The 115,343-nt window shown below is 60.2% G+C and carries 73 protein-coding genes, 2 tRNA genes and 2 pseudogenes; 37 read left to right on the top strand and 40 right to left on the bottom strand.

The annotated features are described in order from the left end of the window. Positions 1 to 383: 383 nt before the first annotated feature. The gene (locus OZY47_RS00945) at positions 384 to 659 is read right to left on the bottom strand and encodes a helix-turn-helix transcriptional regulator (RefSeq protein WP_277178090.1); all 276 of its coding nucleotides are present in this window, start codon (positions 657 to 659) and stop codon (positions 384 to 386) included. A gap of 3 nt (positions 660 to 662) precedes the next feature. Then, positions 663 to 1,013, bottom strand: coding sequence for a type II toxin-antitoxin system RelE/ParE family toxin (locus OZY47_RS00940; protein ID WP_277178089.1), 351 nt, complete (start codon positions 1,011 to 1,013; stop codon positions 663 to 665). 273 nt (positions 1,014 to 1,286) lie between these two features. Between OZY47_RS00940 and OZY47_RS00935 the strand changes: the two genes are divergently transcribed. The 3 genes from OZY47_RS00935 to OZY47_RS00925 all read left to right on the top strand — a co-directional run bounded on the left by OZY47_RS00935 (position 1,287) and on the right by OZY47_RS00925 (position 6,247). Further along, on the top strand, positions 1,287 to 3,518 hold the full coding sequence (locus OZY47_RS00935; RefSeq protein WP_277178088.1) for an RNA degradosome polyphosphate kinase: 2,232 nt from the start codon (positions 1,287 to 1,289) through the stop codon (positions 3,516 to 3,518). A gap of 169 nt (positions 3,519 to 3,687) precedes the next feature. Then, a complete protein-coding gene (locus OZY47_RS00930) occupies positions 3,688 to 5,319 on the top strand; it encodes an NUDIX hydrolase (RefSeq protein WP_277178087.1) in 1,632 nt (543 codons plus the stop codon). Further along, positions 5,309 to 6,247, top strand: a complete 939-nt coding sequence (locus tag OZY47_RS00925; RefSeq protein ID WP_277178086.1) for a hypothetical protein — start codon at positions 5,309 to 5,311, stop codon at positions 6,245 to 6,247. The genes OZY47_RS00930 and OZY47_RS00925 overlap by 11 nt, the downstream gene beginning before the upstream one ends. 215 nt (positions 6,248 to 6,462) lie before the next feature. On the opposite strand, the gene OZY47_RS00920 is transcribed toward OZY47_RS00925, so the two are convergent. Further along, entirely contained in the window at positions 6,463 to 6,702 is a 240-nt protein-coding gene (locus tag OZY47_RS00920; RefSeq protein ID WP_277178085.1) for a hypothetical protein, read from the bottom strand. Between the two features lie 70 nt (positions 6,703 to 6,772). Here OZY47_RS00920 and upp point away from each other — a divergent pair, with 70 nt between their 5' ends. Beyond that, positions 6,773 to 7,411: a uracil phosphoribosyltransferase gene (gene upp, locus OZY47_RS00915; protein ID WP_277178084.1), complete on the top strand. Its 639-nt coding sequence runs from the start codon at positions 6,773 to 6,775 to the stop codon at positions 7,409 to 7,411. Between the two features lie 171 nt (positions 7,412 to 7,582). Here the strand turns inward: upp and OZY47_RS00910 are convergent, their stop codons facing one another. Together OZY47_RS00910 and OZY47_RS00905 are read right to left on the bottom strand one after the other, a co-directional pair. Further along, positions 7,583 to 9,709: an AarF/UbiB family protein gene (locus tag OZY47_RS00910; protein ID WP_277178083.1), complete on the bottom strand. Its 2,127-nt coding sequence runs from the start codon at positions 9,707 to 9,709 to the stop codon at positions 7,583 to 7,585. 309 nt (positions 9,710 to 10,018) lie between these two features. After that, positions 10,019 to 10,312: a hypothetical protein gene (locus tag OZY47_RS00905; protein ID WP_277178082.1), complete on the bottom strand. Its 294-nt coding sequence runs from the start codon at positions 10,310 to 10,312 to the stop codon at positions 10,019 to 10,021. Between the two features lie 213 nt (positions 10,313 to 10,525). On the opposite strand from OZY47_RS00905, the gene OZY47_RS00900 reads away from it, so the two are divergent. Then, positions 10,526 to 11,065: a hypothetical protein gene (locus OZY47_RS00900; RefSeq protein WP_277178081.1), complete on the top strand. Its 540-nt coding sequence runs from the start codon at positions 10,526 to 10,528 to the stop codon at positions 11,063 to 11,065. A gap of 9 nt (positions 11,066 to 11,074) precedes the next feature. Here the strand turns inward: OZY47_RS00900 and OZY47_RS00895 are convergent, their stop codons facing one another. From OZY47_RS00895 to dnaB, 3 genes are all read right to left on the bottom strand, one after another. Further along, positions 11,075 to 11,848 carry a glutamine amidotransferase gene (locus OZY47_RS00895; RefSeq protein ID WP_277179019.1) on the bottom strand — a complete coding sequence of 258 codons (774 nt, stop codon included), beginning with the start codon at positions 11,846 to 11,848 and terminating at the stop codon, positions 11,075 to 11,077. 122 nt (positions 11,849 to 11,970) lie between these two features. Next, positions 11,971 to 13,704 carry a MurT ligase domain-containing protein gene (locus OZY47_RS00890; protein WP_277178080.1) on the bottom strand — a complete coding sequence of 578 codons (1,734 nt, stop codon included), beginning with the start codon at positions 13,702 to 13,704 and terminating at the stop codon, positions 11,971 to 11,973. Between the two features lie 11 nt (positions 13,705 to 13,715). Next, positions 13,716 to 15,056, bottom strand: a complete 1,341-nt coding sequence (dnaB, locus tag OZY47_RS00885) for a replicative DNA helicase (RefSeq protein WP_277179017.1) — start codon at positions 15,054 to 15,056, stop codon at positions 13,716 to 13,718. A gap of 713 nt (positions 15,057 to 15,769) precedes the next feature. Between dnaB and OZY47_RS00880 the strand changes: the two genes are divergently transcribed. The 3 genes from OZY47_RS00880 to OZY47_RS00870 all read left to right on the top strand — a co-directional run bounded on the left by OZY47_RS00880 (position 15,770) and on the right by OZY47_RS00870 (position 19,701). Further along, positions 15,770 to 17,326 (top strand): MATE family efflux transporter, encoded by a 1,557-nt coding sequence (locus OZY47_RS00880; RefSeq protein WP_277178079.1) that lies wholly within the window; start codon positions 15,770 to 15,772, stop codon positions 17,324 to 17,326. A 359-nt stretch (positions 17,327 to 17,685) separates the two neighbouring features. Next, positions 17,686 to 18,159, top strand: a complete 474-nt coding sequence (locus OZY47_RS00875; RefSeq protein WP_277178078.1) for a MarR family winged helix-turn-helix transcriptional regulator — start codon at positions 17,686 to 17,688, stop codon at positions 18,157 to 18,159. 99 nt (positions 18,160 to 18,258) lie between these two features. Then, entirely contained in the window at positions 18,259 to 19,701 is a 1,443-nt protein-coding gene (locus OZY47_RS00870; RefSeq protein ID WP_277178077.1) for an MFS transporter, read from the top strand. 210 nt (positions 19,702 to 19,911) lie between these two features. Here OZY47_RS00870 and OZY47_RS00865 read toward each other — a convergent pair whose 3' ends face one another. Continuing rightward, entirely contained in the window at positions 19,912 to 20,466 is a 555-nt protein-coding gene (locus OZY47_RS00865) for a type 1 glutamine amidotransferase domain-containing protein (protein ID WP_277178076.1), read from the bottom strand. Between the two features lie 161 nt (positions 20,467 to 20,627). Next, positions 20,628 to 23,060, bottom strand: a complete 2,433-nt coding sequence (locus OZY47_RS00860; RefSeq protein WP_277178075.1) for a DUF6541 family protein — start codon at positions 23,058 to 23,060, stop codon at positions 20,628 to 20,630. Positions 23,061 to 23,556: 496 nt separating this feature from the next. Between OZY47_RS00860 and OZY47_RS00855 the strand changes: the two genes are divergently transcribed. From OZY47_RS00855 to OZY47_RS00845, 3 genes are all read left to right on the top strand, one after another. Continuing rightward, positions 23,557 to 25,011 carry an ABC transporter permease gene (locus OZY47_RS00855; protein ID WP_277178074.1) on the top strand — a complete coding sequence of 485 codons (1,455 nt, stop codon included), beginning with the start codon at positions 23,557 to 23,559 and terminating at the stop codon, positions 25,009 to 25,011. Further along, entirely contained in the window at positions 25,008 to 26,390 is a 1,383-nt protein-coding gene (locus OZY47_RS00850) for an ATP-binding cassette domain-containing protein (protein WP_277178073.1), read from the top strand. The genes OZY47_RS00855 and OZY47_RS00850 overlap by 4 nt, the downstream gene beginning before the upstream one ends. A gap of 985 nt (positions 26,391 to 27,375) precedes the next feature. Next, positions 27,376 to 30,354 carry a BspA family leucine-rich repeat surface protein gene (locus OZY47_RS00845; protein WP_277178072.1) on the top strand — a complete coding sequence of 993 codons (2,979 nt, stop codon included), beginning with the start codon at positions 27,376 to 27,378 and terminating at the stop codon, positions 30,352 to 30,354. A 466-nt stretch (positions 30,355 to 30,820) separates the two neighbouring features. On the opposite strand, the gene OZY47_RS00840 is transcribed toward OZY47_RS00845, so the two are convergent. From OZY47_RS00840 to OZY47_RS00815, 6 genes and pseudogenes are all read right to left on the bottom strand, one after another. Beyond that, positions 30,821 to 31,684 (bottom strand): HD domain-containing protein, encoded by an 864-nt coding sequence (locus OZY47_RS00840; RefSeq protein ID WP_277178071.1) that lies wholly within the window; start codon positions 31,682 to 31,684, stop codon positions 30,821 to 30,823. Positions 31,685 to 31,852: 168 nt separating this feature from the next. Next, positions 31,853 to 32,713, bottom strand: a complete 861-nt coding sequence (locus OZY47_RS00835; RefSeq protein ID WP_277178070.1) for a class II glutamine amidotransferase — start codon at positions 32,711 to 32,713, stop codon at positions 31,853 to 31,855. A gap of 699 nt (positions 32,714 to 33,412) precedes the next feature. Further along, a pseudogene (locus OZY47_RS00830) lies at positions 33,413 to 35,824 on the bottom strand (KUP/HAK/KT family potassium transporter); the annotation flags it as partial. Positions 35,825 to 37,514: 1,690 nt separating this feature from the next. Next, a pseudogene (locus OZY47_RS00825) lies at positions 37,515 to 39,689 on the bottom strand (KUP/HAK/KT family potassium transporter); the annotation flags it as partial. Between the two features lie 739 nt (positions 39,690 to 40,428). Beyond that, complete coding sequence (locus OZY47_RS00820) at positions 40,429 to 41,385, bottom strand: TatD family hydrolase (RefSeq protein WP_277178069.1); 957 nt, start codon at positions 41,383 to 41,385, stop codon at positions 40,429 to 40,431. A 60-nt stretch (positions 41,386 to 41,445) separates the two neighbouring features. Beyond that, entirely contained in the window at positions 41,446 to 41,793 is a 348-nt protein-coding gene (locus OZY47_RS00815) for a hypothetical protein (protein WP_277178068.1), read from the bottom strand. 502 nt (positions 41,794 to 42,295) lie between these two features. Here OZY47_RS00815 and OZY47_RS00810 point away from each other — a divergent pair. Both OZY47_RS00810 and OZY47_RS00805 read left to right on the top strand, forming a co-directional pair. After that, complete coding sequence (locus OZY47_RS00810) at positions 42,296 to 43,762, top strand: C1 family peptidase (protein WP_277178067.1); 1,467 nt, start codon at positions 42,296 to 42,298, stop codon at positions 43,760 to 43,762. A 423-nt stretch (positions 43,763 to 44,185) separates the two neighbouring features. Then, entirely contained in the window at positions 44,186 to 45,463 is a 1,278-nt protein-coding gene (locus OZY47_RS00805; RefSeq protein WP_277178066.1) for a DUF4143 domain-containing protein, read from the top strand. Positions 45,464 to 45,539: 76 nt separating this feature from the next. Here OZY47_RS00805 and OZY47_RS00800 read toward each other — a convergent pair whose 3' ends face one another. Next, positions 45,540 to 47,123: an MFS transporter gene (locus OZY47_RS00800; RefSeq protein WP_277178065.1), complete on the bottom strand. Its 1,584-nt coding sequence runs from the start codon at positions 47,121 to 47,123 to the stop codon at positions 45,540 to 45,542. A 280-nt stretch (positions 47,124 to 47,403) separates the two neighbouring features. Here OZY47_RS00800 and OZY47_RS00795 point away from each other — a divergent pair, with 280 nt between their 5' ends. The 3 genes from OZY47_RS00795 (at position 47,404) to OZY47_RS00785 (ending at position 51,138) form a co-directional block, all read left to right on the top strand. Next, complete coding sequence (locus OZY47_RS00795) at positions 47,404 to 49,581, top strand: DUF4037 domain-containing protein (protein ID WP_277179016.1); 2,178 nt, start codon at positions 47,404 to 47,406, stop codon at positions 49,579 to 49,581. A gap of 84 nt (positions 49,582 to 49,665) precedes the next feature. Further along, entirely contained in the window at positions 49,666 to 50,361 is a 696-nt protein-coding gene (locus tag OZY47_RS00790; protein WP_277178064.1) for a DUF4125 family protein, read from the top strand. 333 nt (positions 50,362 to 50,694) lie between these two features. Next, positions 50,695 to 51,138: an excisionase family DNA-binding protein gene (locus tag OZY47_RS00785; protein ID WP_277178063.1), complete on the top strand. Its 444-nt coding sequence runs from the start codon at positions 50,695 to 50,697 to the stop codon at positions 51,136 to 51,138. A gap of 213 nt (positions 51,139 to 51,351) precedes the next feature. Here OZY47_RS00785 and OZY47_RS00780 read toward each other — a convergent pair whose 3' ends face one another. Both OZY47_RS00780 and metG read right to left on the bottom strand, forming a co-directional pair. After that, the gene (locus OZY47_RS00780; RefSeq protein WP_277178062.1) at positions 51,352 to 52,392 is read right to left on the bottom strand and encodes a DUF3039 domain-containing protein; all 1,041 of its coding nucleotides are present in this window, start codon (positions 52,390 to 52,392) and stop codon (positions 51,352 to 51,354) included. Between the two features lie 652 nt (positions 52,393 to 53,044). Further along, positions 53,045 to 54,934 (bottom strand): methionine--tRNA ligase, encoded by a 1,890-nt coding sequence (gene metG, locus OZY47_RS00775; RefSeq protein ID WP_277178061.1) that lies wholly within the window; start codon positions 54,932 to 54,934, stop codon positions 53,045 to 53,047. 253 nt (positions 54,935 to 55,187) lie between these two features. Here metG and OZY47_RS00770 point away from each other — a divergent pair, with 253 nt between their 5' ends. The 4 genes from OZY47_RS00770 (at position 55,188) to OZY47_RS00755 (ending at position 60,944) form a co-directional block, all read left to right on the top strand. After that, on the top strand, positions 55,188 to 55,934 hold the full coding sequence (locus OZY47_RS00770) for a hypothetical protein (RefSeq protein ID WP_277178060.1): 747 nt from the start codon (positions 55,188 to 55,190) through the stop codon (positions 55,932 to 55,934). A 197-nt stretch (positions 55,935 to 56,131) separates the two neighbouring features. After that, positions 56,132 to 56,638, top strand: a complete 507-nt coding sequence (locus tag OZY47_RS00765; protein WP_277178059.1) for a hypothetical protein — start codon at positions 56,132 to 56,134, stop codon at positions 56,636 to 56,638. Between the two features lie 825 nt (positions 56,639 to 57,463). Next, positions 57,464 to 59,329 (top strand): MFS transporter, encoded by a 1,866-nt coding sequence (locus tag OZY47_RS00760; RefSeq protein ID WP_277178058.1) that lies wholly within the window; start codon positions 57,464 to 57,466, stop codon positions 59,327 to 59,329. A 163-nt stretch (positions 59,330 to 59,492) separates the two neighbouring features. Continuing rightward, positions 59,493 to 60,944 carry an ATP-binding protein gene (locus OZY47_RS00755; RefSeq protein ID WP_277178056.1) on the top strand — a complete coding sequence of 484 codons (1,452 nt, stop codon included), beginning with the start codon at positions 59,493 to 59,495 and terminating at the stop codon, positions 60,942 to 60,944. Positions 60,945 to 61,236: 292 nt separating this feature from the next. Here the strand turns inward: OZY47_RS00755 and rsmI are convergent, their stop codons facing one another. Beyond that, complete coding sequence (gene rsmI / locus OZY47_RS00750) at positions 61,237 to 62,346, bottom strand: 16S rRNA (cytidine(1402)-2'-O)-methyltransferase (protein ID WP_277178055.1); 1,110 nt, start codon at positions 62,344 to 62,346, stop codon at positions 61,237 to 61,239. A 370-nt stretch (positions 62,347 to 62,716) separates the two neighbouring features. Here rsmI and OZY47_RS00745 point away from each other — a divergent pair, with 370 nt between their 5' ends. From OZY47_RS00745 to OZY47_RS00725, 5 genes are all read left to right on the top strand, one after another. Continuing rightward, positions 62,717 to 63,541: an alpha/beta hydrolase gene (locus tag OZY47_RS00745; protein WP_277178054.1), complete on the top strand. Its 825-nt coding sequence runs from the start codon at positions 62,717 to 62,719 to the stop codon at positions 63,539 to 63,541. Positions 63,542 to 63,761: 220 nt separating this feature from the next. After that, complete coding sequence (locus OZY47_RS00740; protein WP_277178053.1) at positions 63,762 to 64,439, top strand: VTT domain-containing protein; 678 nt, start codon at positions 63,762 to 63,764, stop codon at positions 64,437 to 64,439. 573 nt (positions 64,440 to 65,012) lie between these two features. Further along, the gene (locus tag OZY47_RS00735) at positions 65,013 to 65,837 is read left to right on the top strand and encodes a (Fe-S)-binding protein (protein WP_277178052.1); all 825 of its coding nucleotides are present in this window, start codon (positions 65,013 to 65,015) and stop codon (positions 65,835 to 65,837) included. Beyond that, positions 65,834 to 67,684: a LutB/LldF family L-lactate oxidation iron-sulfur protein gene (locus OZY47_RS00730; protein ID WP_277178051.1), complete on the top strand. Its 1,851-nt coding sequence runs from the start codon at positions 65,834 to 65,836 to the stop codon at positions 67,682 to 67,684. Before OZY47_RS00735 ends, OZY47_RS00730 begins: the two co-directional genes overlap by 4 nt. 4 nt (positions 67,685 to 67,688) lie before the next feature. After that, a complete protein-coding gene (locus tag OZY47_RS00725) occupies positions 67,689 to 68,390 on the top strand; it encodes a lactate utilization protein C (RefSeq protein ID WP_277178050.1) in 702 nt (233 codons plus the stop codon). A 439-nt stretch (positions 68,391 to 68,829) separates the two neighbouring features. Here OZY47_RS00725 and OZY47_RS00720 read toward each other — a convergent pair whose 3' ends face one another. From OZY47_RS00720 to OZY47_RS00695, 6 genes are all read right to left on the bottom strand, one after another. Continuing rightward, positions 68,830 to 69,522 (bottom strand): L-ribulose-5-phosphate 4-epimerase, encoded by a 693-nt coding sequence (locus OZY47_RS00720; protein WP_277178049.1) that lies wholly within the window; start codon positions 69,520 to 69,522, stop codon positions 68,830 to 68,832. 352 nt (positions 69,523 to 69,874) lie between these two features. Next, positions 69,875 to 71,242: an MFS transporter gene (locus OZY47_RS00715; protein ID WP_277178048.1), complete on the bottom strand. Its 1,368-nt coding sequence runs from the start codon at positions 71,240 to 71,242 to the stop codon at positions 69,875 to 69,877. A gap of 110 nt (positions 71,243 to 71,352) precedes the next feature. Then, complete coding sequence (locus tag OZY47_RS00710) at positions 71,353 to 72,303, bottom strand: sugar kinase (protein ID WP_277178046.1); 951 nt, start codon at positions 72,301 to 72,303, stop codon at positions 71,353 to 71,355. Positions 72,304 to 72,764: 461 nt separating this feature from the next. Further along, positions 72,765 to 73,622, bottom strand: a complete 858-nt coding sequence (locus OZY47_RS00705) for an L-ribulose-5-phosphate 3-epimerase (RefSeq protein ID WP_277178045.1) — start codon at positions 73,620 to 73,622, stop codon at positions 72,765 to 72,767. Next, positions 73,619 to 74,287, bottom strand: a complete 669-nt coding sequence (locus tag OZY47_RS00700; protein WP_277178044.1) for a 3-keto-L-gulonate-6-phosphate decarboxylase UlaD — start codon at positions 74,285 to 74,287, stop codon at positions 73,619 to 73,621. The genes OZY47_RS00705 and OZY47_RS00700 overlap by 4 nt, the downstream gene beginning before the upstream one ends. Positions 74,288 to 74,292: 5 nt before the next feature. After that, a complete protein-coding gene (locus OZY47_RS00695; RefSeq protein ID WP_277178043.1) occupies positions 74,293 to 75,282 on the bottom strand; it encodes a hypothetical protein in 990 nt (329 codons plus the stop codon). A 298-nt stretch (positions 75,283 to 75,580) separates the two neighbouring features. Here OZY47_RS00695 and OZY47_RS00690 point away from each other — a divergent pair, with 298 nt between their 5' ends. After that, positions 75,581 to 76,549 (top strand): sugar-binding domain-containing protein, encoded by a 969-nt coding sequence (locus OZY47_RS00690; protein WP_277178042.1) that lies wholly within the window; start codon positions 75,581 to 75,583, stop codon positions 76,547 to 76,549. A gap of 337 nt (positions 76,550 to 76,886) precedes the next feature. Then, positions 76,887 to 76,959: transfer RNA gene (locus tag OZY47_RS00685), tRNA-Ala, on the top strand. 48 nt (positions 76,960 to 77,007) lie between these two features. Here the strand turns inward: OZY47_RS00685 and OZY47_RS00680 are convergent. From OZY47_RS00680 to ftsY, 5 genes are all read right to left on the bottom strand, one after another. Then, entirely contained in the window at positions 77,008 to 77,295 is a 288-nt protein-coding gene (locus tag OZY47_RS00680) for a CopG family transcriptional regulator (protein ID WP_277178041.1), read from the bottom strand. A 3-nt stretch (positions 77,296 to 77,298) separates the two neighbouring features. Continuing rightward, a complete protein-coding gene (locus OZY47_RS00675) occupies positions 77,299 to 77,571 on the bottom strand; it encodes a hypothetical protein (protein ID WP_277178040.1) in 273 nt (90 codons plus the stop codon). A 360-nt stretch (positions 77,572 to 77,931) separates the two neighbouring features. Further along, entirely contained in the window at positions 77,932 to 79,827 is a 1,896-nt protein-coding gene (locus OZY47_RS00670) for an isopeptide-forming domain-containing fimbrial protein (RefSeq protein WP_277178039.1), read from the bottom strand. Positions 79,828 to 79,969: 142 nt separating this feature from the next. Next, on the bottom strand, positions 79,970 to 83,074 hold the full coding sequence (locus tag OZY47_RS00665; RefSeq protein ID WP_277178038.1) for a hypothetical protein: 3,105 nt from the start codon (positions 83,072 to 83,074) through the stop codon (positions 79,970 to 79,972). 1,043 nt (positions 83,075 to 84,117) lie between these two features. Next, positions 84,118 to 85,407 carry a signal recognition particle-docking protein FtsY gene (ftsY, locus tag OZY47_RS00660; RefSeq protein WP_277178037.1) on the bottom strand — a complete coding sequence of 430 codons (1,290 nt, stop codon included), beginning with the start codon at positions 85,405 to 85,407 and terminating at the stop codon, positions 84,118 to 84,120. Positions 85,408 to 85,993: 586 nt separating this feature from the next. On the opposite strand from ftsY, the gene OZY47_RS00655 reads away from it, so the two are divergent. Both OZY47_RS00655 and OZY47_RS00650 read left to right on the top strand, forming a co-directional pair. After that, on the top strand, positions 85,994 to 86,800 hold the full coding sequence (locus tag OZY47_RS00655) for a TetR/AcrR family transcriptional regulator (RefSeq protein WP_277178036.1): 807 nt from the start codon (positions 85,994 to 85,996) through the stop codon (positions 86,798 to 86,800). Between the two features lie 146 nt (positions 86,801 to 86,946). Further along, on the top strand, positions 86,947 to 88,035 hold the full coding sequence (locus OZY47_RS00650) for a glycosyltransferase family 2 protein (RefSeq protein ID WP_277178035.1): 1,089 nt from the start codon (positions 86,947 to 86,949) through the stop codon (positions 88,033 to 88,035). A 138-nt stretch (positions 88,036 to 88,173) separates the two neighbouring features. Here the strand turns inward: OZY47_RS00650 and OZY47_RS00645 are convergent, their stop codons facing one another. Next, on the bottom strand, positions 88,174 to 89,919 hold the full coding sequence (locus tag OZY47_RS00645) for a C69 family dipeptidase (protein ID WP_277178034.1): 1,746 nt from the start codon (positions 89,917 to 89,919) through the stop codon (positions 88,174 to 88,176). 151 nt (positions 89,920 to 90,070) lie between these two features. Between OZY47_RS00645 and OZY47_RS00640 the strand changes: the two genes are divergently transcribed. The 3 genes from OZY47_RS00640 (at position 90,071) to OZY47_RS00630 (ending at position 92,042) form a co-directional block, all read left to right on the top strand. After that, positions 90,071 to 91,207, top strand: coding sequence for a DUF1310 family protein (locus OZY47_RS00640; protein WP_277178033.1), 1,137 nt, complete (start codon positions 90,071 to 90,073; stop codon positions 91,205 to 91,207). A 169-nt stretch (positions 91,208 to 91,376) separates the two neighbouring features. Further along, a tRNA-Lys gene (locus OZY47_RS00635) sits at positions 91,377 to 91,449 on the top strand. A 419-nt stretch (positions 91,450 to 91,868) separates the two neighbouring features. After that, positions 91,869 to 92,042, top strand: coding sequence for a hypothetical protein (locus tag OZY47_RS00630; protein ID WP_277178032.1), 174 nt, complete (start codon positions 91,869 to 91,871; stop codon positions 92,040 to 92,042). 43 nt (positions 92,043 to 92,085) lie between these two features. On the opposite strand, the gene OZY47_RS00625 is transcribed toward OZY47_RS00630, so the two are convergent. The 4 genes from OZY47_RS00625 to OZY47_RS00610 all read right to left on the bottom strand — a co-directional run bounded on the left by OZY47_RS00625 (position 92,086) and on the right by OZY47_RS00610 (position 95,848). Next, on the bottom strand, positions 92,086 to 92,460 hold the full coding sequence (locus tag OZY47_RS00625; RefSeq protein WP_277178031.1) for a DUF1516 family protein: 375 nt from the start codon (positions 92,458 to 92,460) through the stop codon (positions 92,086 to 92,088). A gap of 325 nt (positions 92,461 to 92,785) precedes the next feature. Further along, positions 92,786 to 93,130 (bottom strand): DUF1516 family protein, encoded by a 345-nt coding sequence (locus OZY47_RS00620; protein WP_277178030.1) that lies wholly within the window; start codon positions 93,128 to 93,130, stop codon positions 92,786 to 92,788. A 289-nt stretch (positions 93,131 to 93,419) separates the two neighbouring features. Next, positions 93,420 to 94,469, bottom strand: coding sequence for an NAD(P)-dependent alcohol dehydrogenase (locus OZY47_RS00615; RefSeq protein WP_277178029.1), 1,050 nt, complete (start codon positions 94,467 to 94,469; stop codon positions 93,420 to 93,422). Between the two features lie 335 nt (positions 94,470 to 94,804). Further along, complete coding sequence (locus OZY47_RS00610; protein ID WP_277178028.1) at positions 94,805 to 95,848, bottom strand: DUF1524 domain-containing protein; 1,044 nt, start codon at positions 95,846 to 95,848, stop codon at positions 94,805 to 94,807. A 180-nt stretch (positions 95,849 to 96,028) separates the two neighbouring features. On the opposite strand from OZY47_RS00610, the gene OZY47_RS00605 reads away from it, so the two are divergent. The 3 genes from OZY47_RS00605 to OZY47_RS00595 all read left to right on the top strand — a co-directional run bounded on the left by OZY47_RS00605 (position 96,029) and on the right by OZY47_RS00595 (position 100,776). Next, a complete protein-coding gene (locus tag OZY47_RS00605; RefSeq protein WP_277178027.1) occupies positions 96,029 to 97,075 on the top strand; it encodes a LacI family DNA-binding transcriptional regulator in 1,047 nt (348 codons plus the stop codon). A 300-nt stretch (positions 97,076 to 97,375) separates the two neighbouring features. Further along, positions 97,376 to 98,737 (top strand): MFS transporter, encoded by a 1,362-nt coding sequence (locus OZY47_RS00600; RefSeq protein WP_277178026.1) that lies wholly within the window; start codon positions 97,376 to 97,378, stop codon positions 98,735 to 98,737. Between the two features lie 491 nt (positions 98,738 to 99,228). Further along, positions 99,229 to 100,776 (top strand): glycoside hydrolase family 32 protein, encoded by a 1,548-nt coding sequence (locus tag OZY47_RS00595; protein ID WP_277178025.1) that lies wholly within the window; start codon positions 99,229 to 99,231, stop codon positions 100,774 to 100,776. A gap of 172 nt (positions 100,777 to 100,948) precedes the next feature. Here the strand turns inward: OZY47_RS00595 and OZY47_RS00590 are convergent, their stop codons facing one another. The 4 genes from OZY47_RS00590 to OZY47_RS00575 all read right to left on the bottom strand — a co-directional run bounded on the left by OZY47_RS00590 (position 100,949) and on the right by OZY47_RS00575 (position 109,640). After that, a complete protein-coding gene (locus OZY47_RS00590) occupies positions 100,949 to 102,130 on the bottom strand; it encodes an ATP-binding protein (protein WP_277178024.1) in 1,182 nt (393 codons plus the stop codon). A gap of 353 nt (positions 102,131 to 102,483) precedes the next feature. Next, entirely contained in the window at positions 102,484 to 103,821 is a 1,338-nt protein-coding gene (locus tag OZY47_RS00585; protein WP_277178023.1) for an aspartate aminotransferase family protein, read from the bottom strand. 12 nt (positions 103,822 to 103,833) lie between these two features. Further along, positions 103,834 to 105,285, bottom strand: coding sequence for an amino acid permease (locus tag OZY47_RS00580; protein ID WP_277178022.1), 1,452 nt, complete (start codon positions 105,283 to 105,285; stop codon positions 103,834 to 103,836). Between the two features lie 527 nt (positions 105,286 to 105,812). Next, positions 105,813 to 109,640 carry a BspA family leucine-rich repeat surface protein gene (locus tag OZY47_RS00575; RefSeq protein WP_277178021.1) on the bottom strand — a complete coding sequence of 1,276 codons (3,828 nt, stop codon included), beginning with the start codon at positions 109,638 to 109,640 and terminating at the stop codon, positions 105,813 to 105,815. 553 nt (positions 109,641 to 110,193) lie between these two features. On the opposite strand from OZY47_RS00575, the gene nrdF reads away from it, so the two are divergent. After that, positions 110,194 to 111,213 (top strand): class 1b ribonucleoside-diphosphate reductase subunit beta, encoded by a 1,020-nt coding sequence (gene nrdF / locus OZY47_RS00570; RefSeq protein WP_277179014.1) that lies wholly within the window; start codon positions 110,194 to 110,196, stop codon positions 111,211 to 111,213. Positions 111,214 to 111,603: 390 nt separating this feature from the next. Next, the gene (locus OZY47_RS00565) at positions 111,604 to 115,095 is read left to right on the top strand and encodes a BspA family leucine-rich repeat surface protein (protein ID WP_277178020.1); all 3,492 of its coding nucleotides are present in this window, start codon (positions 111,604 to 111,606) and stop codon (positions 115,093 to 115,095) included. Positions 115,096 to 115,343: the final 248 nt, after the last annotated feature.

Below are 115,343 nucleotides of genomic sequence, written 5' to 3'. Positions count from 1 at the left end.
CAAGCACCTGGAAATAAAAAGGAGACCCACCGAAGCGGGTCTCCTGCAAGTCCAACCTACTGGCAGATTCTCGGCACAACACCATCGTCGCAACGGTAAGCTTTAACAATCGCCCGTCCAACGTCAAGATCATAAGGATCTTTATTTTCTTGTGGGCTCTGCCTGTTCAGTTTTCCTTGTACTTGTCATTATCGCCGCCGAACCGGCCGGAAGCAAGCCAGAAAGGGCATTTGTGCGGTAATGGTCGCAAACGTTGCTTCCAAGCCCGCAACGCACACAAAATGTCACCTTTTGCGGCCTTTATCAAGAAGTCTGTGCGATTTTGTTATTTCGTTTGTCCTACAGCGAAACAAGTGCCTCAAACCCGGCGCCAGCCTCCTCACTCACACGAACTCGATCTTGAGCCTGCGCCCCAGCCCCTTGGCGATCTGCGCGAGGGTCCTGACCGTGGGCACGGAACGCCCGCTCTCCAGCCGCGAGATGTTGGAGGCCCTCATGCCCGAGCGCTCCGCCAGCTCCTCCTGGGTCATCTGAGCCTCGATACGCGCCTTCATAATGGCCAACGCGGCCTCATGCTCCGGCCTCGTCGCTTCGAACTCCTTGGCGAATTTAGGATCACGGCTCTTTCGGCTTGCTATATACCTATCCAGATCGTCCATCGCTCACCTGTTCCTTTCCAGCCAATCCTGGCGATAGCGTTTCGCTCTGCGCAACTCGGCGCGCGGCAACTTGTTGCTTTTCTTGACAAAGCCATGGGTGACCACGATTCGTCTTCCTGCCACGAAGAAATACAGCACGCGAACACTATTGCTCGACTGCCTTATCCGCAGCTCGAAAACACCATCCGAAACCCTTTTGGAGTATGGCTCGCGAAGCCGATTACCGTAATGTCTGAGCATGTCCAAGTCATCCAGCACCTTTCTGGAGAGCTTGGCGTCGAGCGAATCAATCAACTCTCGAACGGGCTGGGTGCCGTCGGGCAGGGTGTAGAACTCGATCTCGAAGCCGCTCATGGCGTCACCTGTTTAGTTATCAATATTGATAATATCATTTTTGATATTTTCCGCAATTCCAACGTGTCATTCCCTTCTAGATCGCCTTGACGTTCACTACTCAGAAAACAGGAATTCACCCAAAGAAACAAGCACAAACGGGTAATGTGGTCGAACGGTTGGGATTATCCACATTTGAGGCGTGTCGCGGTGCACAGAAAAAAGTTATCCACATTTTACGGGCCCAGCGTTTCGCGGTCTCGATAACTCCCGACCCCTGCTTAAAGTAAAAGAATGGCACAGATTTTTGACGCACCTTCCAAGGCGCTGTTGCGCAGCCAGATCGCTGAGCACATCGCGGAAACCGAGAAGACCGACAAGCGGCACCCGCTGCCGGAAGAGCGGCCATTGCCCGAAAACCGGTATTTCGACCGCGAGCTAAGCTGGCTCAAATTCAACAAGCGCGTGCTCGAACTGGCCGAAGACCCCGAGACCCCGCTTCTGGAGCGGGCCAACTTCGCGGGCATTTTCGCCTCGAACCTCGACGAATACTTCATGGTGCGCGTCGCCGGCCTCAAACGACGCATCGACACCGGCATCGCGGTGACCTCCGCCTCGGGCCTGAGCCCGCGCCAGCAGCTGCGTTCGATCAGCGAGACCACGCACGAACTGCAAGCCGAGCACGCCGGCGAGGTCATCGACCATATCCTCCCCGAACTCGCGAAGGAGCACATCATCCTGTTGAGCTGGGACAAGCTCACCAGCGCCGAGCAGGAACGCCTTTCGCGCTACTACCGCCAGCAGGTCTTCCCGGTTCTGACGCCGCTCGCCTTCGACCCGGCGCACCCGTTCCCCTATATTTCCGGCGGATCTTTGAATCTCGCCGTCTTGGTCGAGAACCCGAACAGCGGCAAGACGCATTTCGCGCGCGTCAAAGTGCCAGACAACCTCAACCGCCTTGTGCCCGTCGACGATTTGACGGACGAGGAAAGCCGCGAGGAGCGCTATGGCTTCATCACCATGGAGAACCTCATCATCGCGCACCTCGAGTCGCTGTTCCCCGGCATGATCATCAAGGAGGCGCGCTCGTTCCGCGTCACCCGTAACGAGGACATTGACGTGGAGGAGGACGACGCCGAGAACCTCCTGAACGCGATGGAAAAGGAGCTGCTGCGCCGTCGCTTCGGGCCGCCGATCCGCCTGGAGATCAGCGATTCCACCAGCCCGTTCCTCTCGCAGCTGCTCGCCCGTCGCCTGCGCGTCAACGAGGAGGAGATCTTCCGTCTGCCCGCGCCGCTCGACATGACGCTGCTGTTCGAGCTGCAGGACATCGACCGCCCGGACCTCAAGAACAAGCCGTTCATCCCGACCACGAACCGGCAGATCGCCACCGTCGAGTCGAGCCGCGCGCAGGACATCTTCGCCGCCATCCGCGAGCGCGACATCCTGCTGCACCACCCCTACGATTCGTTCTCCACCTCGGTGCAGGCCTTCCTGGCGCAGGCCGCCGCCGACCCGAAGGTGCTGGCCATCAAGCAGACGCTCTACCGCACCTCAAGCAACTCGCCAATCATCGACGCGCTGGTCGACGCCGCGCACGCCGGCAAGCAGGTGCTGGCGCTGGTGGAGATCAAGGCGCGTTTCGACGAGGACGCCAACATCGCCTGGGCCCGCAAGCTCGAGCGCGCAGGCGTGCACGTCGTCTATGGCATTGTGGGCTTGAAGACCCACTGCAAGCTCTCGCTGGTCGTGCGCCAGGAGGCCGACGGGCTGCGCCGCTACTGCCATGTGGGCACCGGTAACTACAACCCGAAGACCGCCCGCCAATACACCGACCTGGGCCTGTTGACCTGCAACCCGGTGGTCGGCCAGGACCTGACACGCCTGTTCAACCAGCTTTCCGGCTACGCCCCACGTTCCAGCTTCCACCGTCTGCTCGTCGCGCCCCGCACCGCGCGCACCGGCCTCATCAAACGCATCCGCCGCGAGGAGGACGCCGCCAGGGCCGGCCACGAGGCATGGGTGAAGATCAAGGTCAACTCCATCGTCGACGAACAGACCATCGATGCCCTCTACCACGCCAGCCAGGCCGGAGTGAAGATCGACCTCGTGGTGCGCGGTATCTGCTCGCTGAAACCCGGCGTTCCGGGCCTGAGCGAGAACATCCGCGTCCGTTCGATTCTCGGCAGGTTCCTCGAGCACAGCCGTATCTACGCCTTCGCCAATTCCGAAGGGCCGCAGATCGGCGAAGGCCCGGTGGCCGGCCCGGAGGTCTGGATCGGCTCGGCCGACCTGATGCACCGCAACCTCGACCGCCGTGTGGAGGCGCTGGTGCGCATCACCGACCCGGGCGAGATCTCCTCGCTGATCGATTATGTGGACCTGCAGATGGCCGACGCCACCTCGTCCTGGCATATGCAGCCCGACGGCACCTATATCCGCCATTCCCACGACGAGAACGGCAAGCCGCTGGTGGACTGCCAGGAGTACCTCATCAAGACGCATCAACGCGGCAAGCAGAGGTGACGCAGGCCGCGAAATGGCGCTTTGATTGAATTTCCAAACGTCGCGGATATTCCAAGATATCCGGAATTTCCGCGACGCCCAAGGAATCTGACGCGAACAACGAGTGGCATCCGGTGATGCCAGCACCGAACGTTGCCCAAAGTGCAGGCAACAGGCGGAAGGGCAGCGTATGAGCGAGAAACCATCGCATATCGTCGAGGCCGCGGGCGGCATCCCCTATCGTTGGGTGCGGCCGACAGGCGAGGCGAACGAGGTTGCAAAGAGCCGCGTTGACACCGCGACGTATAGGGTTCCTTCACTCGTCAGCACAGGCAATGGCAAGAATTCTTTTTCGACGCAACCCGACGGGGGCAAATCGGACAAAACGAACACGTCCGACAAGCCAGCCAAGCAACATCGGAAGAAAAAGCATCGTCACGGCACCGCCCGCGCGCAGGCCACATTCCCCGGTCTCGAGGTCTGCATGGTCCATCGGCCGAAATACGACGACTGGAGTTGGCCGAAAGGCAAGCTCGAGGAGAACGAGTCCAACCGCCACGCCGCCGTGCGCGAGATGGAGGAGGAGACCGGCGTGCCTGTCGCGCTTGGGCCGAAGCTCGGCGAGGTGGATTACCCGCTCGACGCGGAGGGCACGAACGCCAAACGCACCAAGGCCAGCCCCGTCTCGACCAAGCACGTGACCTATTGGATGGCGCGGCCCATCACCGATGAGGACTCACGCCGCCGCGAACCGGCCATCGGCCCGATCAACCCCGCGAAGGACAGCGAGGTGGACGAGGTGCGGTGGATGTCGATTCCCAAGGCGCGCAAGCGGCTTTCCCACGCCCATGACCGCGAAATACTCGACCTGTTCGTCGAACGCATCCGGCAAGGCGCGCTCGAAAGCAGGACGGTCATCATCGTCCGCCACAGCAAAGCGGAATCGCGCAAACACTGGAACGGCACCGATGCCAACCGGCCGATCACCCCTCGGGGCGCTTCGGCGAGCTTCGCGCTCAACCAGGAGCTGGCCTGCTACAACCCCTCGCAACTTTTCTCCTCACCATGGCTGCGGTGCATGGAGACCATCGAGCCATATGCCTGGCACACCAACCTGCCGGTGATACCCGTCCCCGAGCTGACCGAGGACTCGTTCGCCAGCGACCCCGACAAGGCCTGGCAACGAATCGAGGAGGACATCAATTTCCTGCTCGATGACAATGAAGGCATTGGCGGCGGCAATGTTGGCAATGGCGACAGCGATGAGACCACGGCGACGCGGGACGACTCACACCAGACCAAAGCCGAGGCCCACCAAGCTGCGATGGATGAGAAGATGTACGCCACGGTCCCCCGCACCTCCGCGATGCGTGACCTCGTGGATGGCGGCAAGCATATCGGCGAGGCTGATGGTCCAAGCGGTGGCGAGAAAGGCGAAACCCCTGTCAGCGCAAAAGACGATGGCAAGCACACCGATAAAACCAACGACAAAAAGCGCTCCGACACAGACGATAAGCGCGTAGAGAACACCGTTGCGACGAGCGCCATGCAGACCGCCAGCGCCCAGAACCCCGGCAACGCCGACATATCAGCGAAAGCTGTCGAATATAGCCGGGCGACCGCGATCTGCATGCACAGGCCGGTCATCGGCGGAATCTTCGAACATCTGCGTACAATATGTTCGTCCAAGACGCTGGCCAAGCAGCTCATCGCGAAATCGCCGTACATGCCCACCGGCAATGCTGTGGCGCTGTTTGTGATCCGCACCCCCGACGGCCCGCGCATCATCGATATCCAAAGAATGGCGCCACTTGTCTACTAATTCAGTGCATTACAGTTCCGGTTCCGTCAACTCGAGCCATCCCGGCTTCGCCCCCACACGCCTCGGCTCCTCGCGCCCATCGCGCCCCGCCCAGCTCGACCCGGCGCTCACCGAGAAAATGGCGGGAGGCATGGATCCCGAGGAAATCAGCGAGATGAGCCACGCCTCGGCCTCGGCGCTGCTCGACCGCGTGCACCACACCCAGGACCCGCAGGTCGTCGAACGTGTGCTCACGCTGGTGGACCGCGAGGGCGTCGACATCATCGCCGAGCTTTGGAGCCATTCCGAACCCGATTCGCTGCCGGGCATCCTCTGGCGGCTCTACCTGCTGCGCACCTGGATGTGCAAGAACCAGGGCTCGATCGCCAGGCTGTGGCGCGTGGCCGAGCCCGAGGAGACCGCCGCGTCGGCCATCGCGGGCGTCGACACCCCACCGAGCGAGGCCGACATCGTGCACACCGCCGATTCCATCCTTTCCGGCGCGTTCACCGGCGATTTCGCGGTGGCGCTGGAACGCGCCGCGGCCTTCGTCGACGTGGTGGCCAAGGGGCTCGGCTTCGAGGCGAAGGTGCTCACCATGCGCGCCCGCAAGCAGGAGGCGGCGCGCAACGCCCAACGCGAGGCGCATTTGAGGCAGTTGCGCGAGGATATCGAGCGTGCCGAGCGCGAGGGCCTGGGCGGCGATGAGCATACCGAGAACACTGGCAAAAGTACTGGCGAAAACGCTCCGAACCGCTATGATTCCACGCTCAGCCATGCCGATGCCCGGTTCCGTGCGGGCAAGGGCCCGGCAAGTTCCGCGGGACCGGCATCGCAGGACCCACGCACAGTGGCGGCCCGACTGATGCACACCGCCAGCAACCTGATGACCACCTCGCGCGATTTTCGCCACGGGGCCAGTCTGTGGCGCCAGGGCAAGCTGGAGTAGGTCGAGGATACATTCGAATAGGCTGAAATACACCTAAATGGCAAGACGCATAACAAGCTGTTACCAAGATTTGCCCGGCCGGAAAACACTTTACGCGCTGGGCGTGTAGCGACTCAAAACTGTTATGCTTGGAATCGCGCTGAGCCGTGCTTAAGCCCCGGGCTTCATTTTTTGCCGCTGCGAGCGGCGTGCGCGCCGACAGGCGCTTTCGCGGTTCAGCGTTTCACTTTGCTTACGGCGATGTCACCGCAGGCGACCATTCCAGGGTTGTAGGCTATTTCACCAAAACAATCATTGTCTATAAGACAGTCAATCAGCCAGACAGCAGCGAAAAATATCTTCCAATCCGTTTCAATTTCGACCAACGTCGGCGACCATAATGGCGGCAAAGCAAGATTCCAGCGGTTCCCAAGCGTTTCCATACCTTCGGTCGCATCAAAAATCATACGAATCACGCAGTTTCACCAAACGAAATCTTTTCACACCAGATTTCGCAATAACCATGGCTCGGCATATTCTAGAAGTATGCAACTTCATGTTTTGGATCACCCGCTGGTTGAGCACAAGCTCACCGTCCTGCGCGACAAGAACACACCTTCCAACATCTTCCGAGAGCTCGTCAGCGAACTGGTGACGCTCGAGGCCTACGAGGCGACCCGTAACCTCGACGTGGTCGACCGCGAGATCGAGACCCCGATCTGCAAGATGACCGGCAAGCACCTGGCCAAGCCCCGCCCGATGGTGGTGCCGATTCTGCGCGCCGGCCTCGGCATGCTCGACGGCATGACCAAGCTGCTGCCCACCGCCGAAGTCGGCTTCCTGGGCATGAAGCGCGACGAGGACACCCTCGACATCATCACCTACGCGAACCGCCTGCCCGAGGACCTCACCGGCCGCCAGTGCTTCCTGCTCGACCCGATGCTCGCCACCGGCGGCACCACCGTCGCGGCGACCCACTACCTCGCCGAACGCGGCGCGAAGGACATCACCTCCATCAACATCATCGCGGCCCCCGAAGGCCTCAAGCGCGTTGAGGAGACGCTCGACCCGAGCATCGATTTCAAGGTCGTGGTGTGCGGCCTCGACGAGAAGCTCAACGAGCACGGCTACATCGTCCCGGGCCTCGGCGACGCCGGCGACCGCCTCTACGGCCTGATCGACTGAGCGGATTCCAGCAGCCGCGAAACCGGTAACGTTTCGAAGTTTTAAAAAGCTCCTTTCACGTTCAGCATTCCGAAATATTCGGATGCATCGAAGTGTGAAAGGAGCTTTTGCTATCCTCATATGGCTTCAGAGATGTCATCCGCGCTGAAACCAAGAAACATAGCTCAACCATCACCGACCCCGGGCGGCCTTGGCGGCCTTTTTGGCTTTGCGGCCTTTGAAGTAGATGTCGAAGACGATCCAGGCGGAGAGGATGAAAGCGACGACGTAGCCCATGAAACCGACGACCGGAATGCCGAAGATGATGGGCTTCATGCCGGCGTAGTAGATGATCGACGAGCCGACGAAGAGGCCGACGACGATGAGCGCCATGGTCAGGCGGTTGATCATGTCGGAGACCTGTTTGAGCGGCTCCTCGCTGCCCACCAGCTCCATGTTCATGCGCAACTGCCCTCGGGTGAGCATGCGCGCGGCCACCTGGCTCTCCGCGAGCGCCGAAAGCGCCCCGTGCATGGCCTTCTGCCCCTCGACGACGAGGGTTTCGGCCTCGTCCTTCACCGCCTTGTCGATGGGCGTGCTGGAGGTGATGTGGTCGGTGATGATCTGGATCATGTTGACGTCGGGGATGAACTCGTCGAGCAGGCCCTCAAGGGTGACGAGCGCGCGGCCCATCGTGGTGACCGTGCTGGGCACCTCGATGCCGTGGCGCTGAGCGAGGCTGGTCAGCGAGGTGATGAAATCGGCAATGTCGAGCTCGGCCAGGTCGACCTTGCCGTATTCCTCAACAATCACGTCGAGGTCGGCGAGCAGCTGCGGGTAGTCCTCGGGGTCGCGCTGCATGCCGGCGAAACGCAGCAGCCCGTCGGCGAGCGCGGGCGAATCCTGCTTGCCCACGGCGAAGACCATCTGCCTGATCAGCGCGCGGGATTTGCGGTTGAGCCTGCCGGTCATACCAAGGTCGATCAGCACGATCTGGCCACCTGAGATGATGACGTTGCCCGGGTGCGGGTCAGCATGGAAGAAGCCGTTGTCGAGGATCTGGGCGGCGTAATTATCGACCAGTTTGGTGCCGATCTCCTTGAGGTCGTAGCCGGCGGCCACGAGCTCGCCGGTGTGCGAAAGCGAGATGCCGTCGACGTAGTCCATCACCACGACGTGCTGGGTGCAGAGGTCCTCGTAAGGCTTGGGGCAGTCCATGTAGCGGTAATGGTTGCAGAAACGCTTGAATTCCGCGAGATGGCGGGCCTCGACGAGAAAGTCGGTCTCGTCCTCGAAGGTGTCCCACAGCTCCTCGACCACACCGCCCAGGTCGACCACCTGCAGGCTCTCGCTCATCACCTTGGTGGCGACCTTGGCGATCGAGCGCATAATCGAGACGTCCTGGGCCATCGTCTGGCGCACGCCGGGGCGCTGGACCTTCACGGCCACGTCCTCGCCGGTGATGAGTGTGGCACGATGCACCTGCGCCAACGAGGCCGAGCCGAGGGGCTTCGGGTCGATGTTGGCGAAGACCTCGTCGACCGGCCTGCCGTACTCGCTGGTGAGCGTGTCGATGACGGTCTGGTAGGGCATCGGATCCGCGTCGGCACGTAGTTTGGCGAGCTCGTCGCAATATTGCTGCGGCAGGATCTCGGAGCGCATCGAGAGCATCTGGCCGACCTTGACGAAGGTGGGGCCGAGCGCCTCAAGCATCAGCCGCATCTTCACCGGGGTGAGGCCTTTTCTGATGTCGAACTGGCCCATGATGCGCGCGATCTGGCCGAGCCGCTTGACCTTGCCGCGACGGGTGAGGTGATAGCGCTGCGAGAAGGACTCGCGATGGCCGCCGAACAGGCTGAGCTCGTCGTCGTTGACGGCGGTGGCGGTTGCGGTGGCCGCTGCGGCCGCGTTAATCGCGGAAGTGTCGCTAAAAGCGTCATCGGATGCGTTGCTAAATGTATTGGCAGAGGTGCTACTGGAATCGTTGGCAGATGTATCGGAAGACGCATTGGCAAACGTGGCTGAGGACGCATTGGTGGATGTGTCCGTAGACGGGCTGGCAGACGTGCCGTCCGTAGAATCGTTGGCGGTGTTTTCACTATTCTCACCACGCTCGGCCGCGGCATCGCCAGCCGAGACGTTCACGCCATTACCTTCCGCGTTGTCGCTCTGGCCTGCGGTATTTCCGTCGCTCGAAGTGGCGGACATCGAGGGCTTGCCGACACGAGAATCGGTCTGCCGCGCCGCGCCGTCAGACTCCTGTCCCTCACGCGCGTCGGAAGTCGAAGCGTCCTTGGTCAGCCTCTCATTGTCGACCATCGCAACCACCCATCATCCACATCATCCAAAATCCGCCATATTCACGCCACTGACGACCACCAAGCGGCTTACTTATGTCGGAAACATACAAAGGCGACATATATGGGCCACTTACGTCCACTCAGTGGCTTGTTTATGGCGTAAACCATGCCGGACCAGCCAGAGGCGGCCGCTTGTCACGTCAGCAGCAGCCAGCCGTGGCCCAGCCATAGCTTAAGCCGCAAACGACCTCGGCCCGGCGTCTGCCACTTATGGCACAGCGCGGCCGTCGCCTCTCGGCGTAGCCCAATCTAGACCTATAAGCCTGAATCAGTCGGCGTTCTTGTCGTCGCCCTTATCGGCGGCGGCATCAGTGCCAGCGTCGGCATCGGACGGCTTCGCGTCATCGTCGTCATCCGAACCGGCCTGGCTCCAGCCATCCTTGGCGCCTTGGGCCCTGCGCTTGAGCTCGCTGTTGAGCGACTTGCCCTGCTCGACCGTCAGCTCACCCTTCTTCACCAGGTCGTCAACGATCTCCTGGCCCTTTTCGACGGTGGTCGCCAAAGCGCCCACGCCAGCCAGGAACACCTTGCGCAGCCCGTCACCCAGTTTGTAGTCCGCCATGATTCCTCCTGAATAGTCGGTTTTGTTATGTTCTACTAAATGTAGTCCATACCCCTGTGAATCCCCTGCACGCGAACGCCATACAGACAGCTTCGCGCGAGGTTTATGAAATAATATAAAAAATCAGCCCTGCGTATAGCCTTGATAGAGCAGACAGGAAAGAAAAACTATCAACCACTGAAATCGTTATCATCCAGATTGAGAGAGCCTGATATGGGCAAACTGACCAGCATCTTCGACGGCGCGGTGACGCTTGAGATTCCCGACGATTTCGTGTCCGGACCAGAGAAACGATCATTCATCCTGCAGAGGAAGGACCTGCGGGAGCTGCGCAACACCCGCCTGATACGACGCCTACTGTTCCGATCGACGTACCGCGAACCTCCCCGCACCTGCTTCTACAGCCCCGACGACGAGGACACGCGCATCGTCTGCTCCGACACCCCGAACAACGTCCGCTGGCCCTCCGACGCGCGCAAAACCGTGGAAACCATGGAGAGCTCCACATACAAAGCCCACAAGAACCCGCATGACGTCAAAACCGCCATCTGTCACGACAGTAACGGCAACCCACTCGTCGCCACGAAATATGACGTTGAGGTCAAGGACGGCATATGGTACGTGCTGATGATCGCCCTGCCGGTTCGCGGGTATATGGCCGGCATCACCATGAAATGCACGACGCGTGACGTCGGAACGCGATGGAACCAGTATCTGGCCGCGGCGGACTCCATAAGGATTCTGGAGCCCTGATTCCCTCTTCTACCTCGGGCGTGAGGCGGCGACGCGGCGGGCGTTGGCGGCGGTCTCGTCGATGCGGGCGAGCTCGGCCTGCTGCGCCTCCTCCTGCCACGGGCGGAACTCGCCGTAGCGGTGCGTGGCTGCGGCTGCGATAAGGAAGTCGGAGATCTTGGGGTTCTTGGGCAGCAGCGAGCCGTGCATGTAGGTGCCGATGACGTTGTGGACGCGGGCGCCCTCGGTGTGGTCCTCGCCGTTGTTGCCCTGCCCGTCATGGTCGACGCGGCCGAGCGGTTCGACGCCGTCGCGCAGGAAGGTCTGACCGGAGTGGTTCTCGTAGCCGATCACGTCGCCGAACTGCTCCGAATGCTCCACGAGGTTGCCGATCATGCGCTTCTCGCGGCCCTCGGTATAGACGCCGAAAATGCCGATGCCGTCGAGCCTGGTGCCGTCGATGGTCTCGAAATACTCGCCAAACAGCTGGTACATGCCGCAGATCATGAGCATCGGCACGTCGTCTTGCGCGAGGCGGCGGAGGGTGTCGGCGCGCTTGAAGAAGTCGTCGGCGATGCGCTTCTGACCGTTGTCCTGGCCGCCGCCGCCGAGGATCATGTCGACGTGGTCGGGCCAGGGGTCTCCGCTGTTGTAGGTGTGGATGCGCGGCTCGTAGCCGTAGAGCGCGAGGCGGCGCTGGATGGTGAGCACGTTGCCCCAGTCGCCGTAGATGTTCATGTCTTTGGGATAGAGCGAGACCACATCAATCGGCCGCGACTGGCCGAGGGGGCCCGTTCCGGCCATCGGATCCGTCGTATATCCGCCTGTTTCCCTATCCGTTTGCGTCATCTCATCCACCTGCCGTGTTTGCTGTGTCATCATCGTTTTCGCCCACTTATTGCTATCTGTTCGTCGTCGTTGCTTGTCTAACGGCCAACGCCCGCGTCGGCGACCTGCGTGAGCTTGCCGAGTTCCGAGCGAACCTGCAGCATGGAGGTATAGGTGCAATAGATGTGTTTGGGCACGCCCTGGTCGCTCTGCACGAAGGCGCGGACGGCGGCCGGGATGTCCGTGTCGACGTGCCCCACCTCGACGCCGTCATATTCGAGGCGCAGCGCCATATCCCAGGCGCGCACCCCGGAGACCACCGCCACGCCGGTCTGGCGCAGTGAGGTGAAATCGACGTCCCAGAGCCAGCTCATGTCGCGCCCATCGGCGTATTCGTCGTTGATCACAATCATGGTCTCGTGGCTACCGGGCGCGAAACTGGCCAGCGAAAGGCGGAAGCCCATCGGGTTCTTGACCAGCAGCAGCTCAACCGGAGAGCCGTTGACGGTGATGATCTCTCCGCGTCCGAACGCCGGGGTGACGCGCGAGACAGCCTGCACCAGGCGCTCGTCTCGGGCCCGGGGAGCCGTGTTGTCGACCTTCTGCACCTTTTCCATCACGGCGCGGACCACGGCGAGCGCGGCGGCGGCGTTGAAAAGGTTGTAGACGCCCTCGAGCTTGACGGTGGTCTCGAATTCGGCGTCGTCCATGATGAACTCGGCCTCGTGGTCGCCCACGGCGTTGAGCACCACATCGGCGCGCTGGCGCGGTTCCTCGGCGTCGGGAGCGGCCGCGGAGGTGGGTGATGACACGGTTTCGAGCATAACCGGGATGGCTGAGGTGGCGGGTTGGGAAGCGTTGGTTTCGGCATCCGCGCCGGTATTGATATTGGTAGTGGTACCGGCATCAGCGGAGACAGGCAGCTGGGCATCCGGAACCATGACGGACGCGTCGATGGCCGTGTTGGCAGCCAAGACATCCGCGTTCTCGGCCTCAGAAGTATTGGCAACACCCGAGGAGGTATCGCTACCATCTCCCGAAGTCTTGTTCAACGCTCCTCCGGTGATTTTGGAAAGCGGGATATAGGAGTTCTGACTACCTTCAACCGATTCGCTGTTTTTATCGTTTGTGTTTGCGTTATGGCCGTCAGCGGCAGCGCCACCATCCTCATCGGTGCCCGTCTCGGAATCATGCATGTCATCGTCCGAGGGGAAGAGCGCGCGCAAATCGTCGGAAAGCCCGAAATAGCGCACCTGTGTGCCCTGCGGCACCTGCGCGGCGAGCGCCGAGATGCGCCTGTCCTCGCGGTTCAACACGACGGTGTCGGTCGTGGCCTCGGCCACATGGCCCAGCAGCCGGGCGGTGTTGTCGATCTCGCCGAAACGGTCGAGCTGGTCGCGCATCACGTTGAGCAGCAGCGAATATCGCGGCTTGACCTGCCGCACGAAATGAACCGCATAGGCCTCGTCAAGCTCGAGCACGGCGATATCGGCATCTAAACGCCCGCCAGCAGAGACCTCCGTCAGCAGAGCTGACACGACGCCTCGCGTGAAGTTCGAGCCGGTGGGGTTGGTGAAGACCTTCAAGCCGAGGTCGCGCAGGATCGAGGCGACCATGCGCGTGGTGGTCGTCTTGCCGTTCGTGCCCGAGACCAGAACCACGCCATAGGGTAGCTGGCCCAACGTGCGGGCGAGGAACCCCGGATCGATGCCCTCGACGACTTTGCCCGGGAAGGCGCTGCCCCCGTGGTGCAGCAGACGCGAAAGCCCGCGCACGGCCTTGCCGATGGTCGGTGTGGCGAAGGCATTCCACGGCTTTTTCGTAGTTGACATGCTCGCCATGCTCATACCCCTTGGTTGTAATCCTGCGGCATATCCTTGAACTTCGAGGTGGCGCCAAGGAACGCGAGATGGAAGGTGTCGGTCGGGCCGTTGCGGTGCTTGGCCAGGATGACGTCGGCCTCGCCGGGCCTGTCCTCCTTGTCATAGACGTCGGGGCGGTTCACCAGGAAGACCACATCGGCGTCCTGCTCGATCGAGCCGGACTCACGCAGATCGGAGAGCTGGGGCTTGTGGTCGCCGCGCATCTCGGAGCCACGGTTGAGCTGCGAAAGCGCCACCACGGGCACCTCGAGCTCCTTGGCGAGCAGCTTGAGCGCGCGGGAGAATCCGGAGACCTCCTGTTGACGGCTCTCCTCGCGCTTGCCCGAGCTCATCAGCTGCAGATAATCGATGATCACGAGTTTCAAATCGTTGGTCTGCTTGAGACGGCGGCATTTCGCGCGGATCTCCATCAGGCTCATGTTGGGGCTGTCGTCGATGAAGAGCGGCGCGTCCTGCAGCTTGCTCCAGAAGTTGTTGAGGGTGTTCCAGCGCTCCGGGGTGATGTCGTCGGCGTGGCGCATCACGGCGAGCGGGATGTTCGTCTCAGCGGAGATGATGCGCTGGGCGAGCTCCACCTTGCTCATCTCCAGCGAGAAGATCACCGAGGTCATGCCGTGGTGCAAGGCCGCGGAACGCGCGAAATCGACGCCGAGCGTGGACTTGCCCATGGCCGGTCGGCCAGCGACGACGATCATCTGTCCGGGCTGCAGGCCCTGGGTCACGTCGTCGATGTCGCGGAATCCGGTGGGCACGCCACGCTCAAGGGTGCCTTTCTGCATCGCGTCGAGCTGCTCGAGCGCGTCGTGGACCACGGAGCCGATGGACGAATAGTCCTGGCGCACCTTGCCGACGCTCATCTCATAGACCTCGGATTGCGCGAGGTTCACCACGTCCTCGGCCTGCGATCCTTCGGCGGAATAGCCGAGCTGGGCGATCTTGGTGCCGGCGGCGATGACGTTGCGCAGGATCGCGCGCTGGTGCACGATCTCGGCATAATACGAAGCGTTGGCGGCGGTGGGCACGGAGGCGACGAGGCTGTGCAGGTAGTCGGCGCCGCCCACCTTCTCGAGATCGCCGGATTTCATGAGCTCGTTGGCCACCAGCACGGCGTCCACAGGCTGGGAGGCGGCGAACAGCGTGACAATCGACTCGTAGATGGTCTGGTGCTTGGGCTGGTAGAAATCGGTGACGTCAATCAGCTGCGAGACCTCGCCGATGGCGTCCTTGCTCATCAGCATGCCGCCCAGCACGGCCATCTCCGCCTCGTCGTCATGCGGCGGGACGCGGTCGAACAGCGTCATGTCGTTCGCGCTGGAACGCGACGAATCGAACCCGCCACCCGAGTGGGAATCGGACCAAGAATTTCCTTCTGCCATGCCGCCAAGTATAAGGAGAAAAGCGGAACTACACACCTCTCAGAGCAAAAACTCCACAAGGCCGAACCATTCACGGCATTTCACGGCATTTCATTTTCATGGGGGTGTTTTGTGGATGTCCAGTCTCGACAATTCGGTTGCGTTTTCGGCTCACAGCACGACACGCTCGGAATCTGCAGTGTGGATGAAAAATATGAGTTATCCACATTTTGGGGATAACACAGTGGATAACCGAAAAAGTTATCCACACCATGAGGATAACTATGTGGATAGCATGGGGATAAGCAATCTCCACAACCGCTTCAACTTGCATTACGGTTAATTATATGTTAGACAAAATTCGTCACTCTGTAATACATATCTGGATTATCAAAATACAATCAAAAAGATGTATATTTCAGTGATTTCCCCAGCAAACGTTTTGCCTGAAAACCCGATTTTGGCGGAACGACCGACGAAATCACCGACCGAAAACGACACAGGTGAAACTGGTTCGACATGGCTTGTAGCATTGTGGACAACACAAGACTTCCATATACTGGTATGTCGCTTCTCAATATGCAGAACCACACACGGCGCGCAACAGCGACGCACCCCAGTATGCACGACTTTGATCGAAAGACGATACTCCCACAACAATGACTCCAGACAAATCCCAACCAACACACAAGGGCAAAACCCAGCCCGGCGAGACCCCGGCCAACATCGCGGAACAAGTTATCGACCAGACCGCCACACAGACCGTCGCCGGCCACACTGCGAGCAATCACGCTATTGACGGCGCAAAGCCCGAGGCCCCAGCAACCGACCGCGCCGCAATCAGCCACTCCTCCGACGGCACCTCAACAGATTCCGCCATCGACGACCGCGCCGAACGCCGCCGCATCAACCGGCAGATCCTCGCGCTTGCGATTCCCACGTTCGGTCAGCTCATCGCCGATCCGCTCTTCGTGCTCATCGACACAGCCATCGTCGGCCACATCGGCGACACCGCGTTGGCTGGGCTCTCCATCGGCTCGACCGTGCTGCTCACCGTGGCCGGGCTCTGCAACTTCCTCGCCTACGGCACCACCTCGCGCGTGGGGCAGCTCATGGGCGCGGGGCGCAAACGCGAGGAGCTCGAGACCGGCGTCGACGGGCTGTGGCTGGCGCTCATCATCGGCCTGATCATCTCGGCGGCGTTCTTCGCCGGGGCCACGCCGCTGTGCGAACTGATGGGCGCGCGGGGCGAGGTGCTCACCAACGCCGTAATCTACCTGCGGGCGGTCATTTTCGGCCTGCCTGGCATGCTGCTGGTCTACGCGGCCAATGGCATCTTCCGCGGACTCAAGAAAGTGCGCATCACGCTCGTCGCCGCAGTCCTCGGCGCGGTGCTCAACACGGCGCTCGACTTCCTCTTCGTCTTCGGACTCGGCATGGGCATCATGGGCTCCGGGCTCGCCACGCTCATCGCGCAATGGTTCATGGGCATCTACCTGGTCATCCCCTCGCTCAAGTGGTCGCACGACGCCGGTGTCTCGCTCGCGCCGCGCATCTCGGGCATCACCGCCACCGCCGCCGACGGGCTGCCGCTCTTCATCCGCACGCTCGCCCTGCGCATCTGCCTGGTAGCCACCGTCGTACTCGCCACCCACATGGGTACCGAGGTGCTCGCCGGCTACCAGGCCGTTAACTCGAGTTGGAACTTCGTGCTCAACATGCTCGACGCCATCGGCATCTCCGGCCAGGCGCTCGTTGCCACGGAAATCGGCGCGAAGCGCTACGGCCGCGCCCGCGAGATGACGCGGATCTCGGCGCGAGCCGGGCTCTACGGCGGCATCGGCATCGGTCTGGCGCTCATCGTCTTCGGCTTCGTGGCCGCGCCGATGTTCAGCCCCAACACGGCCATCCAGCACCTCATCGTCATCGGCACCATCGTCGTCGCCATCTTCCTGCCGCTCGCGGGCTGGATGTGGGCGCTCGACGGCATCCTCATCGGCGCCGGCGACTACAAATACCTCGCCGTCACCTGCTCGATCATCACACTCGTCTACCTGCCGCTGGTTCTCGTGTTGAACTTCATCGACGGCGCCTACAACCCCAGCGCCACCGCGCGCATGGTGCTGCTCTGGGCCGTCTTCAATGTCGTCTTCATCGGCGGCCGGTCAATCTTCAATGGGCTGCGCGCCCGTGGTGATAAGTGGCTGATCAGGTGAGATAAGGAAAATCGCGCACACCCAAACAGGCCCATTTAAAACAGGAACCGCCATTTTCCAACGTTCCGTTTTCAAATGGCCCTGTTTGGGTGTGCCTGATTCCCAATAAACTCTCACCACTAACTGATTCCATCATTCCCCATCAATGCGATGCCGAACTGACGAACACTCACACTTTAACCTAAATATAAATCACGAATCGGCCATTTTCCAACGTTTTCCTATTTAGATTCATGCCAAAGTGCGAGCGCTCTTTCCCTAATGTCCCGACCTACGCTATTATTTGTTAGTTAGCTAACGAATTATTTTCATCGGGCCGGCCACTTTGCCGGCTCGATTGTCGAGAAGGCAAGTGAAACATGACCGATACGCCAGACGGGCGGCCGGAAAATTACGGCCGGCTGCTGCAGCAGTCCTCAAGCAGGATGTCGCAACAGCTCGGGCGCTTCGCCGCGCGCTATGGACTCACGGAAGTGCAGATGTCCGTCATCAACTTCATGAGCTCGCAGCCGGGCGGCAAGGTGGCGCAGCATGCCATCGAGGAAGAGTTCCACATCCAGCGCTCCACGGTGACCGTCACCCTGCAGCGCATGGAGGCCCGCGGGCTGCTCACGCGCGAGCAGTCGCCGAACGACGCGCGCCGCAAAACCGTGAAGCTCACGCCCCGCGCCCAACAGAGCGTCAAGGCCATCCACGGCTATATCGACAACGAGCAGCGCGAGTTCGAGCGTCGCTTCTCCCCCAAGCAGATTGACGAGTTCAGGCAGATGCTGGCGTTCTTCGCCCGCGAACACGATGAGGACAATCCCATCGACATGCATCCGCCACGATGATTCGCGCGCGTCTGCGCTTGCGCTTGCAGCCATCAGCATCCGATACTCAAAATCCAAAAATCTTGAAACAACCAACATCACAAGGAACACAACAAATCCATGTCAACCACCAATAGCGACGCCACCGTGCGTCAGCAACCAAACAACACCAGACAGAATCCCAAATCGGACAATTCCGGCAAAATCCCCGGGAAAGTCTTCGGCGCGATCATCGCCTCCGGCCTGCTCTCACTGAGCGGCGTGACCGTCGAGACCGCCATGAACGTCACCTTCCCGACGCTCATGGACCAGTTCAAGATCAGCACCGACACCGTCCAGTGGGTAACCACCGCCAACCTGCTCACCATCGCCATCGTCGTGCCGCTGAGCGCCATGCTCAAGACGCGCTTCCGCACCAAGTCGCTCTTCATGGTCGCGAATCTCTCGTTCCTGGCAGGTCTCGTCCTCGAGATCGCAACGACCAACTTCCCGCTGCTCGTCGCCGGCCGCGTAATCCAGGGCGTCGGCGCCGGCATCGCGCTGCCGTTGATGTTCAACATCATTCTCGAAACCGTGCCGCCACAGAAAATCGGCCTGATGATGGGCTTCGGCACCCTGCTCACGGCCGTCGCGCCGGCCATCGGACCCACCTTCGGCGGCATCGTCGTCTCCAACACCAGCTGGAAGGTCATCTTCGTGTGTCTGGTGCCGATCGTGCTCATCTCCCTGGTGCTCGGCATCGCCTGCATCGACCAGCGCAGCGAAATTCGCCACATCAAGTTCGACATCCCCAGCATCGTCCTCATCGCGCTGACCTTCTGCGGCCTCATCTTCGGCTTCAGCTCCATGACCACCAAGCCGCTGCTGAGCCTGCAGGTCGCTGGCGCCATCGTCGTGGGCATCGTCGCGCTCGCGCTCTTCTGCATGCGCCAGCTCAAGATCGACGCGCCGATCATCGACATCCGCACCCTCAAAAATCTGCGGTTCTCCGGCTTCGCGCTCGCGTTCTTCCTGCTCCAGGCCATCTCACTGGGCCTCGCGTTCGTGCTGCCGAACTACCTGCAGCTCACCGACCACTCCTCCGCGCTCATCGCAGGCCTCACCCTGCTGCCTGGCGCGGCCCTGGGCGCCGTGCTCGCGCTGCTCGGCGGGCGCATCTATGACGTCGTCGGCCCGAAGCCACCGCTCATCTTCGGCGGGGCCTGCGCCATCATCTCGATGACCTGCTTCTTCATGTTCGGCCATCACCTCAGCAGTGGCATGGCGGCAGGCTTCTACCTGCTCTACATGCTCGGCATCGGCTTGAGCTCCGGCAACATCATGACCACCGGGCTCTCGCACCTCGGGCGTCACGAGCAGAGCATGGGCAACGCCATCTTCAACACCGCCCAGCAGTTCGCGGGCGCCGTCGGTACCTCCATCGCCGCCGCCATCGTCGCGGCAGGGCAGGCCGGCGCGGCGGATGTCGCCACGGGCACGGCGGCCGGAGCAACCATGACCTTCGGCGTGCTGCTGGTGGCCCTGATCGTCGAGTTCGTTGACATCTTGAGGTCGCTCTTCTAAAACCACGGTTACAAAAGTGGCAGATACAAAACCGGGAATGGCTATTTTCCGCCGATTCTGGTTTCGTATCTGTCACTTTTGTGACTGTGATATTGAGTTAATAAAAAAGGTGCGCTCACACTTAAGCACAGATAAAAAATCAGAACTCTTGGAATTCCGCCGATTTACCAATCATATCTGCCCTTAAGTGTGAGCGCCCCTATCGGATATTCACTCCGCGAGCGTCTTCTCGATCTCGGCGACGAACGCGTCGAGGTCGGCGGGCTTGCGTGAGGTGATGAGCCGGAAGCCTTCGGCGTCGTCGACATGCACCTGCTCGTCGACGTACTTGCCGCCGGCGTTCTCGATGTCCGCGGCGATGTAGCGGCAAGCCGTCAGGGTCTTGCCCTTAAGCATGCCGGCGTTGACCAGCAACCAGGCGCCGTGGCAGATCGAGGCGATGGGCTTGCCCGCGGCCGCGAAATCCTTGGCGAGCGCCTGGGCCGCCGGGTCGACGCGAAGCCGGTCGACGTTGCAGGTGCCGCCAGGGACGACGAGCATGTCGAAATCATCGGCCTTGACCGCCGAATAGACGGTGTCCGCATCCACGATCTCGCCAACGTAACGGTCGTGGCGCACCGTCTCGATGATGCCGGGCTCGGCCGCCGCCAACGTGACGTCCGCGCCGTCCGCCCGCAGGTCGCGCAGCGGCCGAGTCATCTCGGTCTCCTCGATGCCCCAGTTGCGCACGATAATCAGTACTTTCTTGCCCTCAAGCGATGCCATAATGAACTCCTTATATTGTTGACGCCTTGCGCCACGCCATCAGTCCGTTGCCTTCATTGTAGGGATGCCATGCACCGAATAATCTCCACGCGCGAATATCGAAAGGCCCATTAAACGAGGCTGCCGAATCCAAGCTCAAAACCCCAACGACTCAAAACCGCTCACGCCCTGCCGCAGTTGATGCGGTAGAGGGCCCAGTCCTTGGCCTGGGGGGCGGCGGAGCTGAAGTCCTTGACCTTGGTGAGGGCGCCTTGGCGCTCGTAGGCGTCGATGAGGTCCTGGCGGTGGAAGACGTCGTATTGCTGGCGGAAGCTGAACATCTTGAGGCTCGGGGCCTGCGGGCCCATCGCGAGGAAGTATTTGGGCACGCCGCCGTCGATCGGGCAGGTGGTGGCGTCGAGCTGGCGCTGGTCGCCGGAGCCGAACGCCAACTCGGTCTGGCCGAAGATGGCGCCGTTCTTCTCGTGCATGGGGTTGTAGACCGGGAAGAGCATGTTGGCACCGAACGCGGCCGAGCCGTACATCGAGCCGTTGAGCGGGTCGGAGATGATGAGCGCGTCGGTGCCGGTGATGGCGACCGTCTGTTGCAGCACCTGGTATTTCGCGGCGGTGAGCTGCTCGTCGTAGGGCTTGCCGGTCAGCGTCATGTTGTGGGCGATGTCGTCGCTCAGCCCACTTCGGTTCGCATTGCCGAACTGGCAGGCCAGCGCAAGCGCCGCGAGCACGACGACCACGACGACCTTGCCACCAGAACGCGAGAGTTTGCGGGCGAATGCGCTCCGGTTTGAGTTGCGAGCGACCGGCTTGACGTTATCTCCACCTGCGCCGGCTTCGAATATTCGTTGCGACGTTGTGGATTCAAGATGCGTTGAATCAGAAGGCGAGACTTCGCGCCCAGCGCCCTTATCGGTTATTCCTTGCGACGACGCCGATACATGGCTCACACGAAGCGGCGACGCCAAAAGAACGGACTCTCCACCTTGTTGAGATTCCGACGACGCTCGGGGCGGGATGGCCTCAGGTAGGGGGGTCGAACCATCGGCGTCTTCCTCCGTATGAGCCGACACCGACACGTGGTTCGGGGAGTCGGATGATGAGGTCGAAAGAGCTGGGTCCTTGGCTGATTGTTTGGAGACGGAACCAGCAAAATCCTTTATTATTACTGGATCCACTCGCGCAACGACGCAGGCGACAAAGACCAGCAGCGGGATGATTGCGAACGGGATCATGGTCAGCGGGCGGGTCTCGGCGCGGTACCAGGCGGCGGCCACGATGTTGGGGAACCAGCCGGTCAGCGAGGTGGAGCAGATATAGACGAGGGCGACGAGCAGGAACGCGAGAATGAGCGAGATGGCGTCGTTTCGAATATCGCAGGCAAGCCACTGCGGCTCACGCCTGCTGTCATTGTCATCATCTCGGCCGTTTTGAGATTCCTGATTATCCGCATTATCCTGCAAGCCCGCAGCCAACCGCGGCTTCACCGCAACAACGATGGCAACCAACAGCGCCACGATGACGACGATGGCCATGAGCACGCCCGCGAAACCGCCGATATTGTCGGTGACGAAGACACGCAGGGCCTCGGGGACGGTGCGATTGGGCTTGTAGGTGTGGAACCAACTCGACGGGTCGAAGTAGCGCGTGGAATGGTAGTGGCCGATCATGTAGAAGAAGAACGAGACGGCGCAGACCACCACGGCCGCGAGCGCCGCGACGATGAGCTTCCATGGCAGGCGCATGAGCATGAACGGAGCCATCAACAGCAGCCAGGTGAAGGCGATGCGTGGGTGGGCGAAAACACATAGCGCGCCGAGCAGGATGGTCGCGATGAGCCAGCGGCCGACATGGTGGCGCGAGGCGATGGCGTCGAACAGGCGAAGCGTGACATAGAGCCAATACGGCAGCAGCGTGGTGGCGAGGCCGAACGAGATCAGCGGCCCGCTCGCCAGCATATAGAAGGGATGGCTGGCCGACGAGACCGCGAGGATCGGCACGATGATCATCATGCAGCAGGAGAACGGGCGCCAAGATGTCAGCGAAGTTGCGGCCTCGGAAGAACCATCGCTCTCGGTTGCCACGCGGCTTTCGGAAGAGCCAGCTTTTTCGGCACGATCGTCTCGTTCACCACCCTTAAGGTGACCACCGTTCCTGCCACGACCACCAACTTTGGAGCGGCCAGCTTCCCCAGCACGACCATCGACCTTGCGCGTCCAATAGCTGGCCAAGAGGCTCATACCCGTGGGCCACACCAGGCCCGATGTGGCGAGCCAGACGATGTTGAACGCGGCATAGATGCTGACGTTGACGCCAATCGCGCGTCCGGCCGCGATGATGCCGGCGGCGAGCAAGTGGAACATGGGAGGATAGTAGGCGTCATTGGGCCACAGGCGCGTCGCGGCGCCAACGCCCTCGCGCAGGATCTTGCGGATGAAGTAGTAGTGCGCCGGAGCGTCGATCTGCTGCAACGGCAGACTCCACGCCCCACTCGCGTTGGGGAACCATGCCACGACGATGCCGAACGCGGCGAGTACCCCCACCACCGCGCTCAGTGGCAGCGCCAGCGCGCGCAACCGTCGTTTCCATGTCCGTTTCATCACTCACATCGTAGCGGAACCGGGCCCGCGCCCGCCCGCCTCGCCCCAACTTGTAACGAAATCTGCATTTCGCGGGGCCAGCACTCCCTGGCAGCGGCCCAAAAATGGCGAGACCAAGATTTCGCGCCACAAAACAGCCACTGACGGGCACCTAGCGGCTTATTTATGGCGAAACCGAAATTATGCGCCATAAAGCAGCCACTGAGACGCGCTCAGGAGCCTATTGCATGGTTGAATCAGAATTATGTGTCACAAAACAGCCACTGACTCACACCCAAGGGCCTATTTATGCTGGCAACGACGACAGCGATGGAAGAGGCCCGCCGGTGAATGTTAAGTCCGCATACAGGTTATCGTCCGCACGCGCCCAGCCCGCCATTTTACAATGGGAGAGTTGCCCACACTGCGGCCTACCATCGGGTATTGTCCCGTGCCACGGCGCCAAGGGTGCGCGTCGCAGGGCGTAACGCGCAAGTTGCAAGGAAACGAGGAGCGGATGTTCGTACTGACAAACGCATGGCGGACGGTGTTGCGCCACAAATGGCGGAGCCTGGCGATTTTGGTGGTCGCGATGCTGGTCATGTTCGGCAGCGTCTTCGCGACGGCCGTGCGCACCGAGGACCACAAGGCCCACACCACGACCTACAGCCTGCAGAAGACGACAGCGGTCATCCGTCCGACGGCCAAGGAGTTCGTGCGCGAGAGCAACGCCGATTCCTCGATCACCAAGGATTACGTGCCGCTCGACACTTATAACGACTACCTGCAGATGCTCCAGCAGGGCGGTATGCAGCCGCAATACTCGATGAGCGTGGCGATGCCGATGCGCCAGACCGGCACGGTGAAGGCGATCGCGGGCAAGGCCGACAAAAGCGCCGACAAGACCGGCGGTGAATACACCATGTATGGCCTTTACAACAGCGCCGCGGAAACCGTGAACATCCCCGGCCAGTTCAAGATGACGCAAGGCAAGTCGCTCAACTACAAGTCGAAGGACGGCAAGGCGGCCCTGGTCTCCGAGGCCTTCGCGCGGAAGAACCACCTGAAGCTCGGCTCGTCGTTCAGCGTCGCCAATCCCAACGACGCCACCAAGGTCTACAAGCTCAAGGTGCGCGGCATCTACACTTACACCGACCCGGCTCCCCTGGGCTTGGGCGCCGACGCGAAGCTCGCCAAGAACAACCGCGACAACGCCATTTACGTGGGTCCTTACGCTTTCAATAACAACAATCTGAACGACGACTCGGCCACCGGCTGGGGCGCGCCCAGGTTCGACGTCGGCTTCGAGTTCGGCAGCCCCGACGAATACACCGCTTTCGCGGCCGCCGCCAAGACCATGGAGCTGCCGAAGGGCTACGAGATGAGCACGCCCGACCTCAATCACTATAAGGCCTCGCTCAAGCCGATTGATGCGCTTGACGCGACGATGAAGCCCGTGCTCACCGGCATCTACGTGGGTGGCGCCGTGCTGGGGCTGGCGCTGGTGGCGCTGAGCATGTGCCGGCGGCGCGACGAGATCGCCATGGACATGGTCATCGGCGTGGTGCGCGGTCGCATCGGCTGGCAGTTCGCGCTGGAGACGCTGATTCCCACACTTCCCGGTCTGCTTGTGGGCGGCGTGGCCGCGGCCTTCGCCTCGAAGCCGCTGGGGGCCGCGCTGACCTCCGGGCATGCGACGAAGGTGACTTCGGCCTGCTGGATGCCGATGTGGTATTGCCTCGGATTCGTGGTGCTGCTTGCGATTATGGCCTTCATGAGGGCTATCATCGCGCGCACCGAGCCCGTGTTTGACGCGCGTGAGGGTGCGGCCACGACTGCGGTTTCGGTGGATGACGAAGACGCGGATAAGGACGATAAGGACGATTCCGACGCTGATACCGATTCCTCGGATGACAAGAGCGACGACGATACGACCGACGATGCCAAATCGGACGAGGAGGCGGAAGCATGAGCAAGCGCGATGACGGCAAAGCCGAAGACGAAACCGAGGACAAGGCCATGACCAAAAAAGCCGACGAGATCGAAAAGACCGCCAAAGACACTGCTGATGAGACGGCCGAGAGCAAGGCCACAGACTCGATGTCGGACGCCGACGAGGTGAAATACAGCGTCGTGTTCGACGACGAGGACGATTCGATCCTTGACATCGATGACGCCGGCGATGAGGATGACAGCGACGCTGACGACGACAACGATGCGACTGACGACGAAGTCGAAGCCGAAGGTGATGAGGATGCCGACACTGAGGACGATGGCCAGGCCGCGAAGCCCCAGGCTTCCAAGGCGACCAAGTCCGCGACAAAGTCGGCCAAACCGAAGGCCAAAACATCCAAAGCAGCCGATAACCATGCCACCACGAAGTCAAAGGCCAAGGCCCAAACCACTTCCGCCACCAAGTCCAAGACGAAGGCGAAGCCAGGTGTGGGCGACGAGGCGGCGGGCAAGAACGCCGAACATGTGCGCGAGACGCTGAAGCTCCGCGACGAGGGCGACGACGGGCTCAGCTCGCACGAGGACAAGTCCAAAGCCCCCGAACCAGCCACCGTCATCTCCTCAAAAATCGACAAGGCCGAGGCCGCCGAGGCGGACATCCGGCTCAAGCCGAACCCCACGTTCGGTTTCGACCACGTCACGTTGCAAAACCGCAAGACGGGCCGCAACGCGCTCGACAACGTGAATTGGTCGTTCTTCGCCGGCAACCTCTACCTGTTGCAGAACGCCGATGATGAGCAGCGGCGTGCGTTCCTGGGCGCGGCGAGCGGATTCCTGCGCCTGGACGTCGGCCAGATCACCGTGCGCAGCGTGAGCCTCAACGAGCTCGAGATCTCCGAGATCCGAGGCCACCGCGTCGCGCTGCTCACCCAGCTGCACAACGTGCGCGGCGACCTCGACGCCCTGACCAACCTGACCTTCGCGATGAGCTCCTCGGGGCGCACGTTCCTCAAGCCGGTGCCCGTGCGGGCGCGCGAGCTGCTCAAGCAGGTCGGGTTCGACCAGGCCACGACCGGCATGCCGCTGAACAAGCTGAGCGAGCTGGACCAGCGCCGGGTGGCCATCGCCCGCGCGATCTCGTGCGAGCCCACGGTCATCATCGCCGACGATCCGGCCGGCGGACTCAAGCCCGAGGACCGCGAGGTGGTGCTCAACCTGCTGACGAAGCTGGCACATTCGCGTGATCCGAAATACTGCGTCATCGTCATCGGCCCCATGCTTGGCTCGGCTGAGGCTGGGACTAACGCTGGCTCGAAAGACAGCAAAGACAAGGATTCCGAGCAGCCCACGCTGGCCGAGGCCTATCTCGCCGCCGCCGACAAGACCTACGAGTTCTGAGCTTAGGTTTCCGGTAATTTTCTGGAAGCCTGCTGGCGTCAAATCGCTAGCGGGCTTTCTTATTCCGTTCCACCCACTTCCTCATCGACTCCACGTCGCGCGCTCCGCCGCATTTTCTATCGCTGGCCGCAGTGGGTGCGGACGGAATGTTGGAGACCGGATAGGGAGGTTTCGGTCTTGGCTGGCGGGGTCTATGGGGAGGATGAGAAACGGCGCGCGGTCGACGCGTATTTCGAATGGAGCGTGGGGCTGCGGGGCGCGGTCCGGCGCCTGCGCTACCTATCGTCGACCACGATGCCATCGCCCACTTCTAAAAATAATTTAGAACTATGCGTGCAAACTTCTAAAAATTTTTAAGAAGTTATACCGTGAAATCGAGGTCGTGCCGGCCTAGCAGTGGGCGCTGCAAGGCTGAGCGGGAACGCTGCGGCAACAATGTTTGGTGTCGCGGACTTTTCGACGGCGTGAAATTTTCGGAATCACGAAATTTTTGGGATCACGGGATTTTCAGTGTTGCGGAATTTTCGACATCGGAAAACGTAAGACACGCCGAGAGTGGCCGTCGGAGCACCTTCACAACATAGATTTCAGGTCATACGAATCGGACGGATTCGGCGGTTTCATCGGACGAATTATCGCCCAAACGCAAGATTAATTAGACTGTGGTCACTCGGACGTTATAATATTATTTCATCTTTGGCAATGCGATACGTCACGAGTGCGGCCTTTCTTGAGTTGCACCCGGAAACGTGGTCGCAAGGCCGGTAACGGTGTCTTGAAGGGGTTATCCGATGTTGAACGTGGTGGTGTCCGTCCTCGCGTGCGCGGCGATGCTCGCGCCCTTGACCGGCAACCTATCGAATGTGGACAACCAAAAAAGCACCGAGATCGACCCCCCCCCGCAGTCCTAACGACCAATTCTTATCACAACTCACCAACTCAAACTAATCACTTCTCACCAATTTCCTTACCGTCGCTTTCGTCGTTGTCGAAACATGACAACCCGTCGCGCCCGTCCGCAAACCCACGTCGCGACCACCAACCCGATTCGAAACATCGCAGTTCCACACCTTCAGATTCCCGCAGTTCCGCACCCTCTAACTCCCGCGGTTCCAAACGTTCCAGTCACAGCGGCGCACGTTCGGACTCAATCCAAACGGCCTCGTCCATCCAGTCCCGGAAAAAGACGCAGACCGCCAAACCACCGGATGTAATCCACCAAGCGGATCCGGCCGAACAACCGCAGGTCGGCCCGCAAAGCTCCTGCACGCCAACGACAACGACCTGGCAGGGCAGCACGCACGGCGGCCCCGCCACCGACCACATCGACTGGACCATCGACGGTGACTGCAAAATGACGGTGACCGGCGGCTCCCTCAGCCAAAACTACTATTACATGTACCTCCCTTGGTTGGAAAACGGCTACTTCTCCAAAGTCGCATCTTTGTCTATCGGCAACCTGACCCTCCAGCCAGGAGTCACCAGCATGTATTGCTGGTTCGGTGGCATGACTGCGCTTTCGTCTGTTTCCGCTCCGAATCTTGATACTAGTCATATCACCAACATGCAAGGTTTGTTCGACAATTGCAGCAACCTTCTCAGTGTCGATCTGACCGGCTGGAAGACCGGCAACGTGACCACCATGTTGGATATGTTTTACGGTACCGCCCTGAATGAGCTGGATATGAACGGCTGGGACATCTCCAAAGTGACCGACACCAGGGAAATGTTCCTAAATTGCAATTCGTTGAAGAAGCTGAAGATGACCAATTGGACGATCAGCCAGGCCTCCGCGGCTCTAATGGCGGCAGCCATCAAGATGGCCCCGGCCGCCACCAACGTGGACCTCTCCCATCTCAACGGCGGCAACACCACCAGCCTTAACGGCCTGTTCCAACAATCCAACGCCAGCACCACCATCACCGAATACGATCTGACCGGATGGAACCTGCCCCATATCGCCGACCTTGGTGCCATGTTCTACAACAACAGGATTGTCACCACCATCAAGATGGACCACTGGACGCTCAGCGACACGCCCACCAGCATGGGCTACATGTTCGGCAGCTGCACAAACCTGGAAAAGGTCACCGCCGACAGCCTCGACACCAGCCACGTCACCAACATGGGCTACATGTTCGACAACTGCCAGAAACTCGGCATGACCCACATGCCCCTCCTCAGCAATTGGGATACCAAGCGCGTCACCGACATGAGCTATATGTTCTCAAGTTGCTCCAGTATCTTCAGGTTTGACCTCACCAGTTGGGATGTTCGCAGCGTCATCAGCATGCATGGCATGTTTTATGGGAACCACCAACTGCTCAGTCTCGATCTGAGCACGTGGCACACCACAAGCCTCACCGACACGAACTGCATGTTCCAAAACAACTGGTCATTGGCCACACTTGATCTGAGCGGCTGGGATACAAGCCACGTGACCGATTCCACCGATATGTTCGACCGCACTAACCTGCAACGCATCCGTTTGGGCGCGAACACGGGGAAACTCAACCAATCGATTCGCACCTCGGTCTTCCCCACCAGCCCCATTAAGACCATCTATGCGGAAGGCACATTACAGCCGACAACATTCCCCGACGGGTCCACCACCTACGCCCTGCCCCACTTCCAATCCAACGGCATCCCTTCTGACGCCTTCACTACCGCGGTGACCCAGCCCACCTGGTTCGGCGTCGCCAAAATAGGCATCCAGTACACGCACGCCGACGGCACTGTCGGCGATTATCCCCATCCCTGCCTCGACTGGACCGGAGCCGGCACCTGCACCGTGGCCAGATCAACCGGACTCACCGGCTCCCCGAGCCGTCGTCTCAGCTGGATCGACACTGGCAACACCGCCCACATCCCCGGCGACACCCTCACCCAAGACGGGTTCCTGACCGTCACACCCCAATGGAACCCCATGCCCGTGCCCACGGTCGCCACGGTCACCTGGCCGCACGACATGGGCGGAGGGTCCAAGAGCATACGGGCCACCGGCACCGCCACCGACCTACGCAGCGACGACACCATCCCCGTGCGCTTCACCTGGACCGACACGACCAGCACCGAACAGCATACGGACACTACCGCCACCATCGACGGCAGCGACTGGACCGCGGACCTTACTGATACACCCAGCTTCGCGAGCATAAAGGCCGCCGATAAGATCGGCACGGGAACGAAGGTGACCGTCACCGCACGGGTGAAGGACGCCGGCGGCCCACTTGGTTATTGGTCCGCAGCCAAGGATGGAAACGCGGACATGGTCGCGCCGGGACTGTCAAGCTCCTACGCCAATTCTAACGGGGCCGGCGGAATTGCCATGAGCTCCGACCGGTCGCAGGCAGTCGCGGAGCCCGGAGACACGCTGACCATCAGCTGGCTCGACGACACCGACACCCCCATCAGCTGGCCCGACGGCGGCGGCACCACCACGACGCTCACCGTCACCGCCGGCCCCGGCGGCCGGTTCACCGCCACCAAGCCAATCGCCGTCACCGGCGCCAAGAAAGTCCAATACACGCTCAGCGACGGCATCAACACCAGCGAGCCGGTCACCAAGAAGATCACCGACCCCATCACCGCCATCCCCCTCACCGGAGGCGAAGCCCAAGTGTGGTCCAAGCTCCTGCTCATCTTGCTCGCGGTAATGCTCATCGGAGCCACCACCACCCTCCGCAACCGCCGCAACCACGGCCTCCGCCTAGTCACCAACGGCCACACGATGCCGACGCCCCACGGCCTCACCACCAACGGCCATACCGTCAGTGGACCACCAGCGTCCAACCGCCACGCTGGCCGCCACACGACGAATCACCACAGCACCAGTCATCAATCCAACAACCACAATACCTCGACCGTGCAAACCAGCCTCTCGAAGGCCTCCACGGCCCCGTCGCACGCCAAGCTCCACCACGCCGCCAAACACACCAGCCACGGCCCCCGCCACACCAAGTAACCACCACGCCGCAAAGCCGCACCACAACTCACCACCACAACACCACCCGGGTCAAACAAGACCTGAGCTACCGGAGCCCCGACGAGCACCGCCGCGCTCTCGGCCTCATGGCGTAATCACACACACGGACAACACGAAAGCACCTCCAACATTCCATCCGCTCCCCGCGATTCAGCGATAGAAAATGAGACGAGAAAACGGTTAGGTGGTCTCTGAAGGATGTATTGTGCTCTTTGAGCGCGTTGGCGTAATCTTTGCACTTATTATCGTAATCTTTAAACCGGTTACCGTAATCCTTCAATCGGTTATCGTCTCTTTTGAACCGATTATCGTGACCTCTTTTAGTAATAACAGATTACTTTCAACTTTGTTTTATAATCCGTATTTTCTTTAAAGTACTACTAATAAAATCAGTATGATTCCCTTTGCAGCTCTGCTTTTCTTTCGTCAGCCGGCTCCCGAAGCTTCAGACCTCGCACTTCATGTCGAAGCGTTTGGCGAGGGCGGGGATATCGGGTACGCCGTACTTGATCACCAGGTCGCGCCACTCGCGCTCGTTCTTCTCACCGAAGCGGCGGGCCTTGCGAGCGTAGGCCTCGGCGGTCAGGAAGCGAGGCGGAATCGACTTGCTGTTATATTTGTCGGCGACCATGACGACTTCCTGCTCGAGGTTCATCGGCACGTAGTCGGCCGGCGGCAACGGCAGTCCCTGCGCCACCACCTGCTCGCGGGTGAGGCCGACACCGGTATGGTTGCGGGCGAATTGCGCGATGGACTCGTCGACGCCCTGGCTGATGAGGTAATCGTAGCCACGCAGGCCGTGCAGGATGTAGTTCGGCCCGTCGAATTGCAGCTTGCCGCCTTCCGAACCGTCGTTCTTCAGCACGAGATAGGTGCCGATATCGTGCAGCATCGCGCCGACCACGGCCAGGTTCTCGTCAAACAGACGTGGGGGCACCGTGCCGCCGCGCACACCCTCGGTCGGGGGCACCATGGGCGCCACATGCTTGGCGATCGTAGCCGGGGTGACCGAAGTCGAGGACGAAGACGTGGCCGTCGAACCGCCATCGGATTTCTCTTCGCCGGAACCGGACTGCGCCTTCACCGTCAGCCCCGCGTTCATCGGATCAAAGTCGCCGGTGAGCTCCGGCGCGTCCTTCGGCAACGTGCAGCGCCGCGTGAACAGCGCGTTCTGCCGCCGCACCAGCTCCCTGGTGATGGTGGCGATGATGACGCAATGGGTGTGGATGAGGTCGTAGGCCGCCTGGGACGGCGCAATCTTCCGGTGCATTTCGTCGGCTTGCGCGAGTGTGGGAACAAATCCAGTCATGAGTCCCATTGTAGGGAATCATCGCGGGCAATGTTCCGCGCACCTCGAATCTTCCGCTCTGGGCAACGGTTCAGAAACCTCCAAAGGGCTTCGTGGAAATGTCCAGAATCCAAGAAATCTCAAGGGACTTCGTAGGCTATCAAAAACCATAGAAAGTCTCAGACGATCTCAGAGCGCCTCGATCTCGTACTCGCCGGTGGCACGGGAGGCAACCAACATGTGGTTGTTGGGCAGGTCGCGCCAGCCCTCGTCGGTGCGCTGACGGAACCCCGAGCTCGCCACCACAACACCCTTCGTGGCACCAGCCTTCGCGGGAGCGCCGGCTGAAGCGGAATCGTCAACGGAACCGTCCGCATCCCTGTCAATCCCCCGATAGCGAATCACGCCGTAATCCTCGGCCTGCCCCGTCCAGCCGTAATCGTTGTAAAAATCGATGATCTCGTCGTGCGTCTTCTCGTGGCCCACGGCGCGCACCGCCACCATACTCTCGGCGTCCTGCACGATGCAGTTGAAGCTGGAGCGCGGGTAGGTCTCACGCAGCTTGGCGACGGCCCGCCTCATGGCCTCGGGCAGCTTGAACCCGTCACGCACGAACCGCACGATGACGGCGAAGAAGATCGCGGAATCACTGTGCAGGCTGATCGACCCCAGAATCTCGCGGTCCACGTCGAAATCCGGATTGTCGAGCACGTTGACGCCGTCGTCGGAGGCGATGTGGCCGTTGTGGATAAAGCTCAGCCCGTCGAGTATGAAGGGCTGCTGGTTCTCGAGGACGCCCGGAACGCCGGGGCTCCCCCACCGCAAATGCCACAGCGCCCCGAGCGCCGGCACGTCCGCCAGCGACTCGAACTGCGGGTCCTCGTAGGCTGCCATCGTGGTGTGGTAGGCGCGCACGTCGTCCACATCCCAGTCATGCTCGCGCACGCCGGGCCCGCAATCCATCGACACGCCCCAGCCGTCGCGATGGATCTCGCTCAAACGGCGGAAATCCGCGGTGTCACGCGCCCCCAGCAAATCCCGTAAACTCAACTGCGCCGCATTGACGCTATACCCAAGAAGTCTGCACATAAGCCCTCACTATAGCGACTCGCGTTTAACCCCGCGTGAATCCTACGTAAACAAGGTCATAGACGTTAGTTGTAACGCGTGAAACCAAGTCTGTCGCGAGTCCGCGGAGGGCCGGTTGGTGGTATCTGACTTTTGGTCAGTATCACCTCATCTCGAATTCGTGCCATCTGATTTCGTTTTCGTCTCACGAGATTTTGCAGTAGTGCCACTTGATTTCGGTTTGGTCTCACCTGTTTTCGACATAGTCCTATGAGACCCTGTTTTCGTCTCACCTGACTTGGCTTTGATGCTCCTTGACCGTGTTGTCATGGCATCTGACGTCAGAGTAGTCCTATGAGATTCCGATTTCGTCTCATTTGACTTTGGTTTGGTACTACTCGTATCAGATTTTGTATTACGAGACTTTGGTTTGGTGCCATCTATCCTTGAAGTAATACCATCTGAAGCTGTTTTAGTCTCACTTGCTTTTGATGTAGTAGTACTTAATGTTGATTTAAGACCATGTGATACTGATTTCGTATCTTTTGATTTCGTTTTGGTGACCCTTGATTCGGTTTTAGTATCATCAGCTTCCGATTGAGGATTACCAGCCTCGGATTTAGCGGAACCGAGCTTGCTGCTCTGCCCCTCATCCTTGCCACGCCGAGTCTTGCGCAACGCCTTGCGCTGCAGGCGCGGCGGACGACGGGTGGAGACGAACAACGGCTGCACCTCGGTCACCGGGTTATACGGCGCCAGGCCGAACCACTTGACCGGCGACCCCGCGAGATGACGGATGGCGTACTTGGCCTTGAGGCTCAACGCCTCGCGCCCCGTGATCTTCGACTCGGGCATGAGCGCCTTGTGGATGAGCACGTAGCGCACGGTGCCGATGTCGGGATCGGCGTCGACCTTCGGATAGACGGACGTCTGCCGGGGCAGCTCCCCCGACTCCGAAAGATCGTGCATCACCTGGTGGATATAGGCGGGAATGGACTGCGAGACCTTGAAACCAAGCCGAATCCGCACACGGAAGATATAATCCGTGCCGAAGTTCTCCACCGAGTATTCGCGCGTGAACGGGTCGTCCGTGGTCTGCACGGACACGGCCCACCAGGCGCGGGCACGCTTCGGATGATCCGCGAAGATCGAGAAGAAGATGTCCGTGTCGAGGCGCCGAATCTCGGAATCCGAGGTCAGGTAGACGATGTTGTCGGCGAAATAGGGAATGGTGACGTCCTCGTGCAGGCGGGCGATCGCGGGCTTGAAATCACGCGGCAGCATGTGCCGGCGCTGCGAGCGCTCGATCTTGGTGCCGTCGTTCCAAGTGACCATGATGAAGAGAATCAGCATGGTGAGCAGCATGGTGAACCAGCCGCCGTGCAGGAACTTCGCCATCGAGGAGATGAAGAAGAGCGAGTCGGTGGTGACGAAGAGCGCGAAGAAGCACACCGAGATGACGTGATGGCGGCGGTGCCAGAGGTGGACGGTGAGCAGGATCGTCGTGGCGAGCATCGTGATGGTGAGCGCCAGGCCGTAGGCCGCCGAGATGTGCTCCGAATCCTTGAACAGCCCCAGCACCGAAAGCGTCGCTATACACAGCACGACGTTGACGGCGGGGATGTAGAGCTGGCCACGTGTGCGGGCCGGGTAGCGCACCTGGAGATGCGGCATCCAGTTGAGGCCGGTGGCCTCGGAGACCATCGTGAACGCGCCCGTAATCAGGGCCTGCGCGGCGATCACACCGGCGGCCACGGAAAGCAGCACGCCCACGTAGCGCACGTTCGGACTCATCATCTGGAAGAACGGGTTGAGCCCGCCCATCGCGTCGAGCGACTTGTCGCCCCGGTTGCGCAGCATCCACGCGCCCTGCCCGAAATAGTTGAGCACGAGCGCGATGTTGATGAAGGGCCAGGTGAAGTAGATGTTGCCGCGACCCACGTGGCCCATGTCGGAGTACAACGCCTCGGCGCCCGTGGTGGAGAGGAAGACCGTGCCCATCAGCGCGAGGCCGGCGGCGTTGCGGGAGCTGAAGAGGAAGCGCACGCCGTAGGCCGGGTTGAGGGCGGCGAACACGCTCCAGTCGCCGCCCAGGTTGACGATGCCGACCAGTGCGAGGAACGCGAACCAGACGAGCACCACCGAGCCGAAGACCTTGCCGATGCGCTCGGTGCCGCGCGATTGCACCGCGAAAAGGATGACGATGATGAGCAGGGTGATCATCAGCGAAAGGTTGTCATTCTGCTGGAAGACGGGTTGCAGCACGGGGATGGACTTAAGGCCCTCGACTGCGGACGAGATCGAGACGGCAGGGGTAAGCACCGAATCCGCCAGGAACGCCGCGCCGCCCACCATCGCGGGGATGACGAGCCATTTGCCATAGCGCCGCACGAGCGAGAAGAGCGCGAAGATGCCGCCCTCGCCGTTGTTGCCGGCGTGCATCGCCACGAGTACGTATTTCACCGTCGTGATGAGCATGAGCGTCCAGAAGACGAGCGAGAGGAGGCCGAGCACCGCCTCACGGTCGATGTTGGCGAGGCCGCCCTGGCCGGCGAGGAAGGTCTGCACCGTGTATAGCGGCGAGGTGCCGATGTCGCCGTAAACGACGCCGAGGGCGATGATGGCCATGCCCAGCGTCACGCGGTCGGGGCTGGCCTGCATCCTGCGCCACCCACGGCTGATGGGGTTGCGCGAGGGCTTGGTGGCCCGCCTGGCCTCCTCTCGCTGCGCGCGGATGTGGCGGGCGATCTCGCGGCGCTCCTCGCGGGTGAGGGTGTCGCGGGAGACCTTAGGGGCGTTGGTGAAGGTGTCGGCCCGCAGCAACGCGCGCTTCTCGGCCTCGGCCGCCGCCACATCGCTTTCGACTTTGGTCGCCGCTTTCTCGGATTCGGCCTTGGCTTCATGCGCGGCCTTGGCGGACTCGGCTTTCGTCTTGGCGGCCACCTTGTAGGTCTCCGCGTGGGCTTTACGGGCGGCCCTCGCCACCTCGGCCGACGCCTTCGCGGCCGCCTTGCGAGACTCGGCCTCCATCTTGCGGGTCTCGATCTCCATCTTGCGGGTCTCGCCGTCCGCTTCCCCTTCGACGGAACTCATCTTGCCCTTGAGCTCCGTCGCCTCGCGCGCGATACGAGCCTCACGCCGGCCTTGACGTTGGGAACGCTGAGGATATTGAGACTGCCGAGATTGCTGAGACTGGCTCCGCGATTCGCTTTGCCCTTGGCCCTGAGATCGTGCCGATTCATGATTCCGCGACTGCGCCATGACCGCCCTCCAAAAAGTGGAAACCAACGCGCTTGCTTCGTTTCGGGGCGCGAAAAACGACGCCCCATTTACAAACCAACGGGCAAGTCTAAGCCCTCGGCCACGGGCCCAAATACCAAGTTGACGGGCGGGCCGTTATTGTCTCTGGGTACGCTCTCCGTTGAGTGTAAAATCGTGAATCGAGATTTCGGCGTTCTTTCGCCAATATCGGTAATTACGGTCGTTCAATCGCCTCGCGCGACGCGCCGACAGGGCTTTCCAGCCATTTTCACAATTCCACCTACAGTAAAATCAATCACACCGTAAATATCGCAGAAATAAGTCAGACATTGACGTTTTGCCTTATTTAAATGCATCGAAACACCCGAAGCGAAACCCCGACCATAAACCAAATATGTTGGCCTATAACCATCCCCTCCCTGCCCCTAACAGACCGATCCTGCCCTTTTTGATACATTTTCAGGCTTTAAAATGTGCCGTTAAGGGCAGGAACGGAACATTAAGGGCAGGAAGTTCCAGCAAACGCGGAAAAGCCGCAAAAACGAAACCCCGACCATAAACCAAATGTGTTGGCCTATAACCATCCCCTCCCTGCCCCTAACAGACCGATCCTGCCCTTTTTGTTACATTTTCAGGCTTTAAAATGTGCCGTTAGGGGCAGGACCAGAGCATTAAGGGCAGGAACGGAACGTTAAGGGCAGGAAGTTCCAGCAAGCGCGGGAAAGCCACGGAAAGCCGCAAAACGGCTGTGTCCGGCGCCTATCGCTTAAAGAAACTCGACGATAGGAACCGGACATAGCCGTGACATATGGGAGCTACCTACGAAAGGCTGGGACGCTTAGCTCTTGGCGTCAGCCTTGGACTCGCCCGACTTGGGCTTGGCGGAAGCGGATGGGGACTTCGCCGTCGGCTTGGTGGCCTTGGCGGATTTTGCCTTCACCGATCCCCTCTTGGATTTGGTGGAAGTCGTCTCAGCCGAACCAGCCTTTGCTGCGACCTTGGCGGTCCTTGGCTTCGCGGCCTTCACCGACTCCGACTTGGTAGATTCTGACTTTGCAGGCTTACTGGTCTTCGCCTTCACGGATTTGGCGAGCGCGCCAAGCTCCTCGCTTTCGGCACTGGTCATGTCGGCGACCTTGATGGCCGCGGTCTTCGTCTTCGCGGCGGAGGTGGCAGACTTGCGCGTGGACCCCGCAGCCTTGGCACCGGTTTCCACCGAAGCCTTGGAAGCAGACGCAGACGCCTTCTTCGCGGTCGTCGTTTTGGCGCCAACCGTGCCATTCTCGGTCAGCACCTTCGCGGCGGCCTTGATGGCAGCGGCCTTGGCGAGCCGGGCCTTGTTGACGTCGACCCCGGCGTCCTTGAGCTTGGCGGCGCGGGTCTTGGCGACCACCGACCTGGCGGACTCGCCTCTGGTGCCAGCGGCTTCGTCCGCGCCCTTGCCCTTGCCGGCAGCGCCGAGCGTGGCCTTGGACTCGGAAGCACCGGTCTCGCCACGATGGGCCACCTTGCGCAACGCCTTGCGCTGCAGGCGCGGGGGCCTGCGCGTGGAGACGAACAGCGGCTGCACCTCGGTCACCGGGTTATACGGCGCCAGGCCGAACCACTTGACCGGCGAACCGGCCACACGGCGAATCGAATACTTCATCTTGAGCGAAAGCGCCTCGCGCGCGGTGATCTTCGACTCGGGCATGAGCGCCTTGTGCACCAGCACGTAGCGCACGGTGCCGATGTCGGGATCGGCGTCGACCTTCGGGTACGACGACTTCTGCTGCGGCAACTCGCCCGATTCCGAAAGGTCGTGCATCACCTGGTGGATATACGCCGGGATGGATTGCGAGACCTTGAAGCCAAGCCGAATCCGCACGCGGAAGATATAGTCCGTGTCGAAGTTCTCGACGGAATACTCGCGCGTGAACGGCTCGTCGGTGGTCTGCACCGACACGGCCCACCAGGCGCGGGCGCGCTTGGGGTGGTCGGCGAAGATCGAGAAGAAGATATCGGTGTCGAGGCGCCGAATCTCGGAATCCGAGGTCAGGTAGACGATATTATCGGCGAAATACGGGATGCGGAAGTCCTCGTGCAGCTTGGCCAGCGCGGGCTTGAAATCACGCGGGCGCATATGCCGACGCTGCGAGCGCTCGATCTTCGTGCCGTCGTCCCATGTGATCATGATTAGCAAGATCAGCGCGGTGAGGAGCATGGTGAACCAGCCGCCGTGCAGGAACTTCGCCATCGACGAAATAAAGAACAACGTCTGGATGGCGATGAACACGACGAAGAAGATGCCGGCGAACACACGGTGATGGTGGTACCAGATGTAGACGCTCAACAGGATGGTCGTGGTGATCATCGTGATGGTGAGCGCCAGGCCGTAGGCCGCCGAGATATGTTCGGAATCCTTGAAGAGGCCGAGCACGCAGAGCGTGGCGACGCACAGCACCAGGTTGATGACCGGGATGTAGAGCTGGCCGCGCGTGCGGGCCGGGTAACGCACCTGAAGATGCGGCATCCAGTTCAAGCCGGTGGCCTCGGAGACCATCGTGAACGCGCCGGTGATCAGAGCCTGCGAAGCGATCACGCCTGCCGCGACGGAAAGGATGACGCCGACATAGCGCACGTTCGGGCTCATCATCTCGAAGAACGGGTTGACGTTGACGAGCGCGGTGTTGCCTTGGTTGCGCAGCATCCACGCGCCCTGCCCGAAGTAGTTGAAGACGAGGGCGACGAAGATGAACGGCCAGGTGAAGTAGATGTTGCCGCGGCCCACATGGCCCATGTCGGAATAGAGCGCCTCGGCGCCGGTGGTCGACAGGAATACGGTGCCCATGATGGCCAGGCCGGCCACGTTGTGCGGGCTGAAGAGGAAGCGGATGCCCCACACGGGGTTGATGGCCTCGAAGATGCTCCAGTCACCGCCGAGGTTTGCGATGCCGGTGATCGCGAGGAAGGCGAACCAGACCATCACCACCGAGCCGAAGACCTTGCCGATGCGCTCGGTGCCGCGCGATTGCACGCTGAAGAGCACTAGGATGATGACGATGGTGATCATCAGCGAAAGGTTGGGGGTCTCCTGGAACGCAGGTTGGAAGACAGGTATGGATTTCAGGCCCTCGACTGCCGACGAGATCGAGACCGCGGGGGTGAGCACGGAATCCGCCAGGAACGCCGCGCCGCCCAGCATCGCGGGGATGACGAGCCATTTGCCGTGCTTGCGGATCAGCGAGAAGAGCGCGAAGATGCCGCCCTCGCCCTTGTTGTCGATGCGCATGGCGACGAAGACGTATTTCACCGTCGTGATGAGCGTGATAGACCAGAAGACCAGCGAAAGCAGGCCGAGCACCGCCGGACGGTCGATGTTGGCGAGGCCGCCTTGGCCGGCGAGGAAGGTCTGTGAGGTGTAGAGCGGCGAGGTGCCGATATCGCCGTAGACCACGCCGAGCGCGACGATGGCCATGCCGAGGGTCACCTTGTCGGAACTGGACTGCATCTTGCGCCACCAGCGGCCGATGGGCCCGCGGCTGGTCTTGGCGAGGCGCTGCGCCTCCTGCTTCTTCTCCTCGCGGTGCCTGGCGATCTCCTTGCGCTCCTCGTCGGTCAGCGTGCGGCGCGAGACCCTGGGGGCGTTGGTGAAGGTGTCGGCCCGCAGCAAGGCGCGCTTCTCGGCGCGTTCGGCGGCCACGGCGTCCTTGCGCACGCGGGCCTCGCCGCCATGCACGGCGCTTTTGGCCTTGCCGGCCTCCTTGCGAATCTCCTTGCGCACCTCGCTGCGGCCAGTCTTGAGTGCGGAGACGGACGAGGATTTCGCGCCGGTCTTGGCGGCGGACTTCGCGGCGGCCTTGGTCGCCTTGGTTTTGACGGCGCCAGTCTTCGTTGCACCAGTCTTGGCAGCCGCGGTCTTGGACGAGGTTTTGGAAGTGGATTTCGCGCCGGTTTTGGCGGCGGCCTTCGTCGCTTTTGCGCCTTTGGTGGCCTTTATGGTCTTTTCGGACTTCATCGTCTTGTCTGTATCGCCGTTATCGGTGGTGTTGGTATCCGCGTTGTTCATATTCGTGATGGTTGTGGTATCTGTGTTTGAATTGCCTGTGGTCGTACTGCCCGTACTTGAATTATCCACATTCGCAGATTCGGCGTTCACGCCCTTTTCGGCCTGTTTTCGCCCTGTTTGAGGGTGCAAAGACCCCTTCTGCTGTGGTTGCGCCATGACATGCCCTCCCGAGGCGGCTCTCTCTCCCGCATTTCAACATTGTTCGCGCCTGTTGCGGACGCTTCATAAAGTGAACCAACGGGCAAGTTTAGCCATGTCGCCTGAAATTGACAAAACCTAGGTGAGTGCCCAGCTCAGCCAAAACTCACGGCACCGCCCGCAAAATGCGCTTTCGCCTCGAAGTCACCGTTTTCGACCAAATTTATTTTATAAACGAAGCGCAAGGCCTTTATATACCGTAAACGGCCCTCGTGGTGCGTCGCGTCGCCTTGGCTATCTCGCCTATCGGTAAATTCATCGTGTCGGCGAGCGCCTTCAGGGTGTAAGGAATCATATATGGCGCGTTGGTGCGGCCACGATAGGGCATGGGTGTGAGATAGGGGGCGTCGGTCTCCACCATGATATGGTCGAGGCCCACGATCGCGGCGGAATTGCGAATCTCCTCGTTGCCTTTGAAACTCGCGGTTCCCGAGAAGCTCAGGTACCAGCCGTGCTCACGCGCGATCTCGGCGACCTCGGTGTCGGCGGCGTAGCTGTGGAAGACGGTGCGCTCAGGGGCGCCGTCGGCCAGCAGGGTCTCGACGACCTCCTTGTGGGCGTCGCGGTCGTGGATCTGCATCGGCAGGTTGAGTTCCTTGGCCAGGGCGATATGGGCGCGGAAGGCGTCACGTTGAATCTCCTTGGCGGCCTCGCCGGTGCGGAACAGGTCCATGCCTGTCTCACCGATCGCCACGACCTGCTCGGGGTATTTCGTGGCCAGGCGGTGGACTTCCGCGAGCGCGTCCTCGAAACTCACGTCATGCCACGGCTGGTATTTCAGCGGCAAGCCGTCGGGGCCGGGCACGCCGCGATGGCCGTGCAGCACCGCCTCGTTGGGATGGATCGCCAGGGCGTTGTGGACGCAATCGGGGTGGTCGAGCGCCACCTGCACCGCCACCTTGAGGTTCGGCAGCTCGCAGCCCACCTCGATGACGCCTTCGACGCCCACGGCCTTGGCCCGCTCAAGCTCCTCGCCGACGCTGTGGACCGGCACGGGCGGCTGGTCGCGCTCGATGGCCTGCCGGTTCATCTCCTCGGCGAAAGGCGGGACGGATTCGATGTGGGTGTGGTTGTCGATCACCTGCGCGTCGGCCGGCAATGGCTCGGGCGCCGGCGCCCAGCTTCGGTCACGATGTCGTTTGCTCATACTCCCAATCCTAGTCGCGCCTAGCCCCGTACGGCCCGCGTCCATACGGCACCCATGCCGTCACGCCGCGGCGGCTGGCCTAAGATCGGGATGCCTCTTGTTGAGATACTCATAAACAGCAGTCCGTATCAATGCCGACGTACTCATATTTTCTTGTTTGGCGCTGTCGCTGGCCCAACGATCCATAGCCTCCGTCGTACGCGTGTACCACGTTTTCCTCGCCGGTTGCCGGAACTCCGCTCGAGGCCTTCCAGCGAAAATCGCCGCCAAACCATCCTCGTCCATCGGCGCATCGGCTGAATACACCTGTGTCGGACCAACAGGCTTCATCTCTCCACGTTCGGCCATCGCATCAAGCTCCCAAGCCCTGCGACTGGCTTCTTCCTTGCTAATCTTGCGTGTCATCATTTCTCCTTAAGAACTCGGACATGAAATCAATCTCAGTTTGTATGGGTCAACGCATGAAATGCATGGACATTCCCGTCCTCCCATAACGCCGCATACACATCGATGTAATTTTTGACCAAATCGCCTTCATGCCGCGGGCCAAGAAACGCGAATGTCGTCTCTCCAGGCATGCCTTTTATTGGAATAGCATGCCTTTTATTGGAATAGCCTGCGTTCTATGAAACACGGCGTAGCGAATCTCTTCATCAGTAAAACCATGTTTCTTAGCCGATTCCTCGACAATAAGAGGCATTCCGGAATCCTTTCATCGACATTTACATTGACCACTTCTTTCTATTGACTAATTTTAGTTCATAAAAATAACAATACAATATTACCATACAAATACACAGTACCTTATATTTCACTTTGTCGTCTGAGAATGGGTCCATACGTAGCGGCGCGAGATTAGGGTTAGAGACAATAATTTTAGATTCTTTACATCGATAGTTAAGGAGCATTCATGGCCACGCAGACCACCAACGGTAACAAGGGCGTCGCGCTGGGGAGAGACGACATCGAACGGTATAGCAAGGCGTTCAACGCCGAACGGGCCAACAAGGTGGCGGCGAACGCGGCGGTTTCGGCCGGGGTGCTGAAGGCCGCGACCGACTACCGCGGCGCGCGCGACCTGCCACGCGATTTCTCGGTGGAGCTCAAGCAGGGCGCGATCACCAACCAGGAGCGCTCGGGCCGCTGCTGGATGTTCGCCGCGCTCAACACGCTGCGCTACGAGGTGATGCACCGCTGGAACCTCGAGGATTTCGAGTTCTCGGAGAACTATCTCTTCTTCTGGGACAAGGTGGAGAAGTCGAACGCCTACCTCGAGAACGTGCTCGCCACGCTCGACGAGCCGACCGACAGCCGCCTCTTCCAGGCCATCAACGAGTACCCCGCCGACGATGGCGGCTGGTGGCAGATGTTCGTGGGTCTGGTCGACAAGTACGGCCTGATGCCGAAATCCGCCTATCCCGAATCCGCGAACTCGCGCGATTCCCTTTACTTCACGGAATACCTGACCATGAAACTGCACGAGTTCGCCATCGACCTGCGCAACCGCCACGAGGCCGGGGCCACGCTCGAGGAGCTGCGCGACATCAAGGTCGACGACATGGAGACGGTCTATCGCATCTGCGCGGTGGCACTCGGCGAGCCGCCGGCCACCTTTGACTTCCTCGCGCGGGTCAAGGGCGATGATGACGAAGATAACAAGAAGAAGGACGACAAAGACTCAGCCGAAGCCACTGCCGCCGAAGCCAAACGCAAGGCCGAGGCGAAGGCCGGCATCGACACCTCCAGGCAGATCCGCGAATACGGCATCACGCCGATGGAGTTCTACCGCAAATACGTGCCGGTGGACGTGGACGATTTCGTCACCATCTGCAACGCGCCGATGAAACGCACCCCGTTCAACCGACACTACGAGATCAAATACTCCTCCAACATCGCCGAGCTGCCGGGCATGCGCTACGTCAACGTGCCGTCCGACGTCTTCCACAAGGCCGCGATCGACCAGCTCACCGCCGGCCACCCCATCTGGTTCGCCTGCGATTGCGACAAGTTCGCGCTGCGCGGCCCCGGCGTCTTCGACGAGGCCACCGTGCGCGTCGACCAGCTGTTCGGCACCACGTTCGACATGAGCAAGGCGCAGGGCCTCGAATACGGCGACTGCCCGAGCAACCACGCGATGACGCTCACCGGAGTCAACATCGCGCCCAACGGCCAGGCCGACCGCTGGAAGATCGAGAACAGCTGGGGCAAGGCCAACGGCGTCGACGGCTATTTCGTCGCCTCCGACCAGTGGTTCAGCCGCTTCATCACCGAGCTCATCATCCGCAAGGAGTTCCTGAGCCCCGAGACGCTCGCCGTCATCGAGCAGGAGCCGGTGATGCTGGAGCCTTGGGAACCGCTCACCGCCCGCTGCGAGTAGGGCCTGGCTAACCTCGGTTCAGGCTTGGATTGATCCAGATTGGCCCAGGTTTCGCGGGACCAGCAGTTTGCATTATTCATTGCGGCGTCGTTCACCATTCACGTTGAACGACGCCGCAATGTTGTTGTCATAGCACCGTCATCGCGTGGACAATTATGTCCGAAGCTACACGCCCTAATTGCGTGGCAAAATCCTTAATTCTGACGTGACCAATGTCCAACATAGGAAACAGAAAACCGCCAACTGAGGAAACAAAATCCCGCCAAAAGCGGAAATGAAAAACCGCCAGCATAGGAAATGAAAAACGTCCAACTGAGGAAATAAAATAAAGCCAACATAGGAAATGAAAAACGTCCAACATTAGAAACGCAAACTCAAAACCTAGTGTTTCCAACGTGTTTCGACTCGAGAAAGTCAGGGAACATGAAGCGCTACCTCCCTCGTATCAGCGACCAGCTTCTGCGTAAAAAACTGTCGGCCACCGGAGCGGTTCTCGTCGAGGGCGCCAAATGGTGCGGCAAAACCACCACTTGCGAGCAAGCCGCCAAAAGCACACTCTATATGGCCAACCCGGAATCAAGGCAGCAGAATCTGGCCTTGGCCGACATGCAACCCTCCGCCCTGCTCGAAGGCCCGACGCCACGCCTCATCGACGAATGGCAAACCGCTCCCAAGCTCTGGGACGCCGTGCGTTTCGCCGTCGACAAGCGCGACGCATTCAACCAGTTCATTCTCACCGGTTCGAGCGTGCCGCCAGCCGACGACGCCATCATTCACACCGGCACAGGCAGAATATCCCGGCTGCGGATGCGCCCGATGAGCCTCTACGAATCCGGGGATTCCAACGGCGAGGTGTCACTCGGTTCGCTGTTCGAAGGCACGGATCTTCCGGTCAGCCAGGCCGCGAAAAACGACATCGAGCATCTCGCCTTCCTTGTCTGCCGCGGTGGCTGGCCCAAGGCCATCGGCCAAGACGATGAAGTGGCCCTGCAGCAGGCGCGCAATTACATCGACGCCGTGGCCGAATCAGACATCTCGCGCGTCGACGGAACAAGCCGCGACCCGCGTCTGGCCAGAAGGCTGTTGCGCTCCTACGCGCGGATGGAATCCTCGCAGGCCACGGTCTCGAAAATCGCGGCCGACCTGCGCGGCAACGACGAAGCACCTACCAACAAAACCGTGCAATCCTACCTCACAGCGCTGCAACGCATCTTCGTCATTGAAGACCTGCCCGCATGGAATCCGAACCTTCGCAGCAAAACCGCCATCCGCACCACCGATACGCGCCATTTCGTCGACCCGTCCATCGGAGCGGCGGCCCTGGGAGTCGGGCCAAAAGGCCTCATCGCCGATCTGGAGACGTTCGGCCTGCTCTTCGAGAGCCTGTGCATCCGAGACCTGAGAATCTACGCCGAGGCGCTGGACGGCGAGGTGTTCCACTTCCGCGACAAACAAGATCTGGAATGCGATGCGGTCATCCATCTTCGCGATGGGCGCTACGGCCTCATCGAAGTGAAACTCGGGGGCGACATGCTGGTGGAAGAGGGAGCGAAGAGCCTAATAAGGCTTTCCGAGAAAATCGACACCAAAAAAATGAGGAACGAGCCGAGCTTCCTGATGGTTCTGACCGGCACCGGAAACCTCAGTTACCAGCGCAAGGACGGCGTGATGGTGGTGCCGGTGACGACGCTGCGCGAATGAGGTTTTGATTCCGACAAGCAATCGACAGATACGCGACGAAACTCAACTTGCCTAACTCCATGTGCGTCGGCGAGCCCTAACGACCGTAGGGCTGGCCGAGGAGCGACTCGAGGGTGGAGCGCACCTTGGGGTCCACGTCACGCGGGTCGCCGCCGGCGCGAACGCGCGCGACCTCGGCCAGCGCCAGGGAGTCGCTGTGCTTGTCGAGCCGGAACCTGCGCACCACGATCCAGCAGACCACAATCGAGAGCACATACCAGCCCAGCATCAGCGCCGCCAAACCGTTGCGGGCCAGCGGGGTCTGCGTCGTGCGCGAGGCGTCGAAGCCCACGAACGCCAAGACAGCGCCCACGGCGATGGACCCGAGCCCGGAGACCAACTGGCGGAACGCGGCCTGGATGCCGGAGAACGTGGAGGCCCGGTAGCGCCCGGAGACCAACTCGTCCACATCGGCGACGAACGGGAACACGGCCCACGGCAAGTAGCCGGCCAACGATTTCACACAGAAGAAGAACAGCGCGGCGGCGGCCGCGAACACCGTCCACCACGGCTCGGCGAGCACACCCACCAGCCGCCATGCCACGAAGATCCACAGCGCCCCGAAAAGGCTGCCGGCGAAACTCAGCTCGTAGAGCTTGCGCGGCCCCAAGCGGGTCATGCCCACCCCGAAGAGCGGCGTCAGCGGCACCGAGATGATGCCGGCGCTCAGCAGCAGCGAAGCGAACGAGGCGGATTTGTTCCAGTCGTAGATCACAAAGAAGACGAAGGTCTGGCCGAACACGTCGCCGGCGGTGAGCACGAGCAGGTAAATGGCGAGATGCTGCCGAAAAACAGCGATGCGCAGGGTGCTCGCGTACTCGCGGACGATCACGGCGAGGCGGTGGGCCCAGATTTTCGCGCCCGACTCGCCTTTGGTGCGTTGCGAGCGTTCCTGGCCAGCGTCACCAACGCCACCTCGCGCCCATTCCCCGAATCCGGCCTCCTCCGGCGTCATCTCCCACGTGCTCCGCCAGCAGACGAGCACCGCCAGCGCGAAGCACACCGTCAACGAGATGGCGAAGACCATATAGCCCTGCGGCCGGTGCTCGCCGAACGCCGCCAACACGGCCCCGCCGATGATGAGGATGATGGTGCCGCACGCCCCGGAAATCAGCAGCCGCACCGTTGAGAGCTTGGTGCGCTCGTCGAACCCCGAGGCCATCTCGCCGGGCAGGGTGTTGTAGGCCGAGGCGAAGAGCTGCGCGACGATGACCCAGAGCACGTAGACCAGAAAATAGACGATGAACGGCAGCCCGGGAATCCACAGGAGCACACCGACCAGGATGAGCGGCGGCACGATCATGATGAAGAACCGGCGACGCCCGAAACGCCGCCCGACGCGGAACCGGTAGAGGTTGTCGTCGAGGATGCCGAACACCATGGCCGCCACCCCGCTGATGATCGCGCTCAGGCCGACCGTCGATTGCGCCGTCGAGATCGACATGCCGCAGAAGCGCGTCCAGAAGAGCACGAGGTAGGTGCCGATGAGGGTGAGTTGGCCACCGCCGTAGACGTCGCCAATGCCGTAGCCGATGGCGTCGCGCAGGGTGATGGGCCCGTGGCGCGAGGTTCGGGTTTGGTCTTTCGCGCGTCGACCATCTCTTCGTTGAGATTCCGCCACTGACCATGCTCCTCATGTCGCATTCAAAATCACGTAACGCATTTCATGGTAGTAGCGAGCGTTGCCATATCTGGCAACAAGCCCACGTTTGCATGGTTTCAACACGCAGGATTATGGCTCGTAAATAGCGATAATAACCACCAATACACAACGAAGGAGCCAACCGAAACCCGAGGCCGCGGGCTATGCCGACCACGCAATAGACTTGAGGGCACGACGACATGAAGGAGTGGCGATGACGGGGACGGATGACGAGAAATGGGCCGACGCGCTCAAGCAAATGGCTGATGGCGACGTGGACGGCGAGACTTCGGATAACGACGCTCCGGCTACGTTCGACACCGACGAGTTTCTGAAGGGGCTCGACGCCATCTTCGACGCGCACCAGGCAGCCACCAAGGCCGAACCGTACCTGCTGCAGGCCATGACGGACGCCGAGAACGCGGGCGACGACGCGGGGCTGCTCACCGTGCTCAACGAGACGATGGGGTTCTACCGCTCGCATGGCAAGCACAAGGAGAACCAGTGGGTCATCCAGCGGGCGCTCGAGCTCGGCCTGAAGATGCGGATCGAGGGCACCGAGGCGTGGACCACCACACTCATCAACGCGGCCACCGGCATGCGCGCGGCCAAGCAGTACGACCAGGCCAAGGACCTCTACCAGCAGGCGCTGAAGTCGGCCGGCGAGACGCTTTCACCCACGGACCGACGCGTGGCGGCGCTGCACAACAACATCTCCATGCTCTATAGCGAGACCGGGGAGCTCGAGAAGGCGCAGCACGAGCTGGAGGCCGCGCTGGGGGTGCTGGAGAAGTCGAGCGTCGACGCCGAGGCCGATATCGACGTGGCGTCCACGCACACCAACCTGGCGCTGGTGCTGCTGCAGCGGGCGAGCGAGGTTGGGAATGTCGGTGCTGCGGCTGGCGGTAAAAACCCCGACCAAGACGCGACTGGTAGCGCTGAATTCTCTGCCCGAAACGAAGCCGACACCACGCGGGATGAAGCTGGTTCCGAAGCCGGCGTCACACGGGACGAGCTGCTACGGCAGGCCATGATGCACGCGACGAAGGCGCTGGAGATCTACGAGAACGGGCACTTGCAGCACAGCGCGCACTATGCCTCGGCGCTGGCCGGGTACGCGCAGACCTGCTTCGCCGCCGGGCAGTTCGGCAAGGCGGTGGAGACCTACCGCAAGGCGCTCGACATCATCGTGGAATGCTATGGCAAAGACACCGACTACTACCGCATCACCGAGGCGAACCTAGCCGAGGCGCAGAAGGCCGCCGACGCACTCAAGGAGTATCAGGAGCGGGCGGCTCAGGAAGGTGAGGGCGCAAACAAAAGTACGGCTACTGGAGCCGGGGATTCTGTCGGTCTTGATAATTCTGGTAAATCCGGCGATTCCAGCGATTCCGGTAACGCCGGCAACGCCAAATCCACACCCGCCATCAAGGGGCTCAAGCTCGCGCGCGCCTACTGGGAGACCTACGGCAAGCCGCTGATCGCCGAGAAATACCCCGAATACCAAGGCCGCATCGCCGCCGGGCTGGTGGGCCACGGATCGGAATGCTACGGCTTCGACGACGAATTCTCGCACGACCACGACTTCGGGCCGGACTTCTGCCTGTGGCTCACGGACGAGGATTACGCGGCCATCGGCGAACGGCTCGAGGCCGACTACGAGGCGCTGCCGCAGGAGTTCATGGGCTTCGGGCCGCGTGAGCAGACCGCCCGGACGCAAGGCGGCTCAAGGCGGGTGGGGGTGTTTCGCATCGGCGACTTCTTCGAATCGATCACCGGCTACCGGCAGGCCCCGCCCGCCGACCGACCGCACGAATGGCTGCTGCTTGACGAGCCGACACTGGCCGCGGCGACCAACGGCGAGGTGTTCGCCGACCCGATCGGCCTCTTCTCCAAGACGCGGCAGGGCTTCAAGATGATGCCCGACGACGTGCGGCTCTCGCTCATCTCGCGGCGGCTCGGCATGATCGCGCAGGCGGGGCAATACAACCTGCCGCGCATGCTCAAGCGCGGCGACGGGGCGGCGGCGTGGCTCTCGATCCGCGAGTTTGCCAGCAATGTAATCTCGCTGGTTTTCCTCTTAAACGAGCCGATTCGCACCGGCTATATGCCCTACTATAAATGGCAGTTTGCGGCGCTACGCAAGCTAAGTGGCATGATGTTCGCCCTGCTGCCAGACGTCTGCGCGCAACTTGAGGACGTGCTGCGGCTCTCATCGGCGGCCTGCTTCGGCGGGGCCGGATTCGGCGAGGGCGGCAAGGGCGCGAAACCTGCGCAAGAGAAAATCCAGGCCATCGTGGAGCATATCTGCGGCGAAATCGTGGACGTGCTGCGCGACCAGGGCCTCACCAACAGCGACGAGACGTTCCTAGAATGGCAGCGGCCGTATATCGAGGCGCATATCGGTAGCGACAACCCTGTGCTGAAAAGCTTGTAGATCAGGAATCCACGCGTATATCCTCAAAAGCCGGGACTTATCAGGCCGCGCGAATACGATGAAACGCAGGAAAGCGAGTCGACCATGGCAGAGGCAGCAATGAAGCAGAACGGGCAAGGCGCCGATGGCGGCGGGCAGGATTCCGGGCACAGCAGGCAGGATTCCAGGCCGGACCTCGACCTAATCGAGCGCGTGGTGAAGCACGAGTGGGACCAGTTCCAGCGCACCGACAACGAGGGCGGGCGCGCCGCGTGCCAAGGCAACTGGCCGACTTTCCATCAAATGCGCATGAGCCAGTTCCTCACTTGGCCCACTCCGCTGCTCACCAGCTACGCGCGCGACCTGGACGAATCGGACCGCGTCGGTCGCAACCTCATCACTGAGAAGTACGGGCGCATGATGGCCTCCACCTTCCCCGACGAGTTCCGGCGCAACATCGAGCCCTACATTCCACGTCTCTCGGCTGAGCGCGTGACGGCACAGGAGCCCGTCATCAGCCGGCAGGTGGCGTGGGCCGATGATTTCCGCGGGCGCTACCCCAAGCTCGGCCGCGAGATGCGCGTGCTGCGCACCGCCGAGGACACCGAGGAATCCACCTCGTTCGAGACCTACCTGCGTGGCGAACTCGGCACTTACTCCGACGCCACGTTCGACCTCTACCGTCGCTTCATCGAAACCTTGGCGAAGTCCGGCCACAACCTCACCGAAGAGACGATCCGCAACACAGTGCTCTTGGGCGGCTTCGAATCATTGGATGACGCCGAGCGCCAACAGCGTTAGGCGCGGCTTCCCCTGGAAACATTCTCACCCGATCGGCTTTATACCGCATGGCCAGATTTCTCTTGCTGCCCTCTTCCAGGCACACCAATCCTCCTATGCCCAAAACAGGCCGATAAACACGCCTCACCGACCTCTTTTGTGCACAAAAATATGCCTATAACCAAAACAACAACCAACTGCTAATTGCGATTACCGATTATTCAATCAAAGTTCATATTTGCTTTCGATGAAACTTCTAAAGCCATAATATGTGTTATAGTTATTTCAGTTGTTACACTTATTGCAGTTAGTGACAGTGCAGACACAGATAGTAGAAGAAACGTTGGAGCCACCATGACTAAAGTACTTGAGCACATCACTTCAAACCAGCTCAAACAGCAGGATATCGCGGACGTCAAAGACGCCCTCACACATATGCGCCCAGACTCGCCGATCGCCATCGTCCTGCGCGAGATGCTGGCGGGCGAAGCCTCCATCTTCATCGCCGAAAAGGAAATGTCCCCGGAACAGGCGGCAAAAGTCTTGGGCGTAAGCCGTCCTTACGTGCGTCATTTAATCGACAAAGGCCTACTCAAGTTCGACAAGACCGGCTCCCATTACAAAATCTCCAGCCACGACCTCGCTGACTACATCAAGCGTCACGAACAGGCCATGGCGGAATATGCCGAGGCCGCGGCCACCACACAAGACGAGCAGGACCGCCGCATCGCCAATGAGGCTTCAGGCCTGAACGAAAAACAATCCAAGGAAATCGCAGACATGTTCGCGGATTTATAAACCTTAGAAACCTAGAAACCTCAAGCCACTTCAAAATTCGACGAAATACCTCCAAGACAGAAAAATGACGTCCATGCGCTTTCACACAACGAGTGGACGTCATTTTTGAGCTCAAACAGGTTCAGGAACCTTTATCTCATAATTCCATAATTTTCAGTCGCCACAGAACAAGCGGACCAGTCCAGGAATAGACACCGTCCTCGTTATTGAGTCTCACACTCTTCCGCGATGCAAACTGTCGAATATGGGTTTAACCCTCTCGCACCCCTCACAAACCGGCTTTCCCGATGACTCATCTTCACTTGGGATAAACCAAACTCCGCAAAGAGACAATGCGGACTTCCCAAAAACCATTCCCTGCACAAAGCTCTCCGTGTCGACATAGTGAAGAACCCGCTGCGGCCCACAAACGGCATCAGGCATCTGCCTCGACACTGTTTGCCCCTTCTCAGATGACAAACAGACGGAAGCGTAGAGCTGCGCTATGACCGCCTCGCTAACGGTCACCTCCATGTACACAGACCCATCTTCCTGCAAAACGTCAAAATTAATCTCTTGAGGTTTCAGATAAGAAACCGCACGGTTCAAACGTTGGCGGGAATCCTTGTCATAAGATTTCCCCTTTATCGCCAATGTCATATAAGCGTCCGTGCCGCCCGACTGTCCCAAAGGCAACGGTTGTCCTTTAAAAGAGATGATTTCAACGTCCACAAGTCTTCCGGGATTGGCTCCGACCTTTGGCAGTCTGAATTCGCCAGTTTCATTTGAAGATTGAAGGGCTCCGTGGACACTTCGAATCAAGGAATCCAAAATACCCACAGCCTCCCGCCTTGAAGCCAACCATGCATCCTCGCCTTTGCGGATTCCCATATCCAAATCAGTGGGCATCCAATATCGAGAGCGTGACTTCGTAAGTAGATTCGCGACCTTCGCATCGGACCAATCATGCGAACCGGCATAAACCAGCCAAGGGTCACCATCGTCATCCAAAATCATGGCTCCACGACAACCCGAGGAATTATCTCTAATCTCATATACCGGACGCCCCGCTGATTTGCTAGCCGCCTTATACCGATCGCCATTAAACCCACGATCGACGATTGAATTGGCCTCGATGAGCAGACGATGTTTCAATGACGATAAATCAATTCCATAGAGCGCGTCAGAATCTCCCCTTCTGATGTTCTCCTTCAATTGCCGTAAAGGAGTACCGGATAGAAAAAGATCGTCTGGAAGCGATAGCAAATCACGCAACGCTCTCAATGTCGGTCGTACAGGTCTCATACAAACGATATTACATTATCTAATTAAAATTATTATTAGATTTTGGCATTCGATGCCTTGATGACACGGCTGCCAAATCAACTCCTTCCACTCGCAACCCATGGACCCAAGAACGACCGCAACGAGACAAATCATGCCAGCTACGGAGCCCACAACACACCAGACGCGGAAAAGAGAAAGCCCGGCGGAGAGAAAGCCGCCGGGCGAGAGAGAAGAGAGAAGAAGGTTCAATTATGAAGTTCCAGATGGGACTCCGCCAACAATCGAAATCGCTGACATGATTAATATAACCGCATGTTTCTTAGAGTTACGCGACGTGAAGCTTAGAAGGTTCTGAAAATTCTGTAAAGGTTTTGTGTATATAAGCACATTTGTAGCATTATCAACCGTTTCGTCTGCTTTGTGCAACATATTCCATCGTTCACCGATAGACTGGCAACCCCTTCGCCTCCCCGGCAAACCACATATTTCAGCTCACAGACGACGAAACCCGGTTGGAACGAACAGGGCCACGCTTGATGCGCGAACCTCCCGTTCCAATCGGATTACATGCTATTGGGCCACAAAGTCAGGCGAAGCCGAATCGGCTCGAGCCCTAAACCCGAGCAAATCCAAACCTCACTTAGGCGTTATCGGAACCGCCCTCGCCTTCCTCAGCGAGCTTGGCCTTCGCCTCGGCAAGGCGCTCGGACTCGGCCTCCTGACGGGCCTTGAGGTCGGCATCGAAGCGAGCGAGCTCCTCGTCCACGGCCTCGGGCGGAATCTTCTCAAAGATCGGATGTGGCTTGGGCACGGGCGTGCCGGCCACCAAGGTCTCGCTCTCCCAGGGGTGCACCGTCTCGCCGAGCGTGTAGTCGCCGGTGATGATCGGGTACTTGAAGCCGGGCTTGTCGAGATCCTCGACCTCCTCAAGATGCGGCAGTGGCGAGAACGTGCCGGTGCCGCCCAGCGCCTCCCACACCTTCTGCGCCGAATGGGGCAGGAACGGGGCGAGCAGGTGGTTCGCGTCCGAGACGGCCTGCGCGCAGGTGTGCAGCACGGTGCCCAGGCGCTTCTCGTCGTCCTTAATCTTCCAAGGCTCCACGGCCGAGATGTACTTGTTGATGTCACCGACCACCTTCATCGCCTCGTTGAGGGCGTTCTTCTGGTGGTGACGCTCGATGAGCCCGCCGACCACGTCGAAGGCGGCCGCGGTCTCCTCCAGCAGCGCGCGGTCCTCGGTGGTCATGGAATCCTCGTCAAGCTCGGGAATCTCGCCGAAATTCTTGTACATGAGGTTGGCCACGCGATTGACCAGGTTGCCCCAGCTCGCGGCGAGCTCCTCATTGTTGTGGCGCACGAACTCGGACCAGGTGAAATCGGCGTCGGAGGTCTCGGGGCCAGCCACGGAGATGTAATAGCGCACCGCGTCAACCGGGTAGCGCGCCAGGATGTCCTTGACGTAGATGACGATGCCACGCGAGGAGCTGAACTTCTTGCCCTCCATGGTCATGAACTCGCTGGCCACCACCTGCTCGGGCAGGTTGAGCTCACCGAACTCGCCAGGCTCGCCGCCCTTGGAGCCCTTGCCGTCGTAGGCGAGGATCTCGGAGGGCCAGATCTGGGAGTGGAAGGTGATGTTGTCCTTGCCCATGAAGTAATAGGCGGGCGACTTCGGGTCATTCCACCAACGCTTCCATGCGTCGGGCTCGCCCTTGCGGCGCGCCCACTCGATGGAGGCCGAAAGATAGCCGATCACCGCATCAAACCACACGTAAAGCTTCTTGTTGGGGTTGTCGATCCAGCCGTCGACGGGCACGGGGATGCCCCAGTCGATGTCGCGGGTGATGGCGCGCGGCTTGACCTCCTTGAAGAGGCCGAGCGAGAAGTTGATGACGTTGGTGCGCCAACCCTCGCGCGACTTGAGCCACGTGAGGTTCGCCTCGGCGAGCGCCGGCAGATCGAGGAAGAAGTGTTCGGTCTCCTCGAAGCGCGGCGTCTCGCCGTTGATCTTCGAGACCGGGTTGATCAGCTCGTCGGGATCGAGCTCGTTGCCGCAGTTGTCGCACTGGTCGCCGCGGGCGCCGTCGGCCCCGCAGATCGGGCAGGTGCCCTCGATGTAGCGGTCGGGCAGGGTGCGGCCGGTGGAAGGCGAGATGGCGACCTTCTGCTTGCCCTTATAGATATATCCGTTCTTCAGGCACTGCTTGAACATCTCCTGGACGACGTGCTCGTGGTTGCCCGTGGTGGTGCGGGTGAAGAGGTCGTAGCTCAGGCCGAGGTCGCAGAGGTCCTTGGCGATCACGCGGTTGTAGCGGTTGGCGAGCTCCTGTGGGCCCACACCCTCCTTGTCGGCCTCCACGAGGATGGGGGTGCCGTGCTCGTCGGTGCCCGAGACCATGAGGACATCGTTGCCCTTCATGCGCTCGAAGCGCGCGTAGACATCCGAGGGCACGCCGAAACCGGCCACGTGGCCGATGTGGCGGGGGCCGTTCGCATACGGCCATGCAACGTTCACCAAAATATGAGTCATAACTACCGATTATTGGGCCCAGCGGGGACAGCAAAACCGCATCCGTCGCGCTTTCATCTATCGCAGGTCAATAACTATCAGGCCGCGCGGGACTTGTTCACAGTGTCGTCCACATTTTGCATTACATCGCGCGAAGTTATCCACATATGCACTTTTTCGTTCTTCACATTCGCGCGACGCCTAAAACACCCCTACGCTGGCAGCCATGAACACGACAATGCATACACAAGCAAGACCACAAACGGCATCGCGAATGACACCGGTCGGGACGTTCAAAACCGCCCCGAACGCCAATGCCTACGCGGCAAACGCCCGCAGCGCCAACGCCGCCCGCACCGCGAGCGCCTACGCGCCGAACACCTATACCGGCAACGGCACCGCCCCCGCCAACCCCGGCGCCGCCAACGGCACGATCATCCAGCGCTCCACCATCCCGCCGCCGGTCTATGGCCCGCCCATGCTCACGAGCAACAAGGACCTGCCCGGCCCGCTGAGCATGAGCCGCCTGGACGATTACGGCGCGGTGCACCAGCTCGACGAGCGTAACGGCTACCTCTGCGAGTATTCCGACAGCCTCTTCGGCCGTGGGCGCATCATGACCAACGTGGTGCCGCGCGCCTGCATCGCCTGCTCCACGAGCGCGCTGTGGACGTGGATGGGCGGCGCGTTCCCCGATGTCATCAAGGTGATTTCGGATTCGCATTACCGCTCGATAGTCTACGGCCGGCCGATCGAGACGTTCAACCGCAAAGCGCCACCCGGCCAGGTCAGTGAGATCGCAGGGCTCAGGCTCACCTCGCCCACACGCACGGCCTGCGACATCGCGCTGCTGCCGGATGAGGAGATGGACGCGAAGGGACGCAAGGAGACCATATGCGCCATGATCCGCGAGTACCACATCAAGGCCGGCGATTGCCTTGAAATTCTTGATGCCAACCGCTTCTGGCACAACGCCCCGCGGGCGAGGTCGTTCTTCAGGGCCATCCAGTTTTGCTTTTGAAGGGTTTCGGCTTTGAGGGATGAGACGAAGCTCTTTTGCGAGGTAATTCGCAGAAGTCACCTTAGGTGCTAAAACGCTTTATCACTGAATTATCAGCGATACCAATCGCGACTTTCCTGGCGAACTGTTGTCAGCATTGGAAGTGGCGGCATCGCTGCGCATTTCGAGCCGTCAACATGAAAGGAGATGAACGGAGAATGAGGAGGAGCAGAACCGACGAGACCACGCAGAACCGGTTATCTGACGCGCTTGAGACGAAACACAGCGACAATGAACATGCTGGTGACGGAGCCGACCGCCATCCTGAGAAGCCAGAGCGAAGACGACGCTGGCCGTGGCGATGGCGACGCCGAAAGCACGCTGGCAAGCGGGACGAGAACGACCACAAACCCGCCAACCGGCTGCGAGGCATGGCGAGCAACCAGGATGACCAACCTAGCGCGCGACACCAGCACGCGGACGGTCAATCCGCTCCCCCGGAGCCACCCTTGCGCCTCACCCCGCTGGTGGCCTGCGACGCGAGCACCGACGAGGAGGTGCTGTGGTACATCGTCGAGTTCGCGCCGCAGCTGCGCAAGTGGATCATCGCCAATCCCGCCGCCACTCCAGAGTTGCTGGAGGCCGTCTCGCAGGCGGGCGGTCCCGGTGTGCGCGAAGGCTTTGAGGTGCTCTTCGGCGAGGTGAAGACGGAGGTAAACGCATGAGGCTTGTTTGAAGGCGGCATGGTGTCAATACATGATATTGACCGCGAAATGCGGGAGGGACAAATACATGGGTACATAACTATGAATCCCGGAGTCTGCCACCGTGCCACAAAAGCACTGAGCCCAAAGCCGCGAACCGCGCCAACAAAGGCCAAAAATAACCCAACAGGTTTCGCCAGTGGCTAAGCCGTGAAGCAGCACGAAAACCGAAACTCACGCAAACCGTTTGAACCCCGCAAATCTCAATGAGCAGAGACGTTTTCAGCGGATTGTCAGCGAACCTGAGAAGCCTTTGCAAAAACGCTTTAGCACGACAAAAATCCTCAACTCCCGTCCAATAATCGTCCCGAAACGAAAGAAAACGATAAACTATAGAGACATCTTTGGCGGCCATCGGGCCTCGGCACCGATGGATCGCGAAACAAAAAGAGCCAGAACCGGGAAGGAAAACGGACTCGCCAGGTACCGGAGCAAGATTCGGCGCCGACGAAAGGCGGTTGGAACGACCGTGATTGCCAGACGTCACGTAGCGAGGCTCGGGAACCCCACACGACGCGCAGCCGGACAAGCAAGGCGCGAGCACACACGCGGGAACCGGCGGGCAATCACGCGACCGCAGTACACGAGGCCATACGAGGCCACACGCAAGCGGCCGAACGCACGAACCAGTGCGCTCACGAAGCCGCGGATAACAAAGCCCATGGCGGAACCAACGCGCCCCGGCTCGCAAACACGAGCGCCAACGCGCGCGCCGGAAAGCACGAACCGGCGGGCGCCGACACCAGGCGGCACAAGGATGCCACCACAGAAAGCATGGAGGTTGTGATGCCAGAATCGCATAACCATCAACACCATTCCTCTCTTCATATGCCCCACCCTCATATGCCGCATCCGCACATCCCGCACCCCCATCTGCCCGGCTGGCGACATAAGGGCGCGGCAAAGGCACCCGAGCAGCCGAAGATGCAGAAAGTCCAGCTGCGCCGCCAGTTCCTGCGCCAAAAGGACGTCACCGTCGTCGAGGAGAAGACGCTGAAGCAAGCCATCGCGGGCACCGTGGTCGGCAACTTCATGGAATGGTACGATTTCGGCATTTATGGCTACCTCGCGGTGACGATGGCGAGCGTCTTCACCAGCGGACTGCCGAAGAGCATGAGCCTGATCGTGATGCTGCTTGGATTCGCCGTGAGCTTCCTCGTCCGGCCTCTCGGCGGTATCGTGCTCGGGCCGCTCGGCGACCGCGTGGGCCGCCAGAAGGTGCTGTTCCTGACGATGGGCATGATGGTGGTCTCCACCGCGCTCATCGGCATTTTGCCCACCAGCAAGCAGATCGGCGCGTGGGCCATCGTTCCGCTTTACGCGCTGCAGATGGTGCAGGGCTTCTCGACCGGCGGCGAGTATTCCGGCGCGACCACCTATATCTCCGAGTTCTCGCCCGACCGCAAACGCGGCTTCTACAGCGCCTGGCTCGACATGGGCTCCTACATCGGCTCGGCGTTCGGCGCCGCGATGGTGGCCATCACCACCACGATTGCCGAACACGGCTGGGGCGCGAGCGCGATGGTCAACGGTGGCTGGCGCATTCCTTATCTCCTGACCATCCCACTGGGCATCCTCGCGATGGCGCTGCGTAGCCACATCCCCGAAACCCCGCAGTTCGCGGCGCACCAGGAACGGCAGAAAGAGGAGCAGCACGAGATCTCGCATGTGGCCCACGAGGCCGCTTGGGAACAGGTTTCCGCGTGGGACCGCCCCGGCACGATGCTCTACGTCATCAAGCGCCACTGGCGTCGCCTGCTCATCGCCGTCGCCATCGTGGCGGCCACCAACACGGCCGGCTATCTGCTCACCAGCTACATGCCGACCTACCTGCGCGAGGAGGTCGGCACCACGCCCACGATGGCCGCCGCCGCGACCGTGCCCGTGCTCATCATCATGGCGCTGTGCCTGCCGCTCATCGGCCACCTTTCGGATATTGTGGGCCGCAAGCCGGTCTACGCCGTCGCCGTCATCTCCACCTTCGTGCTGGTCTACCCGGCCTTCCAGCTGCTGCATCACGGCACGTTCTGGTCAATCCAGGGCGCGCTGGCGATGCTCGCCGTGCCCGTCGCCTTCTACGCCGGCGTCTCGGCGAGCACACTGCCCGCGCTCTTCCCCACCGAATCGCGCTTCTCGGGCATGGGGCTTTCGTATAATTTCGCGGTCTCCCTGTTCGGCGGCACCTCGCCGCTGGTCTCGCAGGCGCTGATCACGATGACCGGCAACCACGACATGCCCGGTTTCTACATCATGTTCTTCGCAATTTTCAGCGGCATCGCCACCATCGTGATGCGCGAGTCGTCGCGCGCCCCGCTGCCCGGCTCGATGCCGACGGTGGGCAGCGACGCCGAGGCCAGGTTCCTCGTGCGCACCCAAATCGAGAATCCGAAGCTCGACACCAGCATGATGCCGATGCCTTTGGTCACCGTCGAGATTCCCGCCGGCCAGATGCTTCCCCAGCGCCCCGAAAACATCAAGCCCGTCCCGCAAGACGAGGCTGAGAACGGTGACAAAAGCGATGCCAGTCAAAACGGCCATAGCAACGATTCCGAGCCTCGGTCGCAAGACCAGTCACCGGCAAAATCTGCCCGAACCGACAAGCGTCCCAAATCAAATCCAAGAAAATTCGGTAACAGGGCAACCAAGAAATAAGTCCGCAAATCCCAATATTCCCAACGTTTTGACGAACTTACCGCTTAACTGAACACTTAACTTACCACTTACCACTTGAGGTGGTAAGTTGGTGGTAAGTTCATATCGTCAAACCGAAGGATGCCGCATGGACCAGGATTCGATAGCCGAGCTGATAGCCTCGATGCGCGCCATTGGCAGCGATACGCAGACCTGCGAGGTGAAGGAAAGCGTCTCGAAAATACCAGCCACGCTCGTGGAGACCCTCTCGGCCTTCTCGAACGGCGACGGCGGCATCATCATCCTAGGTATCTCCGAGCGCAAGGGATTTACCCCAGCACCGAAGTTCAATGCGAAATCCATGCGAGACGCTCTGATATCGCAATGCAATAAACTCACACCCATCGTGCGCCCCACGGTCAAGATACTGCCATTCGAAAACGCGCAAATCGTCTACGCTCAAGTCCCCGAAATCCTTCCGAAAGACAAGCCCTGCTATATCACCACCCGCGGTTGCTATCAAGGCTCTTTCATCAGGACGGGTGACGGCGACATGAGGCTGAGCTCCTACGAGGTCGACCGCCTTCTCGAGGAGCATTCCCAGCCGGATTTCGATGACGACATTGTGCCCACCGCTACCATCGACGACCTTGACACCCAACTGCTTTCGGCTTTCCTCAGCCGGCAACGCGAACTGCATCCGCGCATCCTGGGCACCAAAGATGACGAAAGCATCCTTCTGGACCTCCATGTCATCCGTCAAGACAACAGGAAACAAGTGCGACCGACCCTGGCCGGGCTCATGGCGTTAGGGAAATTCCCGCAGCGGTTTTTCCCTCGTCTCAACGTAACTTTCACCGCCTTCCCCGGCACAACCAAAACGGAACGAACCAGCGACGGCAAGCGCTTCCTCGACACCCAAACCATCATCGGCCCCATACCGATCATGGTCGCCGACACACTCACGGCCCTGCAACGAAACACCAGGACGGGCGCGGTCATCGAGGGGGCCTTCCGCAAAGATGTTCCCGATTACCCTGTCGGGGCGGTCAGAGAGGCGGTTTCGAACGCACTGATGCACCGGGATTATTCACCCGATGCGCGCGGCTCGCAAGTCCAAGTGAATCTATTCGCCGACCGATTGGAGATACTCAATCCCGGCGGTCTTTTCGGAGCCGTGACGGTTCGCACTTTGGGTCACGATGGCGTTTCGGCCTCGCGCAACCAATGGCTCTCCAATATTCTCGAGACGACACCCTACCCGGATGGCGGATATGTGGTCGAAAACCGCGGAACTGGTTATCGTGAGATAGAGGATCAGCTGCAGCACGCGCTGATGTCTCCGCCCCGTCCGAAGGACGCCATCGCATACTTCAGCCTGACTATGGATAAGCGGCACATCACCGCTAGCGAATCCTCGCAACGCTCGGACACCGATATCGACCATGCGATTCTGGAAATGCTGAACAAGCAAGGCTCGGTTTCCGCCAAAGAGCTGACCCACGCATCGGGACTTTCGAAAACCACCGTCAACAACCATCTGCAAAAGCTCATCGCGCAGAAAGTGGTCGAGCCCACGGAACCGACCAGAAGCCCGAAGCAACGCTATAGGCTCGGGCGACGGCTCGGGCGATGATAAGAGGAATCCTTTCCGTGGCATTCGGCAAACCGCTCGATTGATAAAAGCATTCCACCAAGGAAAGCATTCCGCCAAGGCATATATCAAAAATGAATTCGTTCAGCCAACTTACCACTTAACTGAACACTTAACTTACCACTTACCACTTGAGGTGGTAAGTTGGTGGTAAGTTCGGCTGTTCTCCTTGGAATCCAGCCGAAACCGGCCTTCGTGCTGACGCTTGGACGACTTGGAATGGCTGGTCGCTGGCAAGTTGCGTCAATGCCTCGGACTTGTCCGCCTGCTTCAACTACTTGAGCTTCAACGTCTCCGCATAGACGGCCTTGCGATTGGCAAGCGAGCCATCGGGCAGCGGATGCTCCTTGATGACCTCGGCGATGGCGTCCTTGATGCGCAAGCCCTGTTCCTTCGAGCGCTCGATGGCGAGAGCGCCCAGATCGGCGACGCTCAGTACCTGACCAGCTCCGGAACTTTCCGCGAGCGCGAGCGCCTCCTCTTCGCTGGCACCCTCGATAACCAAGACGATCTCACCGCGCGGAGGGTCGTCAACCACGGACTGGCGAATTTCGGCCACGCCTCCGCGCCGAACCTGCTCATAATCCTTGGTGAGCTCGCGGCACAGCGCCATCGGGCGGTCCGGGCCGAATTGCTCAAGCAGGTCGTCCATAGTGCCGGCGATGCGATGCAGGGTCTCATAGAAAACGATGGTCCTACGCTCGGCGCGAAGCGAGCGGAACCGCTGGACACGCTCGTTGTGCTTGCGCGGCACGAATCCCTCGTAGCAGAACCGATCGGTCGGCAAGCCGGAAAGGGCGAGCGCGTCGAGCACGGCGCTCGGCCCAGGAGCACAAGTGACCGGCAGGTTGCGCTCGATGGCACGGCGTACGATCGCCATGCCGGGGTCGTTGATGGTGGGCATGCCGGCATCCGAAACGACCAGGACCGTGGCGCCCTGCTCCACCTCGTCGAGCAGTCCGTCGGCCTTGTCGCGCTCGTTGTGGTCGTGGTAAGCGATGACATGGCCGCTCACGTGCACGCCCAGACGGTTCGCGAGGTCGTAGAGCCGGCGGGTGTCCTCCGCGGCCACGATGTCGGCGCGCTCGAGCAACGCGACCAGACGCGCGGAAGCATCGCCCATGTTGCCGATCGGCGTGGCGGCGAGCACCACCGTGCCGCTGGGAATTTCAACGACCGGCCCGGCACCGGTGGTCTTGCGCTCGGCGCCCAACGCCAAATCGCTGTCGCTGGCAGTAACGGCAGCGTAAGCTTCGGCATCAACCGACGAATCGCCCTCCGTCATCTCTTCATCGTCTACCGCTGAATCACGAATATCGTCACCGTTCATTTGGCTATCGTCGCAGCCCAACTTGCCACTGTCTCCAGGTTCTTGCGTCTTCATACCTCAAGTATCCATCACCGCGATGACGCGCCGCCCCCGATATCCCTCGTTTGCCGACCCTTCCTGTTCCTAACGTACCGTTCCTGCCCTTTTTAGTGCATTTTTCATGTCGAAAATGTATCTTTTGAGGCAGGATTGGAACGTTAAGGGCAGGAATCGCCTGTTAGGGGCAGGAAGGACAAGAACGGCTGTCCAGAAATGTGAACACGACCACATAACCGTCGGGCAACCTCTCTAGAATCCGAGGTGGAACGGGTCGGCGGAACCATATGTGGCCCAAGCAGTCCGCCAATAGCCCAAAACCCAATAAAATCAAGGGCAAACGACGGCGCCGACCACGTTACACATACGAGGAAGAAGAACGAAAATCATGCAATATATACATAAGACCATCAAAGGCATCGACGGCAGCGAGGCGACCCTCACCGGCTATATCGCCGACAACTCGCCCGAGATCGACCCGGCGCGGCGTCGCCCGGCGGTGCTCATCTTCCCCGGCGGCGGCTTCAACAAGGTGACCGACCGCGAGGCCGAGCCCATCGCGATGATGGCGCTGGGCGCGGGCGTGCAGGCGTTCGTGCTGCGTTACTCCATCGCGCCCTCGCAATACCCGGTGCAGCTCATCGAAGCGGCCGCGGCGATGAAGATGATTCGCGACAACGCCGAGGCCTGGCACGTCGACCCGCAGGCCGTCACCGTCATCGGCTTCTCGTGCGGCGGCCAGCTCGCGGCCTCCATCGCCACCACCACCGGCGACGACGTGATCCGCGAGAACGGCTACGACCCCGACGAAGTACGCCCCAACGGCCTGGCGCTAGGCTATTCGGTGCTCACCGCCGGCCAATATCGCCACGAGGGCACCATCACCAAGCTGCTCGGCGAGCGCAAGGGCGACCAGAAGATGCTCGACGAGATCTCCTGCGAGAAGCACGTGGATGCCAAGACGCCGACCACTTTCATCTGGCAGACCATCAGCGACGCGGTGGTGCCGGTGCAGAACTCGCTGCTCTTCCTCAACGCCTGCGTCGAGGCCGGCGTGCCCGTCGAGGCGCACATCTTCCCGCACGGCCCCCACAGCCTGGCCCTCGCGACCGCCGAAACGGCCGCCGCCGGCAACGAGGCGCAGATCGAGCCGAGCGCCCAGGTCTGGCCGAGCCTCTGGGCCAAGTGGATCAAGAGGAATTTCGTCAAGTAAGAGTGAATTGAACGCCCAACCTCGCAAACCCGGGTTACAAAAGTGGCAGATGCAAAATATGAATCGTTGGAATTCCGCCATTCCACTTTTCGTATCGCCCACTTTTGTAACCCGGGTTTGTGCAGATTCATGGGGCACTCAGGCGGCGCACAGGACTTACGCAGAGGGCCGCTGGTAATGTGGTGAAGGTTGGCATTCGAGACGTGACAGACGGGACATCATGGGTTTTATCCACTTCCTCATTGAACTGCTGAAGGATCCGCGCACCATCATCGCGGGCTGGATCTCGATGGGCGTGGCCCCGACGCTCGGATTCATCTTCCTCATCGTCTTCATCGAGACCGGCGTCGTCTTCTTCCCGTTCCTGCCCGGCGACTCGCTGCTGTTCGCGGCCGGCTTCTTCGCCGCCCCCGACGCGGTGACCGGCAAGTCCGCGCTGCCGCTTTTCGCGCTGCTCCCGATTGTGTGGAGCGCGCCCATCATCGGCGACCAGTGCAACTATTTCATCGGCCACTTCTTCGGCCGCAAGATCATCGAAAGCGGCAAGGTCAAGGCGATGACCCCCGAGCGCCTCGCCAAAACCGAGGCCATGATCGACAAGTGGGGCCCGCTCGCCGTCTTCCTCGGCCGCTTCTTCCCGTTCATCCGCACGTTCATGCCGTTCATCTCCGGGCTTTCGGGCATGCGCTGGCGCAGGTTCACGCCGTTCTCGATGCTCGGCGGACTCACCTGGTCCACGCTTTTCACCCTCCTCGGCTATTTCTTCGGCGGCATCCCCGTGGTGCAAGACAACTTCGAGCTCGTGATCGTCGCCATCCTCGCCATCTCGCTGCTGCCGACCATCGTCGGCCTGCTCAAGGCGAAGTTCGGCAAAAAGAAGGTCGAGCCCGCAGCCTGAGATTTGCAAGTTCGCCGCATTAGCCGGGCTTCACATCACAGCGCTCGCAGGCTCCACGGACAGCACACCACAGGTGGCAACGCCACCGCTTACCCCTTAGCGCTTCGCGATTTTCCATCACCAAACGACCGATTTTATCGCAAAAATGCGTATCAAACGTTATACTGAGGAAAATACAGCCCCACGGCGTCCATCGCAGTCGTACAGAACGGATTCTTTCAGACAAACCGGTTTTGGTTACCCATCAGGCGCTCCAAATATACGGAAAACCCGTCCGAAAGACGCAAAAAAGTATTATTTTTAAAAGAAATAATCATACGAAAAGCATCCAAAATCGGCGATATTCCGAGGTTCTCAAAAACAGTGTTCACCGCGAAAATCTGTAATGTGATGAACATCACGTTGACAAATGCAAAAAATAAGGAAAACGCCGACCAGATTTCCGCTTTCCCCTTCTAAGGTTATATGTTAGAGATGTCAACGTCGACTTAGAACGTTATGAGTCGCACAACGCCGATGTTGCCACCGAAGTACGCGAACGTTGAGCCGATGCGCCCAACCGAAGGAGCGAAGATGAAGGTAGTGATTTTCTCCACCTGCCTGGTCGACCTGATGTTTCCCAATGTCGGCAAGGCCATGGTCGAGGTCTTGGAAAGGTTCGGCTGCGAGACGTACGTGCCGATGCAACAGATTTGCTGCGGGCAGATCACGTACAACAGCGGCTACGTCAAGGAAACCACCAAGGTGATGCACAACGAGATCGACGCGCTGATGAGCGTCGACGCGGACTATATCGTCGGCCCCGCGGGCTCCTGCGTCAATATGTTGAAGGAGCTGCAGTTCCACCTGCCCAAGGGCGATGACGCCTACAAGGCCAAGGCGCGCGAGATGGCCAACAAGACCTATGAGTTCTCGCAGTTCCTCTACCGCGTGCTGGGCGTGCTCGACGCGGGCGCGGAGCTCGACGCCGTGGCCACCTACCACCGCTCCTGCCACATGACCCGCCTGCTCGGCGAGCGCGAGAGTCCTTATATTCTTATGGACCACGTCAAGGGCCTCATCGTCAAGCCCCTGCCCCACATCGAGAATTGCTGCGGTTTCGGCGGCATGTTCTCCATGAAGGTGCCCGAGGTCTCCAAGCAGATGGTCGACGAGAAGGTCTCCGACATCCAAAGCACCGGCGCCGAGGTCATCATCTCCTGCGACCCGGGCTGCCTGATGAACATCGGCGGCCGCTTCAACCGCGACGGCAAGAAGATCACCGTGATGCACCTGGCCGAGGTGCTCAACAGCAACGTCGACATGAGCCGCGTCAAGTACGCCACCGCCGAGGAGCGCAAGGCCATCGACCAGGCGGCGCTGCAGGAATCCAACGCACACGAGGAGGCCTTGGTATGAGCGACACCCAGATGGACGACACCATGTTCAAGCGCACCGGCAAGCCGACCGGCACGATGCTGCAATATGGCGACCCGAATTTCGTCAACCGCGTAAAGCTTAGCGAGCAAGACAAGTTCGCGCACCGCGCCATCTCCAACGCGCAGGACGCGCAGTGGGTCAAGCGCGAGACCGCCCGCGCCGAGCTCGGCAATTGGGAGGGTTGGCGCGACCTCGGCGAGCAGATTCGCCAGCACGCCATCCGCTATCTTCCCGATTACCTCGAGGAGTTCTCCGACAACGTCGAGAAGCGCGGCGGCCACGTCTTCTTTGCACAGACCGACGTGGAGGCGCGTGATTTCATCACCGACCTGGTGAAGAAGAAGCAGGCGCACAAGATCGTCAAGCCGAAATCCATGGTCACCTCCGAGATCGGGCTCGACAAGGCGCTGCTGAAGATTCCGGACGTCAAGGTCACCGAAACCGATCTGGCCGAGTTCATCCTGGAGCTCGACAACTGGGATGAGCCCTCGCATCTGGTCTTCCCGGCGCTGCACAAGAACCGCGACCAGGTCCTCGAGCTTTTCCGCAAGATCGGCTACACCGGCGACAACGACCCGCAGCACGAGGCGCGTTTCTCCCGTAAGGTGCTGCGCGAGCGCTTCCTCGAGGCCGACATGTCGATCACCGGCTGCAACTTCGCCGTGGCGGACCAGGGCATGGTCAACATCGTCACCAACGAGGGCAACGCCGATCTCTCCATGGCCATCGCGCCCACGCAGGTCGTGGTCATGGGTATGGAGCGCATCGTGCCGACGCTGCGTGAGGCCGAGACGATGGACAATATGCTCGTCCGCTCCGCCGTCGGCTCCAAGCTCACCTCGTATTGCAGCTTCGTCTCGCCGAAGCTCCCCGACGAGGCCGACGGGCCCGAGGACTTCTACGTGGTCATCGTCGACAACGGCCGCTCCAACGCGCTAGGCACCGACTTCGAGCCGATCCTGCAGTGCATCCGCTGCGCCTCGTGCCTGAACGTCTGCCCGATCTACCGCAACATCGGCGGCAAGGGCTATGGCTCCATCTATCCGGGCCCGATCGGCGCCGTGCTCTCCCCGCTGCTGCAGGGCGACTACGCGGACTTCCACGACCTGCCCTACGCATGCAGCCTTTGCACGGCCTGCACGGCCACGTGCCCGGTCAAGATCCCGCTGCATGAGCTGCTCATCAAGCACCGCGAGGTGGAGATGAACGACAAGCACATGGGCGACCTCATCGCCGACACCGTGATGAAGGTGGTGGGTATGGGCACCGGCCATTCCTCGCTCTTCCGCACCGCGCTCACCTTCGACCACGTCGCGCTCGACACAATCGCTAAGAAGGGGCGCAAGAACCCGGACGGCGGCGGACGCGTGCCCGACACGGCCGAGAACCTCTTCTCCACCGGCAAGCACGAGGAATGGATGCCCTTCGTCTTTGGCGGGTGGACCAAGGTGCGCGATATGCCCCAGTCCCCGGAGCATTCCAAGAACTTCCGCACGTGGTTCAACAAGCGCAAGAAGGAGCAGGTCAAGGCGGCCGGCGGTGAAGAAGGGTTCCGCAAGGCGCAGGCCAATGTACTCGCCAAGAATCCGAACGCGGCCGCTGGATTCGGCAGCTACGACAACAGCGTCTCGGCCCGCGAGGAGGGCCACGAAAAGCCGACGCCGCTCTCCTACGCCACCGTGCCCGAGGCTTTGGGCTCGATCGAGGAGGCGGGCGTGGGCGATATCGCCGACCACACCTCCCACGAGAACGCGGTGAGGCACGGTATCAGCAAGGGTGGTTCGCCCGAAGGCGCCGCACCGTCCGACAATGAGAAGAAGGACTGAGCAGATGACAGATCGCGAGACATTCCTCAACTATATTGCCGAAAAGAGCGGGCGTCCGCGCCACCAGCTCAAGGACCATCCGCTGGAGCCGATCAACGACCTGCCGGAGAGCACGCTGGCCGGCCATTCGCAGGATGAGCTGCTTGAGATCGCGCGCAAGAACGCCCCGGCGGTGCACGTCGACTTCCAGACGACCGACAAGGCCGGGCTGCCCGCCGCACTCAACAAGTTCATCGCCGCGAAGGCGGACGGCAAGCTGCTGCTGCCGACCTATGACGAGTACTACCAACTCTACGGCCTGGAAGACTGGCGCGACGGGCTCGACCCGAAACCGGCGTTCTGGGTCCCCGGCGCCGGCCGCGAGGCCAACATCGACGCCGCGAACCACTCGGAGGCGGCCATCGGTTTCGCAGACTTCCTGTGCGCCGAGTCGTGCACCATCACCGCACCGACCACGCCGGGCCAGGGCCGCGCGTTCCACTTCCTGCCGGTGCACTACCTGAGCGTCATCCGCAAGTCGAAGATTGTCGCGCGCTCGCGTCAGGCGATGGACTACTACGAGCCGGCCATCAAGTCGGGCGAGCTGAAGACCTCGAACCTCAACTTCATCACCGGCACCTCGTCGACCGGTGACATCGAGATGGTCCTGGTCGTCGGCGTCCACGGCCCGCTCGACATGACCTACCTGGTCGTCGAGGACCTGTGATTGCCGCCTATGGCCATTCCCTACGTATCCGTTGTCTGACTAGTCACAGGCGATAGATTCCTCTGAAAACAGCAATTGGGCACTCCCCCATGAATCCAGGGAGTGCCCAATTGTTATCTATGGACGCTTATCTTGCGGCGACTAGCAGAAGTCGCCACTAATTACCGTCACACCCGAAAATATGTGTGTGGCATCGTGTCACCGTCGACGAAGGCGAAAACGACAACCTGCTTACACCACCACAGCAACCCCGGACCAGCACTGACGACACGCGTGTGGCAAAACGCCCGCAGAAGGCGAAGGCGCACAAAGGTACGTCGAATCTTCTGCGGATCTTTAACATTTCATCCGAAAATATGTGTGTGGCATCGTTCAGCCAGAGATGAAGGCGTACAAAGGTACGTCGAAATCTCTGGCTGGGCGATGACACTCCATATTTTCAGTGCTGGCCGTAGACGTTCTGGTAGCGATCGTTAAGCTTGTCAATGTCGGACTGGGCGATGGGGATGATGTCGCCGAGCTGCTTGGCAGCCCACATGGTGTGGGCGACCTCCTCGGTCATCGCGGCGGCCTTGACAGCGGACTCGCCATCCTTGCCGATGGTGAAGGGGCCGTGGTTCTGCATGAGCACGGCCGGCGAATGCGGGTACTTCTTGAGCGTGTCGACCACGCCCTTGCCAATGGCCTCGGAACCGATGAGCTCGAATGGGCCGACGGGCACGGGGCCGCCGAACTCGTCGCCCATCATGGTCAGGCCGCAGGGGATGTCCTGACCAGTGGCGGCCCAGGCGGTGGCGTAGGTGGAGTGGGTGTGCACCACGCCGTAGACGTCGGGCATGTGGCGGTAGATGTAGGCGTGCGACTTGGTGTCGGAGCTCGGGCCGGCGAGGCCGTCGACCGGGTCGCCGTTGAGGTCGCAGACGACCATCGACTCAGGGGTCAGGCTCTCATAGCGCATGCCGCTGGGCTTGATGACCATGAGGTCGGCGGTGCGCAGGCGCTGCGAGACGTTGCCCGCGGTCCACACCACGAGGTTCCACTTGATCAGCTGCTCGTGCAGCGAGGCGACGACCTGGCGCACCTGCTTGACCTCGGCGCGTACCTCAGGTCCAAAATCATCCAACGTAGTCATAATGACTGTTCCTTTCAGTTGCGATTACCGCTGGCGCGAACGTGACTTCCGCGTCACCGACAATCAACCATCTTTATTGATATTTCCAACATACAGTATCTATGTTACCGCTCACATAGGCCCCGTGGAGCACAATGCAACAAGTGCTCACCGAATTCCACCATAAACAAGCCACTCACATCGGGCTAGCAGCCCTTTTATGTCGGAACCGCATAAAACCGCCATAAACAAGCCACTGCGAGCGTCTAAGCGACCCAAAAATGTCGCCATAAAAAAGTTCCGCCATATTTGAACCACTGACCACAAGCAAGTGGCGCGAATATGGCGGAACCTAGCAAAACCTCACCGGACCTTACAGGCTCTCGAGGTCCTTGCCACGGGTCTCCTTGGCGAACAGATAGGTGATCGCGCCGATGACCAGGCAGATGCCGAAGAAGCTGAACGCCTTGGTGATCACGGAGATGTCGATGTGCTGGGCGACGAAGCTGCCGCCGACGAGCACACCCATGAGCGCCGGGCCGATGATCTTGGCGATGGCGCCGAGGCCGTAGCCGAGACCAAGACCGGTGGAGCGCACGTCGTTCGGGAACTGCTCGCCACCGAAGGCGTTCAAGATGCCGAAGGCGCCATCAGCGAAGGTCATGATGATGAGGATCGCGATGTAGAACGCCCAGCCGGAGCTGTGGAAGAACGCGGCGTAGAAGCAACCCAGGGCGCCGACGATGCCGAAGATGAACATCGTCCAGCGACGGCCGATGACGTCGGCGAGCCAAGCGGAGCCGAAGCGACCGATGCAGTCGGCCACGGAGACGCCCATGAACAGGTAGGCGACCATCTGCGGGGTGAAGTGGAACGCGTCCTTCAGGAGCGTCTGGCCCCAAGACTGGATGGCGAAGCTGCCCATCATGAAGCAGAAGGAGCCGATGGTGATGATGACCAGCGGACGCATGTGCTTGCTGAAGAGCTCGCTGTAGCCGACCTTCTTCTCGACCTCGACGGCCGGCAGGGTGCCGACTTCGCTGACCGGAAGCTCCATGGCCCAAGCCAGAGCCTCGCGGGCCTTGTCGTCCTGGCCCTTGGTCTGATAGAAACGCGGGGATTCAGGAACGTAGTGCAGCCAGACGAGCAGCAGCACCGGCAGGGCGCCGATGGCGATGAGGATACGCCAGTTGTCGCCGACGATGCTCTGGGAGACAGAGCCAAGCAGCAGGCCCAGAGGAATGAACACGGAAGCCAGGCCCGAGAGCATGCCACGGTTCTTGCTGGGCACGAACTCCTGGACGTAGGGGATCGAGGTGATGTTGAGGCCGCCGACGCCGACGCCCACGCCGATGCGCAGGAAGGCGAGCAGCGCCCAGGCGCGATCGGGCAGGAACACCGAGAGGACAGTGAAGGCCACGAAGCAGATCACGCACCACTGGAAGGCTCGCTTACGGCCGAACTTGTCGGCCAGGCGGCCCCACATGATGGAGCCGATGACCGTGCCCAGTCCGGAGCAGGCCAGGATGACGCCGGCCTCGAAGCCGGTGAGCTTCCAGGCGGTGGTCAGCAGCGAGACGACGAAGCCGATCAGGAACATGTCGAAGAACTCCGAGACGTTGCCCAGGATCACCAGCGAGATGATGCTTTTCTGGTGGCCGGTCAGCGGCTTGGAATCCATCTGCTCATATGCGGTGACCGGTTTGGCCGACGCCGCTGGAGCGTTTGTTGTTGTACTCATATTTGTTTTCCTTGTTCTTTTTAACTCTTTTTGACTCTCAATTTCGGGTTATATAGCGGCCCGGAACAGCGACTGCTATCACCGGGCTATCAGCGGACTATCAGCTGCTATCAGCGGTCGATGTCGGTGCCCAGCGGGATGTTGAGTTCGTCGGGACGGATGCGGGTCAGGTCGCCCTTGTGGGTGATCGCGAACTCGGAGGCGCGCTGGCCCCACTTCACGCCTTCCGCAATCTCGCCGGAAAGGTAGCCGTGCAGCGTTGCCGAGACGAACGAGTCGCCGGCGCCGGGGCGGTCGATGACCGGGACGGGCGTGGTGTGGTACTCGGTGAAGCCCTCGTGCGTGCGCAGGTAGGGGCCCTGCATGTGGTTGGTGGAGACGACGTACTCCGGGTTGAAGCGCTTCATCAGCTCGTCGGTGACCTCCTCGGGGGTGCCGGTGATGCCGAAGACCTTCTCGGCGTCCGCGATCGAGCAGAAGAGCACGTTGGCCTCCTGGGCGATGGGGGTGAGCACCTTGCGGGCCTTCTCGCCGCTCCACAGCTTGCGGCGGAAGTTGACGTCGAGGGCGAGCTTGGCGCCGCGCTTGACGGCCTGGTCGGCGGCGTAGCGCACGACCTCGGCGGTGGTGTCGGTGAGCGAGGCGGTGATGCCGGTGAGGAACATGAGCTTCGTGTCGAGGATCGTGTCCCAGTCATATTCGTCGACGCCGGTGCCGCGGAAGACGGTCCAGTCGCGGTCATAGATGACGTTGGCGGGCATCGGGCCGGCGCCGGGCTCCATGAAGTAGAGTGCGGTGCGGCCGCCGGGCTTGCGCACCATCGTCTTCATGTCGACGCCGACGGAGCGGTACTCGGTGAGGATGTAGTCGCCGAGATCGCCGACGGGCAGCGAGCTCGTCCAAAGCGTCTTGCGCCCCAGCTGGGCCAGAAGCCCGGCCACATTCGCCTCGGAGCAGGCGGGGTTCATCGAGACGGAGCGGGTGAACATGAGGCGTTCGCCGCTGTTGACGGTGAAGCGAATCTGGCCTTCACCGATAGTGGAAAGATCATACGTTGCCATAACAGCACTTCCTTGTAACTATTCGCTTTGTGTGTTTGCGTGTGGCGGAATGCCATATCCGACTGGCACCCCACCGCCTTCCTGCCGCGCACCGGCAGGCCGATGGAGCGATTCGCGCCCGCGCCATACGCACTCGGCGGAACCGTGGGGCCGCTTGCCATATCCTTCAGTTGACATGGTCGGCGGCGCAGCTGCGTCCGGTTGGGAATCCCGGAGCAGAACCGTTTTCGTTTGTCATGGCTGGTCGGTTCGGCGGCGGCGTCGGCACCGCGGCCTCCTCGGCCCAGCCTTTCTCTTATTACGTTTTAAGTTATCTTAAGTAGCCAAAATGAACATCGACATCGCGTTCAAATCGGCCGGTTGTTTCAGTATTCAGTTTTGCTTGTATTGAGTTATCGGCTCTGCGCTCCCCGGCCCTCGAACCTGCAGGCCCGGAAAGCGCGAAACCATAACCATTGGATTTAGTCTTGCCTTGAGGCGACCGTGATACCCGCGTCGCCCAGCCAGCCGGCGACCTTTTCGCGGGCCTGCGAGCTGATCTCGCTGGAGTTCGGCGCATCGTCGTTCCACATCTCGAGCATCATGCGGCCGGACCAATCCTGCCGCTTCAATTCCTTGAACGCGGCGGCGAAATCGGTGACGCCGGTGCCCATCGGGATGCGGCGCGGCTGGCCAGGCAGCACGTCCTTGACGTGGATGGCGAGCATCCGGCCTTCGCCGGCCTTGAGTTCGGCGGTGGTGTCGAGCTGCTGCTCGGCGAGGTTGCCGATATCGGGATACATGGTGAGCCACTGCGAGTGAATCTCGTCGCAGATCGCGAGACCCTTGGTAATCGAGGTGACATCGTTACCGTCCACATTCTCGATGCCCAGCATCACGCCGGCCTGTGCCGCGTACGACGCCGCGCGACGGAGGGATTCGACGTAACGGGCGCGCTGCCCATCGTCGGAATCCTCGTAGTAGGCGTAATATCCGGCGACCTGCACCACGGGGATGCCGGCCTCATGGCAGAGGTCGATGGCCTTGCGGAAGATGTCGTCGGCTTCCTGACGTACTTTCGGATCGGCCGAACCAGGGCCAACCTTGCGATGGCAGCTCAGGCACATACCTCCGATCTGCACGCCTTGGCGGTCGGCCGCGGCGCGGAATTCCCGTGCCTGAGCCGGCGTCCAATCGAGACGGGCCATGCGTTCGGGCGACTCATCGACGGAGATGTCCATGAACATGAACCCACCATCGCGCACCTGGACGAAGAACGAATCCCAGTCGTCGGTATGCTTGAGTGCCTTCTCGTAGATGCCAAGCCTGACGGTGCTCATTGCGGCCACACCTCGCTGATGGTGTCTTGCAGGTGCTTCGCGGCGGCCAGCGGATCGTCGGCCTTCACGATGCCACGCCCGGAGATGATGACCCCGACCGGGGCGCCCTTGAAGAACGGCAGATCGTCGGCCTTCACGCCGCCGGTGACGGTGACCATGAAGCCCATGTCGTGCAGCTCCTTGATGCGCTGGATGTCGTTGGGGCCCCAAGTGAGCTTGCCGGCGACTTCCGCGTCACGGGAACGGTGGACGATGACCTGCGTGGCACCCAGGCGACGCCATTCGCGGGCCTGGTCCGGATCGTACTTCTCACCGAGCTCGATCTGCACCTCGCCGCCGTACTCGTTGGCGACTTTGACGACCTGCTCGACCGTGGTCATCGAAGCACCGGCCACCACGGAAACCCAGTTGGCTCCGGCTTCGAAGCAGTTGCGGGCGATCAGCGCGCCGGCCTCGGCGATGCGCACGTCGGCCAGAATCGTCTTGTTCGGGTAGAGGGCACGCACCTCACGCACGGCCTTGAGGCCTTCCGCGATGATGAGAATCGTGCCGCACTCGATGACGTCGACCTGGCTGACCGCCTGGTTCAGCGGACGCAGGGCGCTCGGCATATCGGTGGTGTCGAGGGCGATCTGCAGCTTTGGACGTTGCAATTTCTCTGCCATCTAGATCAGCCTTCCTTCTTGAAGGTGAAGAACTTGGCGGCGTTCTTGATCAGGAGCTTGTCGACATACTCGGGGTCGAAGCCCTCGTCAATCATGCGCGGGCCGTCGACGGCGGGGTTGTAGTCCACGCCGGAGACGGAGCCGTAGGCCTTCTGGTAGGAACGCTTGCCGGAATCGGTGCCGAGCAGGATGCGGTCTTCGAAGCCGTCCTTCTTGAACGCCTTGAGCTCCATCATGCGGTTGGAATCCGGCTGGTACTTGATGCGGTTGGTACCGTCGATCTCGAGGTAGACGCCCAGGTCGAGGATCTTCTCGAGATAGTAGACATCGGCGTTGCGCTGGATGTGGCCGATGGCGATCTGGTCGGCGGGCACGCCCTGCTTCAAGAGTTCCTGGGCCTGCTCGAGGCCGCAGGTGCCGTAGGTCGTGTGGGTGTTGACCGGAGCGCCGGTCTCGATGGCGGCCGCGGCGGCGGCTTCGAGGCACTTGTGCTCGAACGGGGTGATCTCGCCGTAGGCGGTGCCGACCTTGATGACGCCGGCCTTGTACGGCGTACGGTTGACGAACGGGCCGGTGTAATCGTTCTGATCGACGCCCTCACGGATGTCGGCGATGACCAACTCGGTGATCTGGTCGACGGAATAGCGGTTGACCCAATGCGACTGGGTCTCCAGATAGACGTGCTCACGGTGGAAGCCGGTGGCGCCGATGACCTTCAGGTCCTTGACGTTCTTGGCGACCTCGACGAGCTTGGCGGGGTCACGGCCGCAGTTGATGGGGCACATATCGACGATCGTGCCGCCATACTTGCTCCACTTCTTCGAAGCCTGGGCAAAGCGCGTGGCCTCTTCCTCGGCCTTCTCGACGGAATCGAGCTGATGGTCGCCATCGATGTAAACCTCGCCGGCTCCGACGCGGATGAGATGGTCGTGGGCGTCGACCACACCGAGGGTGCTCGGATCGACATCGCCCAGAATCGTACGTGCAAACGACATTGTTGCTCCTTATATCTATTGATTCGCCGACCGCCAACCACTCTGCTTCGACCGTCGGCTCACTGCAATTGTTTACGTAGGCAACCTGCGCGGGTCCCGAGCGGCACCACCATCAAATTCACGGTGTCATCGAAATCCACCCGCTACGTTTCAGTTCCCAACGTATGCCATCACGGGCTGATTTCACTGCTCGTCTATGAACAAATGTTCACAGGTCTGTATTACTTCTGATTCAGCGTATGCTGAAAATGCTCGAAATTGTGGGAAACTTTTGCGCCATAAAAGCTAAGATGAACATATGTTCACCGATGAATCACTGGCCACTAGCTCCTCCAGGCAGCACATCGACCTCGTGCTGCAAGTGGCGCGTTCCTATTATCTCGACAACAGGACGCAGTCACAGATCGCCCGCGACATCGGCTATTCGCGGCCCACCGTCTCGCGCCTGCTCAAGGAATCCCGCGACTCGGGCATGGTGCACATCACCATCGGCCACGAGCTGGAGCACATCCGCGACGTGGAGCAGCGGCTGAAGCGCAAATACGGCATCAAGCACGCGCGCGTGGCCGAGGTGCACGACGAGGAGAACCCGGGCAACGTGGTGCCGAAATACGCAGCGGCGCTCTTCTGCGAGGAATGCAAGCCGGACTCGCTCATCACCGTCTCCAACGGACGGGCCGTGGCCGCCACCGTGCACGAGATGCCGATCTGCGAATGGCCGAAATCCAACGTCGCCCAAATGATCGGCGCCCTGAGCCCCGACAACCCGATGATCGACTCCCCCGATATCTGCCGCATGCTCGCCAGCCGCCTCGGCGGCACCTTCACCGACCTGCCCGTGCCGATGATCCTCTCGAACGCGAAGATCGCCAACAGCATGCGCAAGGAGCCGCAGATCGCCACCACCTTGGCGCTCGGGGGCGGAGCCGACATCGCCATCGTGGGCGTGGGCGCGGCCACCGATGACCGGCTCGGCCACATCTTCGACGAGTACGTGGACACCGCCACGGCGCGGGCGCTGCACCGGCGCGGGGTCGTGGGCCACATCTGCGGGCACCTCATCAACGCCGAGGGCCAGCACATCCATTCGGACCTGTGCGACCGCACCATATCCATCGACCTCGAACGGCTCAAGCGCATCCCGCTGGTCATCGGGGTGGCATGGGGCGCCGTGAAGGTCAACGCCATCCACGCCTGCCTGGTCGGCAAGCTCATCTCCGCGCTGGTCACCGACCAGAAGACCGCCGAGGCCCTGCTGGCGATGTGAGCTGCCGCCCTCTCCCCTCCGGCCGCCAAAATTCCGGTTGTGCCATAAAAAGGCCGCTGAGTCGCGGTAAGCGGCTTATTTATGGCGCTTTTATTTTTCCCGCCATAAATGAGCCACTGAGTTGAGGTGAGTGGCTTATTTATGGCGCAAAGTCCGATAGTTGGACGGGATTGGGCACCGACAGCATGGGGATAGGCAGCGTGGCAGACAGTGTCGGATGGCAGTACGGCAAGACTGTAAAGCCCGCCACGTCGCTCAACCCGCCGAATTGTGCTTGGGCTGGGGTTGTACTAAACTTCGTAATGTTGTCTTAAGCGAGTTGCTCGCTTGAACACATGGGGCTGTAGCTCAGTTGGTAGAGCGCTTCGTTCGCATCGAAGAGGTCGTGGTTTCGATTACCATCAGCTCCACAACCAAGGTTTCCGGCGTTATCGTCGGAAACCTTTTCTTATGTAGCCCTAAGCCACCTGCCGCCCAAGCTCCCTGTGGCAGGCCTCGCGCATGAGGTCGGCAAAGCTTACACCGCGCTTATCTGCGGCCTTGCGAAGCGCATTCGCTTCGCTGCCCGGCATGCGGAACGTCACCGGAACCATAGGCTCCTCGTAGAGCGGCGGCCGTCCAAGCGGCTTGTTGATATTCACTTCACCAGGAGTGCCATGATAAATCCCATTGTCGGCGTCGCGGTCCCACTGATCAATCATCTCGTCGGTGACCTCGCCCCCGCCTTTCGCCCTGTAGTCCTTCATGGGTTATCTCCTTCCCAATAATTGACGAATCTGCCCGTCGCTGAATCCCATCTCGGAGAGGAACTTCTTTCTCGCCGGTGCCACATGGAAGATAATCCATTCATCATCCTCCATGCCGGCGTAGGCTATCAGCTCAGTGAGTCTGCCATGCCAATCCCAACCGAGAGCCAGCATCTGATCCGGCTCATAATTCCCTTGGCGAGGAAGTGTTCTCGCGGCTTCCATCCATGTCGCGACAATCTCTTTCTCGTCAAGCCAAGGTCGTTTCTGCAACACCCTTGGATGTACCAGGACCGACAATTCCTCACCTCTTTCTTTTTGTATACAGAAAGAATATCTTTTCGTATACGAAATAGCAAACCACTACGCTACAAGCAACACTGATACTGCAAACTTAGCTTCACGCACATTAATCCACGTAATTTTAATATGCTTAATACCATCGAAAAAGCGACTGATAATGGAATCCGCGCAATGCACACTGGAACAGGAAATACAAAAACGGCAGGAAACCGAACTATTGGATTGGTTCAGTTCCCTACCGTTTGCCAGTTGCCTTGCCCGGCTATCCGAGCAGTCATTTAGACATGGTCGTCATAGCCAAGGCAGTCCAAACCGACTCAGCGTCACCAACGCTCACGCGTTGAGGCGACGACGGGTGATGATCAGGGCGGCAGTGATGACCATCAGCGCCACGATGACCAGCAGCGCCAAGATCACGCCCGCGCCACCGGTCAACGGCAGCTGCGAGACGGAGTTGACGTTGTAGACCACGATGGCGTTGGCCGCGGTGGCGGTCACGGCGTCCTTGCGGGCCGAGACCAGGCCCCAGGAGTCACCCGTGTTGGAGACCATCGAGGTGGCGGCCGCCTCGCCCGAAGCCGCGGCACCGCTCAGGGTGACCGTGAAGCTGGGCTTGAAGGTGGCGGAGAAGCCGTTGGGCGCCTCAGTCTCGTTGACGGTATAGGTGCCGCCCTTGAGGCCGTCGACCTTGAGCTTGCCCTCGGCGCCCGCGGCGCTGGAGACGGCGAGCGTGGTGGTGGCGTAGCTGGTGTCGGTGGAGGTCTGGTCGGCGGCCTTCTTGTAGGAGCCGTCGTCGAGCTTGCGGAACTTGACGGCCGCGCCGGACTCGTCCGTCACCTCGAACTTGGCGCCGGCGATGGCCTTGTCGTTGGCCTTGGACTTCTTGAGGATGTCGAAGGAGCGGAAGTAGGTGGCCACGTTGCTTCCGGAGTCGGAGTCGGACGTGGAGGCCACGGAGCCGTTGTCGCCACCGTTGGTCACGACGGGCTTGTGGCTCGTCGGGTCGACGGAGACGTCGGCGGAATCCTTGGAAGGCTGGTTGTTGGTGTCGTTGGAGAAGCCGAGGGACGCGCCGTTCCTGAGGGCGCCGCCGGCGGCGTTGTCGTTGACCTTCATCGCATAGGTGACCTTGATCGCGTCCTGGTACTTCTGCGCGCGGATCGAGGGGGAGAGATCGAAGACCACGTAGGCGGTGGAGACGCCGTCCGCGGACTTCACCGCGTTGACCGTGTAGTCGCTCGACTCCAGCTTCACGCCGTTGACGGTGATGTTCACGGAGCCATCGACGTAGGTCAGGCCGTCCTGGAGCGGGCGGTCGATCATGGTGAAGATGTAGTGGTCATAGCCGGTGGTCAGCGGCACCTTGCTGCTGAGCACGTAGTGCATCGTGCCGCCGATGGAGGGATCGTTGTCCTTCGAGCCGTCGATGGTCTTGGCCACGGAGGGCTGGTCGTCATTCTTCATCACGATCTCGCCCAGGGTCTGGCCGTCAATCTTGTCGTAGGTGACGTTGCCGACGGTGATGGCGGTGCCCACGAACATGGGGATGGAGTTCTTGGCGTTCGGGGCGCCGGCGGAGGCCGCGGTCACGTCCTCGATCACGTACATGCCGGGCTCGAGGTTGGTGAACTTGGCCTCGGTGCCCTCGGCGTTGGCCGTTGCGGTGTGGGAGGAACCGGTGATGGAGGCCTTGAAGCCGGGCTGCTTGGCCAGCGCGCTGACGAACTTGCGCAGATTGCCCTTGCTGCCCCAGGCGTTGTCGGCGTCGCCGGAGTTGGAGGTCGTGTCGCCGTTCGTGGCGGCGGCCGCGGAGCTAGAGTAGCCCAGCCACTTCGAGGCGACCTCGCCGATCGGGTTGCCCGCATAGCCTTCGGCCGCGTCCGCGCCGGTGACGGACTTCAGCGCCGTCTCGGCGTCGGCGAGCACCGCGGAATCGGTGGCCACGGAGACGGACGAGAGCGTCTTGGTCTCGGCGTCGCCCACGGCGTGGCCGTAGGTGCCCACGCGCAGGGCCTTGAAGGAGTGGTTCTTCATGTTGTTCGCGTCGGCTTCGATTCCGTGGGTCACGGACTTGTCGCCGAGCTTGACCGTGATGGTCTCGTCGGCAGCGGTCGGCACGGCGATCGACGCGTCGGCGGCGTTCGCCACGCCCATGGGGGCCAGCGCCAGCAGCGTCGCGGTGGCGAGGGCCACCCCGGCGAGCTTGTGCATGTTGATGTGGAAACTCATGTACCTGTTTCTTTCTTTCCTCGAGATGAGTGGTTTTCTGTTGCGGGCCCGGGGTGTTTCCGGTGCGGATATTCCGTCAGGCCAAATTTTTAGTATTTATTGATATATTCAGTTATTTTTGATTATTTGTGCCGCGCCCCGGCTAGTGCCGCGCATGGCGAGCCCCGGCCTTCTCCTTGATGCCCCTGAGCCACACATATCCGGCGACGCTCAGCACGACCACCGCGGCCACGATCATCGCGGCCACAATCCACCAGCGCCCCGCCCCGGTGAAGGGCAGTTCGTTGGCCGGTATCGGCTCCGTGAGCCGGGCCGAGACCAGGTCCGACTCGTTGCCATTGCCCAGCGGCAGGTCCTCATCCAACGAATTGATGTTGTATTTGAGTTCCAGCACCGCCGCCCTGTCGTTCGCGGTGACCTTCAGGTCGCCCGTGGGCATCGCGGCAGGTATGTCGATCCGCCAGGCGCCATTGGAGTTGGCCTTAGTCGTGGTCGTGGACTGCGTGCCGTTGGGCCAGGTGACGGTGACTTTCTCGCCACCACCACCGGCGAACCCACTGACCGATGGAATCTCGGGCGAGGTAGGCGATTCCGGCACCTCGACGGTCCCCTGCACACCACCGAAACGGGTGACGGAGGTGACCTTGACGATCGGGGGCACCATGTCGATGACCTGGTTGACCGCGCGCCCGATGGCGGGTTTGCCGCCCTGGGTGTCTTGCAGCACCGCGTAGATCGAGTAGATCACGCTGCCCTTCGGGTTGGCCTCGGTCGGGAAGCGCGACGGGTCGATGGTGCACGACCAGTTCTCCTTCCAACGCGCCGGGTTGGTGTTGGGATTCGTGCCGGTGCCGGCAATCTGGGTCACGTCGGAGGTCTTGCAGTCGGAGGCGAGGTCACCGATCTTGTACTTCTCGTCGGGCACGCGCAATCCGTTGGGGGCCACGCTCGGATCATCGGCCTCGCCCGGATCGACGTCGGGCGTCGTGGCCGAGGCCAGCTGGGTCTGCGGCACGGCATAGAGACTGAACTTGTCATCCGCATGGTTGGCCGAGTGGATGGTCCCCCTGATCTTCACCTTGGGCGTCTTGCCGTCCACCTCCAGGCTGGTCTTGCCCGCGTTCGGCCCGCTTTTCGCCATCACGCTGTGCGGCGCGTAGACCTGCTGGATCTCGGGGTTCGAGTTCATGCTCAGCTGGAAGCGCGCGGTGGCGATGTTGGAGAAGATCGAGGTGACGTGGATCGGGCTTTTGTCGGACTGCCAGGCGTGGTACCGCACCGAATACTGGGAGCTGATGTCGATGGACTTCGGGTCCTCGATGGTCCACTTGCCGGTCGTCGGGTCGGCCTCCACCGTGCCGATCTCGCGGCCCTTGGTGTTGAGGTTGTCGGGGTCGGCCGGGTCGATGGGTTTGGCCGGGTCCTCCGCGTAGACGGTGACGAGATAGCCGGGGGTGCCCTCGCCGGTCACCGTGCGGTGCGCGGGGTCGGAATAGCCATTGAACTTGTCGATCGTAGGCGCGTCCGGGCGCGCGATGTCGAAGTCGTAGAAAGCCGTGTCGAGCGTCCAGCCCTTGTCGATCTGCTGCTGCACGGCGGCCTGGTCGGTGGCGGCCATCTGATCGTCGATGCCTTCGGTGGAGGGGGCGGGGTTGCGCACCGGGTCGCTGACGGTGCACTGCTGGTTGACGATGGGCCAGGTGACCAGCTTGAAATAGCCGTCAAGCCCCTGCTGGTCCTTGGCCTGCTTGAAGTTGATGCTGCCGTCCGCGCTCTGCGCCACCTTGCCGTTGCCCGCGTCCTGGACGATGAGCTTGCCAGGGGTCGGGTTGCCGTTGTAATCGGCAACGCTGTTGAAGGCGGTGACGCTGTCGATTTTCTCGTAAGTATTGACCCAGTCGAGCGTATTGCCCTTCCACATGGCTGTGGTGAAAGCGCTGCTGTTCGGGTAGGCACCCACGGCCGGCATATTGGAGACGGTCTGGGCCTTGGGCGTCAGCGCGTCGACCGGCACCCACTTGTTGTCTTGCAGGCCGATCCACTGGTACTTGAATCCGGTGACCTGATAGCAAGGGTTATTGGCATTGAGGCCCAGGGCCGGGTTGTACCACGAGACGAAGAACGAGTTGGGAGGAGCGACGCCTGGTGCCATGAGGGCCGGATCATGCTGCCAGCCACCCATGCTCGAGCCGACGCCGCCGATGCCTTTGTCGGTCATCATGCCCCAGTTGGCCTGACGGTACGACCACGTCTCCGGCCAAGAATCGAAACCGACCCAGGCCGCCGGCACATCGCAGCCGTGCCTGGCGTCGATGTTGTAGCATGAGCCCGGGTAGGCGGTCACCGTCTCGCTGTCGGCCATGTCGCCGACAAGCGGTGATTTGGAGAGGATGTCGTTGACCTTCAGGGCGCTTTGGCCTTGCCAGCTGAGGTATTGGGAGTTGACGGCGTTGGTGATCGAGTTGTTGTATGGATTGGTCGCCGGCGGACCCACTTCAACCCAGACATGCTGTATCCACGAGCGACCGTTGCGATAGGCAGCACCTTTGGTGTCCTGCGCGGTCCAGTAGCCGTTGGGCTCGTCGCTGATGTTCATGTCGGCCTGAATCGAGACGGTCACGTAGTCGTAAAGGCCGGCGTGCATGATCTTCGGGATGGTGAAGTTCTCATCCTGGTTCTGCGCCCAGCGGTTCGCGTTGTCGATCGCCTTCCCACTGTCGGTTGTCGAATCGACATAGGTGTTCATGTAGTTGACGGGGTGGTTGTAGTTCGGGTAGACCGTCCCGTCGCTGCCCACGCCGCCGTCGCCATAGTCATAGCGAATCTTCATGCCGATCGCGGCCGCGTCGGTGCCCGCGTTCGGGTTGATCTCGCCGTGGGCCACACGCATCACGAAGTCCATGCGCAGCTCGTCTCGAAGGGTGTCGATCTTGTTGTTGGTGGCGAGCATACGGTAAAGCGCAGGCTTGCGCACGGCGCCGTCCGGGTTGGTGGCGCATTCGGTGGTCCGCCAGTCGATCGGCCGACCCGCCGCGTTGGTGGTGGCGCACGAGGGATCGTTGGCGGCGCTGGCCATCGTCTGGCCCGTCAAGCCGTTTTGCATGGGAGGAATCACGTTGGAGGCGAGCAGGCACACCACGGCCAGGGCGATGACAAGCACCGTCCTGACGAGCGCCCTGACGCGGCGCCCGGTCACGGTCCGCGACCGTCTGTCGGCTGCGCCGAGAAAACCTCTTCCTTTCACCACAATCACCTTCTGCCGCAACCCGAGCCCTTCAGGTTGCCTTTGCGTTTATCGTTTTATATAAATTTCAAAAAAGCACGTCGGCTATAAATCGTTCTTCTGTTTTCCGTCACCGGGTGCTCGATACGACGTCCGCCTAACAGACGTCACGTGTACAACGGTTTTAGATAATCGCATATGATTCTGACGGAGTTTTCCAGATGGAGAACATGGATTTGTCTAGTTATTTTTGCTTCAAATAATGGCTTTATTCCGAATTGCGGCGCACGGCATCGGAGCGCAACACCACGGAAACATTGGTGTTACAGCGTTTTATCTACTTGATTCATCGCATTTACCGCGTCACATAATATAGAAAAAGGTGTCACTAGACAAAATAATGGGTTCTGTGTGATAAAAATCTATGTGAGCTACGCCATACTTTAATGACATGACGTCCGGCGTTTCTCACCAATCGTGCCATCATTGAGCGGACTTTATATCACGTTGTTTTCAAGCGCAATACATATAACGTTTGCCGTAAGAGAAATTCCAGATATGGCCACAGGTGATAATTCAGGCCTTCGAACCCCACGAAGCGCGGACCAACAATTATGCGGGCACCTCCCGCACAATGCCAGCACCCGCCTCCAGCCACACACCTTTGAACGGCCGATTAACAGCGATGTTGCCGTAGACCAAGAGGCGCCACCGCTCCCGCACCACGACGACATCTCCCGAGACCATCATGCTTACCAAACCGGTCTCACACAGAAAGCGGCAACAACAACTCTGCCCTCATCCGCACCGAAACATGGCGCTCACCTACGGACGCGCCTACACCTGCCTTGCATGCGTCGGCAAGCAGAAAATACGACCGGAAAATCTGCTTACTGACGCGAGCGCCAGCGAACGCGCGTTGCTAAGCAGAAAAACAGGGGCGCGAATCTGCTTAACGACGCAACTCAGACGGCAGCGTGGATACGCGACAGCCGCGCACCAACTTGAACCAGTTGGATGCGCGGCTGAGACGTTAACGCCCTTGGTGGGCTACCGGAGGTAAAGACTCAGGCGAGGATGCCGTCGACGAACCCGGCCGGATCGAAGGGCGCCAGGTCGTCGGGGCCTTCGCCCAGGCCGACCAGCTTGACCGGGACCTTGAGCTCCTGCTGCACCGAGACCACGATGCCGCCCTTGGCCGAGCCGTCGAGCTTCGAAAGCACCACGCCCGTCAGTCCAATCGCGTCGGCGAAGACCTTGGCCTGCGCCATGCCGTTCTGGCCGGTGGTGGCGTCGAGCACCAGCAGCACCTCGTCGACCGGCAGGTTCTTCTCGGTGACGCGGCGGATCTTGCCCAGCTCGTCCATGAGGTTCGCCTTGTTCTGCAGGCGGCCGGCGGTGTCGATGATGAGCACGTCCACATCCTCGTCCTTGGCGCGCTTGGAGGCCTCGAACGCCACGGAGGCCGGGTCGGCGCCCTCCTTGTCGCTGCGCACCACGGGCACGCCGACCTTCTGGCCCCAGGTCTCAAGCTGGTCGGCCGCGGCGGCGCGGAAGGTGTCGGCCGCGCCGAGCATCACGCTCTTGCCCTCGGCCACGAAGAGACGCGCGAGCTTGCCGGCGGTCGTGGTCTTGCCGGTGCCGTTGACACCGACCATGATGATGACGCTCGGCTTGTGGGCGTCGGGCTTGTCGGCGTTCAGCGCACGGTCGGGCTGGGAGTCGACCATGTCGATGAGCTTGGAACGCAAGGCCTCGCGAACCTGCGCGGGCTCCGAGGTCCCGGTGATGCGGGCGTCGTTGCGCAGCTCGTCGACCAGTTTCTCGCTGGCCTCGCTGCCCACGTCGGCCAGCAGCAACGTGTCCTCGACGTCCTCCCAATCGGACTGCGAGAGCTGGTCCTTGGCCAAAATATTGAAGAGCGCACGGCCGAAGGGGTTGGACGATTTGCTCAGTTTCGCCTTCAAGCGAGAGACGCGAGAGGTCGCCGATTCCGGGGTCTCGAGCGCGGTGCCGGAGGACTTCGTCTCCTCCTGCGTACCAGCTTCGGCGTCACCCTCATCTTCGTGCGATTCGGCTTCATCGGCATCGGTTTTATCAGCCTTGCCTGCTTTGCCTTCGTCACCCGAACCTTTATCGCCGTCACCAGCGGTCTCGCCAGCCTTCACGGACTCCTCGGATTCGGCCTGTTCTGCGGCTTTTCGGGCCTTGATATTCTTGTCGGCCTTGGCCTTGGCGCGCTCCTCGCCCTCCATCACGCGACGTTTGCGCGAACGGTCCATCAGGGCCCCGCCGCCAATCAGCACGGCCGCGATGAGCACGAGCACCACCACGGCGATAATCACATTCATAGTCATGTATCCAAGATTATGGTTGAGGCGCGACTCTATCAGCCCCACTCCGGCACCGTCCCGGTTGCAAACGTGACGCAAACTCACGGATTACCGTCACATCCGCAACACCAGTGGCATCGTCCACATTGCAAACGTGACGCAAACTCACGGATTACCGTCACAAACGCAACATTGACAACCGTTTTTGATTGCGTTTGTGACGCCAACCCGCCAATCCGCGTCACAAACGCAACCTCAGCACCGCCCCATGTTGCATTCGTGACGCAAAACCGGCGATTACCGTCACAAACGCAACACTGACACTACCCAGATTATTAGCATGGCACCAACCTGTGAATCATCGCCACACCACAACACCACCGACCACCCGGTTGCAAACGTGACGCAAAACCGGCGATTACCGTCACAAACGCAACATCTGCAACCGTTTTTGATTGCGTTTGTGACGCTAACCACCCAACCAGCGTCACAAACGCAACGTGGACCATCATCCGGTCGCAAACGTGACGCAAAACCGCCAGTCCGCGTCACAAACGCAACCGACGGTTAGCGACCAACCGCCAACCATGGTCCGGCATACAATATGAGTATGGCAAACGCTTCCAGAATGACTTCGTACCAGCGCCGCGAGCAGCTCATCGCGGTGGGCCGCTCGCTGTTCGCCGCGGAGGGCTTCGAGGCGGTGAGCGTGGAGGAGATCGCCTCCGTCGCCAAGGTGAGCAAGCCCATCGTCTACGAACATTTCGGGGGCAAGGAGGGGCTCTACGCCGTCGTGGTGGACCGCGAGATGCAGAAGCTGACGGGCACGCTCATCGACGCGCTCTCCGCCGGCGACACCCACCCGCGCCAGATCGTGGAGCGCACGGCCCTGGCGCTGCTCACCTATATCGAGGAGAACTCCGAGGGCTTCAACGTGCTCGTGCGCGACTCCCCCAGCACCGACCCGGCTGGCTCGTTCAGCTCGCTGCTGGGCGACGTGAGCCTGCGCGTCGAGGAGATTCTCACCCAGGCGTTCAAGCAGCACAAGCTGCCGGCCAAGGGCGTGCCATATTATGCCCAGATGCTCGTCGGCATGACGGTGTTCACCGGGCAATATTGGGCCGCCAACCAGCGCAAGATTGACAAGAAGCAGCTCGCCGCCCACATCGTCAACCTCGCATGGAACGGACTTTCGCGCCTCGAAGCCAAGCCCACGCTGCGTTTCGACGACGACGGTAAGAAGAAGGACCACAATAAGGACGAGCGCAAGGCCGACAAGAACCGTAAGACCGACAAAGGCAACGGCTCTGATAACTCCGACGATTCCGACGCATCAGATGGCGCCGAGACAGCGGCCAACGACCATGGGGCCGCAGACACCGACACGGCCAAAGACCAAGCCGCGCAAAAAGACTGACCAGACGGCGAAACCGCCTTTCCGAAACGTTCGACGAGCATGGGGGATCGCGCCCGCAATCCGGCTACGCGCCGATAAGCTCAAAATCCCGTGCTACATTTGAATCGTTTATACCAATACGGATTTATTAGTTAATTTGAGGCAACATGTCGCACGATACTCCGAAGACACTCACGTTCGTGGTGCCCACGTTCAACATGCAGATGTACTTGGAACGCTGCGTCGACTCCCTCATGTCCACCAACAGCGACGACGTCGAGGTGCTCATCGTCGACGACGGCTCCTCCGACGGCACCCCCGAGCTCGCCGACCAACTCGAGGCCGACAACCCCGGCATCGTGCGCGTGATCCACCAGGAGAACAAGGGCCACGGCGGGGCTGTGAACACCGGTATCGCCAACGCGCGCGGCCAATACCTCAAGGTGGTGGACGCCGACGACTGGGTGGGCACCGACTCGCTGCGGCAGCTGCTCGCGGTGATGCGCCAGCAGCCGGCGCAAGGCCCACAGGTTTCGCAAAACGGCGAAAGCGCGGAAAACGCGTCATCCGCGCAAAACGGCCCAATCGACCTGTTCGTCACCGATTACGTCTACGACAAGGTGGGCAAGCACCACAAGCACGTCGTCAATTTCGGGAACGTGATGGCCCGCGGCCGCCGGCTGGGCTGGGACGACCTCAACCATTTCGGCATCGCGCAATACATGATCATGCACGCGCTCACCTTTCGCACGGAGGTCTTGCGCCAAGCCAAAACCACGCTGCCCGAGCACACGTTTTACGTCGATTTCATCTACGCCTACCAGCCTTTCCCGTGGGTCCGCTCGATCATGTACCTCGGCACACCGCTCTACCACTATTTCATCGGCCGCGAAGGCCAGAGCGTGCAGACCGACGTGATGATCCGGCGCGTCAGCCAGCTGGTGCAGGTCAACCGCATCATGGCCGCCGCCACCCCAGAGCGCGGCACCGTGCCCGACGGGCTCTACCGCTATATGATCCACTTCCTCTCCATCGAGAGCGTGGTGACCAGTGCGTTCCTCATCCTCTCGCGTGAGCCGCGCAATTACGAGGTCAAGAAGGAGCTGTGGGCCAACCTCGAGCGCACATCGCCCAGCATCGCGGCGGACGTGCGTCGGCAGCTGCCCTCGCGCGCCATCAACCTGCGCGGGCCGGTCGGACGCACGATCATCCGCATGGGCTACCACATCGCCGAGGGAGCCATCGGCTTCAACTGACGGGGCTTGCGAAAGCTCGCTCGAAATCGCATTGAAAAACAAGAGGCGCGGCACCGTGATAATTCACGATACCGCGCTTCTTGTTATGTCTTATGGCTTGGGTTCGCGCCTGCCTATGACTTGCGCCACCGCTCCCGCTTACTGCGGGCGGTCGGAGAGCGCGAAAGCGTTGTTCATCATGTCGCTGGTGGTGAAGAGCACCTTGCCGAGCAGCTGCTGGCTGCGCGCCTCCAGATAGTCGGACATGCGCTGGTTCGCGGCCTCCATAATGCGCTTGGCCTCGTCGGTGCCCTGCGACTTGGCCAGTTTCGCGTCGGCCTCGGCGACGAAGGCGTGGCCAGTGCTGGCGATGTCCTCGCGGAAGGCCTCGATGGCGTTGCTGTTCGCGTCGAAATGCGAGTCGGCGATCACGGCGATCAGGCGGTTGGTCCAGTAGAGCGTCGAGGTGGAGACCTCGCCGGTCGTCTGGCGCAGATAGTCGGGGGTCGCCCCAACGTTGGTATAGAACGGCGCGACGCAGGTCGAGGGCTGCGAGCCGAACGCCAGCCACATCACCGCGCGGTATGCCTCGGGCATGTACCCGCGAATCTGCATGATGGCGAGATGGCCGGTGCGGCTGATGCCGATCGGGCGATAGCGATGGCGGGTCTCGGGAGTGCCGAGGCGGCCGTAGGGGTCGTAAGGCGTGTCCTCATAATGCGAGCTCAGCACGTTGTCCATGTCCTCGACGCTCACCTTGGTCTCGGGCACGCGGCACCACGGAATGTCGTCGGAAATCGGCGTATAGCGGGCGTTCGGCGAATCCCAGTCATCGCTCGGGTTGAGGCAGCGCTGCATATACCAGGCGCGCGGAGTGTTGTAGATGTGGTCCTTCGGCGTCGCGGTGCCGAAAATCGTGCGCGGGTTGAGATGCCTGAAGTGCTCGGGCGCGGTGTCCATGCTGCGGTCAAGGTGATTGTCGACGATGAACTCGCGCAGGTCGGCGGAGCACAGGTAGTCGCGCTTGTCGCCGAGGCTTTCGTCCAGCGCCTCCTCGAGATCGAAGTGATCGAGGCCGAGCTGGTTGGGAATGGCGGCGTAGCAGTCATCGGGCACACGGCGGGCGATCCAGTGGTGGCCACCGATGGTCTCGACATACCAGACTTCGTCGGCGTCGGAGATGCTCACGCCGTTGGATTCGTAGGTGCCATACTGCTCAAGCAACGAGCCCAGACGCAGCACACCCTCACGAGCGGAGCTGACATACGGGAGAACCAAGGTAATAAGGTCCTCTTCCCCAATGCCGCCGTGAACCTCACGGCGAGCGCCGTCCGAAGTTGCGGACGCAGACGAGACAGACGAGGCGGAAGCGGCTGCGGAAGCCTTGCGCCCCTTGCCGTCGCCCTGCAGATAAACGTCCAAGCTCTGATTGGCGATATCATCGGCCACGCCATCGTCATAGGCCTCAGGTTCGCCGACGGAAGCCCAGAAGGCGGCGACGGAAGGCTCGGCGTCCGCGTTCGGCGCCACGCTCCCTTCACCGGAGCCCGCGCCAGCCGGCACGGTGTGCAGCGCGACCATCGGGTCGGCGCCCATCACACGCTCGTTGACGGCGATGGTCTCGGTGGCGCTCATGGCCACGTTGCGCTCGCTCACCCCGGCCTCGGCCAGGATGCCGCGGTTGCGCAGGGCGTTCGGCGCGATGAGGTAGGCGCACGGGTCGTCGGGAAGCTCGATCTCGACGTGGCTCAGCACGCTGCGGTAGTGGCGCGGCTGATCCTCGGGGCGCACGGCGACCAGGCGCTTCGGGTCGTAACGGCCGTGGCCGCTGTCGTCGTCGCGCGCGATGAGTGTGGAGCCGTCGTAACTGGCGTTTTTTCCTATAAGTAATGTTGTGCAAGGCATAACCCCCAACCTTACTTTTTTATTGTCGAATGCGCCACTATCGGCTCATAACACTCCCCGGAGCCCACACATTGCATTTATACTGGTGGATACGCAAACGCTTCTCGTGAACGCGGATACGTCTTAAGCATCGTAAGGATGGCAACGAAGCATGGCAACAACGCCCGATGATATCGAACAGGATTCCGGCAACCAGCAAGCGGCCGGACCAGCGAATCCGCCGTCCGCCGCGCCGCAATACCAATACCATCAACCACCGCAAGGCCAGGCCCCGTCCGAGCAACCTGCCGGCCCGGCCCCGTGCAGCGTCCAGGATTATGGCCTGAATCCCGATGGCACGTCTCCTTATAGCAATCAGACTTACGACCCGCAAACGCCGATGGTTCCTCCCATAGCCACGGAACCTTACACATATCAGCCGTACGCGGCGCCGTCGCCTTACGCCGAACAACCTTCTTACCCTCCGCAAGCCGCAGACTATATGGGCACTGCCGCCGCCCAGCCTTACCCAGCGGCACCTTATGGCACCCAACCCGCCGAGTATCCGGGAGCTTACAGCCCTTACGGCCCGGCACCCCACGTCGAGCAGCCGGCTTACGAATCCGCGTCCAGCCAAACGCCCGAATATCCATCCACCTATGCACCCGACCACATCTCCACCGACCCGAAATACTACGGCTACCAGGGATACCGATACGTACCCTACGCCTACGACCCCAACGGCCCCGAGCCCATCCTCTACCGGCTTGAGCCGAAGTTCTCGGGCAAGAAAATCGTGGTCATCGTCCTCATCGTCATCAGCGTGATCATCGCCGGCATCGCCGCGCTCATCAGCTCGGCGCACCACTCGCAGCAACAGTGGATGCGCGAGCAGGTCTATTCCAAGGAGGCCGACAAGGTCTACCGCGAAAGCATCAAGGATTTCGACCCCAAGGCCTTCACCAAAGAGGGCATCGTCCACTCCTACAAGGTGGACGACAACAGCATCAAGCACAACCCCATGGGCGGCATCATGCTCGCCCTCATCGTCAACAACGACCCGAGCCTGACCTTCGACTGCGATCTCGACAAGAACGGCGGCGAAGGCCCCATTGAGGGCGGCATCAGCAGTTCTTCGCTGAAGCTGCAAGACAAACTCGATAGGGCTTATCCCGATTTGCATAGACCCGATAGCGGCAACAACGGAGGAGACGCCGACGGCAACGAGGGTGATGGCGATGGCGATGGCGGCCAAGACGGCGGAACCAACCAGAATGGCAGTTCCAGCCCCGGCGCTTCCCAGCAGTGAGACCAGTCCCGGCACTTGACCGTCTGCCCAATCAAACGGCTCGGCAGAGTTCCGATTCATGCGCAGCTCTGCAAAACGGGGATTCGATGGCCGGCGTATGTCCAAGAACGCGACACGCAAAATGTCGCCGAGCGCAAATCGGCAAGTGCTTGTATAATGAAGATTTGTTGCCCCTCTGGCTCAATGGTTAGAGCAGCGTCCTTTTAAGTCGTGGGTTGTGGGTTCGAGTCCCACGGGGGGCACTTTTTATTCTTCGATTATTTCTTCATTTGCCTTACCAGCGCTACTGAGCATAGGCATATCCAAGACATTTACACACCCCGCCAGCCTGACGAAAAAATCCGAGTAGATTAAAGAAACAACCGCTGGTTTGGTGCCCGAACCCGGACACCAAACCGCGACTACATAAGGAGGGTGAACAAGAGACACCCTATCGACTCCGGCCCATCCGATAAAGCTTATTGCCCGACTTTATATTCCGAATGGTCGATACACCGTCATCGACGAACCTATTATATCTCACCGACGAGATTCGTCCTATCCGATACGATTAAATTGTCGCGAACACCTCATGATACAGGTCGAAACGACCGTATGAGCTGCCCGGCCCATACGCCGCTGCCGCGTCCACCGTGGCGCGGTTATGTAAGGATGGCATACCATGCCAAACAAGAAGAAAGGACCCAGCAGAGACAACTATCTACGGGAATCCATAGTGGCGATTCTGGCGGTCTTCATCGCAAAGGCCGACAGCATCGTCATTGACGCCATATTGGTGACCATTATTGGCTACCTACTGGTCGAGGATTACCGTGACAGGCATCGCTCCCGCTAGGTAAACGGTCTGCCCGACTTAGGGCAGGCCCCTTTCTGCAGACTCACGCGGCGCGATTGGGCTTGCCACGGTGATGGCCGCGGGCCAGCCAGAGGCCGAGCGCGAAGACCACGATGCCGAAAAGCAGCGGCAGCCAGAGCACCTGCAGCGACGCGGCGCCCTTGAGCCGGTGGACGAAGGCGACCTCGCACATGCCGATGAGTCCGAACGCGGCCACGATCTTGACGATGGCCATGGGCCAGTTGGCGCGCCATGCATGCGGAATGGTGGGCACGGCGCTGACCATGAGCACGATATAGCAGACGCGGGCCACCATCGCCCATGTCTCAAGCTGCCCCACGGGCACGAGGACCCCGATAACCATCGCCACGAGCGCCACAACCGCCGCGACGATATGCGTCCAACGACAGACCGCCATGCTTCATCCCATCTCTCAAGTGGGTCATTGCTTTGACCTCAATTGAATGGTAGCGGGATGGAACGTACACGAAACGTTTTTGGCGACATTTTCACCAAATCCGTCGCAAAAAGACTTTCCGGGAAATCCCCCAACCAACAACCGCCGTACCCCCCCCACCACCGCAATCCGCCCAATTGCGCCATAAATAAGCCACTGCCCCAACATAAGCGGCCCAAAAATGGCGGAATCAAATAGAAGCGCCATAAATGAGCCGCTGAAACATCGTCAACGGCTTATTTATGGCGCAAATGAAAGATGTGTGGCTGGTCAGGCACCTTTGGAACTAGTGCATGATAAGCGGGAACCCGCCGGTGAGCACGAACCCGAGCACCAGCACCAGCACGGCCAGCACGATCGGCACCCAGATGACCACGGCCGTCACGGCGCCACGCGACTTCTTGGCGAACCCGATCTCGGCGAAGGCGATCATCGCGATGGCCAGCACGACCTTGACGATGAGCAGAATCGGGTTGTGCTGCCATGCGCGCACGATCATCAGCACGCCGCTCAGGATGATGAGGATATAGCAGACGCGGGCGATCATGGCCCAGATCTTCGTCATTTTCGCAGGCCCCAGCAGCCCCGCCGCCACCGCGACGATCAACACCACGCCAATGATCAGATGCATCCAAACCCAAATCATGTTCTCTCCCCTAACAATCGGATTCGTTTTAACTTCCGCTTACATACCGCCGATACCGCGATTACCGCGGATATCGCAAACTGCGCTATCTCCCAATATATAAGGTGCGGCGCTCGGCTTCAACATTGCTCTTCATCGGCGCAACGCAGACCGCCTCACCCGCTCAGCCGAGAACACGCAGAACACGAAGACAAAAACAAAAACGAATGGCGGGGCACTCACCGGAAAACCGAGGGAAACCCCGCCATTCATGCGCTAACTAGAAGGCTATCGCTCACTCACCCATGTGAGGCACGACGACGGCGCGCTTGGAGAGCTTGCCGTCGACCAGCTTGCGGTAGGCGTCGAGCGCGTTGTCCATCGAGTAGGTCTCCACCTCGGGAGTGATGAGGCCCTCGCGATAGAGCGCGGCGACCTCGTGCAGCTCGGGCATGGAGCCCCAATAGACGCTGGTGAGTTCCTGCTGCCACGGGTTGCTGTACCAGTCGTAGGAAGCCTTGCCGCCGGCGATGCCGACGATGGTGACGCGGGAATCGATGGCGGAGGCGGCCTGCGCGGCGGCGATAGTCGGCGCGATGCCCACGAAGTCGAAGGCGGCGTCAACGCCACGGCCGCCGGTGATCTTGCGGATGTTCTCGACCTCGTTCTCATCACCCTTGACGGTGATGGCGCCCTTCTCCTCGGCCTTGGCCATGGCTTCGGGCTTCATGTCGGTGGCGATGATGGTGGCACCGGTGATGGCCTTCAGAATCTGGATGGCGATCTGGCCCAATCCGCCCAGGCCGATGACCAGAGCGTACTTGCCGCCACCCTGCAGGTGGGGCAGCGCGGCCTTGATGGCGTGGTACGGGGTCAGCGCGGCGTCGGCGAGCGGGGCCGCGGCGATCGGATCGGCGTCGCCCAGCGGCACGAGGTTGCGCGCGGGGACAGTCATGTACTCAGCCATGCCGCCGTCACGGCCGAGGCCGATGGCCAGCGACTTGTTGGTCGCCATGTTCTCGCAGTAGTTCTCCTCGCCGGCGACGCAGCGCTTGCAGTGGCCGCAGCCGGTAGGGCCGTAGACCAGGTAGGCGTCACCCTTCTTGAAACCGGTGACGCCGGTGCCGACCTCTTCAATCCAGCCGGAGGTCTCATGGCCGAGGATGAACGGGGGCTTCGAATGGGTGCCCGTCTCGGGAGTGTAGTCGCGGAACACGGAGACGTCGGAGTGGCAGCAGCCGGCGCCGGCCACCTTCAGCAGCACCTCGCCCGGCCCTGGAGTAGGCTTGTCAACCTCTTCCAGCGACGGGAATGTTTGGAACGCCTTGAATACGACGGCCTTCATAGTTTTGCCTTTCTTTATTCATTAATCCTTTTCACAGCATGGAAAACCACACCTTGTGTTGCAAGGATTAATCATTTTGCTCATTCGATCATTCAGCCATTGAATTTCTAAATGATGATTATATTATATGTTTCAAGAATCGATAAACCAAATAGCATAATCGTTGAAATTCCAACGATTTCCGGCATTTGTATGAAAGGTCACAGCCTATTTTCCAGGCATGATTCGACCATTAACTAGACAATAATATTATAATTGACCAAATTATTCTGACATGTTCCATAAAAGGTTTGATGTTCACCAATATTTCAGGGACGAGCCGCGGCCCAAACCCCTCACTCGCAGGCCACGCCGTCGTGGTCGCGGTCGAGCGCCGCGCGATATCCCGGCTGCCCGGCCATCAGCGGAGCCTTGCCCGCCGCACGCACCGCCGCGCAATTCGGGTAGTATACATTGTCACCTTGGTCTTGTGGCGTCGCCTGGGGCGAGACCGGCGGAACCGGAACCGAAGCGGAACCGTCCCCTCCATCGCCGCCATTATCGCCGGAGTCCGCGGAGGAAGCCGTGACGCCTTTGCCCGCGAACGGCCCGTTGTCGGCCGGCACCTGCTGCGCCGGGCAGGTGGCGAGCACCCGCTGCATCGCGGCCTTCTCGGCCGAGGTGACCCACAAGCCGTACTTGTGCTTCACGCCAATCTGACGCGAGACGTAATCGCAGCGGTAGGACTTGTTGGCCGGCAGCCAGGTGGCCGCGTCGCCGTCGCTTTTCTGCTGGTTGCTCGGCCCGTCCACCGCCAGCAGGTTGTAAGGATCGTTGGCCATCTGGGTGCGCTGCGCCTCGGTGAGCTGCTGCGCGCCGGTCTGCCAGGCGTCGGAAAGCGCCACCACGTGGTCGATCTGCACCTTGCTCGAGGTCTTCGCGCCCTGCTTGTAGTCGATGACCTTGCCCGTGTAGGGGTCGTCGAGCGTGCCCGACATGACCTTGCAATCGTTGGTTCCGCGCTTGAAACGCTTGTCTTTGAGGTCGCGGCCGAGGATGTCGTTGCGGGTGTCGCAACCGTTGCGGTCCACGTCGGCCCAGGCGCGTCCGAATTTCGCGCGCTTGTAGCCGGTTTTCGGCGCGCGCCCCTTCAAGGGCAGCCCGTCAAGCACGCTCGAGGCCTGATCGCCACTGCCGCTCTGGTCCTGAGCCAGCTGAATCTGCGCGACGGACTCGGCCTCGTCGGTGTTGGCCGACGCCCAATCCGGCGTGAACGTAAACGAGAGCACCGGCACCATGACGATGGCGACGAGCATCGCCGCGAGCGCCTTCAGCGATTTGCGAGGCGCCCGTGCTTGGGCTTGAGTTTGCGAATCCGCAGGTTGGGAGTCAATGTTCATAAGGGCCCCATTCTATACCCGCGCCATGCACGCCATCTGATTTCCGCCATGAACAAACCTGCGACTATCCCTCAATGCCATATTTCTGTCAGAAATGCTAAATGCCGACGTATTTAATCCAGCAACCGTTCTGTAACCTCACAGCCAATCATCTCAATGCTTTCGTCTAACGTGAACATTATGACGACAATCAAGGAAGTGGCGAAGGCGGCCGGAGCATCGGTCACCGCGGTCTCGATGTCGTTGAACCATCGCGAGGACGGGCACGTCAAGAAAGAGGTCGCCGAACACATCCGCGACACCGCCGAGAAAATGGGCTATCGCCCCAACCCCCTCGCCCGCTCCCTGCGCACCAGCCGCACGCACACCATCGGCTTCGTCAGCGAGGAGATCGCCACCACGCCCTACGCCGGCAAGATCGTGCTCGGCGCGCAGGACGCCGCCAGCGAGCTGGGCTACATGATGCTTCTGGTCAACACCGACGGCAAGGCCCGCGAGGACGACGAGATCAACGCGCTCAAGCGTTACGGGGTCGACGGCTTTCTTTACGCGAAGATGTACGACAGGGTTTCGACGGTGCCGAAAAGCCTCACGCGCAAGCCTGTAGTGTTGCTCGACGCCACCGACGAAAGCGGCAAGACGCCCTACATCGTCCCCGACGAGGTGGCCATCGGCTACGACGCCACCACCTACCTCGCCCAGGCGGGCTGCAAGCGCATCGCCTACATCGGTTGCTCCGAGCCGCTGCTGGCCGAACCACTGCGTCGCAAGGGCTACGAGAACGGGCTCAAGGCCGCCGGTCTGCCCTACGACCTGGCGTTGGAGGTGGCGGTGCTCAACAACGGACCGGCGCTCAAGCAGGTCGAAAAGCTTTTCGACGAGCAGCACCCCGACGCCTTCTTCTGCTTCAACGACGCCCGCACCTGGTACGTCTACGAGGCGGCGGCCCGGCGCGGCCTGACCGTCGGGCGCGACATCTCCGTGGTCGGCATCGACAACCACCGCGTCATCGCCGAGACCTTCGAACCCAAGCCGACCACCGTCGAGCTGCCCCACTACGAGATGGGCTATTGGGGCGCGCGCAAGCTGGTCTCGATGATTGAGAAGCACCCGCTCGACGACTCCGATCTGCCAGCGACCACCGCGCCAATGCCCCCGCTCGACGCCCCGAACCCCGTGCGCATCCACTGCACGCTGCTCGAGCGCGATTCCGTGGTCGGCAAGTAACGCGATATTCACGCAGGTGCCGTCGCCAACGCCAACGCCTCATCTTCCGAACAGTACATTCCAACGCGATATTTAGACACTTAAATTCCATTCGCACATATAATTAATCACTCAAATTCACGACATCCGTTAACGGTCGTAAATCCGTCTGTAAATCGTTTCTGGCTTGACGTGAATCGTTTCTCGTCCTATATTTTCATCTTAGGTTTTCCTGTTGCAGCAGTGACGCAGTAATCAAGGATCTCAGGAACACCGCAAACGCGCCGCGCGGCAGCGACGCCAATGAGAAAGGTGAAAGATATGGCATCAACAAAAGGCGCCAAAACCTACCGAAACCCCTCGTATCTTGAGAGCTCGACCGGTATCTTCATGTTCTTCTGCGCTTGGGGTATCTGGTGGTCCTTCTTCTCCAGGTGGCTCACCGACCCGACCAAGGGCCTCGGCATGACCGCCCAGCAACAGGGCACCATCTACTCCATCAACTCCTTCGCGACGCTCATCATCATGTTCGTCTACGGCGTCATCCAAGACAACCTCGGCATCAAGCGCCGCCTGGTCATCGTGGTCTCCGCGATCGCGGCCTGCGTCGGCCCGTTCGCCCAGTTCGTCTACACCCCGATGCTCAAGGCCGGCGGCACCACCCGCTATATCGGCGTGCTCATCGGCTCCATCGTCCTCTCCGCGGGCTTCATGGCCGGCTGCTCCCTCTTCGAGGCGCTCACCGAGCGTTATAGCCGCCACTTCGGCTTCGAATATGGCCAGTCCCGCGCCTGGGGCTCCTTCGGCTACGCCGTCGTGGCCCTCATCGCCGGCCCGCTTTTCAACAAAGACATGCGCCTGAACTTCTGGCTCGGCTCGCTCTTCGGCATCGGCATGATCTGCGTCTACGCCTTCTGGCGTCCGGCCGAGCAGAAGGAGGAGCTGCGCAAGGAGGCCGACCCGAACGCCCCACGCACCAACCCGACCATCAAGGAGATGATCTCCGTGCTCGGCATGGGCTCGCTGTGGGCGCTCATCATCTTCATGTTCTTCACCAACACCTTCTACACGGTCTTCGACCAGCAGATGTTCCCGAACTACTACACCAGCCTCTTCCACACCACCGCCGAGGGCAACAACTGGTACTCGGTGCTCAACGCCTGCGAGGTGTTCTGCGAGTCCGCGATGATGGGCATCGTCCCGGTGATCATGGACCACATCGGCGTGCGCAACTCGCTGCTGCTCGGCGCCGTGGTGATGTGCCTGCGCATCGGCCTGTGCGGCGTCTTCCACGACCCGGTGATGATCTCGATCGTCAAGATGTTCCACGCCATCGAGACCCCGCTCTTCAGCCTCCCGGCCTTCCGCTACTTCACGCTGCACTACAACACGAAACTTTCGGCGACGCTATACATGGTCGGCTTCCAGATCGCCTCGCAGCTCGGCCAAGTCATCATGTCGAACCCCTTGGGCCTGCTGCGTGACCGCCTCGGCGCACGCCCGACCTTCTTCGTCATCTCCGGCATCGTCCTGCTCGCGCTGATCTATGGATACTTCGTGATCAAGCACGATGACCAGCAGGTGGGCGGCGACCCGTTCATCCGCATCAAGGACCGCAAGAAGGCCGAAGCCCAGGGCGAGGCCATCCAGGCCGGTGCCGCCGACGACCAGCTCCCGGCCTGACCACTCCGGTTTCCATCTGTGGCGGCTTCCATCTGCGCCGGTTTCCATCCGTGGCGGCTTCCGTCCGCGCCGGCTTCCATCCGTGGCGACGGGAACGGGTAGCTCAGCAAACCCTATCCGTTCCCGCCGTCCACCCCATTCCCGTCCACCCCAACCCCGTCCGACCGCCTTCCGTCAAGTTGCGTTTGTGACGCTAAGGCCCCGTTTAGCGTCGCATTTGCAATAAGACGTTGCTTTTGTGACGCAAACCATCCATTAAGCGTCACGATTGCAACCACCATGTTGCGTTTGTGACGCAAACTCGCCAATTGGCGTCACAAATGCAACCATCGTGTTGCGTTTGTGACGCTACGACCCCATTTAGCGTCGCATTTGCAATAACACATTGCGTTTGTGACGCCAATTGGCGGATTGGCGTCACGAACGCAACATGATGAACACGGAATATCTGACCGTTACACAATAATATTTTGAGAGAAAGGTCAACGACAATGACCAACACATCCCCTGTTTACACCCCCATCCGCGACCACGACGAGGAGCTCGCCAAAGCCGAAGCCGGCGTCGAAACGCTCGCCCTCGAGCGCGAGGATCGCTGGTACCCCAAGTACCACATCGCCTCGAACGGCGGCTGGATCAACGACCCGAATGGCCTGTGCTATTACAAGGGCCGCTGGCACGTGTATTACCAGCTGCACCCTTACGGCACGCAGTGGGGCCCGATGCACTGGGGCCACGTTTCTAGCGCCGACATGGTGAGCTGGCGCCGCGAGCCCATCGCCATGGCCCCCAGCCTCGAGCAGGAAAAGGACGGCGTCTTCTCCGGTTCCGCCGTGATCGACGATGACGGCAAACTCAAGTTCTATTACACCGGCCATCGCTGGAACAACGGCAAGGACGACACCGACGGCCAGTGGCAGGTCCAGATGCTCGCCGAGGCCGAGGACGACGACGCCACCAAGCTCAACAAGCTGGGCATGGTCATCGACTGCCCGCGCGAACGCGTCGACTCCCACTTCCGCGACCCGAAGGTCTGGAAGCAGGACGGCGTCTGGCACCTGGTCCACGGCGTCTCCACCGCCGACCATCGCGGCCAGATCTGGGCCTATACCTCCACCGACATGATTCACTGGGACTTCCAGAATGTGCTGTACGATGACCCGGACCCGGACGTCTTCATGCTCGAATGCCCCGACTTCTTCCCGCTCAAAGACAAGAACGGCGAGACCAAGTGGGTCATCGTCTTCTCCGCAATGGGTTCGAAAGCCAAGGGCTATATGAATCGCAACGAGAACAACGCCGGCTACATGATCGGCACCTGGAAGCCAGGCGAGGCCTTCAAGCCCGAAACCGAGTTCCGTCTGCTCGATTGCGGCGCCAACTATTATGCCCCGCAGTCATTCGAGGCCAACGGCCGTCGCATCATGTACGGATGGATGAGCCCGTTTAGCGAGAACGCCCCCATGCAGTCCGACGGTTGGTGCGGCCAGATGATCCTGCCGCGCGAATGCTTCCTCGGCGACGACGGCGACCTGCACACCGTGCCGGTGCCGGAGATCGACAAGCTGCGCATCAACACCTTCGAGCACGTCGCCCGCCCTATCGAGGCCAACGAAGAGGCGCTCGTGGACGAAGACGCCGAGGCCGTGGAAATCGAGCTCGACATCAACTTGAAGAACACGACTGCCGAGCGCGCGGGTCTCAAGGTCCACGCCACCCCCGACGGCTCCTACACCTACGTCGCCTACGACGCGCAGGCCGGCACCGTGGTGGTCGACCGTCAGGCCGCAGCCCGTGGCGACCGCGGCTATCGCGCCGCCAAGCTCACCGATGAGGAGCTGGCCGCCGACGAGCTGAAGCTGCATGTCTACGTCGATCGCGGCTCCGTCGAGGTCTACGTCAACGACGGCCTGCACGTGCTGAGCTCCTACAGCTACCCCTCCGAAGGCAAGCGCGCGGTGAAGCTGAGCGCCGAGTCAGGCGTTCTCGCCGTCGACAAGCTCACCGTCCACGACCTCAAAAGCATCGGCCTGGAGTAGGCCGGGCACCACCTAGAGCAAGTTCGCGCCATAAACAAGCCACTGCCTCCACCCAAGAGGCCCAAATATGGCGGGAAAAATAATTCCGACATATTCGGGCCCCTTGGCGCCCCTCAACGGCCCGATTATGGCGCAACCCAAAAACAGATAACCTTGCGGAACCCTGCGATACCTATACAACCAATTGCGGCAAATCGGCAACCTGCAACAATTTTCCGAATCTGGTATCGACCGTCTGGTCCCCGCCATAAACAACGATCCGATGAGCGGCATCAAGCCCAAACCGCTCCCCCAATTCATCCACAACCGCGAAGGCATGGGAATCGTAGACAGTGGAAGCTTTGATCTCCACCGCATATCGCACCTTCCCGCCCTTTTCGATCAGCAGATCGATTTCCTTGCGTTCCGCATCACGCCAGAAATAGAGTTGCGGCTTACGACCCTGCGCATAATACAGTTTCATTAGTTCCACGATCACCGCATTTTCGAACAGCGAGCCACGATGGTCGCTGAGCATAAGCGCTTCCAAACTGTCCAATCCCGACAGGTAAGCCGCCAAACCGGTGTCATAAAAATACAGTTTCGGAGTTTTGACCAGCCGCTTGCCGAAGTTGGTGTGGTAGGGATAAAGCCTGAACACAATAAAACTGGATTCAAGCATCGACAACCATTCCCGGACAGTGCCAACGCTCACTCCACAAGCCACTGCGAGCGCATTGTAATTGAGCATTTCACCGCTCCGCAACGCGCACTGCCGCAAAAATGTGGTGAAATCACCGACCTTCCGAACACCCAGCTCTTCACGGACATCGCGTTCGATGTACGTATCCACATAGCCTGAGAAGTAAAGCCCCATATTGACGCTTCGCTCGACAGATTGGTCAAACAACCTCGGATAGCCGCCCTTAAAGACCCAATCATCCATCGTTTTCGGAGCCAAACCGCCCTGGCTCAATTCACGATAAGAGAGCGGAAGAAGATGAAGAATCGCGGCGCGCCCCGCCAATGACTGTGAAATAGACTTGAGAAGCAGAAAATTCTGCGAGCCTGAAATGATAAATTGCCCGGGGCGTTGCTTACGTTCGTCAACCAATACCTGAACGTCGGAAAACAGTTTGGGCACGCGCTGAGCCTCGTCAAAAATGACGTGATCGCCATAAAGCCGCAAAAACGCTTCCGGGTCATCAGCCGCAAGACGCTGGGCTCTCGACCCTTCCAAAGACACATATTGGTAGTCGGGAAACTCTTCCCGCAGCAACGTCGTCTTGCCACTTTGGCGGGCACCTGTCAACGTGACGACGGGAAACTGTGACACTGCGTCACGTATCGTATCCGTTATCGTGCGAGGTATCATTTCTTGCCTCCTTTCGCCGCTATTGCATCTTCTCAGATCTGAGCAAACCCCGGAATATCGCCATATTTCATTTCTACTGTACGATTTACAGGTATTCTACCATACGATTTTCGGGAGTTCTACTGTACGATTTGCAGGAACTCTACTGTACGATTTTCGGCAATCCTACTGTACGATTTGCATGGGGTTCTACTGTACGATTCGTACGAGGTTCTACTGTACGATTTCCGGGAGCTCTACTGCATGATTTGCGGGAAACGCTTGCTCTTTAGGCAAAAAGGCGGGCCGCCGGCTATTCAAAGCCGACGGCCCGTCTGACGCAACTGACCGAGTTGCTTACCTGTTTGTCTGGCTTACCAGCCGATCTTGCCGGCGCCCTCGGGCAGGCTCAGCTTGCCCTCCGCCAATTCGGCCAGCGCCTGGTCGAAGGCCTTGAAAGCCTGCTGCAACTGGTCTTCGGTGATGACCAGCGGCGGCTGGAAGCGCAGGATGTAGCCACGGAGGCTGATGATGATGACGCCCAGTTGGTAGAGGCGATAAATCAGCTTGGTGGTGGCCTCCTGGTCGCCCTCCCCGGTCTCAGGATTGATGATGTCGATGCCGCCGTCGAGACCATAGAAACGGATGTCGCCGATGAAATCGTACTGCTCACGCTTCTTCTCGAAGTAGGCCTTGACCTCCGGACCCAGCTTCGCCGAGCGCTCGACGAGGTGCTCCTGCTCCATGACGTCCAGCGTGGCGTTCGCCGCGGCCGTCGTCACCGGATTGCCCGCCGTCGTGAAGGTGACGGCCGGGGAGCCCAAGGCGTCCATGACGTCCGCACGCCCGATGATCGCGCTCAACGGCAGGCCGGAGGCGATGGACTTGCCGATGGTCATCAGGTCGGGCTCAAGCCCGAAGTTCTGGATCGACCACCATTTGCCAGTGCGCCCCATGCCCTGGTTGACCTCGTCAATCGCGGTGAGGATGCCGTGCTCGTGGGCGAATTGCCAGAGGAAGTCCATATACTTCTGCGGCGCCTTGACGATGCCGCCATCGCCCTGAATCGGCTCGATGACGATCGCGGCGACCTCCTCAGCCGGCAAGTAGGTCTCGAAGGGCAGCTTGAAGGCGGCGATCATCCGCTCGACGAACTCGTCCTCGGTCTCGTGCGGCAGGCGGTCATGAATGTCGGGATACGGCACCTTCACCACGCCCGGGAGCATCGGGGCCATCTTGCGGCTCATGTTCAGACTGACCGACGAAATGGACATCGAGCCATAGGTGGAGCCATGGTAGGCGCCCGTGAAGCTGACGATGTACTGGCGGCCGGTGTAGGCGCGGGCGTACTTGATGATCGCGTCGTTGGCGTCGGAACCGGAATTGCCCCAGGCGACCTTGACCGGCTCGCTTATCGGCGCAAGCTTGGCGAGGCGCTGGGCCAGTTCGATCTCGGGCCCGCTGGCGAAATAGGCCGGCGTGTATTGGATCAGATTGGCGGCCTGCTTCTGAATCGCCTCCACGACGTGGGGGTGGCAATGGCCGGTGTTGGTCGCGGACGCGCTGGCCAGCAGGTCGATATAGTCACGGCCGTCGGCGTCGGTGAGCACCGCCCCACGCGCCTTCTGGATGACGATATCGAAATACTTGATACGCACCGCGGGCGACAGGACCTCATCCTCGCGAGCCAATAACTGTTGATTGTTACCCAACTTCTCTCCTCCTTACTTTTCGCCGCTGGGAGACTTCTCGCCGTTGAGAGCGGAATGCCTCACTCCATAGCAGAAATACAGAATCAGACCGAAGACGAACCAGCCCAGGGCATAGATCTTCGCGTCGTTGCTCAGCCCGATGAATACGATCAAGGAACCGATGAACGCCAAGGCGGGCATCACCGGGTAGAACGGCATCTTGAAGCCGGGCTCGGGGATATCCTTGCCCTCGCGCTTGCGCAGGCCGTAGATACCGAGCGAGACGAACATGAAGGCGATCAGCGTGCCGGCGGAAATCAGCTGGCTCAGGAAGGCGAACGGGAAGATGGAACCGATGATCACGGCAAAGACCGTCAGCGCCAGCAAAGCGTTGTTCGGAAGGTGCCTATCGTTGATCTTGCCCAGCCACTTCGGGAGCAGGCCGTCACGACCGAAGGAATAGAGCAGACGGGAACCGGCCATCATCATGCCGATCAACGCCGCGAACATGCCCAGGCAAGCCACCGCCTGCACAATCGTGGCGACAATCACGTGGCCGCTCTTGCGCAAGGCCCAGCCCACCGGTTCGGCGTTGTTGGCGTAAAGCGGATAGTGGAACATGCCGACGAGGACCAGCGAGACGGCCGCGAACAACACGACGCCGACCAGCAGCGAGCCCATGATCCCCTTGGGCATCGTCTTGCTTGGGTCCTTGGCCTCGGCGGAATTGGCGGCGATGGAGTCGAAGCCGATATACGCCAGGAAGATCATCGAGACACCGGCGTAGATGCCCTGCCAGCCACCGAAGGCCGACCCATCGGGATTGAGATGGTACTTGGGAATGAACGGCACGTAGTTCTGCGGCTTGATCGCCGTGCAGCCGACCACGATGAACAGCAGGATGACGATGACCTTCAGCACGACCAGAACGTTCTCGACGCGGCTGGTCTGGTTGGCTCCACGGGAAATCAGGAAGGCCACGGCGAGGATCGCGACCACGGAGACCAGATCGATTATGCCTCCATCGGTTCCAAACGGATTGGCCAGTATCTTCGGCAGCTTCAAGCCCAACGGCTCGATCAAACCGCGGAAATTGGCCGAGAGACCCGAACCGACGAAGGCCACGGCGATGAAGTACTCCGCCAACAGGGCCCAGCCTGCGATCCAGCCGAAGAACTCACCGAAAATGACGTTGATCCATGAATACGCCGAACCAGCGAACGGCATCGCCGAAGCCATTTCGGCATAGGCGAAGGCCACCAGACCGGCGACCACACCAGCGGCGATGAAGGAGAGCACCACCGCGGGGCCCGCGTGCTGGGCCGCCACCGTTCCAGGCAGGGTGAAAATAGCCGTGGACAGGACGGTTCCCAGGCCCAGGGCCAAAAAGTCCCGCACACGCAGGGTTCGAACCAGATGAGCATCCTTCTGCTCGTATACGCTCGGATCCTCTTTTCGGAAGATACGTTCCTTGAACGTTGCCATACCTACCCCTTCAACTCTAATAATGTTAAGCGAACCATGTCAGATTGTGTCGATGACGCCGGTTTTGCCGCGCACTTTCGATTCTCGCTCTTGCAACGAAGTTACTTCATTCCATCCGCCCCGCGCGCCAACAGTTCGCATAGTGACATATGCGATTGGTGGCTTTTTAGGCAATTCGCACGGGTATTGTGAGGACGACGCCCGATCTCTCAAGTGGCCAAAGTACGGCCCATCCGCGTTCTTTAGACAAACCTAAGGTCAGCTTCTATTAATGCGTCATTGTTTATCCATAACAACGTATTCACGCACCATGTATATGGACCATGTATTCGCTGATGCGACCACACGACCGTGCGACCACACATTCGTTCGTTTCGTTCATTCATGCACACATACATAATGGCTATACACATAAAGGCGAGGGGCCACGGACCTGATATCCGTGACCCCTCGTCTTAACCTTTCTTCCAACTTCCCGGCGAGACTACCTTCGCCAAGCGGAGCTACGTCAGCCAGGAAGCGCTACGTCAGTGGCGTCCGTAGCTATCGTCGCGATGCTGGGCGTAGACGAACCGGTCGCGGTTGGCATAGCAGTAATAGCCAATCAGCGCCACGGCCGCCAGCAGCACGATCCACCACGGGAAGGCGGCGTGGCTGCTTGTCGCCACGCTGGCATTCGCCGAAGCGTCCGACGGCACGCACCTCGTCGCGGTCGGCACCACATAGCCAGCCTCATCGACCACATATGCCGAACTCAGAACGTAGCCAGGCAGGCACAGCGGCTTCTTGGTGGTCTCGTGCTTCTTGGACTTCGTGTTCTTGTTGGCGAGGCTGTCTTGACCGTTGTTGGCGGCACCGAACGGGCCAGCAGCGGTACCCGAACCGAAGAGATACCTCGTGCGACCGAACGGACTCTGAGATCCATTCGGAATCTGAGGACCGGAGCCACCACCAGGCTGGCTGGGCTGGCTCGGAGGCACAGGGTGGGTCGGCACGTTGATGGTAATGGGCTGATCCCTGGTCCACATCGCGCGCACCACCTGCTCACCGGCGGGCACCGACATCTGCGTGCCGGGAGCGCTGATATTCGAAGTGGCGTCGCCATCGCGCAGCCAGCCTACATTGGTGAAGCCGTTGGAGCGGAGCTCGGCCGGGAGCCCGACGATCAGGCCACGCACATCCACGGTCTTCTCGCTGCCGTCGACCTTGATACCCAGCGCATCAACACCGTAGGCGCTCTGCGGGGCCATCACGCTGTCGTTGTAAGGAGCCTTGGGCCTCAAGGCATCAAGACCGGCGAAGTGCACCTTGGCGCTCTGCTCCCAGACGTAGGTCGCTTCTTTCCCGTTGGCGTTGGCGTGGGCCATCATCGCAACGGTCGCGCTCGTGCCGGTGGCACGTCCGCAGCTCGTCCAGGACTCGCCCTTCGCGGTGTAGGTCGTTCCGTCAACCGTGCAGGTCTGTTTGGCGTCGGCCTTGGCGCTGGCCTCCACCCACTGGCCGGTGTAGGAACCGGTGTCGCGCAGGAGCCCGCCAGGCTCGGAGCCCGGCGCGAAGTACTCGGGACGCAGCTGGGTCTTCGGGCCGACGGTCAGCAGGCGCAGCTTCGAGGAGAATCGCGGACGGAAGCCGGTGTCGGTGGTCGTGTCCCAACCGCTCAAATCGAGCTCGGCCACATTCGTGTCACGAAGCGACATCTCGATATTGACGTCCTTGTTGACCTTCCAGTTCGAAAGGTTCAGCTTCATGCCGTCGGGCGAGCCGACGTCGGTGAAGGTGTTATCGAAGCTGGTGATCTTGCTGGCGTCCCAATTGGAGAGGTCAAGGTTCTTGAGCCCGGTGGCGCCCTTGAACATATTGTCGAGCGTGGTCACCTGAGGCATATTCCAGTCGGCCATATTGAGGGTTTCGAGCCCGGAATCCCCGGAGAACATCTCATCGACGCCAGCGGCAACATGGACGGTGCAGTTGCCACCCACGCATACGGTGCCAGTACTTGAGCTCGTCACGATAGTGCTCAAATCCCAACCACTCAAGTCAAGACTCTTGAGGCTGGGGCAATCCTTGAAGGCACATTCCATATCCTGAACTTTGCTGGTATCCCATACGTCGCTGCCTTTTTTATGCGACAGGTCGCCGACACTGACCAATGATGTGTCGCCATTGAACATATCATTGATGGCGCAAAGCCCTTTCGTGTTCCAATTGCCCAGATCGACAGATTCCAGCTTGGGGGAATCTCTGAATGTCGACTGCACCCAATTGACGCTGTGCGTATCCCACTTGGAGAGGTCAATAGTGGTTATGTTCGGCATTTCGGCAAACATGTAGTTGATATTGGTGATGTTACCCATGTCCCAATCATCAACCGGCAACGTCTTGGCGGCACAACCCTGGAACATGCCGAATACCTCAACATCATCGTTGCCGAATCTCCAGCTCGCCAACGACGATAGATCTACATTAGAGGCATCTTTGCCAACGTTCTCAAACATCTCGCGAACCGTTATCGCATTCGAAACATTCCACCGCGAAAGATCGAGCGAGTCAAGCTTCCAGCAATTGCAGAACACACCCGACATTCCAGTGATCGAGGAAGTGTCCCATGCGGAAATCCCCTTGATCTCCGTAAGGTTGACGCAACCGCTGAACAGCGAACCTATATCGTCGAGCGCGGAGGTGTTCCATCCGGAAACGTCAACCGAGGCGAGCTTGCTTCGACCCGGCGCATAGTCACCGTCATGCAGCCGGGAATCACTCATGAAGAGCATGGTCGTCACATTCTTGAGACTCCTCGTGTCCCAACCACTTAGGTCCAGGTTCGTCAGGGCCCAGTCGTCGACGAACATGGAGCTGACATCATTGACGTTGGAAACCTGCAGGTCGCGAATGCCACCAATTGATGTGAGGTTTTGGTTGTAGGCAAACATCTTACTGGCGTCAGTGACCGAATCCATGTGAATCCTGTCGACACCCTTCAGCTCGGTGAGCGAGTCAGTCGCAGGCGACTGGTCCGCATACCCCTGCGAGCCCTGGAAAAGCCGGTTCATCGTGGTGACATGCGAGGTATCCCACGTTCCCATCACGCTGACATCCTTGATGTCGGGATCAAGCGCAAACATGCAGCTCATATTGGTAAGGGCGGGGAAGCTGATGTTCTCAGCACCGTCAAGAGTTTGGACATGAGCGTCATAGAACATCCAGGACATATTCTGGACCTTATCGAGATTCCAATGCGAAAGCGCACTAATCTCGGAAACCCTGGTGTTCCTGAACATATTGGTCATATCGGTCACCTTCGAGGTGTCCCAATTCTTGAGCACGCTGGTACCTGTTACCGAGGGGCTTTTATAGAAAAGATTACTCATGTTGGTCACTTGACTGGTATCGAGCCTGCCAATCTGATCCATGTCCAAGAAACCGGGCGTGCTGATGCCAGAGAACATCCTCGAGCTGTCCGCCGGAAGCTTGGTATGCTCCGGATCGGTGAAACGCAACCTGGTGCCGTCGGGAACCGACGTGTTGTAGTAGTTTAACAGTCTTTTCCAACTTGAGGTTTCGAAGGAGCCAATGGTACCCGGTCCAACGTCGTACAGGTAATAAGTCTCGTTGCCCGTTCTTGGGGCACTGACGGCGTTCTGAATGATGGTGGAGGTCCCCCAAGTCATCGGGTGGATTTCCTCTTTCCAACTGTCGTTGCGAGAGAGTTTGAACTGGCCCATCCGATCACCATTGAATTCTTCAATGAGACCCTTGTCCGAGGTGAATTTCACGACTTTCACTGAACCGTCTGGATTAAATACAACGTACTGCACCGGCGCATCGAAGGCAAAGTTATACGACGCCCCGTATCCGTTGCTGGCGGGATCCGAATACGTCGGGCTGGCCGTGGTCTCCGTGCCGTCGAAGGAATGGTAGAGATAAGAGCCATCGGAATGGAAATCAAGATAGGAGCCATCGATGATGTTCATCTTGAACGCCCCGTTGGCCCCATAGGTCATCTTTACGCTCGTCACCGTGGGCCGCTTGCCCAACATGGGACTGGAACCGGGAGCAGGAGCGGGAGCCTCGTCACCTTGGGCCTGCGGCTTCGGCGTGCTCGCGGCGCTCTTCGTGCCCTGCTCGGGCTGGGTCTTCTGGCTCGCCTCGTCCTTGACAGCGGGATCGGAGCCTTCCTTCCCGTCCTTATTATTGTCCTGCTTCTGCAGATCAACCTGCTGGGAGGACGAAGTCTGTGAGGCCTCAGTGTCCTTATTTGCATCACTTGCCGTCGCGGAAACAGTGACGGCGCCGCAAAGCATGGCCAAGGCCGCGACCGAGCCAAGAATCTTAGGCATCTTTTTGCCGGCAGTCATGATTCTCCATCTCCTCTGTCTGTCAATTCATCGCATGATAAAACCTATATACATACCAATTCTGTCTATTGCATTACCTTTTAGCAAATTGGATTCCTAACCGGTAGAAAAATCGCTGCGAACGGTTGGAATTCAGATACGAATAAAATGCGCCAAAAATCCAAATGAACGCGATAAACGTTTAATGAAACTAGAACCAGTCACCAAGGAATCTCGAATCCAAAAATCGTGTTATCTTCTTCACAGTTCCGGCTTTCACCGCGCGTCACCTCACGAGCCATAAGCGAAATGATTACTATATATAGCGGGTATTGCGTTGCCGCACCACTAGATGTAGTTGCGATGACGACAGAAACCACCGCTGCATGTCAACGGAATACGGAAAGATAGGATTCCCTATGACATTCCCGCGTGCCGACCGTGCGTGGCCCACGACAGCAATGCCGAAACGGTTGCCGGCAACGACACCGGAAGCGGTACAGACAAGCGTTTTCGCGGTAAGAACGATGGAAGGAACACAATGGCAAACGAGGTCAAACTCGCCGACGACAAGATGATGGCGGATTCACTCACTCCCCCGCAGTGGTCGACGGCCTTCGCGAAGGGCGCGGATCCGAAGAGCATGCGCATCCGCCCCGTCAACTGGAACAACATCCAGGACGACAAGGATCTCGAGGTGTGGAACCGCCTCATCGCCAACTTCTGGCTGCCCGAAAAGGTGCCGCTCTCCAACGATATTCCTTCCTGGAGGAGCATGACCGAGCACGAGCGTCAGACCACCGTGCGCGTCTTCACCGGCCTCACCACGCTTGACACCGAGCAGGCCACCGTCGGCGAGCTCGTCCAGATTCCCGACGCGCTCACGGAGCACGAGCAGGCCATCTACACCAACATTGCCTTCATGCAGTCGGTGCACGCCCGCTCCTACTCCTCCATCTTCTCCACCCTCTGCTCTTCCGAGCAGATCGACGAAGCCTACCGCTGGGCCGTGGGCAACGACCTGGTGCAGGAGCGCGTGCGCATCGTCATGGAGCAGTACCAGTCCGACGACCCGCTGAAGCGCAAGGTCGCGGCCGTGATGCTCTCCAGCCTCCTGCTCTACGCGGGCTTCTACCTGCCGCTCTACTTTTCCAGCCGCGCCAAGCTGATGAACACCGCCGACATGATCCGCCTCATCCTTCGCGACAAGGCCATCCACGGCTACTACTCCGGTTACAAGTACCAGCGCCACCTTGAGCACCGCACGCAGGCCGACCAGGAAATGCTCAAAAAGTACACCGATGACCTCTTGAACCAGCTCTATGACCTCGAGGTCAAGTATTCCGACCAGGTCTACGAGGGCTTCGACTTCATCGATGACGTGCAGGCGTTCGTGCGCTACAACGCCAACAAGACGCTGATGAACCTCGGCTATGAGGCCAAGTTCAGCGCCGCCGAGACCAAGGTGAGCCCCGAGATCATCGCCGCGCTCTCCCCCTCCGCCGACGAGAACCACGACTTCTTCTCCGGCTCCGGCTCCTCCTACGTCATCGGCAACGCCGAGGCGACCGACGACGAGGATTGGGACTTCTAGCGCCCAGCTTTCGTTCCAACTTGTAACAGGGGATGCGACATTACCGTTCGCATCCCCTGTTTCGTATTTTGTCGCGATTCGCCTCGTCACCATTGAAGTTGACAGGACATCTCCCACGTTCGCCCCACAGCCTTAGCAAGGCGACCCCAGTAATTCAGTAATGACAATAATGCTGTCGAATATCTGGTTATGAGACACAACTTTTTTCATCATTTCTCTATATTGTGAATATTTATTGACACAAATGGAAATGTCATACATTGTTATGTATAGTAAAGGACTAGTGCAATACATCACCGGATGGTTTTGGACGCCCAACCGTTGAAGACGACGGCCATCGCAACCGGTGTGGTACGGAATAACAGAATAAAAGAAGAAAACGGAAGAGCAATGAAGAAAAGCACGAAAATCGCGATAGGCGTTTTGGCCACCATGGCCGTCATCACGGTCCCTGCCCTCTCCAGCGCCGAAAATATCCAACGCTCGCAGGCCTCGGACACCAGCACGTCGGCACAGATGCAGGCACCGCACGACGAGAGCGTCCAAAGCGGCGAAGCGGCTCAGGGCGACAAGGATGCGGCGCCGGCCCCCAAGGCCGACACGACAAAATCCGATACCACCAAGCAGCAGCCTGGCGTGCAAGACGAAGAGCCCGCGGCACCGGGCGAGGCGCAAATCACCGCCAGTGAGAACGGCGCGACCGTCACGGTGACCGCGCCAAGCTCGGGGGCCACCCTCGACAAGGCGAAACTCCAGCAGGCATTGGGCAATGCCAAGGATGACACCTATAGCAGCCCGGTCACGCAGATCGTATTCACGGGCGGCACCACGACGTTGCCGGCCGATTCCAGCGGATTGTTCAGACATCTGACCAGATTGGGATCCATCACCGGCTTGAACCTGACGGACACCAGCCACGTCACCAACATGAGCTCCATGTTCGATTACTGCTCCAACCTCGCCGGTCTCGACCTGAGCCCATGGAACACCAGCAACGTCACCAACATGGGCAGCATGTTCAAAAACAGCGGACTCACCGGTCTCGACCTGAGCTCGTGGAACACCAGCAACGTCACCGACATGAGCAGCATGTTCGAAGGCAGCGAACTCGCCAACTTCGACCCCTCCCAACTCGACACCCGCAGCGTGGAAAACATGTACAACATGTTTTATTACTGCACAGGACTCACCGGCCTCGACCTGAGCTCGTGGGACACCGGCAACGTGAAGGACATGGGTTCCATGTTCAATGGCTGCAAGAATCTGACCAGCATCACATTCGGCGGTAACTTCGACACCCGCAACGCCACCAGCATAGGCGCTATGTTCAAAGACTGCGAACGGCTGGCCACCCTTGATCTCAGTGGATTCAACACGAGCAAGGCAACGGCCATGGGATCCATGTTCGAAGACTGCAACGCGCTGACGAGCATCAATTTCGGCACTGGCTTCGACACCAGCAACGCAAAATACATGTACAGCATGTTCAAGAACTGCTACGTGCTCGCCAATCTTGACTTGAGCGGATTCAACACCGGCAAGGTCACCGGCATGAGCTATATGTTCGCCAACTGCACGGGACTGACCAGCCTGGACCTCGGCGACCACTTCGACACCAGCAACGTCACCGACATGAGCTACATGTTCAACGTCAACCACCAATGGAACGGCTGGAGAACCAGCAAAATGACCACCCTCAAGCTTGGCAATCATTTTGATACCAGCAAGGTCACCAACATGCGCAGCATGTTCGACGGTTGCACCGCATTGACCAGCCTCGATCTCGGCGACCACTTCGACACCAGCAACGTCACCAACATGCTCGCCATGTTCCAGTCTTGCACCGCATTGACCAACCTCGACCTCGGCGACCACTTCGACACCAGCAACGTCATCTACATGGGCAGCATGTTCAATACGGATTGGAACAGCAATGGCCGCATCAGCAGCCACCTGGCCAGCCTGAACCTAGGTGACAAGTTCAACACCAGCAACGTCACCGACATGTCCAGCATGTTCGGGAATTGCAAAAGTCTGCTCAGCCTTGACCTCGGTAAGAATTTCAACACCGGCAAGGTAAAGAACATGGACCACATGTTTTCCGGGTGCGAAAGCGTGCGTTCCATCGACCTCGGCGACGAATTCGACACCAGCAACGTCGGCACGGGTTTCGTCGGCGACATGGGCTATATGTTCGCCAACTGCTACTGCGCCAAAACCATTCGACTGGGCGACAAGTTCAACACCAGCCGCGTCAGCGACATGAGCTATATGTTCGCGAACTGCCGTAGTGTCAATCCCCTCGATCTCGGCGATCATTTCGACACCGGCGGCGTCACCAACATGCACCGCATGTTTGGTGATTGCAATGGCGCAACCAACATCAAGCTGGGCGACAAGTTCAACACCAGCCACGTCTGGGACATGCTTGGCATGTTCGAAGGCTGCAACAGTTTGCTCACCCTCAATCTCGGCGATCAATTCGACACCAGCAACGTGCAGGATATGCGCTGGATGTTCGCGAACTGTTCCAGCCTGCCAAGGCTCGAACTCGGCAGCAAGTTCAACACCAGCAAAGTCACCAGCATGTATAGGATGTTCTGGGGCCTCAACATGCCGTATATCAATCTTGGCAGCAACTTCGACACCAGCCACGTCACCAATATGAATGGCATGTTCCAATACTGCGCAAAGACGGTATACATGAACTTCGGCGACAAGTTCAACACCAGCAACGTGCAGGACATGGGTAGTATGTTCCTGGGCGACACCCAGTTGAAGAACCTTGACATCAGTAAGTTCGATACCCGTAATGCCCACAGCATGGAAAGCATGCTCGACCCCAGTCTGGAGCAATTGACCGTTGGCGCCAACACCGCTCTTCAAGACGCGGCCTTCAACAGCACCCCCTATGGTGAAACACCTTACCAGGGTCAGTGGGTGCAGCTGGCGACACCAGCACCGGGCGCTCCTTCCGCGCAAGACATCGACGAGACCACTGCCTACGACAACGCCGCGTTGGCCGGCCGCACCCGCAGCTCTGACCCAAGCGCCACCGGCACCTACGTGTGGCTCAGGGACCGCACGGTGACCCTGAAGCCGCAGTCGCCGCTGCCCGTCGGCACGTCGGTCAAGGGCGAGACCGAGCAGACGGCCCCCGCCAAAGTAATCAAGGTGTACACCCCCGCGTTCGACACCGACGGCAACCCGATCGAGCCAGTCTCCACGCTCCGCCTCAACGGCAATTCCTTCACCCTGCCCGACGGCGACACGTTCGAGCTCAAAGGCGCGTCCGCTGGCAACTACAAGTTCCGGGGATGGTCGTCCAACGCGGACGGCAGCGGTAAACTCCAGAAGGCCGGGGTCAACCCCGACATCGTGCCCGAGGACCTCACCTTCTATGAGGCTTGGGCACGCAAGACCACGCCGCTGGTCCCCGCTACCCCGATACCTCCTGTGACGCCTTCGATTCCCTCGACCCCCACGACGCCCACGACTCAGGGAACTCCTTCGACCCCCACGCCCCAAAGCCCGGCACAGCAGCTTCCCGCCTCGGCTCCGGCGGCGATCGGGCAACCGGCTCCGACGATTGGCGGCAACGACCACGCCTTTGGCGCACCCCAGACGGTCACGGGGAACAAGCGGAACTCCAACCGCAAGTGCCAGCCCGTCAGCTATCTGGAAGGCACCACCACCCCGGCAGCGTTCGTCTGCGTCGGGCAGGAAGCCGCCGTCACCACGACCTCGCGATCAAGCTCCCCGATTCAGGCCCTGATGGCGATGATTGCCCTGTTGCTCATGATGTTCCTGGTGTTCATCGCCGTCACAAAGCGCAACAACTTCATCATCTCCCATCATCGTGCGATGGAAGTCACCGTGTGATCGATAGGTGATTGATAGGTGATTGATAGGTGATTGATAGGTGATTGATAGGTGATTGATAGGTGATTGATAGGTAATCAGTAACCTCGATTTGGGGCTGTGGCCAGCAATAGGTCGCAGCCCCAAATTCTTTGTTTGTCGCCTTGCAGACGAGTTGGAGAGATAAGGAAGAGATAAGGAAGAGATAAGAACGGACGCGTGGCCATCTTCAGGTCTCGCGTCCGTTCCTCATCTCAATTCGATTATCT

Origin of the sequence: Bifidobacterium sp. ESL0790 (genome assembly GCF_029395435.1) — a bacterium.
In the GTDB taxonomy this organism is placed as follows: Bacteria; Actinomycetota; Actinomycetes; order Actinomycetales; family Bifidobacteriaceae; genus Bifidobacterium.
This window is presented reverse-complemented; position numbering and strand designations above follow the sequence as displayed.

Excerpts from the sequence above, each read along its gene's own strand:
- OZY47_RS00945 (WP_277178090.1), bottom strand. The coding sequence starts at position 659 with ATGGACGATCTGGATAGGTATATAGCAAGCCGAAAGAGCCGTGATCCT.
- OZY47_RS00940 (WP_277178089.1), bottom strand. The coding sequence starts at position 1,013 with ATGAGCGGCTTCGAGATCGAGTTCTACACCCTGCCCGACGGCACCCAG.
- OZY47_RS00935 (WP_277178088.1), top strand. The coding sequence starts at position 1,287 with ATGGCACAGATTTTTGACGCACCTTCCAAGGCGCTGTTGCGCAGCCAG.
- OZY47_RS00930 (WP_277178087.1), top strand. The coding sequence starts at position 3,688 with ATGAGCGAGAAACCATCGCATATCGTCGAGGCCGCGGGCGGCATCCCC.
- upp (WP_277178084.1), top strand. The coding sequence starts at position 6,773 with ATGCAACTTCATGTTTTGGATCACCCGCTGGTTGAGCACAAGCTCACC.
- OZY47_RS00910 (WP_277178083.1), bottom strand. The coding sequence starts at position 9,709 with ATGGTCGACAATGAGAGGCTGACCAAGGACGCTTCGACTTCCGACGCG.
- OZY47_RS00905 (WP_277178082.1), bottom strand. The coding sequence starts at position 10,312 with ATGGCGGACTACAAACTGGGTGACGGGCTGCGCAAGGTGTTCCTGGCT.
- OZY47_RS00900 (WP_277178081.1), top strand. The coding sequence starts at position 10,526 with ATGGGCAAACTGACCAGCATCTTCGACGGCGCGGTGACGCTTGAGATT.
- OZY47_RS00895 (WP_277179019.1), bottom strand. The coding sequence starts at position 11,848 with ATGGCCGGAACGGGCCCCCTCGGCCAGTCGCGGCCGATTGATGTGGTC.
- OZY47_RS00890 (WP_277178080.1), bottom strand. The coding sequence starts at position 13,704 with ATGTCAACTACGAAAAAGCCGTGGAATGCCTTCGCCACACCGACCATC.
- dnaB (WP_277179017.1), bottom strand. The coding sequence starts at position 15,056 with ATGACGCTGTTCGACCGCGTCCCGCCGCATGACGACGAGGCGGAGATG.
- OZY47_RS00880 (WP_277178079.1), top strand. The coding sequence starts at position 15,770 with ATGACTCCAGACAAATCCCAACCAACACACAAGGGCAAAACCCAGCCC.
- OZY47_RS00875 (WP_277178078.1), top strand. The coding sequence starts at position 17,686 with ATGACCGATACGCCAGACGGGCGGCCGGAAAATTACGGCCGGCTGCTG.
- OZY47_RS00870 (WP_277178077.1), top strand. The coding sequence starts at position 18,259 with ATGTCAACCACCAATAGCGACGCCACCGTGCGTCAGCAACCAAACAAC.
- OZY47_RS00865 (WP_277178076.1), bottom strand. The coding sequence starts at position 20,466 with ATGGCATCGCTTGAGGGCAAGAAAGTACTGATTATCGTGCGCAACTGG.
- OZY47_RS00860 (WP_277178075.1), bottom strand. The coding sequence starts at position 23,060 with ATGAAACGGACATGGAAACGACGGTTGCGCGCGCTGGCGCTGCCACTG.
- OZY47_RS00855 (WP_277178074.1), top strand. The coding sequence starts at position 23,557 with ATGTTCGTACTGACAAACGCATGGCGGACGGTGTTGCGCCACAAATGG.
- OZY47_RS00850 (WP_277178073.1), top strand. The coding sequence starts at position 25,008 with ATGAGCAAGCGCGATGACGGCAAAGCCGAAGACGAAACCGAGGACAAG.
- OZY47_RS00840 (WP_277178071.1), bottom strand. The coding sequence starts at position 31,684 with ATGACTGGATTTGTTCCCACACTCGCGCAAGCCGACGAAATGCACCGG.
- OZY47_RS00820 (WP_277178069.1), bottom strand. The coding sequence starts at position 41,385 with ATGAGCAAACGACATCGTGACCGAAGCTGGGCGCCGGCGCCCGAGCCA.
- OZY47_RS00815 (WP_277178068.1), bottom strand. The coding sequence starts at position 41,793 with ATGATGACACGCAAGATTAGCAAGGAAGAAGCCAGTCGCAGGGCTTGG.
- OZY47_RS00810 (WP_277178067.1), top strand. The coding sequence starts at position 42,296 with ATGGCCACGCAGACCACCAACGGTAACAAGGGCGTCGCGCTGGGGAGA.
- OZY47_RS00805 (WP_277178066.1), top strand. The coding sequence starts at position 44,186 with ATGAAGCGCTACCTCCCTCGTATCAGCGACCAGCTTCTGCGTAAAAAA.
- OZY47_RS00795 (WP_277179016.1), top strand. The coding sequence starts at position 47,404 with ATGGCTGATGGCGACGTGGACGGCGAGACTTCGGATAACGACGCTCCG.
- OZY47_RS00790 (WP_277178064.1), top strand. The coding sequence starts at position 49,666 with ATGGCAGAGGCAGCAATGAAGCAGAACGGGCAAGGCGCCGATGGCGGC.
- OZY47_RS00785 (WP_277178063.1), top strand. The coding sequence starts at position 50,695 with ATGACTAAAGTACTTGAGCACATCACTTCAAACCAGCTCAAACAGCAG.
- metG (WP_277178061.1), bottom strand. The coding sequence starts at position 54,934 with ATGACTCATATTTTGGTGAACGTTGCATGGCCGTATGCGAACGGCCCC.
- OZY47_RS00770 (WP_277178060.1), top strand. The coding sequence starts at position 55,188 with ATGACACCGGTCGGGACGTTCAAAACCGCCCCGAACGCCAATGCCTAC.
- OZY47_RS00765 (WP_277178059.1), top strand. The coding sequence starts at position 56,132 with ATGAGGAGGAGCAGAACCGACGAGACCACGCAGAACCGGTTATCTGAC.
- OZY47_RS00760 (WP_277178058.1), top strand. The coding sequence starts at position 57,464 with ATGCCAGAATCGCATAACCATCAACACCATTCCTCTCTTCATATGCCC.
- OZY47_RS00755 (WP_277178056.1), top strand. The coding sequence starts at position 59,493 with ATGCGCGCCATTGGCAGCGATACGCAGACCTGCGAGGTGAAGGAAAGC.
- rsmI (WP_277178055.1), bottom strand. The coding sequence starts at position 62,346 with ATGAAGACGCAAGAACCTGGAGACAGTGGCAAGTTGGGCTGCGACGAT.
- OZY47_RS00745 (WP_277178054.1), top strand. The coding sequence starts at position 62,717 with ATGCAATATATACATAAGACCATCAAAGGCATCGACGGCAGCGAGGCG.
- OZY47_RS00740 (WP_277178053.1), top strand. The coding sequence starts at position 63,762 with ATGGGTTTTATCCACTTCCTCATTGAACTGCTGAAGGATCCGCGCACC.
- OZY47_RS00735 (WP_277178052.1), top strand. The coding sequence starts at position 65,013 with ATGAAGGTAGTGATTTTCTCCACCTGCCTGGTCGACCTGATGTTTCCC.
- OZY47_RS00730 (WP_277178051.1), top strand. The coding sequence starts at position 65,834 with ATGAGCGACACCCAGATGGACGACACCATGTTCAAGCGCACCGGCAAG.
- OZY47_RS00725 (WP_277178050.1), top strand. The coding sequence starts at position 67,689 with ATGACAGATCGCGAGACATTCCTCAACTATATTGCCGAAAAGAGCGGG.
- OZY47_RS00720 (WP_277178049.1), bottom strand. The coding sequence starts at position 69,522 with ATGACTACGTTGGATGATTTTGGACCTGAGGTACGCGCCGAGGTCAAG.
- OZY47_RS00715 (WP_277178048.1), bottom strand. The coding sequence starts at position 71,242 with ATGAGTACAACAACAAACGCTCCAGCGGCGTCGGCCAAACCGGTCACC.
- OZY47_RS00710 (WP_277178046.1), bottom strand. The coding sequence starts at position 72,303 with ATGGCAACGTATGATCTTTCCACTATCGGTGAAGGCCAGATTCGCTTC.
- OZY47_RS00705 (WP_277178045.1), bottom strand. The coding sequence starts at position 73,622 with ATGAGCACCGTCAGGCTTGGCATCTACGAGAAGGCACTCAAGCATACC.
- OZY47_RS00700 (WP_277178044.1), bottom strand. The coding sequence starts at position 74,287 with ATGGCAGAGAAATTGCAACGTCCAAAGCTGCAGATCGCCCTCGACACC.
- OZY47_RS00695 (WP_277178043.1), bottom strand. The coding sequence starts at position 75,282 with ATGTCGTTTGCACGTACGATTCTGGGCGATGTCGATCCGAGCACCCTC.
- OZY47_RS00690 (WP_277178042.1), top strand. The coding sequence starts at position 75,581 with ATGTTCACCGATGAATCACTGGCCACTAGCTCCTCCAGGCAGCACATC.
- OZY47_RS00680 (WP_277178041.1), bottom strand. The coding sequence starts at position 77,295 with ATGAAGGACTACAGGGCGAAAGGCGGGGGCGAGGTCACCGACGAGATG.
- OZY47_RS00670 (WP_277178039.1), bottom strand. The coding sequence starts at position 79,827 with ATGAGTTTCCACATCAACATGCACAAGCTCGCCGGGGTGGCCCTCGCC.
- ftsY (WP_277178037.1), bottom strand. The coding sequence starts at position 85,407 with ATGACTATGAATGTGATTATCGCCGTGGTGGTGCTCGTGCTCATCGCG.
- OZY47_RS00655 (WP_277178036.1), top strand. The coding sequence starts at position 85,994 with ATGGCAAACGCTTCCAGAATGACTTCGTACCAGCGCCGCGAGCAGCTC.
- OZY47_RS00650 (WP_277178035.1), top strand. The coding sequence starts at position 86,947 with ATGTCGCACGATACTCCGAAGACACTCACGTTCGTGGTGCCCACGTTC.
- OZY47_RS00645 (WP_277178034.1), bottom strand. The coding sequence starts at position 89,919 with ATGCCTTGCACAACATTACTTATAGGAAAAAACGCCAGTTACGACGGC.
- OZY47_RS00640 (WP_277178033.1), top strand. The coding sequence starts at position 90,071 with ATGGCAACAACGCCCGATGATATCGAACAGGATTCCGGCAACCAGCAA.
- OZY47_RS00630 (WP_277178032.1), top strand. The coding sequence starts at position 91,869 with ATGCCAAACAAGAAGAAAGGACCCAGCAGAGACAACTATCTACGGGAA.
- OZY47_RS00625 (WP_277178031.1), bottom strand. The coding sequence starts at position 92,460 with ATGGCGGTCTGTCGTTGGACGCATATCGTCGCGGCGGTTGTGGCGCTC.
- OZY47_RS00620 (WP_277178030.1), bottom strand. The coding sequence starts at position 93,130 with ATGCATCTGATCATTGGCGTGGTGTTGATCGTCGCGGTGGCGGCGGGG.
- OZY47_RS00615 (WP_277178029.1), bottom strand. The coding sequence starts at position 94,469 with ATGAAGGCCGTCGTATTCAAGGCGTTCCAAACATTCCCGTCGCTGGAA.
- OZY47_RS00610 (WP_277178028.1), bottom strand. The coding sequence starts at position 95,848 with ATGAACATTGACTCCCAACCTGCGGATTCGCAAACTCAAGCCCAAGCA.
- OZY47_RS00605 (WP_277178027.1), top strand. The coding sequence starts at position 96,029 with ATGACGACAATCAAGGAAGTGGCGAAGGCGGCCGGAGCATCGGTCACC.
- OZY47_RS00600 (WP_277178026.1), top strand. The coding sequence starts at position 97,376 with ATGGCATCAACAAAAGGCGCCAAAACCTACCGAAACCCCTCGTATCTT.
- OZY47_RS00595 (WP_277178025.1), top strand. The coding sequence starts at position 99,229 with ATGACCAACACATCCCCTGTTTACACCCCCATCCGCGACCACGACGAG.
- OZY47_RS00590 (WP_277178024.1), bottom strand. The coding sequence starts at position 102,130 with ATGATACCTCGCACGATAACGGATACGATACGTGACGCAGTGTCACAG.
- OZY47_RS00580 (WP_277178022.1), bottom strand. The coding sequence starts at position 105,285 with ATGGCAACGTTCAAGGAACGTATCTTCCGAAAAGAGGATCCGAGCGTA.
- OZY47_RS00575 (WP_277178021.1), bottom strand. The coding sequence starts at position 109,640 with ATGACTGCCGGCAAAAAGATGCCTAAGATTCTTGGCTCGGTCGCGGCC.
- nrdF (WP_277179014.1), top strand. The coding sequence starts at position 110,194 with ATGATGGCGGATTCACTCACTCCCCCGCAGTGGTCGACGGCCTTCGCG.
- OZY47_RS00565 (WP_277178020.1), top strand. The coding sequence starts at position 111,604 with ATGAAGAAAAGCACGAAAATCGCGATAGGCGTTTTGGCCACCATGGCC.